General features: G+C 69.6%; 102 protein-coding genes, 4 tRNA genes, 1 pseudogene and 1 riboswitch (1 of these 108 only partly in view). Of the genes and pseudogenes, 57 read left to right on the top strand and 50 right to left on the bottom strand.

The features are described from left to right. The 6 genes from OG746_RS00940 to OG746_RS00920 all read left to right on the top strand — a co-directional run. Positions 1-378, top strand: the 3' portion of a protein-coding gene (locus OG746_RS00940) for a DUF2017 domain-containing protein (RefSeq protein ID WP_266710796.1). It extends 228 nt beyond the left edge of the window; the window shows 378 of its 606 coding nt (coding positions 229-606); the start codon falls outside the window, past its left edge; it ends in the stop codon at positions 376-378. Between the two features lie 333 nt (positions 379-711). Continuing rightward, complete coding sequence (locus OG746_RS00935) at positions 712-2,148, top strand: amino acid permease (protein WP_266710794.1); 1,437 nt, start codon at positions 712-714, stop codon at positions 2,146-2,148. An 86-nt stretch (positions 2,149-2,234) separates the two neighbouring features. Beyond that, positions 2,235-2,651, top strand: a complete 417-nt coding sequence (locus OG746_RS00930; RefSeq protein WP_266710792.1) for a M67 family metallopeptidase — start codon at positions 2,235-2,237, stop codon at positions 2,649-2,651. A gap of 104 nt (positions 2,652-2,755) precedes the next feature. Then, positions 2,756-2,857 carry a putative leader peptide gene (locus tag OG746_RS45415; protein WP_323179532.1) on the top strand — a complete coding sequence of 34 codons (102 nt, stop codon included), beginning with the start codon at positions 2,756-2,758 and terminating at the stop codon, positions 2,855-2,857. A gap of 117 nt (positions 2,858-2,974) precedes the next feature. Next, positions 2,975-3,253, top strand: a complete 279-nt coding sequence (locus OG746_RS00925) for a MoaD/ThiS family protein (protein ID WP_266710790.1) — start codon at positions 2,975-2,977, stop codon at positions 3,251-3,253. Between the two features lie 8 nt (positions 3,254-3,261). Next, positions 3,262-4,212: a PLP-dependent cysteine synthase family protein gene (locus tag OG746_RS00920; protein WP_266710789.1), complete on the top strand. Its 951-nt coding sequence runs from the start codon at positions 3,262-3,264 to the stop codon at positions 4,210-4,212. A 101-nt stretch (positions 4,213-4,313) separates the two neighbouring features. Here OG746_RS00920 and OG746_RS00915 read toward each other — a convergent pair whose 3' ends face one another. Next, on the bottom strand, positions 4,314-4,757 hold the full coding sequence (locus tag OG746_RS00915; protein ID WP_266710787.1) for a type II toxin-antitoxin system PemK/MazF family toxin: 444 nt from the start codon (positions 4,755-4,757) through the stop codon (positions 4,314-4,316). Between the two features lie 398 nt (positions 4,758-5,155). Here OG746_RS00915 and OG746_RS00910 point away from each other — a divergent pair, with 398 nt between their 5' ends. Then, positions 5,156-5,908, top strand: coding sequence for an MBL fold metallo-hydrolase (locus OG746_RS00910; RefSeq protein WP_266710785.1), 753 nt, complete (start codon positions 5,156-5,158; stop codon positions 5,906-5,908). 75 nt (positions 5,909-5,983) lie between these two features. Here OG746_RS00910 and OG746_RS00905 read toward each other — a convergent pair whose 3' ends face one another. Continuing rightward, positions 5,984-7,234, bottom strand: a complete 1,251-nt coding sequence (locus OG746_RS00905; RefSeq protein WP_266710783.1) for a PTS transporter subunit EIIC — start codon at positions 7,232-7,234, stop codon at positions 5,984-5,986. Positions 7,235-7,388: 154 nt separating this feature from the next. Next, complete coding sequence (locus OG746_RS00900) at positions 7,389-8,672, bottom strand: PTS transporter subunit EIIC (protein WP_266710781.1); 1,284 nt, start codon at positions 8,670-8,672, stop codon at positions 7,389-7,391. Between the two features lie 202 nt (positions 8,673-8,874). Between OG746_RS00900 and OG746_RS00895 the strand changes: the two genes are divergently transcribed. The 4 genes from OG746_RS00895 (at position 8,875) to rdgB (ending at position 11,140) form a co-directional block, all read left to right on the top strand. Then, on the top strand, positions 8,875-9,108 hold the full coding sequence (locus OG746_RS00895; protein WP_266710779.1) for a PTS sugar transporter subunit IIB: 234 nt from the start codon (positions 8,875-8,877) through the stop codon (positions 9,106-9,108). Positions 9,109-9,193: 85 nt separating this feature from the next. Next, positions 9,194-9,928, top strand: a complete 735-nt coding sequence (gene rph / locus OG746_RS00890) for a ribonuclease PH (protein WP_266710777.1) — start codon at positions 9,194-9,196, stop codon at positions 9,926-9,928. Positions 9,929-10,094: 166 nt separating this feature from the next. After that, entirely contained in the window at positions 10,095-10,487 is a 393-nt protein-coding gene (locus OG746_RS00885) for a hypothetical protein (protein WP_266710775.1), read from the top strand. A 47-nt stretch (positions 10,488-10,534) separates the two neighbouring features. Beyond that, entirely contained in the window at positions 10,535-11,140 is a 606-nt protein-coding gene (rdgB, locus tag OG746_RS00880) for an RdgB/HAM1 family non-canonical purine NTP pyrophosphatase (RefSeq protein ID WP_266710773.1), read from the top strand. Between the two features lie 111 nt (positions 11,141-11,251). On the opposite strand, the gene OG746_RS00875 is transcribed toward rdgB, so the two are convergent. From OG746_RS00875 to OG746_RS00860, 4 genes are read right to left on the bottom strand one after another with little or no spacing between them, the layout of a single operon-like run. Beyond that, on the bottom strand, positions 11,252-11,992 hold the full coding sequence (locus tag OG746_RS00875; protein WP_266710772.1) for a DUF1707 SHOCT-like domain-containing protein: 741 nt from the start codon (positions 11,990-11,992) through the stop codon (positions 11,252-11,254). A 19-nt stretch (positions 11,993-12,011) separates the two neighbouring features. After that, positions 12,012-12,989 (bottom strand): ABC transporter ATP-binding protein, encoded by a 978-nt coding sequence (locus OG746_RS00870; protein ID WP_266710770.1) that lies wholly within the window; start codon positions 12,987-12,989, stop codon positions 12,012-12,014. A 17-nt stretch (positions 12,990-13,006) separates the two neighbouring features. Then, a complete protein-coding gene (locus tag OG746_RS00865; protein WP_266718637.1) occupies positions 13,007-13,771 on the bottom strand; it encodes an ABC transporter permease in 765 nt (254 codons plus the stop codon). 52 nt (positions 13,772-13,823) lie between these two features. Further along, positions 13,824-14,627, bottom strand: coding sequence for an ABC transporter permease (locus OG746_RS00860; protein WP_266710768.1), 804 nt, complete (start codon positions 14,625-14,627; stop codon positions 13,824-13,826). A gap of 154 nt (positions 14,628-14,781) precedes the next feature. Here OG746_RS00860 and OG746_RS00855 point away from each other — a divergent pair, with 154 nt between their 5' ends. Then, complete coding sequence (locus OG746_RS00855; protein WP_266710766.1) at positions 14,782-17,046, top strand: transglycosylase domain-containing protein; 2,265 nt, start codon at positions 14,782-14,784, stop codon at positions 17,044-17,046. Here OG746_RS00855 and OG746_RS00850 read toward each other — a convergent pair. From OG746_RS00850 to OG746_RS00840, 3 genes are all read right to left on the bottom strand, one after another. Then, complete coding sequence (locus OG746_RS00850; protein WP_266710764.1) at positions 17,024-17,344, bottom strand: DMT family transporter; 321 nt, start codon at positions 17,342-17,344, stop codon at positions 17,024-17,026. The two genes, OG746_RS00855 and OG746_RS00850, sit on opposite strands and share 23 nt — an antisense overlap. Before the next feature lie 32 nt (positions 17,345-17,376). Continuing rightward, positions 17,377-17,456, bottom strand: a riboswitch (guanidine-III (ykkC-III) riboswitch). A gap of 61 nt (positions 17,457-17,517) precedes the next feature. Continuing rightward, complete coding sequence (locus OG746_RS00845) at positions 17,518-17,820, bottom strand: GroES family chaperonin (protein WP_266718636.1); 303 nt, start codon at positions 17,818-17,820, stop codon at positions 17,518-17,520. A gap of 147 nt (positions 17,821-17,967) precedes the next feature. Continuing rightward, positions 17,968-18,306 (bottom strand): DUF3618 domain-containing protein, encoded by a 339-nt coding sequence (locus tag OG746_RS00840; RefSeq protein WP_266710762.1) that lies wholly within the window; start codon positions 18,304-18,306, stop codon positions 17,968-17,970. Positions 18,307-18,450: 144 nt separating this feature from the next. On the opposite strand from OG746_RS00840, the gene bcp reads away from it, so the two are divergent. From bcp to OG746_RS00815, 4 genes are all read left to right on the top strand, one after another. After that, positions 18,451-18,918 (top strand): thioredoxin-dependent thiol peroxidase, encoded by a 468-nt coding sequence (bcp, locus tag OG746_RS00835; RefSeq protein ID WP_266710760.1) that lies wholly within the window; start codon positions 18,451-18,453, stop codon positions 18,916-18,918. Between the two features lie 173 nt (positions 18,919-19,091). Beyond that, positions 19,092-20,594: a glycine betaine/L-proline transporter ProP gene (gene proP / locus OG746_RS00830; protein WP_266710759.1), complete on the top strand. Its 1,503-nt coding sequence runs from the start codon at positions 19,092-19,094 to the stop codon at positions 20,592-20,594. Between the two features lie 773 nt (positions 20,595-21,367). Next, a complete protein-coding gene (locus OG746_RS00820; protein ID WP_266710755.1) occupies positions 21,368-22,228 on the top strand; it encodes an HNH endonuclease signature motif containing protein in 861 nt (286 codons plus the stop codon). A 41-nt stretch (positions 22,229-22,269) separates the two neighbouring features. After that, a tRNA-Leu gene (locus OG746_RS00815) sits at positions 22,270-22,353 on the top strand. Between the two features lie 65 nt (positions 22,354-22,418). On the opposite strand, the gene OG746_RS00810 is transcribed toward OG746_RS00815, so the two are convergent. Beyond that, positions 22,419-23,738: an SGNH/GDSL hydrolase family protein gene (locus OG746_RS00810; protein ID WP_266710754.1), complete on the bottom strand. Its 1,320-nt coding sequence runs from the start codon at positions 23,736-23,738 to the stop codon at positions 22,419-22,421. 463 nt (positions 23,739-24,201) lie between these two features. On the opposite strand from OG746_RS00810, the gene OG746_RS00805 reads away from it, so the two are divergent. Further along, positions 24,202-25,413 carry a DUF445 domain-containing protein gene (locus OG746_RS00805; protein WP_443063090.1) on the top strand — a complete coding sequence of 404 codons (1,212 nt, stop codon included), beginning with the start codon at positions 24,202-24,204 and terminating at the stop codon, positions 25,411-25,413. A gap of 17 nt (positions 25,414-25,430) precedes the next feature. Here the strand turns inward: OG746_RS00805 and OG746_RS00800 are convergent, their stop codons facing one another. After that, positions 25,431-25,973: a GNAT family N-acetyltransferase gene (locus OG746_RS00800; protein WP_266710752.1), complete on the bottom strand. Its 543-nt coding sequence runs from the start codon at positions 25,971-25,973 to the stop codon at positions 25,431-25,433. Positions 25,974-26,156: 183 nt separating this feature from the next. Here OG746_RS00800 and OG746_RS00795 point away from each other — a divergent pair, with 183 nt between their 5' ends. Beyond that, entirely contained in the window at positions 26,157-27,161 is a 1,005-nt protein-coding gene (locus tag OG746_RS00795; protein ID WP_266710751.1) for a GlxA family transcriptional regulator, read from the top strand. A gap of 4 nt (positions 27,162-27,165) precedes the next feature. Beyond that, positions 27,166-27,579 (top strand): VOC family protein, encoded by a 414-nt coding sequence (locus tag OG746_RS00790; RefSeq protein ID WP_266710749.1) that lies wholly within the window; start codon positions 27,166-27,168, stop codon positions 27,577-27,579. A 4-nt stretch (positions 27,580-27,583) separates the two neighbouring features. On the opposite strand, the gene OG746_RS00785 is transcribed toward OG746_RS00790, so the two are convergent. Then, complete coding sequence (locus tag OG746_RS00785; protein ID WP_266710747.1) at positions 27,584-27,889, bottom strand: hypothetical protein; 306 nt, start codon at positions 27,887-27,889, stop codon at positions 27,584-27,586. A gap of 90 nt (positions 27,890-27,979) precedes the next feature. Continuing rightward, positions 27,980-28,453, bottom strand: coding sequence for a carboxymuconolactone decarboxylase family protein (locus OG746_RS00780; RefSeq protein ID WP_266710745.1), 474 nt, complete (start codon positions 28,451-28,453; stop codon positions 27,980-27,982). A gap of 296 nt (positions 28,454-28,749) precedes the next feature. Between OG746_RS00780 and OG746_RS00775 the strand changes: the two genes are divergently transcribed. Further along, the gene (locus OG746_RS00775) at positions 28,750-29,775 is read left to right on the top strand and encodes a putative endonuclease domain-containing protein (protein ID WP_266710743.1); all 1,026 of its coding nucleotides are present in this window, start codon (positions 28,750-28,752) and stop codon (positions 29,773-29,775) included. On the opposite strand, the gene OG746_RS00770 is transcribed toward OG746_RS00775, so the two are convergent. Together OG746_RS00770 and OG746_RS00765 are read right to left on the bottom strand one after the other, a co-directional pair. Then, positions 29,747-29,962 (bottom strand): DUF397 domain-containing protein, encoded by a 216-nt coding sequence (locus OG746_RS00770; RefSeq protein ID WP_266718633.1) that lies wholly within the window; start codon positions 29,960-29,962, stop codon positions 29,747-29,749. The two genes, OG746_RS00775 and OG746_RS00770, sit on opposite strands and share 29 nt — an antisense overlap. 20 nt (positions 29,963-29,982) lie before the next feature. Continuing rightward, positions 29,983-30,837, bottom strand: coding sequence for a helix-turn-helix domain-containing protein (locus OG746_RS00765; RefSeq protein WP_266710741.1), 855 nt, complete (start codon positions 30,835-30,837; stop codon positions 29,983-29,985). Between the two features lie 227 nt (positions 30,838-31,064). On the opposite strand from OG746_RS00765, the gene OG746_RS00760 reads away from it, so the two are divergent. Then, the gene (locus OG746_RS00760) at positions 31,065-31,730 is read left to right on the top strand and encodes an ATP-binding protein (protein WP_266710739.1); all 666 of its coding nucleotides are present in this window, start codon (positions 31,065-31,067) and stop codon (positions 31,728-31,730) included. 75 nt (positions 31,731-31,805) lie between these two features. Here the strand turns inward: OG746_RS00760 and OG746_RS00755 are convergent, their stop codons facing one another. After that, on the bottom strand, positions 31,806-34,952 hold the full coding sequence (locus tag OG746_RS00755) for a DEAD/DEAH box helicase (RefSeq protein ID WP_266710737.1): 3,147 nt from the start codon (positions 34,950-34,952) through the stop codon (positions 31,806-31,808). Between the two features lie 80 nt (positions 34,953-35,032). Here OG746_RS00755 and OG746_RS00750 point away from each other — a divergent pair, with 80 nt between their 5' ends. Further along, on the top strand, positions 35,033-36,079 hold the full coding sequence (locus OG746_RS00750; RefSeq protein ID WP_323179531.1) for a YDG/SRA domain-containing protein: 1,047 nt from the start codon (positions 35,033-35,035) through the stop codon (positions 36,077-36,079). A gap of 24 nt (positions 36,080-36,103) precedes the next feature. Here OG746_RS00750 and OG746_RS00745 read toward each other — a convergent pair whose 3' ends face one another. Then, complete coding sequence (locus OG746_RS00745) at positions 36,104-37,150, bottom strand: SEC-C domain-containing protein (protein WP_266710735.1); 1,047 nt, start codon at positions 37,148-37,150, stop codon at positions 36,104-36,106. A gap of 201 nt (positions 37,151-37,351) precedes the next feature. Here OG746_RS00745 and OG746_RS00740 point away from each other — a divergent pair, with 201 nt between their 5' ends. From OG746_RS00740 to OG746_RS00730, 3 genes are read left to right on the top strand one after another with little or no spacing between them, the layout of a single operon-like run. Further along, positions 37,352-38,155, top strand: a complete 804-nt coding sequence (locus OG746_RS00740; protein ID WP_266710733.1) for a class E sortase — start codon at positions 37,352-37,354, stop codon at positions 38,153-38,155. Positions 38,156-38,205: 50 nt separating this feature from the next. Further along, positions 38,206-38,409, top strand: coding sequence for a DUF3311 domain-containing protein (locus OG746_RS00735; protein ID WP_266710731.1), 204 nt, complete (start codon positions 38,206-38,208; stop codon positions 38,407-38,409). Then, positions 38,406-39,911, top strand: a complete 1,506-nt coding sequence (locus tag OG746_RS00730) for a sodium:solute symporter family protein (RefSeq protein ID WP_266710729.1) — start codon at positions 38,406-38,408, stop codon at positions 39,909-39,911. Before OG746_RS00735 ends, OG746_RS00730 begins: the two co-directional genes overlap by 4 nt. Before the next feature lie 15 nt (positions 39,912-39,926). Here OG746_RS00730 and OG746_RS00725 read toward each other — a convergent pair whose 3' ends face one another. Continuing rightward, on the bottom strand, positions 39,927-42,449 hold the full coding sequence (locus OG746_RS00725; RefSeq protein ID WP_266710727.1) for an FtsX-like permease family protein: 2,523 nt from the start codon (positions 42,447-42,449) through the stop codon (positions 39,927-39,929). A gap of 152 nt (positions 42,450-42,601) precedes the next feature. Then, positions 42,602-44,038: an MFS transporter gene (locus tag OG746_RS00720; RefSeq protein ID WP_266710725.1), complete on the bottom strand. Its 1,437-nt coding sequence runs from the start codon at positions 44,036-44,038 to the stop codon at positions 42,602-42,604. 113 nt (positions 44,039-44,151) lie between these two features. Between OG746_RS00720 and OG746_RS00715 the strand changes: the two genes are divergently transcribed. The 5 genes from OG746_RS00715 to OG746_RS00695 all read left to right on the top strand — a co-directional run bounded on the left by OG746_RS00715 (position 44,152) and on the right by OG746_RS00695 (position 48,460). Next, a complete protein-coding gene (locus OG746_RS00715; RefSeq protein WP_266710723.1) occupies positions 44,152-44,679 on the top strand; it encodes a winged helix-turn-helix transcriptional regulator in 528 nt (175 codons plus the stop codon). 55 nt (positions 44,680-44,734) lie between these two features. After that, positions 44,735-45,070 carry a DUF6412 domain-containing protein gene (locus tag OG746_RS00710; RefSeq protein ID WP_266710721.1) on the top strand — a complete coding sequence of 112 codons (336 nt, stop codon included), beginning with the start codon at positions 44,735-44,737 and terminating at the stop codon, positions 45,068-45,070. A gap of 84 nt (positions 45,071-45,154) precedes the next feature. Further along, positions 45,155-45,925, top strand: coding sequence for a YidC/Oxa1 family membrane protein insertase (locus OG746_RS00705; RefSeq protein ID WP_266710719.1), 771 nt, complete (start codon positions 45,155-45,157; stop codon positions 45,923-45,925). Between the two features lie 141 nt (positions 45,926-46,066). Beyond that, positions 46,067-46,924, top strand: coding sequence for a fumarylacetoacetate hydrolase family protein (locus OG746_RS00700; RefSeq protein WP_266710717.1), 858 nt, complete (start codon positions 46,067-46,069; stop codon positions 46,922-46,924). Positions 46,925-47,047: 123 nt separating this feature from the next. Further along, positions 47,048-48,460 carry a choice-of-anchor A family protein gene (locus OG746_RS00695; RefSeq protein ID WP_266710716.1) on the top strand — a complete coding sequence of 471 codons (1,413 nt, stop codon included), beginning with the start codon at positions 47,048-47,050 and terminating at the stop codon, positions 48,458-48,460. Positions 48,461-48,477: 17 nt separating this feature from the next. Here the strand turns inward: OG746_RS00695 and OG746_RS00690 are convergent, their stop codons facing one another. Further along, positions 48,478-48,963: a heme-degrading domain-containing protein gene (locus tag OG746_RS00690; protein WP_266710714.1), complete on the bottom strand. Its 486-nt coding sequence runs from the start codon at positions 48,961-48,963 to the stop codon at positions 48,478-48,480. Beyond that, positions 48,963-50,045 carry a Gfo/Idh/MocA family oxidoreductase gene (locus tag OG746_RS00685; protein WP_266710712.1) on the bottom strand — a complete coding sequence of 361 codons (1,083 nt, stop codon included), beginning with the start codon at positions 50,043-50,045 and terminating at the stop codon, positions 48,963-48,965. The genes OG746_RS00690 and OG746_RS00685 overlap by 1 nt, the downstream gene beginning before the upstream one ends. A gap of 102 nt (positions 50,046-50,147) precedes the next feature. On the opposite strand from OG746_RS00685, the gene OG746_RS00680 reads away from it, so the two are divergent. The 7 genes from OG746_RS00680 (at position 50,148) to OG746_RS00650 (ending at position 57,366) form a co-directional block, all read left to right on the top strand. After that, entirely contained in the window at positions 50,148-51,272 is a 1,125-nt protein-coding gene (locus tag OG746_RS00680) for an ROK family transcriptional regulator (protein WP_266710710.1), read from the top strand. Positions 51,273-51,624: 352 nt separating this feature from the next. Further along, entirely contained in the window at positions 51,625-52,320 is a 696-nt protein-coding gene (locus OG746_RS00675) for a hypothetical protein (RefSeq protein ID WP_266710708.1), read from the top strand. A gap of 133 nt (positions 52,321-52,453) precedes the next feature. Further along, entirely contained in the window at positions 52,454-53,236 is a 783-nt protein-coding gene (locus OG746_RS00670; protein ID WP_266710706.1) for a GntR family transcriptional regulator, read from the top strand. 141 nt (positions 53,237-53,377) lie between these two features. After that, positions 53,378-54,445, top strand: a complete 1,068-nt coding sequence (locus OG746_RS00665; protein WP_266718629.1) for an ABC transporter ATP-binding protein — start codon at positions 53,378-53,380, stop codon at positions 54,443-54,445. After that, entirely contained in the window at positions 54,438-55,310 is an 873-nt protein-coding gene (locus OG746_RS00660) for a 2-aminoethylphosphonate ABC transporter permease subunit (protein WP_266710704.1), read from the top strand. Before OG746_RS00665 ends, OG746_RS00660 begins: the two co-directional genes overlap by 8 nt. Positions 55,311-55,444: 134 nt before the next feature. Continuing rightward, positions 55,445-56,242 carry an ABC transporter permease gene (locus OG746_RS00655; protein WP_266710702.1) on the top strand — a complete coding sequence of 266 codons (798 nt, stop codon included), beginning with the start codon at positions 55,445-55,447 and terminating at the stop codon, positions 56,240-56,242. A 62-nt stretch (positions 56,243-56,304) separates the two neighbouring features. Continuing rightward, positions 56,305-57,366 (top strand): 2-aminoethylphosphonate ABC transporter substrate-binding protein, encoded by a 1,062-nt coding sequence (locus OG746_RS00650; protein ID WP_266710700.1) that lies wholly within the window; start codon positions 56,305-56,307, stop codon positions 57,364-57,366. Positions 57,367-57,404: 38 nt separating this feature from the next. Here OG746_RS00650 and OG746_RS00645 read toward each other — a convergent pair whose 3' ends face one another. Beyond that, positions 57,405-58,184 carry an HAD-IIA family hydrolase gene (locus OG746_RS00645; protein ID WP_266710698.1) on the bottom strand — a complete coding sequence of 260 codons (780 nt, stop codon included), beginning with the start codon at positions 58,182-58,184 and terminating at the stop codon, positions 57,405-57,407. A 312-nt stretch (positions 58,185-58,496) separates the two neighbouring features. Here OG746_RS00645 and OG746_RS00640 point away from each other — a divergent pair, with 312 nt between their 5' ends. After that, positions 58,497-59,084 carry a hypothetical protein gene (locus OG746_RS00640; protein ID WP_266710696.1) on the top strand — a complete coding sequence of 196 codons (588 nt, stop codon included), beginning with the start codon at positions 58,497-58,499 and terminating at the stop codon, positions 59,082-59,084. A gap of 7 nt (positions 59,085-59,091) precedes the next feature. After that, on the top strand, positions 59,092-59,763 hold the full coding sequence (locus OG746_RS00635; protein WP_266710695.1) for a class F sortase: 672 nt from the start codon (positions 59,092-59,094) through the stop codon (positions 59,761-59,763). A 212-nt stretch (positions 59,764-59,975) separates the two neighbouring features. Here OG746_RS00635 and OG746_RS00630 read toward each other — a convergent pair whose 3' ends face one another. Further along, complete coding sequence (locus tag OG746_RS00630; RefSeq protein ID WP_266710693.1) at positions 59,976-60,716, bottom strand: GAF and ANTAR domain-containing protein; 741 nt, start codon at positions 60,714-60,716, stop codon at positions 59,976-59,978. 160 nt (positions 60,717-60,876) lie between these two features. On the opposite strand from OG746_RS00630, the gene OG746_RS00625 reads away from it, so the two are divergent. After that, positions 60,877-61,878 carry a glycoside hydrolase family 6 protein gene (locus OG746_RS00625; protein ID WP_266710691.1) on the top strand — a complete coding sequence of 334 codons (1,002 nt, stop codon included), beginning with the start codon at positions 60,877-60,879 and terminating at the stop codon, positions 61,876-61,878. Between the two features lie 88 nt (positions 61,879-61,966). Here OG746_RS00625 and glxA read toward each other — a convergent pair whose 3' ends face one another. The 3 genes from glxA to OG746_RS00610 form a co-directional block, all read right to left on the bottom strand. Next, the gene (gene glxA / locus OG746_RS00620) at positions 61,967-63,904 is read right to left on the bottom strand and encodes a radical copper oxidase GlxA (protein WP_266710689.1); all 1,938 of its coding nucleotides are present in this window, start codon (positions 63,902-63,904) and stop codon (positions 61,967-61,969) included. Continuing rightward, on the bottom strand, positions 63,901-65,871 hold the full coding sequence (locus tag OG746_RS00615) for a glycosyltransferase family 2 protein (protein WP_266710687.1): 1,971 nt from the start codon (positions 65,869-65,871) through the stop codon (positions 63,901-63,903). Before OG746_RS00615 ends, glxA begins: the two co-directional genes overlap by 4 nt. A 429-nt stretch (positions 65,872-66,300) precedes the next feature. Further along, a tRNA-Lys gene (locus OG746_RS00610) sits at positions 66,301-66,374 on the bottom strand. Between the two features lie 234 nt (positions 66,375-66,608). Between OG746_RS00610 and OG746_RS00605 the strand changes: the two genes are divergently transcribed. The 5 genes from OG746_RS00605 to OG746_RS00585 all read left to right on the top strand — a co-directional run bounded on the left by OG746_RS00605 (position 66,609) and on the right by OG746_RS00585 (position 71,793). Continuing rightward, complete coding sequence (locus OG746_RS00605) at positions 66,609-67,901, top strand: peptidoglycan-binding protein (protein ID WP_266718627.1); 1,293 nt, start codon at positions 66,609-66,611, stop codon at positions 67,899-67,901. 20 nt (positions 67,902-67,921) lie between these two features. Continuing rightward, positions 67,922-69,040 carry an SPFH domain-containing protein gene (locus tag OG746_RS00600; RefSeq protein WP_266710685.1) on the top strand — a complete coding sequence of 373 codons (1,119 nt, stop codon included), beginning with the start codon at positions 67,922-67,924 and terminating at the stop codon, positions 69,038-69,040. A 169-nt stretch (positions 69,041-69,209) separates the two neighbouring features. Further along, positions 69,210-69,821, top strand: coding sequence for a lytic polysaccharide monooxygenase auxiliary activity family 9 protein (locus tag OG746_RS00595; RefSeq protein ID WP_266710683.1), 612 nt, complete (start codon positions 69,210-69,212; stop codon positions 69,819-69,821). Between the two features lie 164 nt (positions 69,822-69,985). Further along, positions 69,986-71,656 (top strand): AMP-binding protein, encoded by a 1,671-nt coding sequence (locus OG746_RS00590; protein WP_266710681.1) that lies wholly within the window; start codon positions 69,986-69,988, stop codon positions 71,654-71,656. A 63-nt stretch (positions 71,657-71,719) separates the two neighbouring features. Then, positions 71,720-71,793: transfer RNA gene (locus OG746_RS00585), tRNA-Lys, on the top strand. Between the two features lie 60 nt (positions 71,794-71,853). Here OG746_RS00585 and OG746_RS00580 read toward each other — a convergent pair. The 6 genes from OG746_RS00580 to OG746_RS00555 all read right to left on the bottom strand — a co-directional run bounded on the left by OG746_RS00580 (position 71,854) and on the right by OG746_RS00555 (position 77,436). Beyond that, complete coding sequence (locus OG746_RS00580; protein ID WP_266710679.1) at positions 71,854-72,624, bottom strand: IclR family transcriptional regulator; 771 nt, start codon at positions 72,622-72,624, stop codon at positions 71,854-71,856. A gap of 174 nt (positions 72,625-72,798) precedes the next feature. Then, positions 72,799-73,614 (bottom strand): ectoine/hydroxyectoine ABC transporter ATP-binding protein EhuA, encoded by an 816-nt coding sequence (gene ehuA / locus OG746_RS00575; RefSeq protein ID WP_266710677.1) that lies wholly within the window; start codon positions 73,612-73,614, stop codon positions 72,799-72,801. Then, positions 73,604-74,251: an ectoine/hydroxyectoine ABC transporter permease subunit EhuD gene (gene ehuD / locus OG746_RS00570; protein WP_266710675.1), complete on the bottom strand. Its 648-nt coding sequence runs from the start codon at positions 74,249-74,251 to the stop codon at positions 73,604-73,606. Before ehuD ends, ehuA begins: the two co-directional genes overlap by 11 nt. Beyond that, entirely contained in the window at positions 74,248-74,991 is a 744-nt protein-coding gene (gene ehuC, locus OG746_RS00565) for an ectoine/hydroxyectoine ABC transporter permease subunit EhuC (protein ID WP_266710674.1), read from the bottom strand. Before ehuC ends, ehuD begins: the two co-directional genes overlap by 4 nt. Then, the gene (ehuB, locus tag OG746_RS00560) at positions 74,988-75,920 is read right to left on the bottom strand and encodes an ectoine/hydroxyectoine ABC transporter substrate-binding protein EhuB (protein ID WP_266710672.1); all 933 of its coding nucleotides are present in this window, start codon (positions 75,918-75,920) and stop codon (positions 74,988-74,990) included. The genes ehuC and ehuB overlap by 4 nt, the downstream gene beginning before the upstream one ends. Positions 75,921-76,029: 109 nt before the next feature. Beyond that, on the bottom strand, positions 76,030-77,436 hold the full coding sequence (locus tag OG746_RS00555) for an amidase (RefSeq protein WP_266710670.1): 1,407 nt from the start codon (positions 77,434-77,436) through the stop codon (positions 76,030-76,032). Positions 77,437-77,777: 341 nt separating this feature from the next. Between OG746_RS00555 and OG746_RS00550 the strand changes: the two genes are divergently transcribed. The 3 genes from OG746_RS00550 to OG746_RS00540 all read left to right on the top strand — a co-directional run bounded on the left by OG746_RS00550 (position 77,778) and on the right by OG746_RS00540 (position 80,699). Continuing rightward, positions 77,778-78,602 (top strand): maleate cis-trans isomerase family protein, encoded by an 825-nt coding sequence (locus OG746_RS00550; RefSeq protein ID WP_266710668.1) that lies wholly within the window; start codon positions 77,778-77,780, stop codon positions 78,600-78,602. 3 nt (positions 78,603-78,605) lie between these two features. Beyond that, complete coding sequence (locus tag OG746_RS00545) at positions 78,606-79,337, top strand: maleate cis-trans isomerase family protein (protein ID WP_266710666.1); 732 nt, start codon at positions 78,606-78,608, stop codon at positions 79,335-79,337. A gap of 282 nt (positions 79,338-79,619) precedes the next feature. Next, positions 79,620-80,699 carry an LLM class flavin-dependent oxidoreductase gene (locus OG746_RS00540; protein ID WP_266710664.1) on the top strand — a complete coding sequence of 360 codons (1,080 nt, stop codon included), beginning with the start codon at positions 79,620-79,622 and terminating at the stop codon, positions 80,697-80,699. 45 nt (positions 80,700-80,744) lie between these two features. On the opposite strand, the gene OG746_RS00535 is transcribed toward OG746_RS00540, so the two are convergent. Next, positions 80,745-82,412 carry a putative bifunctional diguanylate cyclase/phosphodiesterase gene (locus tag OG746_RS00535; protein ID WP_524540452.1) on the bottom strand — a complete coding sequence of 556 codons (1,668 nt, stop codon included), beginning with the start codon at positions 82,410-82,412 and terminating at the stop codon, positions 80,745-80,747. Positions 82,413-82,909: 497 nt separating this feature from the next. On the opposite strand from OG746_RS00535, the gene OG746_RS00530 reads away from it, so the two are divergent. Beyond that, the gene (locus OG746_RS00530; protein WP_266710662.1) at positions 82,910-84,199 is read left to right on the top strand and encodes a M6 family metalloprotease domain-containing protein; all 1,290 of its coding nucleotides are present in this window, start codon (positions 82,910-82,912) and stop codon (positions 84,197-84,199) included. Positions 84,200-84,402: 203 nt separating this feature from the next. On the opposite strand, the gene OG746_RS00525 is transcribed toward OG746_RS00530, so the two are convergent. The 7 genes from OG746_RS00525 to OG746_RS00495 all read right to left on the bottom strand — a co-directional run bounded on the left by OG746_RS00525 (position 84,403) and on the right by OG746_RS00495 (position 90,734). Then, positions 84,403-84,476, bottom strand: a tRNA-Lys gene (locus tag OG746_RS00525). Further along, positions 84,467-85,108 (bottom strand): bifunctional DNA primase/polymerase, encoded by a 642-nt coding sequence (locus OG746_RS00520; protein ID WP_266710660.1) that lies wholly within the window; start codon positions 85,106-85,108, stop codon positions 84,467-84,469. The genes OG746_RS00525 and OG746_RS00520 overlap by 10 nt, the downstream gene beginning before the upstream one ends. 146 nt (positions 85,109-85,254) lie before the next feature. Then, positions 85,255-85,605, bottom strand: a complete 351-nt coding sequence (locus OG746_RS00515) for a DUF8844 domain-containing protein (protein ID WP_266710658.1) — start codon at positions 85,603-85,605, stop codon at positions 85,255-85,257. Positions 85,606-85,764: 159 nt separating this feature from the next. Beyond that, positions 85,765-87,132 carry an AAA domain-containing protein gene (locus OG746_RS00510; protein ID WP_266710656.1) on the bottom strand — a complete coding sequence of 456 codons (1,368 nt, stop codon included), beginning with the start codon at positions 87,130-87,132 and terminating at the stop codon, positions 85,765-85,767. Continuing rightward, positions 87,129-88,727: a hypothetical protein gene (locus tag OG746_RS00505; protein ID WP_266710655.1), complete on the bottom strand. Its 1,599-nt coding sequence runs from the start codon at positions 88,725-88,727 to the stop codon at positions 87,129-87,131. Before OG746_RS00505 ends, OG746_RS00510 begins: the two co-directional genes overlap by 4 nt. Next, positions 88,724-89,881, bottom strand: a complete 1,158-nt coding sequence (locus tag OG746_RS00500) for a hypothetical protein (protein WP_266710653.1) — start codon at positions 89,879-89,881, stop codon at positions 88,724-88,726. Before OG746_RS00500 ends, OG746_RS00505 begins: the two co-directional genes overlap by 4 nt. After that, on the bottom strand, positions 89,805-90,734 hold the full coding sequence (locus tag OG746_RS00495) for a phosphatase PAP2 family protein (RefSeq protein WP_266710651.1): 930 nt from the start codon (positions 90,732-90,734) through the stop codon (positions 89,805-89,807). The genes OG746_RS00500 and OG746_RS00495 overlap by 77 nt, the downstream gene beginning before the upstream one ends. A gap of 242 nt (positions 90,735-90,976) precedes the next feature. Between OG746_RS00495 and OG746_RS00490 the strand changes: the two genes are divergently transcribed. Further along, positions 90,977-91,576, top strand: a complete 600-nt coding sequence (locus tag OG746_RS00490) for a histidine phosphatase family protein (RefSeq protein ID WP_266710650.1) — start codon at positions 90,977-90,979, stop codon at positions 91,574-91,576. 821 nt (positions 91,577-92,397) lie between these two features. On the opposite strand, the gene OG746_RS00485 is transcribed toward OG746_RS00490, so the two are convergent. Continuing rightward, on the bottom strand, positions 92,398-93,774 hold the full coding sequence (locus OG746_RS00485) for an NsdA family TPR-like regulatory protein (RefSeq protein ID WP_266710648.1): 1,377 nt from the start codon (positions 93,772-93,774) through the stop codon (positions 92,398-92,400). A 295-nt stretch (positions 93,775-94,069) separates the two neighbouring features. Between OG746_RS00485 and OG746_RS00480 the strand changes: the two genes are divergently transcribed. After that, positions 94,070-94,513, top strand: coding sequence for a hypothetical protein (locus OG746_RS00480; RefSeq protein ID WP_266718623.1), 444 nt, complete (start codon positions 94,070-94,072; stop codon positions 94,511-94,513). Between the two features lie 79 nt (positions 94,514-94,592). Beyond that, positions 94,593-95,465, top strand: a complete 873-nt coding sequence (locus OG746_RS00475; protein WP_266710646.1) for a spermidine synthase — start codon at positions 94,593-94,595, stop codon at positions 95,463-95,465. Positions 95,466-95,654: 189 nt separating this feature from the next. On the opposite strand, the gene OG746_RS00470 is transcribed toward OG746_RS00475, so the two are convergent. After that, the gene (locus OG746_RS00470; RefSeq protein ID WP_266710644.1) at positions 95,655-96,233 is read right to left on the bottom strand and encodes a hypothetical protein; all 579 of its coding nucleotides are present in this window, start codon (positions 96,231-96,233) and stop codon (positions 95,655-95,657) included. Between the two features lie 100 nt (positions 96,234-96,333). Between OG746_RS00470 and OG746_RS00465 the strand changes: the two genes are divergently transcribed. The 3 genes and pseudogenes from OG746_RS00465 to OG746_RS00455 all read left to right on the top strand — a co-directional run. Further along, the gene (locus OG746_RS00465) at positions 96,334-97,023 is read left to right on the top strand and encodes a response regulator transcription factor (RefSeq protein WP_266710642.1); all 690 of its coding nucleotides are present in this window, start codon (positions 96,334-96,336) and stop codon (positions 97,021-97,023) included. Beyond that, positions 97,020-98,417: a sensor histidine kinase gene (locus tag OG746_RS00460; protein WP_266710640.1), complete on the top strand. Its 1,398-nt coding sequence runs from the start codon at positions 97,020-97,022 to the stop codon at positions 98,415-98,417. The genes OG746_RS00465 and OG746_RS00460 overlap by 4 nt, the downstream gene beginning before the upstream one ends. 264 nt (positions 98,418-98,681) lie before the next feature. Beyond that, positions 98,682-99,575, top strand: a pseudogene (locus tag OG746_RS00455) (chitinase); the annotation flags it as partial. Between the two features lie 9 nt (positions 99,576-99,584). On the opposite strand, the gene OG746_RS00450 reads toward OG746_RS00455, so the two are convergent. The 7 genes from OG746_RS00450 to OG746_RS00420 form a co-directional block, all read right to left on the bottom strand. Next, positions 99,585-101,237 (bottom strand): bifunctional aspartate transaminase/aspartate 4-decarboxylase, encoded by a 1,653-nt coding sequence (locus OG746_RS00450; RefSeq protein ID WP_266710636.1) that lies wholly within the window; start codon positions 101,235-101,237, stop codon positions 99,585-99,587. Between the two features lie 28 nt (positions 101,238-101,265). Further along, positions 101,266-102,969, bottom strand: coding sequence for an aspartate-alanine antiporter (aspT, locus tag OG746_RS00445; protein WP_266710634.1), 1,704 nt, complete (start codon positions 102,967-102,969; stop codon positions 101,266-101,268). 16 nt (positions 102,970-102,985) lie between these two features. Beyond that, a complete protein-coding gene (gene aspT / locus OG746_RS00440; protein WP_266710632.1) occupies positions 102,986-104,662 on the bottom strand; it encodes an aspartate-alanine antiporter in 1,677 nt (558 codons plus the stop codon). A gap of 107 nt (positions 104,663-104,769) precedes the next feature. Then, positions 104,770-106,221, bottom strand: a complete 1,452-nt coding sequence (locus tag OG746_RS00435; protein ID WP_266710630.1) for a GH1 family beta-glucosidase — start codon at positions 106,219-106,221, stop codon at positions 104,770-104,772. 177 nt (positions 106,222-106,398) lie between these two features. Then, positions 106,399-107,304: a carbohydrate ABC transporter permease gene (locus tag OG746_RS00430; protein ID WP_266710628.1), complete on the bottom strand. Its 906-nt coding sequence runs from the start codon at positions 107,302-107,304 to the stop codon at positions 106,399-106,401. Then, the gene (locus OG746_RS00425) at positions 107,301-108,332 is read right to left on the bottom strand and encodes a carbohydrate ABC transporter permease (protein WP_266710626.1); all 1,032 of its coding nucleotides are present in this window, start codon (positions 108,330-108,332) and stop codon (positions 107,301-107,303) included. Before OG746_RS00425 ends, OG746_RS00430 begins: the two co-directional genes overlap by 4 nt. After that, positions 108,329-109,651, bottom strand: coding sequence for an ABC transporter substrate-binding protein (locus OG746_RS00420; RefSeq protein WP_266710624.1), 1,323 nt, complete (start codon positions 109,649-109,651; stop codon positions 108,329-108,331). Before OG746_RS00420 ends, OG746_RS00425 begins: the two co-directional genes overlap by 4 nt. 277 nt (positions 109,652-109,928) lie before the next feature. Between OG746_RS00420 and OG746_RS00415 the strand changes: the two genes are divergently transcribed. Both OG746_RS00415 and relB read left to right on the top strand, forming a co-directional pair. Next, positions 109,929-110,984 (top strand): LacI family DNA-binding transcriptional regulator, encoded by a 1,056-nt coding sequence (locus OG746_RS00415; protein WP_266710622.1) that lies wholly within the window; start codon positions 109,929-109,931, stop codon positions 110,982-110,984. A gap of 563 nt (positions 110,985-111,547) precedes the next feature. Continuing rightward, a complete protein-coding gene (gene relB, locus OG746_RS00410) occupies positions 111,548-111,778 on the top strand; it encodes a type II toxin-antitoxin system RelB family anti-toxin (RefSeq protein ID WP_266718621.1) in 231 nt (76 codons plus the stop codon). The last annotated feature ends 304 nt before the right edge of the window (positions 111,779-112,082 follow it).

The following is a 112,082-nucleotide window of genomic DNA, read 5'->3' as shown; positions in this document are numbered from 1 at the left end:
CCGGGCGGCGAGGGTGAGAGCGTCGAGGACGCCGAGGAGCTGCGCGCCCACTCCTCGGAGTTCCGCCGCTTCACCGAGAACGATCTGCGGGCCGGCAAGCGCGAGGACGCCCTCGCGGTGATCCGCACGCTGGACACGCTGAGCCCGGCGGGCGACGGGGGAGCGGTCCTCAAGCTGTCCCAGAGCGAGTCCATCCAGTGGATGCGCGCGCTCAACGATCTGCGCCTCGCGATCGGCACCCGCCTCGACATCACCGACGAGGAGGACACGGACCTCCTCTACCGGCTCCCTGACGACGACGCACGCAAGCCGATGGTGATGGCATATCTGTGGCTCGGCGGGCTGCAGGAGACCCTCGTCGAGACCCTGACGGCCTGACCGTCGGTCAGGTTGGCCTGTTCGCTCAGCGGGCCCTCAAATCCGTATAACGATCCCGTCACCGCACCCACCCACATTGCGGCGCGGTGATTTGTTTTGTCCCCTTTTGCTGGTGGCGTACGCCACACGCGTCTCGGCCGACCCCGATGAACGCCGTGATAAATCTTCACGACCACCTGACGGACGCCACCCCTGTCCAGTCAGAGGGCGCCCCGACCGGCCGACCGCCGGTAGGCACAAGCTCCATCCATCCAGGGGCCCAGACCCCAAAGGATCGTCACAGTCGATCCGAGCCGAGTACGGCACGGATCGGCATGGAGAAAGGCGCACATCATGACCTCAGTGCAGGTCGACGAGCAGCACGACGGCAATGAGGCCGCGCAGGGCGAGACCGACGAGGGTTACAAGCGGGGACTCGGGGCCCGGCAGATCCAGATGATCGCCATCGGCGGCGCCATCGGGACCGGCCTCTTTCTCGGTGCGGGCAAGGGCATCTCCAAGGCGGGGCCCAGCCTGATCCTGGCGTACGCGGTCGCCGGCGTGGTCATCTTCTGCATCATGCGGGCTCTCGGCGAGCTCCTCATGTACCGACCCGTGTCCGGCTCCTTCTCGGAGTACGCGCGCGAGTTCATCGGCCCCTTCGCGGGCTTCGCGACCGGCTGGACGTACTGGCTGTTCTGGGTCATCACCGGCATGACCGAGGTCACCGCGGCGGCCACCTATATGACGTTCTGGTGGGACATCCCGCAATGGGTGTCCGCACTCGTCTTCACCGTCATCCTCTACGGCGCCAACCTGATCTCCGTGAAGCTCTTCGGTGAGCTGGAGTTCTGGTTCTCCACGGTCAAGGTCACCGCCATCGTCGGCATGATCCTGATCTGCGCCGGCATCCTCACCATCGGCTTCTCCGACGTCGGTGACACGGCCTCCATCTCGCACCTGTGGGACCTCGGCGGCTTCTTCGCGGGCGAGAACGGCATCGGCTCGACGCTGATGACCCTGCAGATGGTGATGTTCGCGTTCCTCGCGGTCGAGCTCGTCGGCGTCACCGCGGGTGAGGCCAAGGACGCCAAGAAGGTCCTGCCGAAGGCGATCAACACCGTGCCGTGGCGCATCGCCGTCTTCTATGTCGGCGCCCTGATCATGATCCTCTCGGTCGTGCCGTGGACGTCCTTCAAGGCCGGCGAGAGCCCGTTCGTCCACGCCTTCGACAAGATGGGCCTGGGCATCGGCGCCGCCATCGTCAACTTCGTCGTGCTGACCGCCGCGCTGTCCTCCTGCAACTCGGGCATGTACTCCACCGGCCGCATGCTGCGCGACCTCGCGCAGAACGGCCAGGGCCCGAACTTCTTCACCAAGCTGAGCAAGAACGGTCTGCCGGTCATCGGCACCACGTTCTCCGCCGCGATGATGCTGGTCGGCGTCTGGATCAACTACCAGTGGCCGGGCGAGGCGTTCAACTACGTCGTCTCCTTCGCCACCATCTCCGGCATGTGGGCCTGGATCGTCATCCTGATCTGCCAGATCCGCTACCGCCTCAAGTCCGACCGCGGTGAGCTCCCGAAGTCCGAGTTCCGCGCGCCCTGGGGCGTCTGGGTCAGTGGCCTCGCGCTGGCGTTCATCTTCCTCGTCATCGTCCTCATGGGCATCGACCCCGACGCGCGCGTCTCCCTGTACGCCGCTCCGGTCTGGGCCGCGATCCTGGGTGTCTCGTACTTCTTCCTGAAGAAGCGCAACCCCGAGAGCGCCGCCTTCGCGAAGCGCAACTAAGCGCAACCGACGCACCCCGTCTCACCAGGTGGGCCCCTCTGTACCGCACTCCGGTACAGAGGGGCCCACTTGCTTATGCTGGCCGCATGTTGAAGATTTCCCAGTCCCTGGTCGACCAGATCGTCGAGCACGCCCGCAAGGACCACCCCGACGAGGCCTGCGGCGTCATCGCGGGTCCGGTCGGCGAGGGCCGCCCCGAGCGCTTCATCCCGATGCTGAACGCCGCCCGGTCGCCCACGTTCTACGAGTTCGACTCCGGTGACCTGCTGAAGCTCTACCGCGAGATGGACGACCGCGACGAGGAGCCGGTGGTCGTCTACCACTCGCACACGGCCACCGAGGCGTACCCCTCGCGCACCGACGTCACGTACGCGAACGAGCCGAACGCCCACTACGTGCTGGTCTCCACCGCGGACACCGACGACGCGGGCCCCTTCCAGTTCCGCTCGTACCGCATCGTCGAGGGCGAGATCACCGAGGAAGAGGTCGAGATCACCGCCTGATCGACACCCCTCCCGACCATGCAGTTCTCAATTGCCGGACGCATTTCGACCGCATGGTGAGATCACATTCCGGGATCCGGACCGGGAATCGATACGATGAGCCCATGGTTTCCCACGACGTGAGCGAAAAGACGCCGGGCATGCTGCTCGTGGCGCGGCTGCACGTCGACCTGTGCCGCCTCGCCAGCGCCATCTGTCCGCGCTGAGCCGGACCGCCGTACCCGCCGAGGGCCCGCGGCTCCAGCCACCCACGCACCTGACCGGAAACGCCCGCGCCCAGGCGCGCCCACCCACAGACTTCCGACTCCCGACAGGAGCCCAGCATGGCCATCGAGGTCCGCATCCCGACCATCCTCCGCACCTACACCGACGGCGCGAAGGCCGTCGAAGGCGCCGGGGAGAACCTCAAGGAACTCTTCGCCGACCTCGACTCCCGGCACGCGGGCATCGCCGAGCGCATCGTGGACGACGGCAAGCTGCGCCGCTTCGTGAACGTCTACCTGAACGACGAGGACGTCCGCTTCCTCGACGGCATCGACACCAAGCTCAGCGACGGCGACAACGTCACGATCCTGCCGGCCGTGGCCGGCGGAATGCGCTGAGCGGGCTCATGCGCTACGACAGCCCGCTGGCCGCGGTGGGCAACACCCCCCTGGTGCGCCTGCCGCGGCTCTCGCTCTCCGACGACGTGCGGATCTGGGCGAAGCTGGAGGACCGCAACCCGACCGGCTCGATCAAGGACCGCCCCGCGCTCCACATGATCGAACAGGCCGAGAAGGAAGGCCGGATCAAGGCCGGGGACACCATCCTCGAACCCACCTCCGGCAACACCGGCATCTCGCTCGCGATGGCCGCCCGCCTCAAGGGCTACAACATCGTCTGCGTCATGCCGGAGAACACCTCGCAGGAGCGCCGCGACCTGCTCGCCATGTGGGGTGCGGAGATCATTCCCTCGCCGGCCGCGGGCGGCTCCAACACGGCGGTCCGCATCGCCAAGGAGCTGGCCGAGCAGCACCCGGACTGGGTGATGCTCTACCAGTACGGCAACCCGGACAACGCGGGCGCGCACTACGCGACGACCGGCCCGGAGATCCTCACCGACCTCCCGTCCGTCACGCACTTCGTGGCGGGGCTCGGCACCACCGGCACGCTCATGGGCGTCGGCCGGTATCTGCGCGAGCACAAGCCCGACGTCAAGATCGTCGCCGCGGAGCCGCGCTACGACGACCTCGTCTACGGGCTGCGGAACCTCGACGAGGGGTTCGTGCCCGAGCTGTACGACGCGTCGGTGCTCACGACCCGGTTCTCCGTCGGCTCGGCCGACGCGGTGACCCGTACGCGTGACCTCCTCCAGCAGGAGGGCATCTTCGCGGGTGTCTCCACGGGGGCGGCGCTGCATGCCGCGATCGGGGTGGGCAAGAAGGCGGTGAAGGCGGGGGAGTCCGCCGACATCGTGTTCGTCGTCGCCGACGGCGGGTGGAAGTACCTGTCGACGGGCGTCTACACGGCCGCGACGACGGAAGAAGCGATCGAGGTCCTGCACGGCCAGCTCTGGGCGTGACCTTTCGGGCCAGCTACGTCATTTTGAGCCCCTTCGGCGATTGAGAAGCGGGGTCTGGGGCAGAGCCCCAGGACCGTAACGCCGGAGGGGCTCACCCATGCCTAGTGGCCCAGGTGCCGCACCTGATCCCACAACCCCGGATCGATCACCCCGGCCGGCCGACGGAAGTCGCTCAGCGGCACCGAGCGGAGCTCATCCGTCTCCAGAAAGCTCGCCCGCCCCCGCGCATCCCCCACGGTCCCGGGCGGCAACGCGATAACCCCCGGCCGCTCGTCGTGATACCGGCTGGTGATCTTGGCGACCGTGGCCACCCCGCGCCGCACCGACAGGACCAGGCACGGCCGGTCCTTCCCGCCGGGCCCGTCCTCGTACGGCACCATCGCCCACCAGATGTCACCCGGCTCGGGCCCACGGGCGTGCGCATCCCGCGGAACATGCCGCTCCCGGCGGCGATGGCGCGTGCCGCGCCCCCACCCGTCGACCAGCGTCGCGACGAGCGCGAGCAGTACGACGGCAGCGAGCGCGAGCCACCAGGACGTGTCCATGGACATGACGGTACCGGGGTGACACGCGGGGTGCTTCCGCGGCCCCGAAGCCCTCCGAACCGGTGACAGCGCAGGTGAGTTCGCCCACAACAGCCCGTGACGGAGGAGCCACCCGCCCTTTTGCGCCTTACGCTCGACTGACCCCCTCGGGTCCTGTGCCGAGTTTCCCGTCTGCCCCGCGGCGTCTGGCACGCACGCTCGCGGCGTTGCCGAAACATCCGAGTAGCTCCGCTACTAGGACGCTCCGGCGCCTTGCGATCGTACGCACCAGACGCCGCGGGGCCCGCCCTTCGGGCGGACGACGGGAAACTCGGCACAGGACCCGGCACAGGCCCCGGCCCACGGCCCGTGGCTCCACCCCGCATTTCCGACCGCCAGCGCGGAGGTTGAAAGCTCCTATGAAGCTCACCGTCGTCGGCTGCTCGGGGTCGTTCCCGTCCGCGGATTCGGCCTGCTCGAGCTACCTCGTCGAGGCCGACGGCTACCGGCTGCTCCTCGACATGGGCAATGGCGCCCTGGGCGAGCTGCAGCGCCACGTCGGTCTCTACGACCTCGACGCGATCTTCCTTTCGCATCTGCACGCGGACCACTGCATCGACATGTGCGCGTACTTCGTCGTGCGCTACTACCGTCACGACGGCGGCCGTTGCGCCCCCATGCCCGTCTACGGACCCGAGGGCACCGAGCAGCGCCTGACCACCGCGCACGCCGACACGCCCTCGGCCTCCGCGTTCAGCGAGGTCTTCGACTTCCACACCGTGAAGCCGGGTTCGTACGAGATCGGGCCGTTCTCCGTCCGCATGGAGAAGGTGTGCCATCCCGTGGAGTCGTACGCGATCCGGGTCGAGCACGGCGGGCGCTCCCTGACGTACTCCGGGGACACCGGACCGTGCGCCGCGCTGGACGAACTGGCGGAGGACAGCGACCTGTTCCTGTGCGAGGCCGCGTTCACGCACGGCAAGGAGAACATCCCGGCGCTGCACCTCAACGGCCGGGAGGCGGGGGAGGCGGCGCAGCGCTCCCGCACCCGCAAGCTCGTCCTGACGCACATCCCGCCGTGGACCGACCCGCAGGTGAACCTCGCGGACGCGCGCGCGGTGTACGACGGCCCGGTCGAGCTGGCCGCGCCCGGAGTGACGTACACGGTCTGAGAGCCGTACGAGGAAGGCCCCGGAACCACACGGTTCCGGGGCCTTCCTCGTCGTACGGTCACACGGGGGAGGGGCTCACGCCTTCGTGAGGTCCTCGACCTCCTCCTCGGGCTCGCGGCCCGGAGTGGTGAGGTTGAACTTCATGATCGCGAAGCGGAACACCACGTAATAGAGGGCCGCCATGACCAGGCCGATCGGGATGATCAGCCATGGCTTGGTCGCGAGGTTCCAGTTCAGGGCGTAGTCGATGAAGCCCGCCGAGAAGTTGAAGCCCGCGTGGACGCCGAGGCCCCAGGTGATCGCCATGGAGACGGCGGTCAGGACCGCGTGCAGCACGTACAGCAGCGGCGCGATGAACATGAACGTGAACTCGATCGGCTCGGTCACACCGGTGACGAACGAGGTCAGCGCGAGGGAGACCATCATGCCCATCACGGCCTTGCGGCGTTCGGGCCGCGCGCAGTGGGCGATGGCGATGGCGGCGGCCGGCAGGCCGAACATCATGATCGGGAAGAAGCCGGCCTGGTACATGCCTGCCGACGGGTCGCCCGCGAGGAAGCGCGTGATGTCACCGTGCACGACGGAGCCGTCGGGCTTCGTGAAGTCACCGAGCTGGAACCAGGCCACCGTGTTGACGAACTGGTGCATGCCGATCGGGATCAGACCACGGTTGATCAGGCCGAACAGGCCCGCGCCACCGGCGCCGAGGCCGGTCATCCACTCGGCGAAGCTGGTGATGCCGTCGCCGATGGGCTCCCAGATCAGGCCGAAGAAGACACCGACGATGATGCCGACGAAGGCCATGATGATCGGGACGAGCCGGCGGCCGTTGAAGAAGCCGAGCCAGTCGACCAGCTTGGTGCGGTGGTACTTCTGCCAGAACATGGCCGCCAGCAGACCCATGATGATGCCGCCGAGGACACCGGGGTTGTTGTAGACGGCGGCGACGTCCTCGCCCTTCTTGACGACGGCCTCGCTGACCGGGAAGGCCTCGAGGACCTTGCTGTAGACGAGGAAGCCGACGAGCGCGGCGAGCGCCGTCGAGCCATCGGACTTCTTGGCGAAGCCGATGGCCACGCCTATGCAGAACAGGATGGGCAGGTTGTCGGTGATCGCCGAACCCGCGTTGGCGAAGACCGTGGCGACAGTGCCCCAGTCCAGACCGTCCTTGCCGAAGACATCATCGGCGCCGAGCCGCACCATGATGCCGGCGGCAGGAAGCACCGCGATCGGCAACTGCAGGCTGCGGCCCACCTTTTGGAGGCCCTGGAAAAGGCCGGAACCCCGCTTCTTTGCGGGGGCCGCCGTAGCGCTGGCGGTGCTCATCAACTTCCTCCATGAAAAGCAGATGGTCTACACCACTCAGTGGTGTAGACCTGTTGTAGCACGGTGAAGGTGGGATAAGGAACCCTTGATTCCCACGGCAATGGGCCCCCGGACCGAGTGGTCCGGGGGCCCATCGCGAAGGAGCCGAAAAGCGTTATGCCTTGGTGATGTCCTCGACTTCTTCCTCGGGCTCACGACCCGGTGTCTTGATGTCCCACTTCGTGATCGCGAAACGGAAGATCACGTAATAGAGGACGGCGAAGGCGAGGCCGATCGGAATGATCATCCATGGCTTGGTGGCCAGGTTCCAGTTGATCAGGTAGTCGATCAGACCCGCGGAGAAACTGAAGCCGTCCTTGACGCCGAGCGCCCAGGTCACCGCCATCGAGACACCGGTCAGCACCGCGTGCACCGCGTACAGCGCCGGCGCGATGAAGACGAAGGAGTACTCGATCGGCTCGGTGATACCGGTGACGAACGAGGTCAGCGCGAGCGACAGCATCATGCCGCCGACCATCTTGCGCCGCTCGGGCCGCGCGCAGTGCACGATCGCGAGACAGGCTGCCGGGAGGGCGAACATCATGATCGGGAAGAAGCCCGTCTGGTAGATGCCCGCGGTCGGGTCGCCGCTCAGGAACATGTTGATGTCGCCGTGCACGGTCGTGCCGTCGGGCTTCGTGTACGAGCCGAACTGGAACCACAGCGGCACGTTGAGGAACTGGTGCAGGCCGATCACGAGCAGCGCGCGGTTGGCGACACCGAAGATGCCGGATCCGACGGCGCCCAGGCTCTCCAGCCAGTTCGAGAAGCTCTCCAACGCGTCACCGATCGCGGGCCAGATCCACAGGCACAGCGCCGCGAAGACGATGCCGACGAAGGCCATGATGATCGGGACGAGCCGGCGGCCGTTGAAGAAGCCGAGCCAGGAGACCAGCTTGGTGCGGTGGTAGCGGACCCAGAAGAACGAGGCCAGGAAGCCCATGATGATGCCGCCGAACACCCCGGGGTTCTGGAACGTCGCGGCGGTCACCGCCCCGTCCGCCAGACAGCCCGTCGCGACCGTCTTCGACCCGCCCGGGCAGTCGATCGGGAACTGGTGCAGCACGCCCCGGTAGACGAGGAAACCCGCCACCGCCGCCAGAGCCGTCGAACCGTCCGCCTTCTTGGCCATGCCGATCGCGACGCCGATGCAGAAGAGCAGCGGCAGACCGAGGTCGGCGTCGAGCAGCGCGCCGCCCGCGCCCGAGAAGACCTTGGCGACATTGGTCCAGCCGAGACCGTCGTCGCCGAAGACATCGGGCTGGCCGAGCCGGTTGACGATGCCCGCCGCCGGCAGCACGGCGATGGGCAGTTGAAGGCTGCGCCCCATCTTCTGGAGCCCCTGGAAGAAGTTGCTCCAGGGGCTCGGTCGTGGTGCGGCGGCCGCGTTGGCGCTCATGGGGCGTCCTCCCGGAACAAGCCACGGTTGGCGGGCGTCGGATACTCTGACTACTGGTGTAGACCAGTTGTGGGGACACGGGTCGGTCCGTGATCGTCATCTTTCGTCACGGGTGGGGTTACCGCCCGCGAAGATGGGCCAACCGTGGGTTACCGTGACAAAGCGGCCCATAGGCGGGCCCGGAGAACACAGGGAGAACGAAATGGCCACGAAGGCTGAGAAGATCGTCGCCGGCCTCGGCGGACTCGACAACATCGAAGAGGTCGAGGGCTGCATCACCCGCCTGCGTACCGAGGTCGTCAACCCGGAGCTGGTCGACGAGGCCGCGCTCAAGGCCGCCGGCGCCCACGGCGTCGTCAAGATGGGCACCGCGATCCAGGTCGTCATCGGCACCGACGCGGACCCCATCGCCGCCGACATCGAAGACATGATGTGACCCCGACCCACTGAGGTCACACGCGCGAAGGCCCCACCCCCACGCAAGGGGTGGGGCCTTCGGTGCACCCGATACGCTCCTCCCTATGTCTCGCATCGACGGCCGCACCCCCGAACAGCTCCGCCCGATCACCATCGAACGCGGCTGGAGCAAGCACGCCGAAGGCTCCGTCCTCGTCTCCTTCGGAGACACCAAGGTCTTCTGCACCGCCTCCTTCACCGAGGGCGTCCCGCGCTGGCGCAAGGGCAGCGGAGAGGGCTGGGTCACCGCCGAGTACTCGATGCTCCCGCGCTCCACGAACACCCGCGGCGACCGCGAGGCCGTCCGCGGCAAGATCGGCGGGCGTACGCACGAGATCAGCCGCCTGATCGGCCGCTCGCTGCGCGCCGTCATCGACTACAAGGCCCTCGGCGAGAACACGATCGTCCTCGACTGCGACGTCCTCCAGGCCGACGGCGGCACCCGCACGGCCGCCATCACCGGCGCGTACGTGGCGCTCGCCGACGCCATCTCCTGGGCCCAGGGCAAGAAGCTCGTCAAGGCCGACCGCAAGCCGCTGACCGGCACGGTGAGCGCCGTCTCCGTCGGCATCATCGACGGCGTCCCCATGCTCGACCTCCCGTACGAGGAGGATGTGCGCGCCGACACCGACATGAACGTCGTCTGCACCGGCGACGGCCGCTTCGTCGAGATCCAGGGCACCGCCGAGGCCGAGCCCTTCGCGCGCGACGAGCTCAACGCGCTTCTGGACCTGGCCGTTGGGGGCTGCGACGAGCTCGCGGCGATCCAGCGCAAGGCGCTGGAGGAGACCCTCTCCTAGGGCGGTCGGGTCGCCGCCTGGCTCCTCGACCAGGTAAAGAACTCCCCAAGTAGGGTGGCCGGGCACAGCAACCGCACAGCCATCGACTGCGTCACTACGGGTGGGTGGACGGCGTACGACGCCAACTGCCGTCCAGCCGTCCGTACTTCAGGGGGAGGACCCTTCCATGCCCGCGCGCCACCGACGTCTCGCCATACTGGCCGCCACCGCGGCACTCGTCGCGATTCCGGCCACCGTCGGCTGCTCGGCCGTCGACAAGGCACTCGACTGTGCCCGCACCGCCGACTCCATCGCCGACAGCGTGACCGACCTGCAGCAGGCCGTGGAGAACGCGTCCAACGACCCGACGCAGGCCGGCGAGTCCCTCGACAAGATCGACAAGAACCTCGACGACATCGGCGACAAGACCGACAACGCGGATGTCTCGAAGGCCGTCGACGACCTCAACAAGGCGGTGGGCAACGTCCGTACGTCGATCAAGAACGGCGACGAGGCGCCGGACGTCACCCCGGTCACCGACTCCGCGGGCGAGCTGACCAAGGTCTGCACCTCGTCGTGACGTAACGGGGCGTGCGGGTGGCCGGCCAGGGGCTGGATACTGGAGGCATGACCCGCCTCATCCTCGCCACCCGTAACAACGGCAAGATCGTCGAGCTCCGCTCCATCCTCGCCGACGCCGGACTGCCCCACGAGCTGGTCGGCGCCGACGCGTATCCCGAGGTCCCGGACGTCCGTGAGACCGGCGTGACGTTCGCCGAGAACGCCCTTCTCAAGGCCCATGCCCTCGCCCGGGCCACCGGGCTGCCCGCCGTCGCCGACGACTCCGGCCTCTGCGTCGATGTCCTGGGCGGTGCTCCCGGGATCTTCTCGGCGCGGTGGGCCGGCAAGCACGGTGACGACCAGGCGAACCTGGATCTGTTGCTGGCGCAGCTCGGCGACATCGACGAGGACCGTCACCGTACGGCCCACTTCGCCTGTGCGGCGGCGCTTGCCCTGCCGGACGGTACGGAGCGGGTGGTCGAGGGGCAGTTGCGGGGTGTGCTGCGGCACGCCCCTGCGGGGTCGGGCGGCTTCGGCTACGACCCGATCCTCCAGGTCGAGGGTGACACCCGCACGTGCGCCGAACTGACGGCCGACGAGAAGAACGCGATCTCCCACCGGGGAAAGGCGTTCCGGGCACTGGTCCCGGTGGTCCGGGAACTCCTGGGCTGAGCCACCCCTAGGGGCTCCGCCCCGACGCCTCAAGCGCCGGCGGGGCCAAATAGAGCCCCTCCGGCGATTGAGGAGCGGGGTCCGGGGCAGAGCCCCGAGGGCGGCGGAACGTCAAGGCGTGTCGTCCGGCCCCCGGTCGAGCCGCCGCCGCTCCGACCGCTGGTCCAACCTCTCCTGCCGCCGCGCCGCCTTGAGGCGTTGGCGTTCCGCGCGGGTGACCTTGCGTTCCACGCCGACGCCGCCCCAGAAAGCGAACCCGGTGACCACCACGCGCGGCGCGCCCGCGTCCCCCGGCACACCCTCCTCGCTGTGGTCGAAGCCGCCCATGATGCCGATGCCACGCACCACGACCTCCACGCCCGGCGGCACGACCACGTTCATCCCGCCCATGACCGCCACGCAGTTGATCACGACCTCGCGCGCCTCGAAGTCCGCCTCGCGCAGATCGATCTCGCCGCCGCCCCAGAACGCGAAACAGTTGAACCGCCGCGGCGCCGTCCACCGCCCCTTGCGCTGGAACCCGGACATGACCCCGACGCCCCACGTGGAACTCGCCTCGCCCCGGATCCGCGAAGCCCAGTCGACGGCCCCCTCCGGCAGCGGCTCCTTCACGAAACTCACGGCCCCCGAAGCGCCCGCCCCGACCGGCAGGTCCTTCGTCAGCGGCGCCAACTCCCCGTACGTACGCGCCTGATACGTCGCGTCGAGCCGCTCGCCGAACTCCTCCATGTCGAGCCGCCCCTCCGCGAGCGCGTCCCGCAACCGCTCGGCGACGAGCTCGCGGTCGGCGTCGGACGCGCGTAGTTCGGGGGTGTCAGCGGAGGGCCTCGGTCGGCCGGATTCGTCCGTCATAGGGGTCAGCGTACGTATGTCAGGGCGCCACGGACGTGCCCCTCGCGTACATTCGCGCGATGACCGCCTCGATGTCCGGCTCGCGCACCGACAGGTCGACCATCGGATACCGCTCGGCGATCCGCGCCACGAGCGGCGCCGCCGACTGCCCGGCCGGGAACGCCAGCCACTGCCGCGCCCCCTCCACCTTCACCACCCGCGCGAACTCGACCTCCAGCGGCGGCAGTTCACGTTCCAGATCGACCACGAGCGTCCGCTCCGCCGCCGCGCCGCCCGTCGCGTGCAGGCCCTCCAGCTCACCGTCGTACATGAGCTTTCCGTGGTCGATGACCATCACGCGGCGGCACAGCTGCTCGATGTCGGTGAGGTCGTGTGTCGTGAGCAGTACCGTCGTGCCGCGGTCGGCGTTCAAGTCCCGGAGGAATCCGCGTACTTTGACCTTCGACACGACGTCGAGGCCGATCGTCGGCTCGTCCAGGTACAGCACCTCGGGGTCGTGCAGCAGCGCCGCCGCGATGTCGCCCCGCATCCGCTGGCCGAGCGAGAGCTGTCGTACGGGCGCGTCCAACAGGTCGCCCAGTTCCAGGAGTTCGACGAGGCGCGCCAGGTTCTCCTCGTAGCGGCCGTCCTCGATCCGGTACATGCGGCGCATCAGGCGATACGAGTCGATCAGCGGCAGATCCCACCACAGCGTCGTCCGCTGGCCGAAGACCACGCCCATGCGGTGCGCGAGGCGGGACCGTTCGCGTGAGGGGTCGATGCCGGCGACCCGGAGCCGGCCCCCGCTCGGCGTGAGGATCCCCGTCAGCATCTTGATCGTCGTCGACTTGCCCGCGCCGTTCGGCCCGATGTAGCCGACCATCTCGCCGCGCCGCACCGTGAAGCTCAGCGAGTCCACGGCCCGCACCTCGCGCCGCTCCCGCCGCATGAAGCCCGTCTTGCGGCGTACGTCGAAGACCTTCTCGACCTCGTCTAGCCGGATGAACTCGTCTCCCATGGGGCCCCTTTCCACCATCAACTCCCCGTGCTGCGATACGTACGAAGCGCCGCCCGCCAGGCGGACAGCGCGAGGGCCAGACAGACGGCCGCCACCAGCGGCGGCGCGAACGCCACCCACCGCGGCAGGTCGAGCGGATAGGGGCGGCCCAGGATGTAGAGGCCGGGCAGCCAGTTCACGAAGGCGAGCGGCAGCACGAACGTGACGCCGCGCAGCAGCGTGTCGCCGAACACGGTCGGCGGATAGCTGAGCATGGCGTTGCCGCCGAACGTCGCCGCGTTCTGCACCTCGGAGGCGTCCTGCGCGACGATCTGGAAGGCCGCGCCCGCGATGAACACGGCCGTGAAGATGGCGCCGCCGCTGACCACCAGGACCGGGACGAGCAGCACCTTCAGCGGCGTCCACGCCACGTCGATCACGGTCAGGCCATAGACGAGGACCGCCACGCCCTGCGTGACCCGCCCCAGCCTGCGCAGCGCGAACCGGTCCGCCGCCACCTGCGCGAGCACCGGCGCGGGCCGCACCAGGAACGTATCGAGCGTGCCGTCCCGCACCCGCTGCCCGAGCCGCCCCACCGACCCGAACGCCAGATCCGCCAGGCCGAAGGACGTGCCCGCCGCCCCGTACAGAAAGGCGATCTCGGACAGCCCGTACCCACCGAGCCGATCCACCTGCGAGAACATCAGCAGGATCCCGACGAACTCCAGCCCTGTCACCGCGAAGTTCCCGAAGACCGTCATCAGGAACGACGCCCGATACGTCATCGTGGACCGGATCCACATCCCGCCCACCAGCCGGTACGTCCGCGCCGACTCGGCAAGGACCGTGCCCCGCTCAGCCACCCTGCACCACCACCCTCCGCGTCGCGGCGGACTGCAGCAGCCGCCCGGCACCGAGCAGCACCACCGCCCACACCACCTGGAACAGCAGCGCGCCGCCCACACTCCGCTCACCGAGCAGCACATCCGCCGGCACCTGGAGCAGCGCCGACCACGGCAGCGCGCGGGCGAACTCGCCGAAGGCCCCCGGGAACACGTTCAGCGGCAGCAGCATCCCCGACAGGAACGTCGACACGAGCCCCGACATCTGCACGATCCCGCTGCCGTCCATCAGCCAAAACGCCGACAGCGCCACCAGATAGCGGATCGCGAAACTCACCGACGCCCCGCCGAGCAGCGTCAACAGAAACGCCACCCACCTCAACAGGTCGGCGGGAAGCGCGAGTTCGAAGATCAGCGACCCCACCGCCATCGGCACCACACCGCGCCCCAGGAACTGAAAGGCCGCCCGGCCGAGATCCTGCGCCAGCCACCAGCACTGCAGATCCACCGGCCGGTACAGATCGACCGCGATGTCCCCGCTGCGGATCCGCTCCATCAGATCGGTCTCGAAACCGCCACCGATCTGCAGCACCATCACCGCGAACATCGCCTGCCCGACCCACACGAACGTCAGCGCCTGCGCCTGGTCGTACCCGCCGAGATGCGGCCGCTCGTCCCACAGCGCGATATAGGTGCAGGCGATGATCAGGCCGAACACGGTGTTCGTGAAGACCCCGGCGAGGGTCGCCCCGCGGTAGGTGGCGTATCTGCGGAAACCTCCTGCGGCGACGGTCGCGTACAGCCGCACTGCTCCCACCGGTCCCCCTCGCGAAATAGGCCGAAGCGCAGGAGCCTAGTCACAGGGCGCGTCGCCTGCCACGGATTTTCCACGGGATGTAGCAGTCTTAGAGGTCTTATGTGCCATACGAGGCGTACGTGACGTACGACGCGGATCAGGAGTTCCACAGGACATGAGCAGCGACGAGCCGGAGCAGCCCGAGCAGCCGACGGAGCCCCAGGAACCGGGCGGGCCCGGCACGGGCGCCACGCCCGCCGCCGCAGGCAAGGGCAAGCGGCCCAGGCGCACCGGCTGGCGGCGCCTGATCCCCACATGGCGAATGGTGCTCGGCGGCCTCGTCGGCTTCATCCTGCTGTGCGTCGGCCTGTTCGCCCTCGGCTACTTCCTCGTGGACATCCCGCCCGCCAACTCCGCGGCGACCGCCCAGAGCAACGTGTACCTGTACGCGGACGGCAGCCAGATCGCCCGCGACGGCGAGGTCAACCGCGAGAACGTGAGCCTCACCCAGATCCCCAAATCGGTGCAGCACGCGGTACTCGCCGCCGAGGACCGCGACTTCTACTCCGAATCCGCCGTCGACCCGCAGGCCATGCTGCGCGCCGCCTGGTCCACGCTCACCGGCAAGGGCAAACAGGGTGGCTCCACGATCACCCAGCAGTACGTGAAGAACTACTACCTGGGCCAGGAGCAGACCGTCTCCCGGAAGGCGAAGGAGTTCTTCATCTCCATCAAGCTGGACCGCGAGAAGTCCAAGGACGACATCCTCGAGGGCTACCTCAACACCAGCTACTTCGGGCGCAACGCGTACGGCATCCAGGCCGCCGCCCAGGCGTACTACGGCGAGGACGTCCAGGACCTGTCGGCCGCCCAGGGCGCCTACCTCGCGGCCCTGGTGAACGCCCCGAGCGCGTACGACGTGGCCGCCCACCCCGAGAACAAGGAAGCGGCCACCGCCCGCTGGAACTACGTGCTCGACGGCATGGTCAAGGAGGGCTGGCTCGACGCCTCCGACCGCAAGAACATGACGTTCCCCGTGCCCGACCAGGCGAAGGCACCATCGGGCCTCTCCGGGCAGCGCGGCTACCTCGTACAGGCCGTGAAGGACTACATCACCGACAACAAGATCCTCGACGAGGACACCCTCGCCGGCGGCGGCTACCGCATCACCACCACGCTCCAGAAAAAGAAGCAGATCGCCTTCGAAAAGGCCGTCGACGACCAGCTGATGTCAAAGCTCGACAAGAACACACGGGACATCGACAAGAACGTCCGCGCGGGCGGCGCCGCCATCGACCCGTCGAACGGCAAGGTGCGCGCCATGTACGGCGGCGTCGACTACACGAAGCAGTACGTCAACAACGCCACGCGCCGCGACTACCAGGTCGGCTCCACGTTCAAGCCGTTCGTGTTCACGTCCGCCGTCGAGAACGCCTCGACCACACAGGACGGCCGCAGGATCACCCCCAGCACCATCTACGACGGCACCAACAAGCGCCCCGTACAAGGCTGGGACGGCGGCCACTACGCCCCCGCCAACGAGGACGACCGCTCCTACGGCAACATCACCGTCTCCACCGCCACCGACAAGTCCGTCAACGCGGTGTACGCGCAGATGGCCGTCGACGTCGGCTCCGACAAGGTCAAGCAGACCGCCCTCGACCTCGGCATCCCCTCGAACACCCCGGACCTCACGGCCTCGCCCTCGATCGCGCTCGGCCCGTCCACCGCGTCCGTGCTCGACATGACCGAGGCGTACGCGACGCTCGCCAACCACGGCGAACACGGCACGTACACGCTGCTCGACTCGATCACCAAGAACGGCGAGGACATCACGCTCCCCGAGAAGGAGACCCGGCAGGCCGTCCCGCGCGCGGCCGCCGACACCACGACGTCGATCCTCAAATCGGTCGTCGACGGCGGCACCGGCACCGCCGCCAAGGCCGCGGGCCGCCCCGCCGCCGGCAAGACCGGCACCGCGGAGGAGGACAAGGCGGCCTGGTTCGCGGGCTACACCCCGGACCTCGCGACCGTCGTCTCCGTGATGGGCCAGGACCCGACCTCCGGCACGCAGACCCCGCTGTACGGGGCGACGGGCCTCGACCGGATCAACGGCGGCGGGTACCCGGCGCAGATCTGGGCCCAGTTCACACAGGCCGCCCTGTCCGGCACCCCGGCCAACGACTTCGAACTGGACCTCCAGAGCGGCGCCGAACAGGAACCGCTGCCCTCGACCCCGGAATCCTCATCGGAATCGACGACCGAATCCCCCTCGGACACCGCCTCAGCGACCCCCTCGGACGAGGACACCCCGTCCGACGAACCGTCGAGCGAGACACCCCCGTCCGAGGACCCGACGGGCGGCGAGGAAGAACCCACCGATTCCCCCAGCCCCGACGACACGGACCTGAACCCACTCAGTGCCCAGAAGTCACCTTGAGCCCCACGATCGCCACAAGCAGCAGCGCAATGAAGCCGATTCGGGCCGCGGACACGGGCTCGCCCAGGGCGACCATCCCCACGATCGCGGCTCCCGCGGCCCCGATCCCCACCCACACGCCGTACGCGGTACCGATGGGCAAGGACTTGGCGGCGTAGGACAGGAGCACCATGCTCGCGACGATTCCCGCGCCCGTGAACACGCTCGGCCAAAGGCGGGTGAAGCCCTCGGTGTACTTCATGCCGATCGACCAGGCGACTTCGAGAAGTCCGGCAACAGCGATCAGGATCCAGGCCATGACTGGCACCTCCGTCAGTGGTTCTCAACAGGGGTGCGTCGTCTTTGCGAAGTGCTGCTCAGCCCGGTACGGCGCGTCTCGTCGGGGTCCCTCAAAGGTAGCAAAGGACAGATAAAAAGGGCTGGTGACGATGGTCACCAGCCCTCATCGGCCCCAGGCGGGGAGGCGGACGGCTACAGGTACAGGCCCGTCGAATCCTCGGAGCCCTCGAACCGGTCGGCCGCCACCGCGTGCAGATCCCGCTCGCGCATCAGCACGTACGCGACACCCCGCACCTCGACCTCCGCCCGGTCCTCCGGATCGAACAGCACCCGGTCACCCGGCTCCACGGCCCGCACGTTCTGCCCGACCGCGACAACCTCGGCCCAGGCAAGACGCTTGCCGACGGCCGCCGTCGCGGGAATCAGAATGCCGCCACCACTGCGCCGCTCACCCTCGGAGGAGTCCTGCCGCACGAGCACACGGTCGTGCAACATCCGGATGGGCAGCTTGTCGTCATGGCCGGTGCTGTGCTTATCGGGATTGGCGCTCACGCCGACGAACCTACCCGCCCCACGCGCACTTGTACGCCGCCGGGTCGCCCCTTGGTACGCGGCGCGGCAGCTCCGACAACGCTCCCCGGGTCAGCGCTTGCGACGCCGCGACCCCACCGCGAAGAGCCCCACGACACCCACCACGACGATCGCGACCGGCACGATCCGCTCCAGGCGCGGCGCGCCCTCCTCCGAGACGAACTGCCCCCTCACCTCGGAGACCAGCCGGTTCGCCCCGACATAGGCCCGACCGAGCGTGTGGTCGACCTGCGAGGCGACCTTGGCCTTCGCGTCCCCGACGATCGTCTTCGGGTGGACCCGGACACCGATCTCGTCGAGCGTCTCGGCCAGGGTCTCGCGACGGCGCTTGATGTCCGCCTCGATCTGGGCCGGGGTCCGCGTGTCCGGGCTATCCGGCGTACTGGACATGTGCGACACCGCGCTGCCTCCAAGGTCGCTGCTCTCACTGCGTATGAGTAATGGACAGTCTGTCAGCTCACCGCCTCCACCACCCCCCGGCACCCCCATTACGCTCAACGAAGTCCACACGCCACGACGCCCAGGAGGCCACCCATGAGCGAGCGACTGCAGCCCGGCGACACCGCGCCCGCCTTCACCCTGCCCGACGCCGACGGCAACGAGGTCTCCCTCGCCGACCACAAGGGCCGCAAGACGATCGTCTACTTCTACCCCGCCGCCCTCACCCCCGGCTGCACCAAGCAGGCCTGCGACTTCACCGACAACCTCGACGTGCTCGCCGAGGCCGGCTACGACGTCATCGGCGTCTCCCCGGACAAGCCGGAGAAGCTCGCCAAGTTCCGGGAGAAGGAGAACCTCAAGGTCACCCTGGTGGGCGACCCCGAGAAGAAGGTTCTCGAGGCCTACGGCGCCTTCGGCGAGAAGAAGCTGTACGGAAAGGTCGTCACCGGAGTCATCCGCTCCACGGTCGTCGTCGACGAGGAAGGAAAGGTCGAGCGCGCCCTCTACAACGTGAAGGCGACCGGCCACGTAGCGAAGATCATCAAGGATCTCGGCATCTGAGAATCCCCGCACCTCCTGGACCAACTCCACGTGCGAAAGTTCGGGCATTGGCGGAAGTTAGGGACGAAAGGTTGTGACGAAAGTCCCGAACGCTTGGGACTTTCGTTTGCAATGAACGTCCGTGAGCAGGTGGAGCCTGGAAGCGCTTTGCAGTCAGAGAAGGGATCCACCCCATGACCACCGACACCGAGGAAGGGCTGGTGCCCGACCCGGAGGCGGTCAAGCGTCACCGCGCCTTGTTCCGCGCCGTCAAGCGGCGCAAGAACCCGCCGCTGCGCCGCACCGACATCACCGTCACCGACGACAGCGCGGTGAAGCGCGCGGTCAAGGCGGCGTCGCTCGGTAACGCCATGGAATGGTTCGACTTCGGGATCTACTCGTACCTGGCCGTCACCATCGGCCACGTCTTCTTCCCCTCGGGGAACGACACGGTCCAGCTGATCTCGTCGTTCGCGACCTTCGCGGTCTCGTTCCTCGTCCGCCCGATCGGCGGCATGGTCTTCGGCCCCATGGGCGACAAGGTCGGCCGCAAGAAGGTCCTCGCACTGACCATGATCCTCATGGCCATCGGCACCTTCGCGATCGGCCTCATCCCGTCCTACGCGACGATCGGATTCTGGGCACCGGTCCTGCTGATCCTCTTCCGCCTCGTCCAGGGCTTCTCCACCGGCGGCGAGTACGGCGGCGCCTCCACCTTCATCGCCGAGTACGCCCCCGACAAGAAGCGCGGCTTCTTCGGCAGCTTCCTCGAATTCGGCACGCTCGCCGGCTACGTCGGAGCAGCCGGCCTCGTCACGATCCTGACGGCCGTGCTCGGCAGCGACGGCATGGAGTCCTGGGGCTGGCGCATCCCGTTCCTGGTGGCGGGCCCCATCGGCCTCGTCGGCCTCTACCTGCGACTGCGCCTCGACGAGACCCCCGCCTTCCAGAAGCTGGAGGACGAGTCCTCGCACCGCGCGACCGACGCCGCCTCCTCCGTGGAGACCACCGCCAAGGGCGACCTGGCCAAGATCTTCCGCGACTACTGGCCGAGCCTGATCCTCTGCATCTGCCTCGTCGGCGCCTACAACATCACCGACTACATGCTCCTCTCGTACATGCCGACGTACCTGTCGGACGAGATGGGCTACTCGGAGACGCACGGCCTGCTGATCCTGATCATCACGATGATCGTCCTCATGTGCATCATCAGCCAGATCGGCAAGCTCTCCGACCGCTTCGGCCGCAAGCCGCTCCTGATGGCCGGCATGATCGGCTTCTTCGTCCTCTCGATCCCCTCCTTCCTCCTGGTGAAGAACGGCGCCCTGTGGGCCGTCTCGCTCGGCATGCTGCTGCTCGGCCTCTCCCTGGTCTGCCTTCTCGGCACCATGTCGGCGGCCCTCCCGGCGCTCTTCCCGACACAGGTCCGCTACGGCTCCCTCTCGGTCGGCTACAACCTCTCGGCCTCGATCTTCGGCGGCACGACCCCCCTGGTCATCACCGCCCTGATCGGACTGACCGGCTCCGACATGATGCCCGCGTACTACTCGATGGCCGCGGCGCTCGTCGGCATCATCGCGGTGGCCTGCATGAAGGAAACGGCCCAGAAGCCCCTGGCCGGCTCCCCGCCCTCCGTGGAGACGGACGAAGAGGCAGCAGAAATGGTCGAGTCCCAGGCGCCTACGCCGAAGTTCTGACACCCCTCCCTTGCTCCTTGTGTGGGCGGGCCACACCCCCCATATGTGGCCCGCCCACACAGTTCGGACCGTTCCGCATTCCGTGCGTGACGGTCCGATTTTCGTTTCGTTGCCCTGTACGAGGCCACGAACGCGTGGCCGAAAGGGAGGGGTCACATGGCGGGGCAGCGGTACACGCGGGAGCGGCTGGAGGCGGCGGCTCGGAACGCGGGGTCGTGGGACGAGGCGGTTCGGTATTGCGGGGGTGAGCCGACGCGGTACAGCAAGCGATACCTGCACCAGAAGATGGCGCAGTCCGGGATCGACACGTCGCACTTCCAGCACGGGGCGGTGCGGCATACGGAGGAGGCGTTGCGAACGGCCGTCGCGGAATCGCGGAGCGTCCGGGAGGTGGTGCGGTGCCTGGGCATCAACGACGTGGGCGGCAATCAGGCTCACATCGGTCGCCGGATCGCGGCACTCGGGATCGACATCTCACACTTCACGCCACCGAGGCAGAAGACCAGCAAGGATCTGACGAGTCCACTGACCTTGCGCGCTCCGGGGAGTGGGCGGGTCCCCGGAGTTCGTCTCCGCCGGGAACTACTACGACTCGGCGTCCCGGAGGAGTGCGCGACGTGCGGCCGGTCGCGGTGGCAAGGGCAACCCATTCCGCTCGAGGTCGACCACCTCAGTGGTGCGTGGTGGGACAACCGGCCGGGGAACCTGCGCCTGCTGTGCCCCAACTGTCATACAGTGACGGACACTTATCGCGGCCGGAAGCGGGGCGCGGAATGAGCAAGTACCCCCGCTCTGCGCTGGCGGAGGCGGCCAGGGAATCGTCCAGCCTTGTCGATCTGATGCGCCGCGTCGGCGCGCCGATGGGCAGCAAGCCCTACAACTATCTGCGGCACCGCCTCGTCCACTACGGGATCGACACGTCCCACTTCCAGGAGGAGGCGCTCCCCGAACGTCCCAAGCGGTCGTATGCCAAGGAGGTGCTCGAGGAAGCGGCATCGCGCTCCACCAGCATCCGAGAGATGTTCCTCCACCTGGGCATCCCGCCCGAGGACGGCCCGTATCAGCACGTGAAGCGGAGGCTTGCTCACTTCGGCATCGACATCAGCCACTTCGCACCGCCGCGCGCATCCCGCTGCGAGGACCTCTTGCCCGAGCGGGAGCTCACGGCAGCCGTCGCCGCCTCACACAGCCTGGCCGACCTCATGCGTCGCCTGGGTTTCGACGCGTACAACGGGGCGGCACGTGCTCGGGCTGCACGAAGCATCGACGAGTACGGGCTCTCCACGGAGCACTTCGCCGGGCAAGGCCACTACGCCGGAGTCAGGTCGCCGAGGCGCAGGCATGCCGATGAGATCCTGGTCCTTCAGGGGGCCGGCTCGCGCCGCACGCGTTCGCACCTGTTGCGCCGCGCGCTCGACGAGATCGGCGTGCCACGCGCGTGCGCCGAATGTGGCCAAGGTGAGTTGTGGAACGGGAAGAGGCTGGTCCTGGAGATCGACCACATCAATGCCGACCCGCTGGACAACCGCCGAGGAAACCTCCGGTACCTGTGTTCCAACTGCCATGCGCTGACCAGCACTTGGTGCCGTGGCGAAAGGCGCCATCCCGTGTCGGGTGACATCGCCGTACACTGACGGGGCGGAGCGCGCCAGCCAGGCGCAATGTCCGCTTTGTCGCGGTTGTGGCGGAATCGGCAGACGCCCGGGCCTTAGGAGCCCGTGGGAGAAATCCCGTGAGGGTTCGAATCCCTCCAGCCGCACAGGAAAGGGCGCTCCCGCAGGGGGGCGCCCTTTGTCGTACGTCGTCCGGCTGAGCCGGTCCCGGCTAGAGCTCCGCCCCCGTCGACCCCCGCAGGGACGACAGGTCCAGGGACTCGGCCATCTTGCGGTAGCCCGAGTCGCTGGGGTGGAGGTGGTCGCCGGAGTCGTACTGGTCGAGGAGGCGGCGCGGGTTGTACGGGTCGCGCAGGGCGCGGTCGAAGTCGACGTAGCTGTCGAAGACCTTGCCGGCGCGGATCTGCGCGTTCACGGTCTGGCGGACCGCCTCGAGGTCCGGGCGGTAGCCGGGGTGGCCCTGGAACGGCATGAGCGTCGCGCCGACGGCCCGCAGGCCGCGCGCGTGCGCCTGCCGGGTCAGCTCGCGCAGACCGTCGACGATCTTCGTGGGGTCGGTCTGCTGCGGCGTGCGCAGGATGTCGTTGATGCCGAGGTCGATGATGACCGCGCGGACGCCGGAGCGGTTGAGCGCGTCACGCTCGAAGCGGGACAGGCCGCTCGGGTTGTTGGCGGGGCGGCCGAAGCCGTCGGCCAGTATCCGGTTTCCGCTTATGCCCTGGTTCACGACGCCGTAGCGCGGGGCACCCGACTCCGTGCGCAGCCGCTCGGCGAGTATGTCCGTCCACCGGCGGTTGGCGCCCATCGTGGAGGTGATGCCGTCGGTGAGGGAGTCGCCGATGACGACGACGGTGCCCTGTGCCTCGTTGCTGAGCACGTCGAGGGCGCTGAGGTAGCGCCAGTACGGGCTCTGCTGGTTGTAGAGCGTGCCGCTGGGCTCTTCGGTGCGGTCGCCGCGGGCGACGTACGACATCTGGCGGGCCTGCGGGTGGTACGTGACCGGTCCGGACGGCGTCGGCGAGTACGTGGTGACCAGCATGTCCGAGTCGCTCGGGACGGTGATCCGCAGCGCGTCGCTGACGGCCTGCTGGCCGGGCTGGATGACGACCGAGGAGTTTCCGGAGAACGTCAGGCGGCGCATCGTGTCGGACAGGGCCGTCGGGTTGTTGGGGGCCGAGGCCACGGCTATCGAGGCGTGCGTGATGCGCAGGGGCGACTGCCCGTACAGGTTGGAGAGGGTGATGCGCGCGGCGTTGCCGCCGACGCTGGTGTGCACGATGTTGCGGATGGAGTGGCCGAAGAATCCGTTGGTCTCCGTGCCGGGTTCCCCGCCTGCGGGGGAGGCGGACCAGCTGCCGGCCCAGGTGCCGGTGGAGGCGGGGGCGGCGGAGCTGCGCGGGTGCGCGCCGCCGGCCTGTATGTCGTCATCGCCGCCGAAGACTCCGGAGAAGCCCACGTAGATGGCGGCAGAGATCATCACGACGACCGCGACGAGTGCGGTCAACAAGGCATAACCGTGACGCTTGGTCATGCGGTGTGTGTCTCCTCGGGCAGGGGGAGCCCGAGGCTCCGATGTGATGAACCCATGATGCGTCATGGGGCGGGCGGAGGCCGACACTGGCCCCCCTCCGGACAGGTAGACGCCGGGAACCTTTGGTTCGTTCCGGGAGTAGGTCAGGAAGGGACAATGTGTGAGGCGAATGACAGTCGAGTCGAAGTCGACAGGTCGGGCCGATGACCGATGCGGAGTGGGCTGAGTGGACGGCGACGTGAAGCGCGGGGCGCAGGGGTCCCAGGGTGCGTACGACACAGCGGGCAAAGCGGTTGAAGCGGCCGAAGGGTCTGAAACGACTGAAGGTTCCAAAGCGGCTGAAGCGGACAACGGGCAGTATTCCCACGCCACATCGGGTCAATCCCGGCCCTCCCGTCCCGCTCGTCGTTTCGTCGCGGAGTTCACCGCGGCCGACGAGGAGAAGCGGCGTGGTGTGCGCCGGATGAAGTTGATGGCGGTCGGGCTGCTCGTCTTCGTCGCGGTCGTCTATGTATTGGCCACGTGGGCGGAGAATGCGGGTGCGGGTGCCTGGGCCGGGTATGTCGCGGCGGCCGCGGAGGCCGGCATGGTCGGTGCGCTGGCCGACTGGTTCGCGGTCACGGCTCTGTTCCGCCACCCGTTGGGCCTGCGTATTCCGCATACGGCGATCATCCCGACGAAGAAGGACCAGCTGGGTGTCTCGCTCGGCGAGTTCGTGGGTGAGAACTTCCTGTCGGGCGAGGTTGTACGGGACCGGTTGCGCGCTGTCGGCATCGGTAGCCGCCTCGGTTCGTGGCTGGCGGAGCCGGATCACGCCGATCGGGTGACGGCGGAGTTGGCGACGGCGTTGCGGGGCGCTTTGACGGTGCTGCGTGATTCGGATGTGCAGGCGATCGTCGGCGAGGCCATCACGCGTCGGGCGGACAACGCGGAGATCGCGCCGGGGCTCGGCAAGATGCTGGAGAAGGTCGTTGCCGACGGCGGTCACAAGCGGGTCGTCGACCTGGTGTGCGCCCGCGCCCACGACTGGCTGGTGCTGCACTCGGATTCGGTGATGGATGCGGTGGAGGGCGGCGCCCCCGGCTGGACGCCGCGGTTCGTCGACAAGCGTGTGGGCGAGCGCGTCTACAAGGAGCTGCTGCGGTTCGTCACGGAGATGCGGGACATGCCGGGGCACCCGGCGCGCGGTGCGCTCGACCGTTTCCTGGCCGACTTCGCGGCCGATCTTCAGGGCGACTCGGACACCCGGGACCGGGTGGAGCGTCTGAAGTCGGAGATCCTCGGCCGTTCCGAGGTGCAGGACATCATCGCGTCGGCCTGGTCCGCGGTCCGCGGCATGATCGTCGCGGCGGCGGAGGACGAGCGCAGTGAGCTGCGTCTTCGGGTGCGGGCCTCGCTGCTGTCGCTGGGGCGGCGGATGGCGACGGAGCCGGATGTCAGCTCGAAGGTCGACGGCTGGGTGGAGGGCGCGGCGGTGTACGTCGTGACGACGTACCGCGCGGAGATCACGTCCCTCATCACGGACACGGTGGCGGGCTGGGACGCCGAGCACACGACCCGCAAGATCGAGGCGCACATCGGCCGTGACCTGCAGTTCATCCGGATCAATGGCACGGTGGTGGGTTCGCTGGCGGGTCTGCTGATCTTTACGGTGTCGCGGGCGTTGGGGGCGTAGCGGGGCGCTTTGCGGGTCTACGGGGCGGGGTGGCGCTCCGGCGTGGTGGTGGCCGGTCGGGCGGGTCGGTGCTCCGGTGTGGTGGTGGCCGGTCGGGCGGGTCGGTGCTCCGGTGTGGTGGTGGCCGGTCGGCGTGCCATGAACACGTCCACCGGGTCCTCGCTCTCGACGGTGAACCCGTGCCGTTCGTAGAGGTGGCGGGCCGGGCTGCCCCGCAGCACGTTCAGGCGGACCGGGGCGTGCTCCCGGTCGCAGCGTTCCAGGAGTTCGCGGAGTACGGCGCCGCCGACGCCCCGGCCGTGCAGTTCGGGGGCCAGGAAGAAGTGCTCCAGCCAGTACGCGGCACCGTCCGGGCGCAGCGCCACGCACCCGGCGAAGGCCCCGGCTACCTCGATCACCCAGGCGTGCGCGGGCTCGTATGCGTCGCGGAACCGCTGCCGTACGCGCTGCTCGTCGTACCGTCCGAGCCGTTCGAGGTCGGGCCGCATCACGACGGCGCGCAGCTCGGCGATCGGCTCCACGTCGGCGGCGGTGGCCGCCCGCAGGGTCCAGTCGGCCATGTCGCCCCACCCGGTCACTCGTGCGGGTCGCCCCGCTCGGTCAGCAATGATCGGGAGAGTAGGCCCGGTGGGGGTGGGCGGTTCGCATGGGGGTGGGGGATCCCCCAACGCCGCCACCGCGCCGCGCCGGACCGGTACGCGCGCTCGACTGGCCAGACAGCCCCGATGTGAAAGAATCTGGCCATGCGTGCGCGGCGTGGAAAGAGCGGCGGCCCGACCCCGGTGGCGGTCCTCGTGCGGGACGGTGTCCTGCCCATGGAGCTGGGCCTGATCCACCAGCTCTTCGGCACGGCCCGCGATCCGTCCACGGGGGAGCGCCTCTACAAGGTGACGACGTGCGCGCCCCGCCCCGGCCGTATCCGTACGGACGCCGACTTCCCGATCTACGCGGAGCACGGCCTGGAGGCGGTCGCGGCGGCGGACACGGTACTGGTCCCGGCTTCGCACGAGACGGACGAGACGCTCCAACCGGGCGGTTTGGGCGGGGAGTTGACGGACTCACTGGCCGGTGTCATCGACGGCTCCCGCGGCCGGGTGGCATCGATCTGCACGGGCTCGTTCGTCCTGGCGGCGGCGGGGCTCCTGGACGGCCGCCGGGCGACGACGCACTGGATGTCCTCGGCCCACTTCGCCCGCACGTTCCCGTCGGTGACGGTCGACGCGGACGTCCTCTACGTGGACGAGGGGCGGGTGTTGACCTCGGCCGGGGAGGCGGCGGGCATCGACCTGTGCCTGCACATGATCCGCGAGGACCACGGCGCGGCGGTGGCGGCGGAGTTGGCGCGCCGCACGGTGGTGCCCCCGCACCGGGAGGGCGGCCAGGCGCAGTACATCCAACGCCCGGTTCCGGCAGAGGAGGTGGGCCCGACATCGACGTCGGCCTCGCGGGAGTGGGCGCTGGGACGGCTGGCGGAGCCCCTGTCGCTGGGGCAGTTGGCGGCCCGCGACGCCATGTCGATCCGCACGTACAACCGCCGCTTCCGCGAGGAGACGGGCCTGACCCCGATGACCTGGTTGAACCGCCAACGGGTCGACCGGGCACGGGAGTTGCTGGAGCAGACGGACCACACGGTGGACCGGGTGGCGGCGGAGACGGGCTTCGGCTCCGGAACCTCGCTGCGACAGCACTTCCAGGCGGTGCTGGGGGTGTCGCCGGGGGCGTACAGGGCGACGTTCCGGGGACGATGAGCGCATGGCACCCGACGAAGCACACGCGCACGCATCCGCACCCGGGCACGCACACCCGCAGATCCGCAGGGCGGTCCCGAACGTAGAGGTGTCCGACGAGGCGTCGATGGCGACGAACCGCGACTTCTACGGGACGCTCGGCTTCCGCGAGGCGATGAACATGGGCTGGATCATGACCCTGGTCTCGCCCTCCGACCCCACGGCGCAGATCCAGTTCTTCACGCACGAGGCGACGGGCCCGGTGGTGCCGGACATCAGCGTGGAAGTGGACGACGTCGACGCGGTGTATGCGGCGATGCGCGCGGCGGGCGCCGAGATCGTCCACGACCTGCGGGACGAGGAGTGGGGCGTGCGCCGCTTCTTCGTACGGGACCCGCAGGGGAAGGTCGTGAACGTCCTGACGCACGCCCGGCCGTAGAACCTCAGGCCTTGCGGTCCACGAGGACGTACGACGCGGCGGCGACAGCCCCGGCGACACCGAACACGGCGGGCCACGCCCCGACCTTCTTGGCCAGCGGGTGCGACCCGGCGAACGCGGCCACGTACGCACCGGTCAGCGCCCCAGCGACCTTCCCGCCCCGCGTCTTCGTCCACTGCGTCGCGGCGGCGGCCCCGGCCACGGCGAGCACGACCCCACCCAGCTGCCGCTTCTTGGTGAACCGGGCGGTGGCGTAACCCCCGACGAGTCCGGCGGCGGCTATCGGGGCGGTGGGGAGGGCGCGGGCCATGGGGTGAACCTCCTGCGTAGTGGTGTCCGGAAGCGGCTTCCGGAGGGCGGGCCGGAACCCGCCCATTTGCGAGGTTACGCCCTGGGTCCGTCAGCCGAACTGGCCGGGCTGGTAGGACCCGGCGGGCATCTGCACGATGACGTTCATGCGGTTGTAGAGGTTGATGATGGCGATCAGCGAGACGAGGGCGGTGAGCTGCTCCTCGTCATAGTGCTTCGCGGCGTTCGCCCACACCTCGTCCGGGACGCCGCCGGCCGCGTCGGCGATCCGCGTGCCCTGCTCGGTCAGCTCGAGCGCGGCGCGCTCGGCGTCGGTGAACACGGTGGCCTCGCGCCAGGCGGCGACGAGGTGCAGCCGCTGCACGGTCTCGCCGGCGTGCGCGGCGTCCTTGGTGTGCATGTCGGTGCAGAACCCGCAGCCGTTGATCTGGCTGGCCCGGATCTTCACGAGCTCCTGCGTCGCGGCGGGGAGCGTGGAGTCGGCGACGACCTTCCCGGCGGAGTTGATGTGCTTGATGACCTTTCCCGCGATGGGGCTGGTGAAGGGGTTGATACGGGCTTCCATGGTGGGCTCCTGTGTGGTGTGTCCGTGTGTCCGTGTGTCCGTGTGTTCTGTGTCGATCGTTCCGGCGCTGTTTGCGCGGCTACGTAGATGTGACGGAGCGGGGCGCGGGGATGTGACACGGGGGAGTGTGATGCCGGTCTCAGGGCGGGGAGAGGTGGTGGAGGCCTCCCGACTCTGATGGGTCTGTGACGCGAAACTACGAAGGGATCGTGGCCACACGTCACAGTCCACCACACTCCCCGCTACAAACCGACTACGGAGGGTGAGGGTGGAGGTGAGAAGGGGAGGAGAGAACCATGAACCAGCCCCTTACGAAACACCCCTCCACTGCCCGGCTCGCCGCCCCCTCCATGGCGGCACTGGCACGCCACCCCCTCGCCCTCACCCAGGACCAACTCCTCACCCGCGCCCAACTGGTGGCGCTCGGCTGCGCGGACTCGACGACCAGTCACCGTTGCCGCCCCGGCGGCCCGTGGCAGCGCGTGCTGCCGCGGGTCCACGTCCTCCACTCCGGCACGCCGACCCCGCGCCAACGCATGCGCGCGGCACTCCTGTACGCGGGTGAGCGCGCCCTGCTCACCGGGCTCGCGGCACTGTCCCTGCACAACTTCCGGGCGGCGCCGCGCCCGGAGCGGCTGCGCCACATCGACGTACTCGTGCCGTACGGGGGTGTGGGAGCGCGCGGCACGTCGTTCGTGAGGGTGCACCGGACGCGCCGTATGCCGGAGAACTTTCCGGTGGCGGGTCTGGGGGTCGCGGAGATCGCGCGGGCGGTGGCGGACGCGGTTCCGGGCCTCAGCTGCGAACGTGATGTGACGGCGCTTCTGGCGGAGGCGGTGCAGCGCGGCTTCTGCACGCCGGAGGCGCTCCTGGCCGAACTCGGCGCGTCCCATCGCCGTTACGCCCCGTACGTGGCGAGGGCGACGGCTCACTTGGCGGCGGGCGTGCACTCACCGTTGGAGGCGGACGCCCGCGCGCTGATCCACGCCTACTCTCTCCCGGAACCCCTCTGGAACCCGAACCTCCACGACCCGCTGACCGGCACGTTCCTGGCCCGCCCGGACGCGTACTGGCCGGCGGAGGGCCTGGCCCTGGAGGTCGACTCCCGCGAGTACCACCTGGACCCGGACTCCTGGCGCCGCACCTTGTCCCACCGCAACCGCCTCGCCGGCGCGGGGCTCCCGGTTCTCGCCGTCACGGCGGAGGATTTGCGGGGGCGGGCGGAAGGGGTGGCGGAGGGGATTCGGGGGGCGTTGGCCAGGTGCCGTAACCGCCCAGTAGCTGATGTGTGGGTCAACCAGCAGCCTGTGGGCCTGAGTTAGCTTCGCGTAGGAAGTTGGTCCAAGCCTGCGGGCCGAAGGCGAGGACGTCGCTGTTCGAGCACTTGGAGTCCCGTATGAGGACGGACCCCTTGGGGGCTATGGCGCACTCCAGGCACTCGCCGCCCGCGCCATTGCTGTATGACGCCTTGAACCAGTCGAGCTGGCCGAGGAGCTCGGAACTAACCACACCACGGCCGGTGTTCACGATCACTGCGCGTACTCCTTGATGATGCTCTCGATCAGGCGAAGGGAGCGATGCGGGCTGAGGGCGGCTGCCCTGAGCCCGTCGAAGGCTCGCGTGTACTCCCGAACATGATGCTCCCCTTCGAGGTACACGGCATCGGTGATGCCATCCCGGTATACGACGTCAGGGTCTTCCTGATCAGGGAAGCCAAGGATGGTGAACGGGCCAGTCAAAGGGCGTGTTCCCGAGTCAAAGGCCAGCACTTGCAGGGTGATCGCGGTCGCTTGTGTGGCTTCCAGTAGGTGCTCCAGCTGATCCCGCATGACGGCGTGGTCGCCGACGACGTTCCGCAGTGCGGCTTCGCTGACGACGAACCATGCGTCTGGCGGTTCCGGATCCTGGCGCGACAGCATTTCCTGCCTTTCGAGCCGGACACGGATGGCTCGCTCCGCGTCCTCCGGCTTCATGTGTGAGCCCGCGAAGTGCAGCTCTCGGATGTACGCGGGTGTCTGCATCAAGCCCGGGACGATCTCGCATTGGTACTGGCGAAACGAGTCCGCCTCTTGTTCCAGGCCGATGTAGATGTTGAACCACTCCGGCACCCCCGACCCGTGAACCTGCCACCAGCCCTTCGTCTTGGCCTGGCGCGCCAAAGACTTGAGGAACTCGCGCATTTCAGCGGTGGTTTCGTAGAGCCGACACAGAGCTTCCACGTCGGACGGCTGTACGCGTCCGTGGCCGGTCTCCATTCGGTTCACCTTGGAGCCGCTCCAGTCCACGGCTGCGCCAACTTGTGCGCAGGTCATGCCGCTTGACTCGCGGAGCCTCTTCAACTCGAACGACAGTCGCCGACGTCGTGCAGTCGGAGATCCAGCCATCTAGACACCCTCCTCGCTAGCGAGGCTCAGTCTCCGCGCCAAGCCCCGTGCTTGCCAATCACTCGAAGGTGGGAATCCCGTTCTGCAAATTGCAAGAAGGGATGCTCTGGCGCCACTCTGGTAGTGCGGTTGGAAGCGTGGCGAGATCGATGAACGCGCGTGCTGCTGACCGCAGTTGATGCATGGGCGGTCCAGCGGTCGTGAACCTCAATGGAGAGGGAGTGCTCGTGATCCAGCAACACTGCATGCTCCGCAAGCCCTGGAGTCTGGCCTTCGCGGCCGAGCCTGAGGAGCTGGCGGCCTTGCGGCGCATCGCGCGGATGCACCTGAGGCTGTGGGGCCTGAATCACCTGGATGAAGCTGTCGAGCTATGCGTGACCGAAATGGTGGCGAACGTCATCAGGCACGTGGGCCTTGGTACGCCTACAGAGCTGACGCTCTCGATGAGCGGCACGTTCCTACGCATCGAGGTGCTGGACCCGGATTTGAGGGCGCTTCCGACGCTACTGGCCGGGGCGCTTGATTCGGAGACTGGCCGGGGCATGCGACTCGTCGACGCGGTGACGGATCGCTGGGGCGTGCTCCTCAAGGCTGACCGAAAGGTCGTCTGGTGCGAACTGGCCACTGGGCTCGAAGATCCGGAAGGTCATGTGGTGCACGCGAGCGTTGATCGGGCGGAGGCGCTGCTCGGGTTGTACGAGCAGGTGGTGCTCTTGCGGTCGGGCGCCAGCGGCGACGTGGCGCGCGTCGACGCTCCCGTCGGAAAGACGACGGCGATCGAGGTCATCGCCGACATGCTGTGCTGGGCGGACGCCCATGGGTTCGACGTAGATGAGGTGGTGGAGAGCGCCGAGCTTCGCTGCGAGAGCGAGCTGCGCACGCGTAGTGGATGAGTTGGGGCCTCTGTGCCAACTCATCTACTACGGACGGCTGTTCGCGCCGAGAGGAGGCGGAAGTTGATTCGCCCCCTAGGCGACGGCCGACGCGTATGTCCACACGTCCGCAGGAAGCTCATGGTGGAGGCGCCATGTGATGGACATGGGCTTGCTTCCGGTGTGGGAGTCGTACGTGGCCGGGCCGAGCAGCATCCACGGCTGAGCCTTGCCGGTGTCGGTGTCTTTGTAGCGCCGCATGAAAAGGAGGATGTGGCTTCCGCGTTCGGCGTGCTGCTGGTAGCGCAGTCCGGTACGGGAGATGTCTGCGGTAGCGTTCTGCGACTCCCAGTGGAAGAGGCTTGGGCTTAGGGCGTAGTCCTTGTAGCGGACGGTGGGAGAGAAGTCCTTCTCGTTCTTTTCGAGGGTGATCAGGAGCGAATCTGTCTGGTTGGCCTCATCCCACAGGACGCCCTGGGCGAACGATCCGGGCATCTGGCCACCGAACCGGGCCACGCCGAGGGCAGCCAGGATTTCCGAGCGGTTGTATGCGCTGTGGATCTTCAGGGGCAGATGCGCGTGTGGGCCTTCCAGCGGGATGGGGAAGTGGTCGGCCTCGTCCATCACGTAGTCGAGTACCTGGCGCAACTCATCGCGGAGTGCTGTCTGCCCGCGCAGCGATGCGAGGCCTTCTTCGTAGGAGTCAAAGCCACCGGCCTTGTCCCAGAGGTTGAAGAACAGCATGCGTGCGAACGTCTTGTCCGTCGCGTTCAGATCTTCGTAGGCCGGCGCATCGTCGCTCAGGAGGCGCTTGTAGGCCGCCGCACGTTCTGGGTCGTCGACGTGAAGGAACGCGTGGACGCGCTTCAACAGGTCGCTCTCCCCAGGCTGTTCGGACGTATCGGCGAGACCAGCTCGGCGTAGGACAGTGGTCCACGAGTTGCTGGACTTGTACAACTCCTTGATCTCGCGGCGACTCTCCCTCAAGTAGTCAGCGAGTCGCGGAGTGTTGTAAGCGCTGACCTCCTTAGCCAGGGTCTGAACTGTTGCCTTGATCTGCGTGCGGATGTTGTCCAGCACCAGGTCCTTGGACTTACCCTCCAGGATGATCTGGCAGCCAGAGGGCAACTGTGGGAAGTCGTGCTCGGCGTGCTCAAGGAGGCGGTTACGCGACAGGTTCGTCATCGCGCGGAACTGCTCCTCGAAGCGGAACTCGGCGCGGTGCTGTCCGATGAAGTCCAAGACCGTCAGAACCGGCTTGTTGGGCGTGCGGCGCAGACCACGGCCGAGCTGCTGGAGGAACACGGTGGCGCTGCTCGTCGGGCGCAAGAGCAACAACGTATCGACGTCAGGAATGTCCAGACCCTCATTGAAGAGGTCGACGGAGAACAGGACTTGGATCTTCCCCGACTTGAGGTCGTCTAGAGCCTGCTCCCGGACCTCGGGCCTCGACTCGCTGTCCAGTGCCTTGGCCTGGAAGCCGGCCTCTTGGAAGCACTTGGCCATGAAGTGAGCGTGCTTGCGAGAGACGCAGAAGCCGAGCGCCCGCATACTCCCGGGGTCGGACACTTTGTCCCGGACTTGCTTGATGACGATGCGGGCGCGGGCGTGGTCAGCCGAGAAGAGGTCGCCGAGCTGGCTCTGGTCATACGTTCCGGAACGCCAGTTGAGGCGGGTCAGATCGGTTCCATCAGGGACACCGAAGTAGTGGAACGGACAGAGAAGGTCGTTGTCGAGGGCTTCCCAGAGTCGCATTTCGGCGGCGATGCGACCGCCGAAGAACTCGCTCTGCACGTTGAGTCCATCCGCCCGCTCCGGGGTGGCGGTGAGTCCGAGAAGTTGCTTGGGCTTGAAGTGGTTGAGTACGCGGCGATACGTGGTCGCCGTGGCGTGATGGAACTCGTCGACGACGATGATGTCGAAGTGCTCGGGGCTGAACTGGTCGAGCCGTTGGTCAGTGAGGGACTGGACGCTGGCGAAGACGTGCTTCCAGTCGCGGGGGAGTTCGCCACTGAAGAGCAGCTCGCCGAACGATGCGTCGTCGAGTACCTCTCGGTACTTGCGCAGCGACTGCTTCAGGATCTCCTTGCGGTGCGCGATAAAGAGGAGCCGCGGGTACTCCTTGCCGCCCCACTGTTGGTGCAGATTGCGGAAGTCCAGGGCGGCCATGACGGTCTTCCCTGTCCCTGTGGCCGCTACCAGCAAGTTCTGGTCATGACCGCGCACTTCGCGCTCGACATGAAGGCGCTCCAGCATGTCGGCCTGATGCGGATAGGGCCGGACCTCAAGACCGGACAGGCTGATCTTGAGGTCATCGCCAGACGTTGAGCCGCCAGCCACTCCTAGCGCTTCGTCCAACTTGGCGGCATCACGATCGGGGTCGTAGGTCTCGAAGGAGATGTCGTTCCAGTACGAGTCGAAGCTCGCCTCGAACTTCTTCAAGACGGCGGGTGTGGCTACCGACGACAGCCGAACGTTCCACTCAAGCCCGTCGAGCAGGGCGGCTTTGGAGAGGTTCGAGCTGCCGACGTAGGCGGTGTCGAATCCACTGTTGCGGCGGAACAGCCAGGCCTTGGCGTGCAGCCGCGTGGACCGCGTCTCGTAGTTGACCTTCACCTCAGCACCGAAGTCGCGAACGAGCCGGTCCAAGGCGTGGCGGTCGGTGGCGCCCATGTACGTCGTGGTGACGACGCGAATGGGAACCCCGCGATCGGCGGCCTCGCGCAGGGCCCCTTCCAGGACTCGGATGCCGTACCACTTCACGAACGCGCAGAGCAGGTCGATGCGATCGGCCACGGCTAGTTCAGCTCTGAGCTCCGCTCCGAGGCTGGGGTCTTCGGGCGAGTTCGTGATGAGGGCCGTTTCAGAGAGCGGTGTCAGCGGGCGGATCGCGTAGACCCCGGGCGCCTCTTGCTCTGCGAGGGCGAGCAGCTGATGAGGGCCGTCCTCAATCAGTTGCGTGTCTGCATATGAGTCGTCCGAGGGGGCTGCCGATTCCAAGGCAGCCATGATCGTGTTGGCTGCTGCGACTTGCTGGTTGTGTGGCAGTTGTTGGAGGCGCCGGCCAATTGTCTCGCCGAGATGATGTGCCAGGACGTGCGGAGTTGACTCTGCGGTCACTTCTCCTTCGATGGCTTTCCAGCCCGCAGCCTCGAGCCGCGTCATGTCACCCCGAAGAGCTCGGGTGATGAGCCTCTCGTGTACTCCTGGCTCGAGCGGTTCGGGCTGGTGTGACTTGGCCATCGGTCCCCCTGGGTGTTCTCGATCGCAGATCCGTTGTGACTCAGTTCTAGCAAGAGCCACTGACAGTCACGGGATAGGTGATGCAAGGAATGCCCTGGCAGTCAACGACTGTTTTCGGCCCTGAAGTGATCGACTGTAGCCAAATTGAGCTCGAAGTAGCTGAAGTGCATGCTGCAACTTGTCAGAGTGCCGGCATGCCTACTTCTTCACGCCAACCCTCCAAAAGCATCTACTTCGGCCCTCCGCCGGAGGTGAGTCCTGGCCAGTGGTTCAAGGGACACACCGAGCTGCACGCTGCTGGCGTCCATCGCTTCCGCGGGCGAGGCATATCCGGCACGGCACGCGAGGGCGTGGACTCAATCGTCGCAAGCGGTGGATATGCGGCAGATAGTGATGAAGGGGATGTCGTGATCTACACGGCGATGGGGGGAGACCCAGATAAGGATGGGCACATAACCACGGATCAGCGACTCGATGGGTGCAATGCCGGGCTAGTCCTCAATCAGAACGAAGGACTCCCCGTACGTTACGTTCGCGGCTTGGATATTCGCAGCGGTAAAGCCAGGGGTGGTTATCGATATGCGGGGCTCTATCGCGTAGAGGGCCACTGGTGCACGCAGACTGCGCGGGGTCACCTGATGTGGCAATTTCGGCTTGTCAGGGATCTTGGCGAAAGTGTTCCAGGGGACGTGGAAGTCGAGCTGGACCCCGACATGACGGAGCTTGAGCGGGCGACGGCTCGCTACGTCACATCCCAGCGGCGAGTCCGCAACACCAGGGCATCACGCAAGGTCAAGTCGATCTACGCCAATACTTGCCAGGTGTGTCGAGTTCCTGTGGTCGTGGGAGTGGATGGGGAGCGGTATAGCGAAGGGGCTCATATACAGGCTCTAGGTGAACCGCATCATGGCCCCGATGTGGCTTCCAACATCCTCTGCCTTTGCCCGAACTGCCACGTTAGGTTCGATAACGGGGCGCTACTGATCACCGACGACTTGGACATCGTCGACGGCTTTACCCGGCAAGTGGTGGGGAGGCTTTATGTCGAGAGGCCTCGACACCGCATAGGCGTGGCCTTCTTGAAGCAGCACCGATCGCGCTGGGCTGACAGGAGCCAAGGGCTCTAGCCCCACAGCCCAGCGCCGCGGGCTTTACGCTCCGGCCCCGTGGCACGACGCATACGCCGTCCCCGACCCACACCAACACCCCGCCCCACCCGCCGGCGGCCACGCCACCGCGCGGCCCCGGGCCGCCAGGGTCGTTGCGTACTGCGGGAGGAGCGAGACGTCCTCTGGGGATGAGCCCTCTGATGCTGCGAAGGCCTCGTAGGAGGGGACTGTGCCCGTGACGATGCCGACGTTGGCCGTGCCCGATGTTGTCAGTTCCCTCAGGGAAGCCTCCGTCGACGACAAGTGGGCCTCGTACGACGGGTATTCGGAGGACAGGGTCGGGTACGCCGACAGGAGTTCCGTGTATTCCGGGGACGGCCAGTGCAGGACCGCCACCGGGAAGGGGCGCGACAGGGCCTCCCTGTACGAGCCCAACTCCGCCCGGATGCGGGAGATTTCGGCCTGGAGTTCCGCCGGGTTCTCCGAGCCGAGGGCCCAGACGCGCTTCGGGTCGTGGAGTTCGTCCAGGGAGACCGAGGTGCGGTTGACCTCGTCCGCGAGGGTGTCCCACGAGTCGTGGTCGACCGCGAGCAGGCGGCGGACCCGGTGGCGGCCGAGGAGGAGGGTGTGCTTTGCCAGGGGGATGCCCGGGCCGCCCCCGGAACGTTCCGGCTCCGGGATCAGGAGGTCGAGGGCCTCCGTGAACGTCTCATGGGCCTGCTCGAGTTCGTCGTGGGCCTCGAGGGATTCCGCCACGATCACCCAGGGCGCCGGGTCGCGCGGCGCCGCCGTGCGGATTCCCGCGATGATCGCCTGGGCCTCGGCCTCGTGGCCGTACTCCCAGAGGTTCGCTGCCTTGAGTGCGCGGATCAGGGCGGGGGACTGGGGGGACTCGGCGGACAGCAGGCCGTCGTAGAGGGCCGTCGCGCGGTCGCGGGCCTCGGCCAGTTCGTAGTGGGCCGCGGCCTGGAGGAGCAGGTGCTCCGCGTCCTCCGGGTACATCGCCGCCGTGCGCTCCAGGCGCTCGGCTTCCGCGACATGGTTCGCACGGTCGGTCTCGGCGGGCGTGGCAGGGGTGTCGGGGCGCATGGGGGACACCGTACTGCTGGATCCCTGGCCGGGGACCCGCGCGATCGGGTCTCGCGCACCCATGGGTTCCGAGCGCCTGCGGTTTCCGCCCGCGGCTCCCGTCGGATCGGGGCTTGCACACCCACAGCCCCCGCCCTACCCCTGGCGACTTCGCGCCCCGCGATCTATCTTGCGCGCGTGCTGCTGCAACGTATGCAACGTATGCGTACCGATAGGCGGCCTGCTGTCGTCGCCCAAGGGCGGTACCGCAGGTCCGCCGTCCGCCGCGTTCTGTGGAACGGTGCCGAGGTCGCCGTCACCCTCGGGCTCGTCGTGCTGCTGCTCGTCGTGCACCAGTTGTGGTGGACGAATCGGCAGGCCAGGGCCGGTGCCGATCGGCAGGTGCAGGCTCTTGAGCGGCAATGGGGGGAGGGCTCGGGCGGAAGTACCGATCGCACCGAGCCCGCCGCCGGGGCCGTCGAGCCCAGTGACACCCCCAGTGACGCCCCGAGCGACGATCCCTCCGTCACTCCGGACGACCACCGCACCAAGCCCGCGCCGCCCCAGCCGAACTGGGACCAGGCCTACGCCATCCTCGGCATCCCCCGCCTCGGCCTCCGCGCCCCCGTCGCCCAGGGCATCAGCAAGTCCGCCGTCCTCAACCACGGCTACGTGGGCCACTATCCCGGCACCGCCCAGCCCGGCGGCGCCGGGAACTTCGCGCTCGCCGGGCACCGGAACACGCACGGGGAACCGTTCCGGTACATCAACCGGCTGCGGCGCGGTGACACCCTCACCGTTCAGACGAAGACCGCCTCGTACACGTACGTCGTCGACAAGACGCTCGCCCAGACCTCGGCCGGTGATGGGGGCGTGATCAATCCTGTGCCGCGCAGTGGTGTCGTTCCGGGGGTCGGGTACCAAAGTCCCGGGTACTACATCACCCTCACCACCTGTACGCCCGAATTCACCTCCAAGTACCGACTCGTGGTGTGGGGGAAGCTCAGCCGGATGAGCCCCCGGTAGGCGCCATGCGTCCCCGATAGGCGTCGACGCCCCCGATAGGCTGCCGTTTCGTGATCAAACGGCCCCACCTGCTCTGGCTCCTCGTCCCCTTCGTGCTCTATATCGGCGCGCTGCCCTTCGTGAACCGCGTCGAACCCGTCGTGTTCGGGCTGCCGTTCCTGTTCGTGTGGCTGCTGGGCGCCACGCTCGTCACCCCGTTCGCCGTCTGGCTCACCTGGCGTGGCGACCAGCGGTTCAAGCGGGGCCTGTCATGAGCAACGCTGCCGTCGCCACCACCCTCTTCGGCGTCTTCATGGTCGCCACCGTCGCTCTCGGGCTGCTCGCCGTACGCGGCAAGGGCGGCGGAGGCGGGCTCGCCGAGTGGTCCGTGGGCGGGCGGTCGTTGGGGGCCGTGTTCGTGTGGGTGCTGATGGCGGGGGAGGGGTACACCAGTTTCAGTTATCTGGGTGCTGCCGGGTGGGGGTACAACTACGGCGCCCCTGTTCTGTATGTCGTCGCTTACATGTCCTGCGGGTACGCCATCGGGTACGTCGTCGGGCCGTTGTTGTGGTCCTACGCGCGGCAGCACGGGCTCGTGAGCATCACCGACATGGTCGCCCACCGGTACCGCAGGCCCTGGCTCGGCGCCGGCGTCGCCGTTCTCGTCACCGTGTTCCTGCTCCCGTACATCCAGTTGCAGATCACCGGGATGGGCGTCGTCGTCTCGACGATCTCGTACGGTGCCGTCAGCCTCAACTGGGCCTATTTCATCGGCTTTGCCGTCACCACGCTCTTCGTCGTGGTGAGCGGGTTGCGGGGGAGCGCCTGGGTGTCCGTCCTGAAGGACCTCCTCGTCATCGTCACGCTCGCCTTCCTCGCCATCTACGTACCTCTTCATTACTTCGACGGGTACGGGGACTTCCTCGGGCGGCTCGTTGAGGAGAAGAGCGCCTGGCTGACGTTGCCGGGGAGTGGTGGATCGCCTTACGGGGAAGGGTGGTTCGCCACCACGACCTTCCTGAACGCCCTCACCGTCGTCATCTTCCCGACCACCGTCGCCGGGTATCTCGGCGCCCGGAACGCCGACGCGCTGCGGCGCAATGCCATGTGGCTGCCCGCGTACAACGTGCTGTTGTTCGTGCCGATGCTGCTCGGGATGGCGGCCCTGTTCGTCGTTCCGGGGCTCACCGGGGCCGAGTCGAATCTCGCGCTCTTCAAGCTCGTCGTCGATTCCCTTCCCGCGTGGGTCGTGGGGATCGTCGGGGTCGCGGCGGCGCTGTCGTCGATCGTGCCGATGGCCGTGTTCATGCTGGTCATCGGGACGATGTGGGGGAGCAGTGTGATGTCCCTCGTGCCACGGTGGCGGGGGGCTTCGGAGGCTTCGTCGCGGGCGCAGAAGGCCGGGTCGCAGGTCGTGGTCGTCGTCGCCGGGTCGGTCGCGCTCGCGCTGACGTACGCCGCTCCCAACACGCTCGTCCGGCTCTCCCTCATCTCGTACGAAGGGATGGCGCAGCTCGTCCCCATGCTGCTCATCGGCCTGGTGTGGCGGCGGTTGAGTCTGGTGGGTGCGCTGAGTGGGCTTGTGGTGGGGGTCGGGGTCGTGTGCGGGCTCGTGTTCAGCGGGCACGATCCGGTGTTCGGGATGAACGCCGGGATCGTCGCCCTCGCCGCCAATCTCGCCGTGACGCTGGTGGTGACGTACGCGTTCCCGGCGGACCGGGACGAGCGGGCGGACGAGGACGTGCTGGCCCGGGATCCGGTCGGGGCGGCCGGATAGCCCGGTGCCCGGTAGCTACTCCTGCGCCCCCGCCGCCTCCACCGGCCGGATCCGCAGCGCCGCCCACGCCGGCAGTAGTGTCGCGGCCAGGGACAGCGTGACGGCACCGGCCACGATCGCCCCGTAGATCCACCAAGGCCCGGACGGCATCCAGGTGTTCGCCGCCGCGTGCGCGAAGGGGAACAGCGAGGTGCTCGCGGCCGCCGTGCCGAGCAGCAGGCCGATCGCGGCGACGATCAGGGCCTCGATGGTCAGCATCTTCATGACCTGGCCCTTCGTGGAGCCGACCAGCCGCTGGAGCGCGAACTCCCGGCTGCGGTTGCCGACGGAGAGGACCAGCGAGTTGACCACCGCGAGCACCGTGTAGGCCACGATCATCGCGATCAGCAGGTAGTTGATCCATGCCTGGGTCTGTGCGTCCTCGGCGTTGGCCTCGATCAGCGACTGGCGGTCGGTGACTTCCAGGCCCGGTGCGAGGGACGCGAGACCCGGGACGACGGCCGAGGACGACGTCCGGACCAGGATCTGCGAGGGGCGACCCAGATCCGTGTGGGACGCGAGCAGGGCGGCGGGCAGGAAGGCCGTTTCGTAGCCGGGGCGGCCCTTGAAGAGGGCGACGATGCGTACGTCGACCTCGTCCCGGTCGCCGAGGCGGAGGGTGATGGTGTCGCCGACCGCCTTGTGCAGGTTGCGCGCCCGCTCGGTGGTCAGCGCCACGGTGGTCCCGTCGAGTTTCTCCAGGCTGCCCGCGGTCGGTCGTACGGCTGTGGTGAGGGAGGCCTGCCGCGCGCTGACGCCCTGGAGCGGGATGCCGTCCTCGTCGGTCACGCCGTCGATGAAGCCCGTGCTCGTGGCGTAGGCGCTCGCCGCCTCGACGCCCTTGGTGTGCCGGACCTCGGAGAGGAGGGAGTCGGAGACGCCTCCCGCCGCCGGTGAAAGCACCGCGTCCGCGCGGAGGTTGGCCGCGTACGCCGACTTCGTGGCCTCGATCTGCGTGGTCTGGAGGTAGAGGTTGCCGGTCGCCATGCCCGTCGCCAGCATCAGCGGTGTCACCGCGGCGGCCATGCGGACGGCGCGGACCCGGGCGTGCGAGACGGCGAGCTTGCCACTGGAGCCGGTGAACCAGCGGATCGGGCCGCCGATCAGCCACGCCATCAGCTTGGTGAGGCCCGGTCCGAGCAGCGCGAACCCGATGACGGCGCACAGCACGGTCGGCCCCGCGGTGCTGCCCGCGATCGGCCCGTCGAAGAGCAGGACGGTGAGGATCGCCAGCGCGGTGGCCCCGGACAGGAACAGGATGGCCAGGATGATCCGCAGCGGGTGCGCCCAGCGCAGCTGCACCTCGGCCTCCCGCAGCGCCTCCACCGGCTTGACGTTCACCCCGCGCCGGGCGCCGATCCAGCCGCCGAGCAGCGCGGTGATCAGCAGCGCGCCGGCCGCGGCCACGGCCGGGATCCAGCCCTGCGCGTAGATCACGGAGTCGGAGACGAAGCCGGTGCCCTGGAACTCGCCGAACAGCCATCGGCCCACCGGCGGTCCCGCGAACCAGCCCGCGCCCGCCGCGACCACGGCGACCATCAGCGTCTCGGTCAGCAGCATCCGCCGGAGCTGGCGCTGCGTGGAGCCGATGGACCGCAGCAGCCCGAACTCCCGGCGCCGCTGGCCCACCGACAGCGCGACCGTCCCGGACACCACCATGATCGCGACGATGGTGGTCATGCCGCCGAACGCCCCCGCCAGCGCGACCAGATCGCTGCCGCTGGTCAGCACCTCGGGGAACTCCACGGTGCCCCTGCCGTCGCCGGACACGACCTTGAGCGGCTGCCCGTCGAGTGCGGCGGCGACCCGGTCGCGTACGTCTGCGAGGTCCGTGCCGGAGTCCGTTCGTACGGCGATGTCCGCGACGGCGGGGGCGAGCGCCTCGGCCCGGCCGTCGGTGAGGAACAGTGCCGACCGGTCCAGCTGCCGGGAGGTCTTCACGATCGCGCTCACGGTGTAGTTCCGCGTGCTGTCCCCGGCCGCGATGCGGACTTTGTCGCCGGGGCCGACGCCTGCCGCCCGAGCCGTCCCGGCGTCCAGCGCCACCTCGTCGTCCCGCGCGGGCGCCTTGCCCTCGGCGATCCCGTACGGCGCGAAGGCGGCCGACGCCCAGCCGTGCGCCTGCGCCTTCACAGGGCCCGCCCCTTCCCGTACGAGCGCCGCGTCGAAGGTCCGCTCGGCGACGGCCTCGCGGACGCCCTCGACGCCCCGCACCCGGTCAACTGCCGCGGCGGGTACGGGCACCCGCTCGGGCATGATCGCCGGATCCTCGGCGTCGTCGGGGTCGTCGCCCTTGGCGAGCGGCGGCGGCACCGAACGGTCGCCCGTCACCACGAGGTCGGCCTGCGCGAGCCGCTGCGCGGGCGCGTTGTTGCGTACGCCGGTCTCCAGCAGGCCACCGCAGGTCATCACGATGACCGTGCCGAGGAAGAGCGCGAGGAAGGTGGCCGTGAGGCTCTTCCCTCTGTACCGGATGGTGCGCCTGGCCAGCTTCCACATGTCCCGTCGTCCCCTCGTCCCCTCCGCCTGATCTCACCGATCACGCTAGGGACGTAGGTCGTGCGCGCCCATGGGAGTGGCGCCCGTGTGTGGGGTAGGGAGAACCCCCGCACGCCCGTGCAGGGTAGGGAGAACCCCCGCAACGCGGCTCCTCACACCCGCGGTTGCGGCGCCCGTCGCTCCCGCAGCCCGAGCAGCAGGCCCGCCGCCGCGAGGGCCAGCGCGCCGGAGGCGATCAGCGCCGCGTTCGTGCCCTGGGCCAGCGCGTGCGACGACGTGCCCGTCGACGTGGACACCGCGATCATCAGGGCCACCCCGGCCGCCGAACCGATGTACCGCGCCGTGTTGTTGGCGCCCGAGCCCATCGCCGCGCGCCCGGCCGGTACCGACTCGACGGCGAGCAGCGGGAGCGCGGCGTTGAGGAGTCCGCTGCCGATGCCGGAGACGACGAGCCCGGGCAGCAGCCGCGTCCAGTGGCCGGAGCCCGCCGCGCCCAGCATCGTGGCGACGGCCAGCGCGTGCAGGGCGAAGCCGACGGTCAGTTGGTGGCGCGGCGAGACCCGGCCCGCCAGGCGCCGCGCCTGAAGCGCGACGAGGAACGACGTGCCGGACCAGACCACGAAAAGACCGGCCGTGCCCATCGGGGACACGCCCATCGTGTGCTGGACGAGCGTCGGGACGTAGCTGAAGAGCGCGATGACCGACAGACCCGTGAACAGACCCCCTGCCGTGGAGGCCAGGAAGAGCGGGCGGCGCAGGAGCGAGAGGTCGAGCATGGGGCTCGCACTGCGGCGTTCGACCGCCACAAATGCCGCCAGGAGTACGGCGGTTGCCGCGAGCAGTACGCCGATGGGGGCACGGAGCCAGCCGTCGCGGCCGAGCGTGAGCGCGGCGAGGAGGGCGACCAGGGCGAGGCCGAGTGTGAGGGCGCCGGGCAGATCGGGGCGGCCGGTGCGGGGTGAGAGGGACTCTGTCAGGGCGCGGGGCGCGAGGGCCGCGACGAGGAGCGTGGCCGCGCCCAGGACCGCGTACGCCCAGCGCCAGTCGGCGAGTTGGGACACCCAGCCCGCCGCCACCGGGCCGAGCGCGATGCCGCCGCTGACGAACGCGCCCCACACCCCCGTCGCCCTGATGCGGCCCGCCGGGGTCGGGAACGCGTGCACCAGCAGGCCCAGGCTCGCGGCGATGATCGCGGCCGAGGCGGCGCCCTGCGCGACCCGGGCGAGCGTGAACAGCAGGGTGGTGGGGGCCAGTGCGCCCAGGATCGTCATGAGGCCGAGGGCGAAGGTGCCGAGGACGAAGGCGCGGCGCCGCCCGTAGTCGTCGGCGAGGCTGCCCGCGACCAGGAGCAGCGCGGCGAGGCCGAGCGGGGTGCCGTTCAGCAGCCAGGCCTGGGCGGAGAGGCCGGTGTGCAGGGACGCGGCGGTGTCGCCGAGCGTGATCGACGGCGCCGCGTACGTCATCAGCGCCACCGCCGTCGCCGCGCTCGTGACGGCGAGGGTGGCGGTCGGGCGGACGGGGGCGGGGGCTTGCGGCGGAGCCTTCGCGAGTACGGGCTGTGGCGTGGGCGGTGGCATGGGCTGTGGCATGGCTGGACCCATCCAGTCTGAGGTTCAGTGAATGAACTTACCGGGTGAGGTGAACGTAGCACGGTAAGTTCGTTCACTGAACCTTCGGCTGGAAAAGTGGCTACAGTGGGGCCATGGCTCTCGGCAAGGACTACGCGACGCAGCAGTGCTCGGCCGCCCGTGCGCTGGAGGTCGTCGGCGAACGCTGGACGCTCCTCGTCGTACGCGACGCCCTCTACGGCGTGCGGCGCTACAACGACTTCCTCGTCCACCTCGGCATCCCGCGCGCCGTCCTCGCCACCCGGCTCCAGGCGCTCACCGCGGCCGGGGTCCTGGAGAAGCGCCGCTACCAGGAGTCGCCGCCGCGCGACGAGTACGTCGTGACCGCGCACGGACGCGGGCTGTGGCCGGTGCTGCTCTCGCTCAGCGCGTGGGGGCGGACGATCCCGGGGACCCTGCCGGCGCGTGAGTTCCGGCACGCCGCGTGCGGCACCGGGCTCGGCGTCGTGGGGGAGTGCCCGGCCTGCGGGGGCTTCGTGCCACCGGAGGACGTCGAGATGCTGCCCGGCGCCGCGCTCGACCCGGACCCCGCCGATCCGGTGAGCCGGGCCCTGCTCGCGCCCCGGCGCCTCCTCCAGCCGGTCGTGACCGAACCTGTATAACTGACAGGACGCATACAGCCCGAACGAAACGGGAGCGGGGAGAGGAGGCAGGCACATGGCACGCACGACCAGTGGGTCCGTTGGATCCGTCGGGTCCATGACGCTGCGGCCCGTCGCCCTGCTGCTCTTCGTCCTCCTCGGTTCGGCGCTCGTCGACACCGGCAGCATCGCCGGCGCCGTCGCGCTCGCCGCGACCGCCGCGGCGGGCTCCGCGCTCGCCGCCTGCGCCGTCCTCGCCGCGCGCTCCGCGCCCGCCGTGGCGCGCACCCGCGTCCGCACCGCCATCCGCGACCGGGAGCGGCGCACCGCGTTCCTGCCGCAGCGCGATCCCGACGCCTCGGGCCGCCCCAGGCCCCGAGCACCCGGACGCCTCGTCCCGACGGCTTACTAGCCCCTACCTCGTACGGGGCCGTAGTCCGTCACGCCGACTCGCATTCCGATGTCAGGCACGACGAGACCCCCGGAGGGCTCACTCATGTCGTCGTTCATGTCCGTTTTCGCCAGCCTGGTCGAGCATCTCGCCCACTTCCTCCAGCCACTGCTGGGCGCCTCGGCCACGGCCGCGGCGATCATCCTGTTCACCGCGTTCGTACGCCTCCTCGTCCACCCCCTGTCGCGGGCCGCGGCCCGTGGGCAGCGGGAACGGGCCAAGCTGCAGCCGCGCATCGCCGAGCTGCGCAAGAAGCACAAGAGCAGCCCCGAGGCGATGCAGAAGGCGATCATGGAGCTGCACCGCGAGGAGAAGGTCTCCCCGCTGACCGGCTGCCTGCCGATGCTCTTCCAGATGCCGGCGTTCTTCCTGCTCTACCACCTGTTCTCCAACCGGAGCATCGGCGGCGAGCCCAACGCGCTGCTCGGCCACACCCTCGGCGCGGCCCCGCTCGGCGGCCGGTTCCACGACGCGCTCGCGCACGGCGGGCTCTTCGGGGAGCAGGGGCTCGTCTACGTGGCGCTGTTCGCGCTCGTCGCCACCGTCGCGAGCTTCAACTACCGGCGGACGAAGCGGCAGATGGCGCAGGCGCAGCAGAACAAGCCGAACGGCGACCAGCCGCAGGCGCCCGGCATGGCGGCGATGGGCAAGTTCATGCCGCTGATGTCCTTCTTCACCCTCTTCACGGTCGCCTTCGTGCCGCTCGCCGCCGCGCTGTACGTCGTCACGTCGACGACGTGGAGTTCGATCGAGCGCGCCGTGCTCTACCGGGACATGCCGTACGCCGGTGGGGTGGCGGCCGCGCCCGCGCTCTGAACTCTCGGCGATGGTCCGGGTCCAGTCCGTGAACGGGGTATTGCGGACTGGACGTTCACCTTGGAGGATCGACCAGTCCTCCGATGGCTGCACGCCGCACCGGGCCGTGGAGGCTCCTCCTACTGCAGAGGGAGTTACACCATGAAGCTGCTGCGAGTCGGTCCCGCCGGAGCCGAGCGCCCCGCGCTGCTCGACGCCGAGGGAACCCTGCGCGACCTGTCGGAACTCGTCACGGACGTCGACGGGGCGCTGCTCGCCGACGACGCCGCGATCGAGCGCGTACGGGCCGCTGCCGCGGCCGGGGAGCTGCCCGTCCTCGACGCGTCGGGGCTGCGGATCGGCCCGCCGGTGGCCCGTATCGGCAAGGTCGTGTGCATCGGGCTGAACTACCACGACCACGCGGCGGAGACCGGCGCCGAGCCGCCCGCCGAGCCGGTCGTGTTCTTCAAGGCGGCCGACACGGTCGTCGGGCCCGACGACACGGTCCTCGTACCGCGCGGCTCCGTGAAGACGGACTGGGAGGTCGAGCTGGCCATCGTCATCGGACGCACGGCCCGCTACGCCGAGTCCCAGGAGGCGGCGCTGCGCTGCGTCGCCGGGTACGCGGTCGCGCACGACGTGTCGGAGCGCGAGTTCCAGATCGAGCGCGGCGGCACGTGGGACAAGGGCAAGAACTGCGAGACGTTCAACCCGCTCGGCCCGTGGCTCGTGACCGCCGACGAGGTGCCGGACCCGCAGGCGCTCGGGCTGCGGCTGTGGGTGAACGGCGAGCTCAAGCAGGACGGCACGACGGCCGACCAGATCTTCCCGGTCGCCGAAGTGGTGCGCTACGTAAGCCAGTTCATGACCCTGTACCCCGGCGACGTCATCAACACCGGTACGCCGGCGGGCGTCGCCATGGGCCAGCCCGAGCCGAAGCCGTATCTGCGGGCGGGTGACGTGGTGGAGCTGGAGATCGACGGGCTCGGGCGACAGCGGCAGGAGCTGAAGGGGGCGTAGGCGCTCCCTCCGCCTCTCCGCCGGGTGACGGGAGTCGCCGGGGCACCCCCGATCGGGGTGCCCTCGGCGGCCCTGGGTGCGTGTCTCCCCGGAGGGCGGGAGGGCCGTTCCCATAGTTCGGGCATGGGAACAATTCGTACCGTCATCTCAAAGTCCCGGCTTCCGGCCGGGGTCCTCGCCTCCGCGGTCCTCCTCGTAGGGGCCGCCGTCGGGCCCGCGTACGCCGATCCGCTGCCGGACGGGCTCGGGCCCTGCCTGGGCCCCGACTGTCCGGGCACGTACCCGGACACGAACAACGGCACTCCCACCGGCCACGACAACAACATCAACATCTACGTCGGAGGGGACTTCCTCGTCCGCCGTGGCTCCGCGGAGGCGGAGGGCAAGGTCGTCGTCCTCGGCGATTACGACCAGGACAAGGACCCCGGCGTCTCGGGGCTCTACAACGTGGGCGTCGCGGGCGTGGGATCGCGCGTGCCGCCCGAGGACGGTACCGACTTCCTCACCGTCGGCGGTGATCTGACGGTCGCCGCGGGGGAGCGGGTCGCGGTGGAGGCCGACGGGGCCACCGGTGTCGCGCGGTACGGGGGCACCCTCGACGGCACCGTGGAGAGCCGGTCCGTCCACGACCCCGACGCGGCCGCGCCCTACAAGGGCATCCGGCAGGACCTCACCGACGCCAGCCACTGCTACGCGTACGACCGCGGCGTACGCCGCGCCCCGACCGGCACCGCCGTCAACAACGGCAACGCCACGGTCTTCACCGGCGACGGCAGCTCCCCGATCCAGATCTTCGACGTCGACGCCGACCTGGTTTCCGCCAGCGGCGGCTCGTCGGGTTTCCGGTTCGACGGCATTCCGTCGGGGGCCACCGTGCTGGTGAACCTCTACGGGAGCGCGCGGGAGATCAACACGTACGAGACGATGCTCCCGGCCGAGCTGCGCGACCGGCTGTTGTGGAATTTCCCCGACGCGACGAGCGTGGAGCTCGCGGGCGGCACCCAGTTCTCGGGGAGCGTCCTCGTCGGCAACCAGTCGAGTACGACGACCGTGAGCATGTCCGGCACCAACGGCCGCCTCTACACGGCCGGTTCACTCACTCACGGGTCCACGACGGCGTCCGGCGGTGGGGGCGAGGAGTTCCACGCCTACCCGTTCGTCGGTGACCTGCCGAACTGCTCCGACCCGTACAACCCCGACCCCACGCCCACACCGACGCCCACCGGGGACACGCCGACTCCGACCCCCACTCCGACGGACACCCCCACTCCCACCCCCAGCGAGACCACACCCACTCCCTCCCCGAGTGACACCACCCCCGCACCCCCGTCCGGCGGCGGTGACAACGGCGGGGCGTCCGGCGGCGGAAGCACCGGAGGTACGGGAGGCACGGGCGGTGGCGGGGGCCATCTCGCCGACACCGGTACGCCGTCCCTCGGCGCCGCGGTGCTCGGCTCGATCGCTGCGGGCATCGCGGCGACGGGCGCGGGCGCCGTCTTCCTGGCGCGCAGGCGGCGGACCGGAGTCCGTGGCTGAACCAGGGCCACGCCGCCCTAGCCCACGAACCGCTCCAGCGCCGCCACCACCAGCTTGTGGTCCTCGATCTGCGGGAGGCCCGAGACCACCACGGCGCCGACAACTCCCGCTCCCCGTACGGAGATCGGGAAGGCGCCGCCGTGTGCCGCGTACGTGTCCGGGTCGAGGCGCGAGGCGTCCTCGAACGTCGTGCCCTTGGCCCGGAAGCGGCTGCCGACCAGGTAGGACGAGGCGTGGTAGCGCTCGACGACGCGGCGCTTGCGGGCGATCCACGCGTCGTTGTCCGGGGCCGAGCCCGGCAGCGCCGCGTGGAACAGCTGCTGGCCGCCGCGCGTGATGTCGATCGCGACCGGCGCCTGCCGCTCGCGCGCGAGGTCCACGAGCAGGTTGCCGAGGGCCCAGGCGTCGTCGTACGTGAAGGAGTTCAGGACGAGACGGCGCTCCTGGTCCTCCAACTCGGGGATCTGCGGGGCGTTTTCGGGGTTCGCTTTCTGGGTGCTCATCACAGCTTCACCGTCACTCCGTCGCGGGCCGAGACGCGGGCCGCCTCCAGGACGTCGAGCGCGTCGGCGGCCTGGGTGGCGGGCACCGGGTTCGGGGTGCCGTCGCGCAGCGCCGCGGCGACGGCGGCGTAGTACGCGGGGTAGTCGCCGTCGACCGTCGGGAGCGGGCGGCCGCCGCCCGTCAGCGGGGACTCGCCGGAGCCGACGCGGCCCCACAGCGACTCGCCCTCGACGCCCCACGGCTCACCGGCCGTCGGGCGCTTGCCATCGCGCAGCGCGGCCTCCTGCGGGTCGAGCCCGTACTTCACGTAGCCCGCCTGCGAGCCCAGCACGCGGAAACGCGGGCCGAGTTGGGCGGTGGTGGCGGACACGTACAGGTGCGAGCGCACCCCGTTCGCGTGGGTGATCGCGATGAACGTGTCGTCGTCGGCCTCGGCGCCGGGGCGGCGCACGTCCGACTCGGCGTAGACGGAGACGGCCGGGCCGAACAGGACCAGGGCCTGGTCGACGACGTGGCTGCCGAGGTCGTACAGGAGGCCGCCGATCTCCTCCGGGTTGCCGGACTCGCGCCAGCCGCCCTTGGGCTGCGGGCGCCAGCGCTCGAAGCGCGACTCGAAGCGCCAGACGTCGCCCAACTCGCCGTCCGAGAGCAGCTTTTGGAGGGTCAGGAAGTCGTTGTCCCAACGGCGGTTCTGGAAGACCGACAGCAGGACGCCCTGCTTCTCGGCCAGCTCCGCGAGCTCGCGGGCCTCGGCGGCGGTGCCCGCGACCGGCTTGTCGACGACGACCGGGAGGCCCGCGGCGATGGCGGCCTTCGCGAGCGGCACGTGCGTCTTGTTCGGCGACGCGATGACGATCAGGTCGAGCTCGTCCGCGTGCTCCCACAGGTCGTCGGGGGACGCGACGAAGCGCAGGCCCTCGCCGTGCTCGGCGCGCGCCTGGGCCTGCCGCTCGGGGTTCGAGGTGACGACCGTGTCCAGGGTCAGGCCCTCGGTGGCGGCGATCAGCGGGGCGTGGAAGACGGAGCCCGCCAGGCCGTAGCCGACCAGGCCCACGCGCAAGGGGGCAGTCGTACCGGTCATGGGTTCCATACCTTCCGTACCTTCCGTACCTTCCATACGATCCATGCCTTCCACTTAAGCAACGGTGTTGCCAAAGTGCAAGCGCGGGGGACAATGGACGTGATGAACAGGCACGTGAGGAGGACCATGGCGGCGACGGTGGGCGCGAATCTGAGCGCCCTGCGCGGGCACAACGCGGCGCTCGTGCTCGATCTGCTGCGTACGGCGGGGGAGGCCGGGATAAGCCGCCTGGAGCTCGCCGAGCGCACGGGGCTCACCCCGCAGGCCGTCAGCAAGATCACGGCGCGGCTCAGGGGGGACGGTCTCGCCGTCGAGGCCGGCCGCCGGGCCTCCACCGGGGGCAAGCCGCGCACCGTCCTCAGGCTGCTCGCGGGCGCCGCGCACGCGGTCGGCCTGCACCTGGACCGCGACGAGCTGCGCATCGTGCTGACCGATCTGTCCGGCGCGGTCGTCGCGGCGCGGCGTGCCCCGCTCGACCTCGGCGCGGGCTCCGACGCGGTGCTCGCGGCCGCGGCCTGTGAGGTCGACGCGCTGCTCGACGCGGACGGGGGCCAGACGGTGCTCGGCGTCGGCGTCGCCGTGCCGGGGCCGCTGGACCACGCCGACGGGGTGCTGCACCGGGTGACCGGGTTCCCGCAGTGGGACGGCTTCCCGCTGCGCGAGGCGCTCACCGAGCGGCTCGGCCTGCCGGTCGTCGTGGACAAGGACACGAACGCGGCGGCGCTCGGTCTTGCCCTGGAGGGGGAGGGGGAACGCTCCTTCGCCTACCTCCACCTCGGTACGGGACTGGGGGCCGGGCTCGTCCTCGACGGCGCGCTCTACCGTGGCGCGCGCACCGGTGCGGGCGAGTTCGGCCACCAGGTGATCCAGCTGGACGGTCCGCGGTGCAGTTGCGGCAACCGGGGCTGCATCGAGGCGCTCTGCCTCGCGGCGGTTGCCTCCGGCACGGACGGGGGGCTGGACGAGGCCGCGCGGGTACTGGGCGAGGGTGCGGCGAACCTGGTGAGCCTGCTCGACATCGATGCGGTGCTGCTTGGTGGGCGGACGGTGGCGGCGCACGAGAAGCGATTCGTACGCGGGGTGGAACAGGTCGTCGCGGCCCGTGCCCGCCGGGAGGGCGGCGGCCCCGCGATACCCGTGCGGGCGGCACCCGGCGGCGACACCCAGGCGGTGGAGGGCGCGGCCCACATGATCCTGGCCCCTCTCTTCGGCCACGACCGCCTCTGACCCGGGCCCGCCGTTCTTGTTGCGCGGCACCGTGGTTGTGGACCTGTGCCGTGGTCGGCGCCCAGCGTCCATGTTGCACGGCACCGGGGTGCCGCCTTGCCCACCCTGCCGCCCAAGGCGGCAGATTGCCCAAGGCGGGAGCGGATCATTCAAGCCCCGCCGGCGATTGAGGCGCGGGGCCCGGGGCGGAGCCCCGCGTCCGTAACGCCGGTGCTGCCCAAGCGTCGTCCAGCTGGGCCGATCGGGGGATTCCCCCGCGCGCCGCAACCCACATACCCGAACCCCGCCGGACGGCACTGGCAAGGTTCTGGCCCACGACTGTCGTCAACTCCGCGACCAGTGAAGGGCCTTCATGCGACTGCGCCGCCCGCTCGCCCTCGCCGCCACGGCCATCGCCCTCACCGCCCTCGGCCCCACCCACGAGGCGGTCGCCGACACCGGCACCAGGGCCTGCGCCGCCGACAAGCGCGGCGACTTCCCCATCGACACCCGCATCGACGAGGGCCCCGCCACCTACCACCCCGGCGACGCCCCCCGGCACTTCTCGCTCGACCTGACCAACACCACTGCCACCCGCTGCGCCGACCTCCACCCCGTCCTCGTACTGGTCGACGAGGCCCGGAAACTGACGCCGAAGCGCATCACGCTGGAGTTCCGCGACGCGGGCCGCTGGCGTCCCGTGACCGTCGAGCGGACCGGCCGGGACGAGAACATCGGCGTCTTCGACGGCTTCCCCGGATTCTCGGTCGGCGCGGGCGACACGGTCTCCGTCGACGTCCGCCTCGCGTTCGCCGACGACACCCGGCCCGACCGGGTCGTCGCCACCGCCGCGCTCGTCCGGCGCAAGGACGACGACGGCGACTGGGTGGGCGAGTCCGACGACTACCCGTTCACCATCGAAGAGGCCGCGGGCCCGACCCTCGCGGACGAACTCGCCCGGACGGGCCCGCGCGCCCTGCTCGGACTGGGGGTCGCGGCCGGCACCCTCCTCCTCGCCGGCACGACCCTCGTGGTGGGAGCCCGGCGGCTCCGCGTCGGCGGACGCTGAGCCCCGGCCCACCACCGGCCCGGCCGCCGCCCCAGCCGAACAAGCGCGGCGGCCGGGCCCAAGGCCCTCCGGCCCCACGGGGTACAGGAGAGGCGTAGGACACGCGTTCACCCCCATCTGCGACCATCCCCGCGTGGACTACCCGAACGATCAGGCCCCCGGCGCCCCCGTGCGCGACGGCATCCCCGAGCACGGGCGCATCCCGAAGTACTACGCCGTGAAGGCCCAAATCGCCGCGCTCGTCGACGAGTTGACCGAAGGCGAGACCCTCCCCGCCGAGCGCGAACTCGCCCTGCGCTACGAGGTCGCGCGCGAGACCGTGCGGCAGGCGCTGCGCGAGCTGCTGCTCGAAGGGCGGCTGCGGCGGCACGGCAGGGGCACCGTCGTCGCGGGCCCGAAGCTGGCGCAGCCGCTCTCCCTCGCCTCGTACACGGAAGGCGTACGTAGGCAGGGCCGGCGCCCGGGGCGCACCCTCATCGGCCTCGAACGCTTCCCGTGTCCGCCCGCGCTCGCCGCCGAGATCGGCCTCGAACGCGGCGAGCCCGTCTGGCACATGGAGCGCGTGCTGCTCGCCGACGACGAGCGCGTCGGCCTGGAGTCGACCTACGTGCCCGTGTCCCGGGTGCCGCGCCTGGACGCCGAGTTCGACCCCGACTCCTCGTTCTACTCCTACGTCCACGACCGCCTCGGCATCGAGTTCGGCTCGGCCGACGAGCGCATCGAGACGGTGCTCGCGACCCCGCGCGAGGCCCTGCTCATCGGCACGCCGCCCGCGCTCCCGATGCTGCTCATCCACCGGATCTCGTACGACACCGGGCGCCGCGCCACGGAGCGGGTGCGGACGCTTTACCGCGGGGACCGCTTCTCGTTCACCGCCCGTTTGGGAGCGGAAGGGTGGCAACCCGCCACCTCCTAGAGCGAGTTGACCTTCCGCACTCCACCCAAATAACAAACGAATAACGGGTCTGGTCCAACCTTGGGTGCCCGTTCACCGTCCCGTTGCCGCGCCGCTCCGTGCGGGACACCCGCCGCCACGAGCGTGGCCGCCGTGAGAGACATCGACCAGAAGCTGAGCGGCATCCGGTTCGACCGGGTGTCGGTCGCGTACGGCGGCACCACCGTTCTCGACTCCCTCGACCTGACCGTCGAGCCCGGCGAGGTGATGGCCCTCCTCGGCCCCTCGGGCTCGGGGAAGACCACCGCGCTGCGCGCCGTCGCCGGGTTCGTGCGACCCGCGTCCGGGCGGGTGCTCCTCGGCGGACGCGACGTCACCGACCTGCCGCCGCACCGGCGCGGCATCGGCATGGTCGTGCAGCAGTACGCGCTCTTCCCGCACCTGCGCGTCGAGGACAACGTCGCCTTCGGGATGCGGGCGCAGAAGGTGCCGAAGGGCGAGATCCCCGCCCGCGTCGCCGAAGCCCTCGAACTGACCGGCATGGCCGCCTACGCCAAGCGCTACCCGCGCGAACTCTCCGGCGGCCAGCAGCAGCGCGTCGCCATCGCGCGCGCCCTCGCCGTCCGGCCCGGTGTGCTGCTGCTCGACGAGCCGCTGTCCGCGCTCGACGCGACGCTCCGCTCCGGAATGCTCGCGGAACTGGCCCGGTTGCACCGCGAGTTGCCCGACGTCTCGATCCTGTACGTCACCCACGACCAGGTCGAGGCGCTCACCCTCGCCGACCGCATCGCCGTCATGGACAAGGCCCGCCTCCAGGACGTCGGCACACCGCAGGACCTGTACCGGCGCCCGCGCACCGAGTTCACGGCGTCCTTCGTCGGCAACGCCAACCTGCTCCCCGTACAGGTCGGCACGGGAACCGTCTCCTTCGGCCCGACCGAACTGAAGGTCCCGACGCAGAGCGACGTGGCGCCCGGCTCCACCGCCACCCTCTGCGTCCGCCCCCACCTCGTCGGCCTCGGCGAAGGCCCCAACTCCCTTACGGGAAAGGTCTCCGAGGTCCAGTGGCGCGGCTCGACACACCGCCTCTACGTCGACGTCGACGGCCACCGCGTCAAGGCCGACCTGCGCGAACTGCGCGAGCCACCGGCGCTGGGGGAGCAGGTCACCGTGCACTTCGCCCCGGAGGACGGCATATTGCTCGCCGCGGAGGTGGGCAAGGATGGCTAGCGCCACGCTCGCCGCTCCTCGTGAGGGCGCCACCAAGTCCCGGAAGATGAGCGCCGGTTGGGTGTTGGCCCTGCCGCCCGTCGCCGCCCTCGCCGTCGTCTTCCTCTACCCGCTCTTCCTCGTCGTCCAGCAGTCGCTCACCCCCGACACCGGCGGCACCTCCCTCACGCCGTACGCCGACGTCTTCGCGTCCTCCGCGTTCCGCGAGGCGCTCGGCACGACGGTGTGGCTCGCCGTCGGGTCCACGGCCGGCTGCCTCGTCCTCGGCTTCGCGCTCGCGCTGATCGTCGCGTTCGTGCCGTTCCCCGGCGCGAAGGCCGTCGCCCGCTTCATTGACGTGTTCCTGTCCTTCCCGTCCTTCCTGATCACGCTCGCGCTGCTCTTCGTGTACGGGCAGGTGGGCATGGCCAACGGGCTGTGGACGGACGCCACGGGCGCCACCACCGGCCCCTTCCAGTTCCTGGCCACGCCGTGGGGCGTGCTGCTCGCCGAGATCACCTACTTCACGCCGTTCGTGATGCGCCCGCTGCTCGCCGCGTTCTCGGGGGTCGACACGGCGCAGCTGGAGGTCGCCGCGTCGCTCGGGGCGCGGCCCGCCCGGATCGTGCGGCAGGTGATCCTGCCGGAGGCGCTGCCCGCGCTCGCGGCCGGCGGCAGCCTCGTCCTCGTCCTGTGCCTCAACGAGTTCGGGATCGTCCTCTTCACCGGCGCCAAGGGCGTCACGACGCTGCCGACCCTCGTCTACAGCAAGGCGATCCTCGAGTCCGACTATCCGGGCGCGTGCGTCGTCGCGGTCGTCAACGTCCTTGTGTCCGTGAGCCTTTACGGCCTGTACCGGGTGGTGAGCCGTCGTGCTCGTACGTAGGCGCTCCGCTTCGAGAGCGGGGAAGGGGCGCGCTGCGTCCGAGAGGCTGCCTGCTGCGGCGCCTCGCGGCGCGACGACCGATCGACACAGTCCCGCGCCCCTCGGGCGCGCTCTCCACCGGGAGGCGAATCCTCGTGCTCGTACATAGCAAGGCCGGCAAGTGGGCGACCTGGGTCCTCTTCTTCGTCCTCTTCCTGCCCCTCTTCGCCCTGCCGCTCCTCGTCGTCCTCGCCGCGTCCTTCGCCACGAACTGGTCCGGCGCCCTGCCCTCCGGCTTCACCGGCGGCCACTACGAGGCCGCCACCAGCGGCGATTCCCTCACCGCCCTGACCACCAGCCTGGTCACGGCCGTCACCGCGAGCGTCCTCGCGCTGGTCGTCGGCGGGTGGGCCGCGCTCGCCGCCGCCGCACTGAAGAAGCGCGGGCGCCGCGTGATGGACGCCCTGTTCATGCTGCCGGTCGCCGTGCCGTCCGTGGTCGTCGGCCTCGCCGTCCTCGTGGCGTTCAGCCGGCCGCCGATGCTGCTCAATGGCACCCGCTGGATCGTGATCATCGCCCACACGATCCTCGTCACGGCGTTCGCCTACCAGTCCGTCTCGGCCGCCCTCCAGCGCCTCGACCCGGTCTACGAACAGGCCGCGGCCTCCCTCGGCGCCCGCCCCGCGTACGTCCTGTGGAAGGTGAAGCTGCCGCTGCTCCTGCCTTCCCTGAACGCCGCCGCGGGCCTCTGCTTCGCCCTGTCCATGGGCGAGTTGAGCGCCACGATGATGCTCTACCCGCCGGACTGGATGCCGCTCCCGGTGCAGATCTACGCGACCACCGACCGCGGCTCCCTCTTCACCGGCTCCGCGATCGCGGTGGTCCTGATGGCCGCCACCCTGCTCGTCCTGCTGGCCGTCTCGCGGATCCGCACCAAGGCCTCGTACCGCTGAAGCAACGCTGAAGTACCGCTGGACACCCAAAGCCCTTACCCAGCACAGGAGTTCACCACGCCATGCGCAAGAACACGCTCACCACCGTCGCCGCCACCACCGGCTGTCTCGCCCTCGCCGCGACCCTGACCGGCTGCGGCGGCAGCTCCGCCGCCTCCGACGGCAAGGTCGTCACCGTCTACAGCGCCGACGGCCTCAAGGGCGAGAACGGCGACGGCTGGTACGACAAGGTCTTCAAGGACTTCACCAAGAAGACCGGTATCAAGGTCAATTACGTGGAGGGCGGCTCCGGCGAGATGGTGCAGCGCGCCGTCCGCGAGAAGGTCAACACCCAGGCCGACGTCCTCGTCACGCTGCCGCCGTTCATTCAACAGGCAGACAGCAAGGGCCTCTTGGCGAAGTACACGCCCAACGGCTCGGATCAGGTCGACGGCGCCGACAAGGCGGCGAACGGCACCTGGACGTCCGTCGTGAACAACTACTTCGGCTTCGTGCACAACAAGAAGGAGCTGAAGACCCCGCCCACCACGTGGGAGCAGCTCCTCGACGCGAAGTACAAGAACAAGCTCCAGTACTCGACGCCCGGCATCGCGGGCGACGGCACCGCCCTGCTGGTCAAGGCCATGCACGACTTCGGCGGCAAGGCGCAGGCCATGGCCTACCTGAAGAAGCTCCAGGCCAACAACGTCGGCCCGTCCGCCTCCACCGGCAAGCTGGCGCCGAAGGTCGACAAGGGCGAACTCCTCGTCGCCAACGGGGACGTACAGATGAACTACGCCCAGTCCAAGGACATGCCGAACCTCGGCATCTGGTTCCCGAAGAAGGCCGGCGGCAAGCCGACCTCCTTCGCCCTGCCGTACGCGGGCGGCCTCGTGAAGAACGCGCCGCACACCGCCAACGGCAAGAAGCTCCTGGACTTCATGCTCGCCGCTAAGCAGCAGAAGGAGGTCAGCTCCATCGGCGGCGGCTTCTCGCCGCGCGCCGATGTGAAGGCCACCGACGACAACGCCGTCGAACTCGCCAAGATCATGGACGGCGTGCAGATCTTCGAGCCGGACTGGAACGACGTCGCCAAGAATCTCCAGACGTACGTGGACGACTGGAAGACGGCGACCGGCAGCTGACCCGCAGCCGGCCCGGCCGCCGTACGGAATCCGGTGGATCAGACCAGGTCGACGAGGTCCGCGATCGAGTCGACCACCTTGGTCGGCCGGAACGGGAAGCGGTCGATGTCCGAGGTGCTGGTGAGCCCGGTGAGGACGAGATACGTCGTCATCCCGGCCTCAAGGCCCGCGAGCACGTCCGTGTCCATCCGGTCGCCGATCATGGCGCTGGACTCGGAGTGCGCCCCGATGGCGTTGAGCCCGGTCCGCATCATCAGCGGATTCGGCTTCCCGACGAAGTACGGGTCCTTGCCGGTCGCCTTGGTGATCAGCGCCGCCACCGAGCCCGTCGCGGGCAGCACGCCCTCCGTGGAGGGGCCGGTGTTGTCGGGGTTGGTGGCGATGAACCGGGCCCCGCCGTTGATCAGCCGGATCGCCTTGGTGAGCGCCTCGAACGAGTACGTACGGGTCTCGCCGAGGATCACGAAGTCGGGGTCCGAGTCGCTGAGGATGTAGCCCTCCTCGTGCAGCGCCGTCGTCAGACCGGCCTCGCCGATCACGTACGCCGTGCCGTTCGGCCGCTGGCTGTCGACGAACCGGGCGGTCGCGAGGGCGGAGGTCCAGATGTTCTCGACCGGGACCTCCAGGCCGATCCGGTTCAGACGGGCGTGCAGGTCACGGGCCGTGTACATGGAATTGTTCGTCAGCACGAGGAACGGCTTGCCGGAGTCCCGCAGCTTCTTGATGAACGCGTCCGCGCCCGGGATCGGCACCCCCTCGTGCATGAGGACCCCGTCCATGTCGGTCAGCCACGATTGGATGGGCTTGGGCTCTGCCATGTGTGCGGACTCCTCGGCTCAGGATCGACTGACTGCCACCATCGTATTCACCCGTCCCTAGGGCCTGTCTTCAAACTCCCGTCTGCCCGGCGGCGCCTGGCACGCACGCTCGCTGCGTTGCCGAAAAGCCCGAGTAGCTCCGCTACTAGGACTCTCCGGCGCCTTGCGATCGCACGCACCAGACGCCGCCGGGCCGCCCTCCGGGCGACGACGGGAGTTTGAAGACAGGCCCTACAGGCGTGACGTGCCACGGAAGCCTCTCGGGATGCGGAACGCGGCCCGAAGCGTGACCCTGCCTAGAGGAGGTTCACGATGCGTACAGGACTGCTTGCTGTCGGTGTCGCGGGGGCGGCCGTCCTGGTGACCGCACCGGCCACCGCGGCCCAGGCGGCCGACGGCGGCGCGGCGATCACCGTCACCCCGCGGGCCGCGCCCGCGGGCACCGAGGTCGACCTGCGGGTGACCGGCTGCGACGGCGCCACGGGCAGCGCCAGTTCCGCGGCCTTCGTGTCCCCGGCCCGGCTCGCGCCCTCCGCCGACGACCCCACCCTGTTCGCGGAGGCACGCGTGAAGTCCTCCGCCGCGCCCGACGCCTACCCGGTCTCGGTGACCTGCGACGGGGTCGACGGCAAGGTCACCGGCACCCTCCGGGTCCTCGACGGATCCGCCGCCGGCGCGACGCCCAGCCCGTCCCCGACCGCCCCCGTGCACGCGGGCGGCGGCGGCACCGCCGAGCGGCAGGCGCTCGCCGTCCACCGGGCCCCGTCGGCCGCCCCCAGCGAGGGCCCCGGCACCCGGCACGCCCTCATCGGCCTGGGGCTCGCCGCGATCGCCGCCGTCGCCGTGGCCGTCCGCAGCGCGCGCCGCCGCAGGGCGCCCGGTCCGTCGACGAGGCGCTGACCCTGCCATGAGTGACCGGTCGCAGGGGGCCGGGCGGCTCCTCACGGGGGTCGCCTGGGTCGTGCTGCTGCTCGGCCTGTGGCTGTGGGGCCACGGCGCCACCGATCTGAACCTGTCGTCGCCGACGACCGGGGACGCGGCCGCCGTCGGCCGTCCCTCGGACGTCCGTCTGCCGGCCGCCCACGAGCCGGTCGAGGGAGCGGACCCGCGGCGCGTCGACATCGCGGCGCTGCGCATCCAGGCACCTGTCGTGGCCCGCGGCCTGGACGCGGGCGGCGCCATCGACCCGCCGCCGTACGCGCGGGCCGGTGTCGTCGGCTGGTACAGCGACGGGGTGCGGCCGGGGGAGCGCGGCACCTCCCTGTTCGTCGGGCACGTCGACACCGAGCGCAGGCCCGCCGTCTTCTACCACCTCAGCGAGGCCGAGCCCGGCGACACGGTGCGTGTGACGCGGTCCGACGGCTCCGTCGCCGAGTTCACCGTCGACGACGTCCGGGTGTTCTCCCGCGAGAACTTCGACCCGGCCAAGGCGTACGGGCCGCACCGCTCCGAGCGAGCGGAGCTCCGCCTGATCACCTGCGGCGGCAGCTTCGACAAGGCCTCGGGTACGTACTCCGCGAACGTCATCGTGTCCGCGTATCTGTCGGGCCTGAACAGTGCGCCCCAGAAGGCGAGTTGAGTGCGCGAGCCACCTGGTCCGGCCGGCAGCCCACTCCCCCTGGAGCCGCCGGCCGGACTGGTCCTCGACCGCGCGGGCGGCGGGCTGCGGGAGGGCCCGGCCTCTGCACGGGAGGCTGTGATGGTCCGTCGGATCGAACCGGCCGAGGACTGGGGCCACTCATCACGACTTTAGAACGGTTGGGCGGATCGGCACAGAGTGTGGTCGAGGGTTCACGACGAGTCGGGCCGCACCCGGTCGTCGGGCAGGGTGCGGCTGATCACCGAGCACGCGACCTGGTCGAGCGGCAGCCGGTTCGAGCGCGCGTACCGTCGCAGTGCCGTGAACGCGGCGTCCGGCGCGGTCTCCCAGCGCTCGGCGAGCATGCCCTTCGCCTGCTCGATCCGCACCCGGCTGCCGAGCGCCACGCCCAACTGCTCGGTCAGATCCTGGTCGCGGGCGTGCACGCGGTGGTTGTGCAGCCCGGTGGTGGCCGCGTCGGCGAGCACCTGGGCGATCGCGAACTCGCCCTGGCTCGCCGACTCTTCCGTCTGGAAGACGGCGAGCGCCCCCTTCAGGTCTGCGGCCCCGCGCAGCGGAACCGCGTAGGCGCAGGCGATGCCGCGACGGCGGGCGATCGCCGTGAACGCGGGCCAGCGCGCCGCGCTCTTCACGGAGCCCAGGTTCACGGGGGCCACCGCCCGGCCGGTGCGCAGGGTGTCGTGCGCCGGGCTCACAGGGCTGTCCGGGGCCACCAACTCCCGCACGACGTCACGCCGTTCACGCCGGTGGCTTGCCGGGGTGGGGCAGTACGGTCGGGCGAGGAGCACACCCGCGCCCAGGGCGCCGAGCAGATCCACGCAGTGGTCGGTCAGGCGGCGCAGATAGCGCGGCGGGTCAAAGGCGTCACGGAAGATCTCCGCGTACTCCAGAAGGGCAACTGCCAGGCGCAGTTCACTCGTCTCACTGGACAAGTCACGCCCCCTTTCACCCCGCGTATCGGAGTGTTCCTGGTCGCGCCTACCCGGGCCGCGCACGCTGTAACAGGTCCTTGACAAGCGGCGTACGCGCTCGTGGCACGACAGGGGCGTATGCCAGGATTGAGAGCCAGACAGTGCACCCAAGGGGGAGTGGATGTACCGGAAACTGAGGGCTGGAGCGGTCGCCGTGGGGGCGGTGCTGCTCGTGTCGGCCTGTTCATCCGGCGGCGGGGACAACAACGAGGGGGACGAGTCGACGGGGCCTGTGAAGCAGCAGCCCAAGGGCGCCGACCCGTTCTGGGTCAACCCCGACAGCAAGGCGGCGAAGGCCGTCGCGACTCTCGCGAAGGACGGCAAGGACGACGCGGCCGCGAAGGTCCGCAAGATCGCCGAACAGCCCAGCGGGGAATGGCTGTTGCCGGAGAACGCGACGGAGCAGGCGCGCGGTTACACCGAGGCCGCCCAGAAGGCGAACCGGGACGCGCTGCTGGTCGTCTACAACATCCCGCACCGCGACTGCGGCCAGTACTCGGGCGGCGGCGCGGCGGACGGCAACGCGTACCGGGAGTTCATCGACCAGGTCGCCGCGGGCATCGAGGACCGCCCCGCGACGGTGATCCTGGAGCCCGACGCGGTGCAGCACATGGTGGACAACTGCACGCCGGAGCAGTTCCACGAGGAGCGCTACGACCTGCTCAAGGGCGCCATCGCGAAGTTCAAGTCCCTGAAGGACACGAAGGTCTACCTCGACGCGGGCAACGCGGGCTGGGGCAAGCCCGACCAGATCTACGAGCCGCTGAAGTGGTCGGGCATCGACCAGGCCGACGGCTTCTCGGTCAACGTGTCGAACTTCTACACCACCGCGGAGTCGGTCAAGTACGGCAAGGAGCTCTCGGCGAAGGTCGGGAACAAGCCGTTCGTGGTCGACACCAGCCGCAACGGCAACGGGCCGTACACGGGCGGCGCCGCGGACGAGCGCTGGTGCAACCCGCCGGGCCGCGCCCTCGGTGAGGAACCGACCACCAAGACCGGCGACCCCCAGGTGAAGGCCTACCTGTGGGTCAAACGCCCGGGCGAATCCGACGGCACCTGCAAGGGCGGCCCGAAGGCGGGCGAATGGTGGGGTGAATACGCCGAGAAGCTGGCGGATGGGTAGCCCCTGCGGCGATTGAGCAGCGGGGTCCGGGGCGGAGCCCCGAGTCGTGTGCGACGACGACCTCGGACCTCCGCCCCACGCCAACCGGCTAGGGCACGTGAACCCACTGCGCCTTGCTCGGCGTCCCCTCGTCATCCGTGACGAACAGCATGTACCACCCCGACTCCACCAGCGACCGACTCTTCGGCACCGTCACCGAAACCGAGTCGGCCGACTTCTTGAGGTCGAGCGCGATGGACGTCTGGTCCACATCCGTCACATGCGTCGAGGCGCTGGGCCGGATCAGCCGGGCCGTCTTGATGGACGAGGCGTGCTCCGTCTTGTACGTCGCCGAACCGCCGCGCCGGATCGTCTTCTCGCCGCCCTCCAGGGTCGGCCGCGAGTCCCGGTACAGATACGGCGGCGTGTACATCTCGATGCGCTGCTCGAACGTGCCGGGCTTGGTGTTGGCCTTGTCGGCGTAGAGCGAGTCCGAGCCGAAGAACAGCACGCGCCCGTCGGGCAGGAGCAGCGAGCCCGAGTGGTAGTTGCGGCCCACGTGCGGGTCGGCGACCTGCTTGAACGTGTTCTTCTTCGTGTCGTACAGCCGGGCCTGGAGGATGTTGGTGTCGCCGCGCCCGCGGTAGTCCTCCGAGCCGCCGGAGACGAGGACCGAGTCGTCGGGCAGGATCGAGGCCTGCGGATAACGCGTGCCCTTCTCCAGCGTCGGACCGTCCACGAACTTCGGGCTCGGGTCCTTCAGATCGACGAGCCGGGTCTTCTTGCTGGACAGCTTGGACTCGCCGACGCCACCGCCGCCGATCACCATGTACTTCTGGTCCTGCGCGGGCGGCAGTTCGACGGTATTGGCCGTCTCCAGACGGTCGGGGTCCGAAAGCCCGGGAATCTTCTGGAACTTATTGGTCGTCAGGTCCCAAACGCCGGGCTTGCGGCCGACGTTGTCGGGCCCGTATCCGGCATTCGCGCCCGAGTAGAAGATCTTCCCGTTCTCCATCTGGAACAACGCCGGATAGGTCGGGAACTGGCGGACGTCCTTCAGGTACGTCCACTTCTTCGTCTTCGGGTCGTACACCTCGTTCTTGCCCGGCACCAGCTGCCCGATCTCGTCGAGCCCGGACACGGAGAGGACCTTGCCGTCGGAGAGCGTGGTCAGCGTCGGGTACCAGCGCGCCTCGTTCATCGGGTCGACCTTGATGTACTTCTCGGCGACCGGGTCGAACTCGTAACTGTCCCTGATCCCCTGGAAGTCCTTCTTGTCCAGGGCGAGCTTCTGCGCGATGCCGTACACGTTGCGCGCTTCCTGGCCGGTCAGACCCTGCACCCGGTAGTTGTCCTGGGTGCCGGTCTCGTACTTGGCGCCGCTGCGCTGCGCCTCCACGTACACCCGGCCGAGGCCCGGCTCATTGCGCAGGAACCGGCCGGTCGCCTTGTCGAAGACCTTCTTGGCGCGCTCGACCGTGATGTTGTCCTTGGCGACGAACGACTTGCCGTTCTCCTTGCCGGTGAAGACCGTGCCCGCCTTGATGGTCTTGGGCGCGTCCGGGTCCTCGTTGTGCACGATCATCAGGCCGCCGGCCTTGGTGACGTCACCCTTCAGCTTCTCGTAGCGCTTGGTGCCGCCCGCGATCAGTAGATTCCCGTTCGCCAGCTGCGTATGTCCCGTGCAGAACAGGTCCGTTGGCGTGGGAATCTTCTTGATGGACTTCTTCACCGGGTCGTAGAGCCGGGTGTCGAACTTCTTCGCGTCGAAGTTCTTCTGGTTGTTCCCCGACCCGGCGACGAGCAGGATCTTCCCGGTGTGCAACAGCGCCGCGTGAATCGTGTTCAGGCGCATGTTCTGGGGGAAATCGATGACGTCCCAGTGCCCGTTCTCGGCCTTGTACTCCGGTTTGTTGATCTTGTACTCGTGATACTTGGCCGATCCGAAGCGGTACAGCCAGGGTCCGTTCATCCCGGCCAGCGCCAGGACCACCACCGTGCCGATGACTATGCGCCGGGCACGGCGGCGGCTCGCACCGTCTTTCACTTGTTATGTCCCCCCAGGGAAATCTGCGTGGTCTGGTCCTTGCCCCAGTTGACCACGTCACTCCTGCCGCTCGGCTGCGCGGCCCAACTCGGCTTGTGCTGGGGCGCGGTGTGCGCCCGCGGCGCGGGAGCCGGCTGCTCGGGACGCTCCGGCTGCGGGGCCTGCGCGGGAGGCTTCGGCTTCTTCTTGTCCTGGCGGAGCATGTAGCGCCACGCGAACATCGGGGCCGCGGTGATCAGCAGGGCGAAGCAGGCCCACGTGATCATCGCCGGGTGGGAGTGGCCGAAGTAGAAGCCCGCGCCGATCGAGCCGCCGAAGATGAGGATGAAGTACCAGTGGTAGCGGAAGGTCCCGAACCAGCGGTCGGGGCTTGCCGAATCGCCCTTGGGGGTCACCACGAACTTGCTCTTGCGGCGCAGCACGGCGTCGAAGAGCGCCTTCGCGTACAGCGGCGCCGACAGCGCGGACATCACCATGCCGGCCACACCGCCGGAGCCCTCCGGCTCGTGCGGCGAGACGTTGTGCCGGCGGTTCCAGATGTAGAGGCCGATCTGCAGCGCCGACGCGTTGCCGTACAGCATCAGCCAGATCGTCGGGTCGATGTTCACACCCGAGGCGCCGAGACCCAGGAACAGCGCACAACTCAGCGCCGCCAGGATCCAGTTCATGGCCGCCATCGGGTAGAAGATGATCATCATCGTGTAGTTGAAGAGCTTGCTCGGCGGGAGCGTGAAGAAGCCCTTCCAGTACTGCTTGAGGATCGTCTCGTAGGTACCGCGCGACCAGCGCATCTGCTGGGTGAAGAAGTCCGTCCAGGCGCTGGGGCCCTCGCCGACCGCGAGCACGTCCGGCGTGTACACGGAGCGCCACTTCTTGCCGGTGGAGGGGTTGCGGTGCCGGTGGATCTCGAAGCCGGTCGCCATGTCCTCCGTGATGGAGTCGTACAGGCCGCCGATCTGCTTGAGCGCGCTGATGCGTACGGCGTTGGACGTGCCGACGAACATGGGTGAGCCGTAGCGGTTGCCCGCACGCTGGATCAGCGCGTGGAAGAGGAACTGCTGCGACTCGGCGGCCTTGGTGATGAAGTTGTCGTAGTTGCCGTAGACCTGAGGGCCGATCACGAAGCCCACGTCGGGGTCGCGGAAGAAGCCGAGCATCCGCTCCAGGTAGTTGGGCATCGGCACGTGGTCGGTGTCGACGGAGGCGAAGAAGTCGTAGTCCGAGCCGTGCGCGTCCAGCCAGGCGTTGTAGTTGCCGTGCTTGGTCTTGGCGCGGTGCGGGCCCTTCGGCTGGTTCCACTTCGCGACGCCCTTGCGGGAGAAGTGGTGCACGCCGAGCCGCTCGCAGACCTCCTTGACCTCCGGGTCGTCGCCCTCGTCGAGCAGCCAGACGTGCAGCAGGCCCCGGTGGCGCAGCTTCACTGCCGCCTCCAGGGTCTTCGTCACCATCTCGAGCGGCTCCTTGCCGGGCACGAACGAGGTGAGGAACGCGACGCGCGTGCCGGTCTCCGGAACGACCGGGATCGGGTCGCGGGCGACCAGTGTCGCGTGCGCGTTCGACAGCACGTTCATGCAGCGGAAGAACTCGATGAGCCCGATGGACACCAGCATCACGATGTCGAGTGCGGGCAGGAAGTCGTAGGCGGGGTAGTCCCGTTCGGTCCAGTGCGTGGGCTGCATCAGCCAGAACAGCAGGACCAGGGAGAGCAGCGGGGCCGCGCCCAGCATCAGCGCGGCCCGGATCCTGTGCGGTTCCTGTGAGAGCAGTGAGCGGTAGCGCACCTTGTACGGCTGGTTCGGATCGGGCTGGGTCAGTGGCCCGGCGAGCCGGCTGTAGTGCTCGTAGTCGTAGCGCGGCAACGATTTTCTGATGCGCCGGAAACCGCCAGTGCGGTGCGGTGGCACTCGCAGCTGGGTCGTCTCGGACGGGTCGAATTCCGGCCGGGCGCCCGTCGGCGTCGACGTCATGAGTCATCCCCCCGCACGCGTCACCGCGTGTTCGTCGGTCCTGCGCCCGGGAACGGGCCCCCTGACCGTGCCCCCGGACGTATCACTGGCGGGCCACCGTCCCACCCTTACCTAAGACTGGAACGACGGCCTTCCGGTTGCATGATGCCCCCCTCGACATCGGTTCATGAGCGGGGCCCCCTCCCCGCGCGCTCGGCAACCGGCTCGGGCCCGGTGTGACACGGTGCCCATTTCAACTGCCTTGTACCGTAAGCATCTTGGGAGCCAATGGCTCCATGACAGAGTGCTGTCACCCGGTTCATGATCGCAAGGCCGATACGCCGTGAAACGTGCCGTTTACGCCTCGGACCCCCAGCCACGCCTGGCGATTGCGGGTGGGCGGGGGCCAACGACGAAGGCCCCCCGCAATCGCGGAGGGCCTTCGGTTTGTGCGCCATCAGGGACTCGAACCCCGGACACGCGGATTAAGAGTCCGCTGCTCTAACCAACTGAGCTAATGGCGCCGGTCGACCTGCATAACTTTACCCGACCCCCTTGGGTGCTTCTGACCACTCGACACGCCGGGGGAGTGGGTGAAATCTGGTGGTTTCAATCATTTGGACCGTCAACATGCGATTTGTCATGAGAGTTGAGACGCTTCCTGCGTGCGGAATCGAGGCTCTTTATTCCAAAGTCCGGCACCGGAGTGTGAGGGGAATCGCATGGAGCGGATGGAGCACGGGGACACGGCGGAGCCGATGGGCGCCCCGGTCTTCGAGGACGTCGACCCGGCCGAGGACTGCGACTGCGCGGGCTGCGCCGAGTGGCGGCGCGCGGTGCCGCACCCGGTGCGCACCAAGGTGGGCGCCCGCCACGCCCTCGTCCTCGCCGCCGCCGCGGGCACCGTCATCGGCGGCCTCCAGACCACTCCGGCGGCCGCGGCCGAACACCACGAGGCCAGACCACTGACCCCGCCCCCCGGCGACGGGGTCGACACGGCGCCGCAGGGTGGGACCGGACCGCTGCACGGAGCGCCCGCCCCGGCCGCCGGCTCCGTTTCGATGGTCCAGTCCACGACCCTGCGCAAGACCTCCCGGGCCGCGATCCTCGACCGCGCCAGGAAGTGGGTCGAGGCCAAGGTCCCGTACAACATGAACAAGTACTGGAAGGACGGCTACCGCCAGGACTGCTCCGGCTTCGTCTCCATGGCGTGGGGCCTGCCCGGCAACGAGTGGACCGGGAGCCTCGCCCAGTACGGCACCCGGATCACCAAGTCGCAGCTGCAGCCCGGAGACATGCTGCTCTTCCACAACCCGGCCGACCCGGAAAAGGGCTCGCACGTCACGATCTTCGGCGGCTGGACGGACGCGTCCCACACCCGGTACATCGCATACGAGCAGACCAAGCCCGGCACGCGGGTGCAGTCCACCCCGTACGCGTACTGGAGCCACTCGAGCAGCTACGTCGCGTTCCGGTACAGGGCCGTCACGGACGGCAGTTCAGGGTCGAGCGCGTCGTCGACGAAGTTCCCCGGCGCCAAGTACTTCGGCCCCGGCAAGAACAACGCGCACGTGACACGGCTCGGCAAGATGCTCGTCGAGCGGGGCGGCAAGCGGTTCTACAAGGTCGGTCCTGGACCGCGGTGGAGCGAGGCCGACCGTAAGGCCACGCGCGCGTTCCAGCGTGCGCAGGGCTGGCGCGGCGCGGCGGCCGACGGCATCCCGGGCCCCACGACCTGGGCGTATCTGACGACGGGGCAAGGCCGGAGCATTCCGTCCGCCGGCAGCGGCGGCGCCGAGCGGGCCCCGTCCTCCTCCGGCTTCCCCGGCAAGGCGAAGTTCCGCCCCGGCGCGGAGAACTCCGACGTCACGCGGCTCGGCAAGCAGCTCGTGAAGAAAGGATTCGGCAAGTTCTACCGCCAGGGCCCCGGGCCGCGCTGGAGCGAGGCGGACCGGCGCAATGTCGAGGCCTTCCAGCGGGCCCAGGGCTGGCGGGGCAAGGCGGCCGACGGCTACCCGGGCCCCGAGACCTGGCGTCGGCTGTTCTCATGACGCGCAACGCGGAGGGTTCCATGAGCGAAACCGACGGAGGGGCGCGCGCCGCGCGGCTCATCCGCAACGAGTCCACCACCGAGATCCCGGTCCACCTTCTCTTCCGCGACGACCCGGACCCGGTGGCCGTGCCGCTGCGGCCCGCGGTGGTCACCAAGGCCCAGGTCGAGCGCGCGAACGCGACGGCCCCGGGCCGGACACCCCGGCCCGCCCCGGCCCGCACCCCGAGCCGGCCCGCACCCTCCGTCGACCCCGACCTGGAGGAGCGGGCCGGGCGAGCGCTGCCCGGCGTCTTCGGGTTGTTCGGCGGGGCGGTGGGCGCGGCGGGGGCCGGGGCCACGCTCGGCTGGGCCGGGGTGCTGCCCCGGATCATGACCGACCTCGCGGGCCTCGACGGATACGCGGGCGCCGGGTTCGGGCCCGCGCAGTGGGCGGCGCTCGCCGGGTCCGGCGCGCTCGCCCTGTTCGGCGTCGGCGGGCTCGCGCGCGGGCGGAACGGCGGGGCCTGGGTGCTCACGCGCTTCGGCCGGTACCGGGGGAGCGTGCGCAGGGCGGGGCTGCTGTGGCTTAACCCGCTGCTCGTGCGCCGCCGGGTCGACGTGCGGCTGCGGCACTGGCGCAGCGAGCCGATGCCGGCGGTCGACACCAATGGCGAGGCGCTGCGCGTCGTCGTGCTCGTCGCCTGGCGGATCAAGGACACGGCGCGGGCGACGCTCGGGACCGAGGACCACGAGACGTATCTGCGCGAGTGCGTGGAGGCGGGCCTCGCGCGCGTGCTGTCCCGGCTGCCCGCCGTGGTCGGCGACCGGGACGCGCCGGTGCTGCGCAACGCGGAGGCCCTGGGCGATCTGCTCACCCGGCGCCTCGCCGAGGACGCGGAACCGGTCGGCATCGAGGTGTTCTCGGCGCAGCCCACGCGGATCGAGTACGAGCCGGAGGTGGCCGCCGCGATGCGGCGCCGCCGGATCGCGGCACTCGACGCGCGGCGCCGGGACACCGTCCTCACCACGGTCGTGGACTCGGTGGAGGACACCGTGACGCGGCTGACCGCGCGGGGTCTCGTGGATCTCGACGACTACGAGCGCAAGTTGCTCGTGAAGGACCTGACGGTCGCGTTCTACACAGGTCGAGGAGAGTGACGCCCTGGGGCCTGTCTGAGGGGTGACCGGAAGGGGTCGTGCCGGGAATTGCGATTGGTCTGGACATGCTCAACTCCCGGTTCTACATTGTGCGTTGCGTTGGTCTAGACCTGAACTATCGCTGTGCGCACGGCTTCCGGCACTCCCAACACCCCCCAGGAGCGGCAGCATGCGAAAAACCTCGAAGCGTACGAAGGCGTACGCGGCCCTGCTCGGCCTGACGACCGCTGGGGCGTTCGCGCTCTCCGCGGGCGGCGCCAGCGGTCACGGCTACACCGACCTGCCCGTCAGCAGGCAGAAGCTGTGCGCCAACGGCGGTGTCAGCGGCTGCGGCAGCATCCAGTGGGAGCCGCAGAGCGTCGAGGGCCCGAAGGGCTTCCCGGCGGCCGGTCCCGCCGACGGCAAGCTCTGTTCGGCAGGGAACGGCGGCTTCAGCGCGCTCGACGCCGCCAAGCAGCCGAACGGGAATGCCTGGCCGACCACAAAGGTGACGGGTGGTCAAAGTCAGACCTTCCGCTGGCAGTTCACCGCGCGGCACTCCACCGCGGACTTCCGCTACTACATCACCAAGGACGGCTGGGACCAGAGCAAGCCGCTGACCCGGTCCTCCCTCCAGACCGCGCCGTTCCTCACGGTCCCGTACAGCGGCCAGCCGCCGGCGACGCTCTCGCACTCCGGCACGTTGCCCTCCGGGAAGTCGGGCCACCACGTGATCCTCGCGGTGTGGAACGTCGCGGACACGGGGAACGCCTTCTACGCGTGCTCGGACGTCACGTTCTGAGCCCGTGGCCCCGGTGCGCCGCCCCACGGCGCGCCGGGGTTCACCGGCACCCGTGGTGCATGCCTCGGGGCTCCGCCCCGGACCCCGCTCCTCAAACGCCGGAGGGGCTGGATTGGCGTCGCCGCTCTCCACATCTGACGGAACGTCAATTATGGTTCGCCGCCATGGGATCCATGACGATGCGCACCTTCGCGGAACTCATCCAGGAGCGCTGGGGCGACCACAGGCCCGGACTCGCGTACGAGGACCAGGTGCTCAGCCATCACCAGGTCGCGGCCGGAGCGGCGGCCCGCGCCGCGCTCCTCGGTGAGCTGCTGCCGCGGGCGGCGGACCCCCACATCGGCCTGCTCCTCGACAACACCCCCGAATTCCCCCAGTGGCTGGGCGCCGCCGCGCTCTCCGGCGCCGCCGTCGCCGGCCTCAACCCGACCCGGCGCGGCGCCGAACTCGCCCGCGACATCACGCACACCGAGTGCCGCGTCCTGGTCACCGAGCGGGCCCACCTCCCGCTGCTCGACGGCCTCGACCTGCCGGGCATCCGGATCCTGGTGACCGACACCGGCGCGTACGAGGAGCTGCTCACGCCGTACGAAGGGGTCAAGCCGGAGGCCGACGACCGGGTCGGCCCCGACACCCGCATGCTGCTCTACTTCACCTCCGGGTCGACCGGGGCCCCGAAGGCGGCGCTGTGCACGCAGGGGCGGCTCGCGGCGGCGGGGCAGTCCCTGGTGTCGAACTTCGGGGTCCGCGCGGACGACGTGCACTACATCTGCATGCCGCTCTTCCACGGCAACGCGGTCATCGCGGACTGGGCGCCGGCCGTCGCGGCGGGCGCGGGGGTCGCGCTGCGCCGCCGCTTCTCGGCGTCCCAGTTCCTGGGCGACGTACGCCGATTCGGCGCCACGTATTTCACCTACGTGGGCCGGGCCGTCCAGTACATCCTGGCCACCGATGAACGCCCCGACGACCGGGACAATCCCCTCCGGGTCGGTTTCGGTACGGAGGCGGGGGCCGTGGACGCGGCGCGGTTCGAGGAGCGGTTCGGGGTGCGGCTCGTCGAGGGGTACGGGTCATCGGAGGGCGGCGCCGCGGTGCAGCGCACGGCCGACACCCCGGCGGGCGCGATCGGCCTGGCGGCCCCCGGCAGCGACCTCGCGGTGCTCGACCCGGAGACGAAGGCGGAGTGCCCGCCGGCGCGCTTCGACGAGGGCGGGCGCCTCCTCAACGGGGAGTCGGCGATAGGGGAGCTGGTGAACCGTGGCCGCTCACCCTTCGAGGGCTACTGGCGCAACGACGCCGCGTATGCCGAACGCGTCCGGGAGCACGGCTGGTACTGGACCGGCGACCACTTCTACCGGGACGCCGACGGGTACCTGTACTTCGCCGGGCGCGGCGACGACAAGATCCGCGTCGACAGCGAGAACCTCGCCCCGGCCATGATCGAGAACATCCTCGCCCGCTGGCCGGACGCGGCGGCCGTCGCGGTCTACGGGGTGCCGGACCCGGTGGCCGGGGACCAGGTGATGGCGACGGTCGCGCTCCGCGAGGGCCGCACGTTCTCCCCGGTGGCCTTCGGTACCTTCCTCGCCTCCCAGCCCGACCTCGGTACGAAGATGACCCCTCGCTTCCTCCGGGTGGTGGACCGTATGCCGGTCACCGCGACGAACAAGGTCCGACGCGGGGAGCTGCGCCGCGAGGGCTTCTGGAGCGGCGGCGACCTCTGGTGGCGGCCCCCGGGCTCCGCCACCCACCGCCCCCTGACCTGCGAGGACGGCACGGACCTGGCGACGGAGTACCGGGAGCGCGGCCGCGAGTCCCTGATCGCCCCCACGTGACACCAGCGCCTCCGGTGGTCAAAAGCACCCCCTGGGGCCAGGTAGTATTTACCTCGTCAACCGGCGCCATTAGCTCAGTTGGTTAGAGCAGCGGACTCTTAATCCGCGTGTCCGGGGTTCGAGTCCCTGATGGCGCACAAGACGCAAGGCCCCTCGCAGCAGCGAGGGGCCTTTGTCGTGGGTTTCTGCTGCCGGTGTCAGATCGCCAAGGACAGGAGGACCGGCGCGGCCTCCTTGTTCAACTGTTCCGCCGCGTCGTGCAAACGGTGCGCGTGCTCGACCGGGAGCGAGAGCGCCAGGCATCCGACGGACGCGCCCGCCGTGATGGGAACCGCGGCGCACACCGTGCCCACCGCGTACTCCTGGAGGTCGAGGACCGGAACCGTCGCCGGCTGGGACGCGAGGCGGGACAGCAGCACCTTCTCGTTGGTGATCGTGCGCGAGGTGAGCCGGGCCATCTTGTGGCGGGACAGATGATCCCGCCGCCCGTTCATGTCGAGCTGGCCGAGGAGGCTCTTGCCGATGGCGCTCGCGTGCGCAGAGACACGGAAGTCCACCCACTCGTTGACCGCGGGCGTCCCGGGCCCCGTCGCCACCTGCGTGATCCGGATCTCCCCGTCGACGTAACGGCTCATGTAGACCGCCGCGCCCACGTCGTCGCGCAGCCGGTCGAGGGTCCGCTGGAGCTTCGCGGTGAGCGCGGCCGCCTGGCCGTCCGCGGCTCCGAGCCTGGTCAGGGTCTCGCCGGTGGTGTACGCCCCGTCGGCGCCCTGCTGGACGTAACCCTCCCTGCGCAGCATGCGCAGCAGGATCGTCAGCTGGTCGGCAGGCAGTCCGGTGACGCGCGCCAGCTCCGTATCGGTCACGCCCACGCCTCGGTGTGCGACGGTCTCCAGCACGCGCAACGCGTGCTGCACCGCCTCGTGCGGCTGGTGCGGGGACGCACCTTGCTCGTGCTTCAGCGCCACGGTTCTTCCCCCTGCATGGACCGGTTCCGGACAGCTGGGCTTCGTCCACGATAGCCGCCAACACCCCCTTTGGGGGCGGTGGTTGGGGAGATTGGTGGCGCGTTCCGTGCCTCTCAGCAGGAACGCGCCACCCTGGCATATGCCAAAGTCATGCACCACTCGGTAGGTGGCTGGTCACAGCACGGCGCTGAGGAACTCCTGGGTGCGCTCGTGCTCCGGCTCGCTGAAAATCTTCTCCGGCGAACCGGACTCGATGATGCGACCCGAGTCGAACATCAGGACCTGGTCCGAGATGTCCCGGGCGAAGGTCATCTCGTGGGTCACGCACAGCATGGTGATGTCCGTGGTGCGCGCGATGTCCCGCAGGACGTCGAGGACACCGGCGACCAGCTCCGGGTCGAGCGCCGACGTGACCTCGTCCAGGAGCAGCACCTGCGGGCGCATCGCAAGCGCGCGGGCGATCGCCACACGCTGCTGCTGGCCGCCGGAGAGCTGCGAGGGGTACGCGTCGACGCGGTCGCCGAGGCCGACCATGTCGAGCAGCTCCTTGGCCCGCTGCTCCGCCTCGTCCTTGGACAGGCCGAGCACGTTGACCGGCGCCTCGGTGATGTTGCGCAGCACGTTCATGTTCGGGAACAGGTTGAACTGCTGGAAGACCATCCCGATGTTCTTGCGGATCTCGCGGATGTGCTTCTCGCCGGCCGAGACGAGCTTGCCGTCCTTCTGCTCGTGCGTGAGGAACTCGCCGCCCACCTTGATGGTGCCCTCGTCGGGCTTCATCAGCGTCATCAGCAGACGCAGGATCGTGGTCTTGCCGGATCCGGACGGGCCGATCAGCGTGACGTGCTTGCCGGAGTCGACGGAGAAGTCCAGGTTGTCCAGGACGGTGTTGCTGCCGAACCGCTTGGTGACCTTGTCGAAGCGGATGAGCTCGCTGCCGTCGACGGCAGGATTGGGAATTTCCTGGGAAGTGCTGCTGTCAGCGGACAAGACGACGCTCCAAGACTCGCAGAAGAAGAGAAGCCGGGTAGGCGATGACGATGAAGGCGACACCGACGATGCTGATGGCCTCGTAGGTGAAGGTGGTCTGGCTGAAGCCCTGGGCCTCGCCCAGCATGTCAAGGGCGCCGATCGCCATGATCTGCGGCGACTCCTTCAGCATGACGATCACGTAGTTGCCGAGCGCGGGAATCACGCGGCGGACGGCCTGCGGCAGGATCACCGCGCGCCAGGTGCGGCCCTTGGACAGGCTGAGCGCCGTGGCGGCCTCCCACTGGCCGACGGGCACGCCCTCGATGCCGGCCCGGTAGACCTCGGACGTGTACGTCGAGTAGTGCAGGCCGAGCCCGACGATGCCGGTGACCAGCGGGGACATCGAGATGCCCCAGGAGGGAACGACGTAGAAGAGGAAGAACAGCTGCACCAGGAGCGGGGTGTTCCGGATGAATTCGGTGACCGCCGTCACCGGCCAGCTGACCCACTTCGTCTTCGAGCGCTGGGCGATCGCCCACACCAGGCCGAGGGCGAAGGCGATGACCGCACCACCGACGAGCGCCTGGAGCGTGACGAGTACGCCGTCCCAGAACTGCGGCATGAAGTCCGCGACGTTGGACCAGTCCCAGTTCACTTGGCACCTCCGGCACCGGTGACGGCGTCGATCGTCGACTTGGAGCGCATACCGCCGAGGAGCACGCGCAGGCCGCCCTTCTCGGGCGCCTGGCCGACTCGGCTCTTGGCGTGCCGCTCAAGCAGGCGCATGAGGCGGGTGAAGATGAAGGCGAACACGAAGTACAGGACGAGCAGCAGCGTGTAGACCGGCGCGCTGTCGCCGGAGACGAGCCGCTTGAGGTTGCCCGCGAACGTCATGTCGGCCACCGCGATGAGGGAGACCAGCGAGGTTCCCTTGAGCAGCTCGATCAGCAGGTTGTTGAACGGCGGGATCATCTCCGGCCAGGCCTGCGGGAGTTCGATGCGGCGCAGGCGCTGGGTGCGCGTGAAGTTGAGGGCGATGCCTGCCTCGCGCTGGGCGGGCGGCACCGCGGCGAGTGCGCCGCGCACGATCTCCGAACCGTAGGCGCCGTAGGTGATGCTGAGCGCCAGGATGCCCGCGAACATGGGCTCGAAGTTGATGTGGAACAGCATCGGCACGGTGTACGCGATCCAGAACATGAAGACCAGCGAGGACGTGCTGCGGAAGATCTCGAAGTACGCCCCGGACAGGAAGCGCACGAACCACACATTGGACGTGCGCAGGACGCCGATGATGAACGCGATGACGAAGGCGATGATCGCGCTGAGGACCGTGACCTCGAGCGTGATCCAGATGCCCGGCAGGAACCAGTTCTCGAAGAACTTCGCGGACATCATGAGGCGGCTCCCTTGACAGGGGGGCAGAGTTTCTCGACCGTGAGGTCGGTCATCTCCTTCTTCGTGAAACCGAAGGGCGCCATGATGCGCAGGAGTTCACCGCTGGCCTTGAGCTTGTGCAGCTCTTTGTTGAACGCGTCGCGCAGGTTCTTCTCCGACTTCCGGAACGCGAATCCGCCCGCTCCGTAGACCGGCTTTCCGTCCACGTAGGGCTGGAAGGGCTCGACGGCCTCGACCCCGCTCTTGCCCTTGATCACCGTGCGGACCGTGACGGCCGTGCCGGCGAAGGCATCGACCCTGCCCTGGCGCACGGCGTCGAGCCCGGCGACCTGGTCGGGCAGGATCAGCATGTCCTTGATGCCCAAGGCCTTGGCGGTATCGATCTCCGCGTAGGCCGTGCCCGTCGCGAACTTCAGCTTCTTGTCCGCGATTTCCTTGTACGTCTTGATGCCGTGCGGGTTTCCCTTGCGCACGATGAACGAGTCGGGCATCAGGTAGTCGGGATCGGAGAACAGCACCTGTTCGCAGCGAACCGGATTGATGTACATGCCCGCCGACACCACGTCGAACTGCTGCGCCTGGGTCAGCCCGGGAATCAGCGCGCTGAACTGCGTCGGCACCGCCTTCACCTTGGGCACACCGAGGCGCGGGAAAATCACCTTGGCGATCGCCGGCGCCTCTCCGGTGACCTCGCCGTTCTCGTCGATGTATCCGAACGGGACCTCACCCGCCACACCGATCTTGACCTCTCCGGCGTCGCGCAGCCGGTCCAGCAGATCCCCGCCCTCGACCTTCCCCTCCTCCGGCACTCGGCTACAGGCCGCGGTACCGAACACACCCAGCGCCGCCGCCCCCGCACCGTAGAGCAGGGAGCGGCGGCGGACTGGTCTGGCGATGAATCCCTCATTGTTACCAAGTGGTGGAGCCATGGCGCGCCATTACCCGAAGCCCCGGGAGATATGCCTATCGTTTTCGGCCCTTGATAAAGCCGAGATCTGAATTCATAAGCAATACGTCCATGTCCTAACTTCACGCGATTCACGCCGTGTTGGGACTGGAGTGACTCGCCACTTCCGCCTCGTAGAGCGTGTGCGCGGTCCGGAGTACGAGATCGTCCCTGTGCCGCGCCGCCACGATCTGGAGCCCGACCGGCAGACCGCCCTTGTCGAGCCCCACGGGCACGGAAGCGGCGGGCTGTTGGGTCAGGTTGAAGGGGTACGTGAACGGGGTCCAGCCCGTCCATCGCCGCAGGCCGGAGCCGCGTGGAACCTCAACTCCGGCCTCGAAGGCGGTGATCGGCACCGTCGGCGTCACCAGCAGGTCGTACGTCGAGTGGAAGGCGCCCATCCGCCGCCCGAGCGCCATCCGTGCGTCGACCGCCGCCAGATAGTCGAGCGCGCTGTACCGCGCGCCCCGGGTGCATATCTCCCGCAGCCCCGGGTCGAGCAACTGCCGCTTGGACGCCGGGAGATGCTGCACCACTCGCGCCGCGCCGCTGAACCACAGCGTGTGGAACGCCTCCACCGGATCGGTGAAGTCCGGATCCACCTCCTCGACGTACGCGCCGAGTTCGGCGAGCCGCGTCACCGCCGCGCGCACCGCCGCGGCGACGTCGGGCCGCACTGCCACCTGTCCGCCGAGCGTCGGCGAGTACGCGACACGCAGCCCGCGCACCCCGCCGTGCAGCGCGTCCCGGAAGCCGCCGGACGGCGGTCCCGAGGCCGACCAGTCCCGCGGGTCGGGGCCCGAGATCACATCCATCATGAGCGCCGCGTCGGCCGCCGTACGGGCCAGCGGCCCCACGTGCGCCAGCGTTCCGAACGCCGACGACGGGTACAGCGGCACCCGCCCGTACGTCGGCTTGAGGCCGAAGATCCCGCAGAAGGCGGCGGGTATGCGCACCGAACCCCCGCCGTCCGTGCCGAGCGACAGCGGCCCCGCGCCCACCGCGACCGCCGCCGCGCTCCCGCCGCTCGAACCACCCGCCGTACGCGAGGTGTCGTACGGATTGCGGGTCGCGCCCGACAGCGGCGAATCGGTCACGCCCTTCCAGCCGAACTCGGGCGTCGTCGTCTTGCCGACGAGGACCGCGCCCTGCTCGCGCAGCCGGGCCACCGACGGCGAGTCCTCGTCCCAACTGCCCTGCTCCGAAACGGTCTTCGAGCCGCGCAGCGTGGGCGCGCCCCGCTGCAACAGGATGTCCTTCACCGACACGGGCACCCCGTCGAGCAGGCCCATCGGTTCGCCCTCGCGCCACCGTCGCGCGCTCGCCTCCGCCCGGGCGAGGGCACCCTCCGCGTCGACACGCACGAACGCGTTCAGCGCGGGATCGGTCTCCTCGATCCTGGCGAGCACGGCGCGGGTCGCGTCGACCGGGCTGAACTCTCCCTTGCGATATCCCTCGATGAGGTCCTGCGCGGTCAGTCCGATGAGCACGCTCGTCATCCGCCCTCCAGCACCAGCGATACGTTGCCGGGGACCTACCCAGGATCACCTCGTCAGGCACGGACATCGCGGGGAAACCGTCCGGCAATGAAGATCCGCTTTCCTGGGCGCGAGAAGTCGGGAACAGCCACCAATTTCACGAACAACGGAAAGTTCGAAGGCACCTGCCGACATGCGCGGATTGACCCCGCAGGCACCGGAACCTACCGTCGACAACAGAGGACACCACTAGGGTTCCTGCACCTTGTTTCGCGCTGTGTCGCTGTCCCGACGTCCCGGCGGTTCGCCGGCTCAAGCACCACCCCGGCATTGAATCAGTCAGCTGAACATGGGGCCTGCTCATGGACGTCTCATTCCTGGGGGGACCGAAACCGCAGCGCGGCGTGGGCGTCGTCGCCCCGTTCGACTTCGCTCTCGACCGCGAGCTGTGGCGTTGGGTACCCGACCACGTATCCCTCCACCTCACCCGTACTCCCTACGTGCCCGTCGAGGTCGGCCTCGACCTGGCGCGCCTGGTCAGCGAGCACGAAACGCTCGGTGAAGCGGTCCGTGCGCTCGGTGCCACCGGGCCGGAAGTCCTCGCGTACGCCTGCGCCTCCGGCAGCTTCGTCGGCGGTCTCGCGGGGGAGCGGGCGATGTGCACGGCGATGCGGCGGGCCGGGGAGCTGCCCGCCGTGACCACATCGGGGGCCCTGCTCCAGGCCCTGTCCGAACTGGGCGCGCGGCGCATCGCCCTCGTGACGCCCTATACGCGATCGGTCACCGAATCGCTCGAGGAGTATCTGTCGGAGGCCGGCATCACGGTCACGGGCCGGGCCTACCTCGGTCTGACCCGGCACATCTGGAAGGTGCCCTACCGGGACGTGGCGGCGATGGCCAGGGAAGCGGGGAGCTCCGGGGCCGACGCGCTCTTCATCAGCTGCACCAACCTGCCGACGTACGACGTCATCCCGCAGCTGGAGGCGGAGCTGCGGATTCCGGTGATCTCGGCCAATCAAGTCACGATGTGGGCAGCCCTCGCCCGGCTGGGTACACGTGCGGTGGGGCCGTACCAGGCGCTGCTGGATCCGGCGGCGCGGGTGTGGCCCCCGGCGGACGTGCCGGAGGCGCTGCCTCCGGAGGATCTGCCGAGGGAACGGTCGAAGGAACAGGAAGGGTGGGCATAGCGCATGACCTCGCTGGGATTTCTCTACCCCGGACACTCCGCGGAGGACGACTACCCGCGCATCGAGATGCTGATCGACAGCGATGTGCGGCTGCCTGTCGTCCACACCGACATCGGAGAGGACGCGCACCGTGTCGACGCGCTGCTGAAGATGGGCGCGCCGGACCGCCTCGCCGCGGGGGTCGAGGAACTGCGGCTCTCCGGCGCGGAGGCGGTGGTCTGGGCGTGCACGTCCGGGAGCTTCGTCTTCGGCTGGGACGGCGCGCACGAGCAGGTGCGTGGGCTCGCGAGGGCGGCGGGGCTGCCCGCTTCCAGTACGTCCTTCGCCTTCGCGCACGCGTTGCGGGAGGTGCGGGCGCGGCGGGTGGCGGTCGCCGCGACCTATCCGGAGGACGTCGCGGACCATTTCGCTACGTTCCTCAAGGCTGCCGGGGCGGAGGTCCTGGCCGTCCGGGGGAGCGGGATCATCACGGCGGCCGAGGTGGGGACGTGGGGGTGGGACGAGGTGCGTGCGATGGCTCTTGCCGGTGATCATCCGGACGCGGATGCGGTGCTTTTGCCCGACACGGCGTTGCACACGGCGGCGTACGTCCGTGACCTGGAGTCCGAGCTCGGCAAGCCGGTCCTCACGGCGAACCAGGTCTCCGTCTGGGAGGCGCTGCGACTGGTGGACCGGCGGGTCAACGCGCCGGCCCTGGGCGCGCTCTTCACGAAGGAGCCGGTGGTGCAGGTGTGAGTGGGGCGGGTGGGGTGGGTGGCGGCCCCTCGGGCCCACGCCACGGGGCTCCGCCCCGGACCCCGCGCCTCAAACGCCGGCGGGGCTTGATTTGCTCGGGGCTTGATGGTGCCGTTGCCGCCTTGGGCAATCTGCCGCCTTGGGCGGCAGGGTGGGCAAGGCGGCGCCCCGGTGCGGCGCGACAGTTAAGCGGGGTCCGGCCACGGTGCCGGGAATAAAGCGGAGTAGGCCTCCGTTACGTCGGGGTCAAGCCATATACCCCGTACGTACGCAGGAGGACCCGTGATCCGCGGCGCAGCCCAGGGCACTGCCCCGACCCCCCTCTCCGTCCTGGATCTGGTCACCGTGGGGGCCGGCCGCACGGCCACCGATGCCCTCCGTACCAGCGTCGACATCGCCCGGCTCGCGGAGAACCGTGGGTACCACCGGTACTGGGTCGCCGAGCACCACTCCATGCCCGGCGTAGCCTCCAGCAGCCCCGCCGTGATCCTGGCCCACCTGGCCGCCCACACGGACCGCATCCGCCTCGGCTCCGGCGGCGTCATGCTCCCGAACCACGCCCCGCTCGTGATCGCGGAGCAGTTCGGCACGCTGGAGGCCATGGCCCCGGGCCGCGTCGACCTCGGCCTCGGCCGCGCCCCGGGTACGGACGGCGCGACCGCCGCCGCCCTGCGCCGCTCGGACCGCCTCAACGAAGGCGCCGACGACTTCCCGCAGCAGCTCGTCGAGCTCACCCGCTTCCTCGACGACGACTTCCCCGACGGCCACCCGTACTCCCGCATCCACGCCGTCCCCGGCCCGGTCCAGGCCACGTCCCCCGGCGGCGTACAGGACCCGAACCGCCCGCCGGTCTGGCTCCTCGGCTCCTCCGGCTTCAGCGCCCGCCTGGCCGCGACGCTCGGCCTCCCGTTCGCCTTCGCGCACCACTTCTCGGCGCAGAACACGATCCCGGCGCTCGACCTGTACCGCGAGAACTTCCGCCCGTCCGAGACCCTCTCCGAGCCCTACGCCCTCATCGGCGTATCGGCGCTCGCGACGGACGACGACGGCACGGAGGCCCGCCGCCAGGTGCTCGCCGCCGCCCTCAACATGGTCCGTCTCCGCACCGGCCGCCCAGGCCTCGTGCCGACGCCCGAGGAGGCGGAGGCGTACCAGTTCAACGAGATGGAGCGGGACTTCGTCCAGTCCTGGAACTCCAACGTCATCCACGGCACCCCCGACGAGGTCCGCTCCGGCCTCGACGAGCTGCAAAAGCGCACGGGCGCCGACGAGTTGATGCTCACGGCCAACGCCCACGGCGGCGACGTACGCCTGCGTTCCTACGAACTCATCGCGGACGCCTACGAGTTGCCGCGCGCCTGAAAGCCCTGAAAGCCCGGGAACCCGAGGTCGCCTGAGGGCGGCGGATCATCTGCGCTCGGCAAGGAGCCCAGAGATACGATCCGCCGCCACCGGCCGCGAGTAGAGCCACCCCTGCCCGGTGTCGCACCCGAGCCGACGCAGCCGCTCCGCCTGCTCCGCCGTCTCCACGCACTCGGCGGTCACGGTGAGCCCGAGCCGGTGCGCCAGCTGCACGAGCGCCTCGACGATCATCGCGTCCGCCGGCTCCGCGGGTGTGGACCCGTCCCCCTCGAATCCCCGCACGAACGCCCCGTCGAGCTTGAGTACCGACACGGGCAGCCGGCTGAGGTACGCGAGGTTGGAGTACCCGGTGCCGAAGTCGTCGATGGCGATGCGCACACCCATGTCGCTCAGCGCCCGGAGCGCCTGCAACGGCCGTCCCGTCGAGCCCATCACGGCGGACTCGATCAGCTCCAACTGGAGGAGTTCCGGCGGGAGTCCGGTCTCGGCGAGGATCTGCGCGACGTCCGCCACCAGATCCGAGTCCCACATCTGACGCACCGCCACATTGACGCTCATGAACACCGGCGGCGCCGCGGGGTGCTCCACCTGCCAGCGCCGCGCCTGCGCGCAGGCCGTCCGCAGCACCCACCGCCCCAACTCCACGATGGAGCCGTCCTCTTCGGCCAGTGGGATGAACCGATTCGGCGACAGCAGACCGAACTGCGGGTGCCGCCAGCGCACCAGCGCCTCGACCCCGCGCAGCTCACCGTCCGCCATCTCCACCAACGGCTGGTATTCCAGGGCGAATTCACCCCGGTCGACCGCGGGCCGCAGGCTGGACGACAGGGCCTGACGGGTCATCCGGTGGGCGTTGCGCTCCGGGTCGAAGAAGGTCCAGCGGGCCTTGCCGTCCGCCTTCGCCCAGTACAGCGTGGTGTCGGCCGCCTGCATCAGGGCCGTCGTGCTGGTGCCGGTGACCTGCCGCTCGACCACGCCGATCGAGGCGGAGACGGACACCCGCTCACCGGCGAGGTCGAAGGGCTCCCGCAGCGCGTCAAGGACCGCCCGGGCGAGCTCCGCCACCTCCTCCGTACCGGTGGAGTCCTCGACGAGCAGCGCGAATTCGTCACCGCCGAGCCGGGCCACCAGCGGGGCGCCCGTGGCGCTCTGCGCGCGGTCCGCGCAGTGCGTGAGCCGCTCGGCGACGGCGACGAGCAACCGGTCGCCGACCGGGTGCCCGAGGGAGTCGTTGACCGCCTTGAACCCGTCGAGGTCCAGCAGGCAGAGCCCCACGCGCCCGGTCGCGCCCGTGTTCTCGTACGTCCCGGACTCCAGGGCCGCGGAGACGCGCTCGAAGAACAGCGCGCGATTGGGCAGCCGGGTCAGTGGATCGTGCAGCTCCAGGTGGTGCAGCCGGTCCTGGAGGCCGCGGTGCGCGGTGATGTCGCTGAGCGAGAGCAGCACGGCCTCCGCGTCCGGGAGCGGTGACACCGTGACGCGCAGCCACAGCGAGTGGCCCGAGGGGTGCTTGAGGCGGCGGGTGCGGCTGAGCCGGGCCTGCCGCCCGCGCAGGATCTCCTGGTAGGCGTCCGCGGTGCGCGGGTCCGAGTGCAGGTCGAGCAGTTCGTCGACGGTACGGCCGGCGAGCTGCCCGGTGTCCTCCCCGCACAGCAGGGCGCATGCGGCGTCGTTGGCGCCGACGATCACGCCCTCGCGATCGACGACCGCCATGGCCAGCGGCGACGTCGCGAATGCCGGCCGGTAGAGGGTCTGGGCGGACGGAGGCCGTGAAGCCGACCCCACGCCATCACCCTCCGTGATCTTCGAGGTCTCCGTGAGCCCCGGGATCCCCGCGAGGGGATCGTTGCGTAGGCCGGGCGGAGCCACCCGGCGCGCGGTCGTGGGCCCTTCGGGCTGTGCGCTCACCGCTCGCTCCCGTGGTGCGTCGGATGGTTGCGTGGTCTGCTGCGGGGTCCCGGCAGGAAAGTGTGCCGATCATAGAGGCAGGTCGGACGGCCTATCCAGCCTGGATCGCGGTGCACATGGGTTCCGGGCCGCCGAACATCTCCCCGGTAGATCGTTTCTGCTCGCCGGAGACCGACCTCCTGTCGTGGCCCGATCGTGGCCGATCGGCTGTGACGTTCCGTGATCGACCGGAGTGTCGTCGGTCACTCGTCCGGGCCAGATAAACAGGGCAAATCACATCAAATACCAACACTCTGGGTTGGGTGTCCCGCTTTCCCGTCCCGGAGGTCGACTTGCCGCGTCCGCAGCCACTCGCGGGAGTGGACAAGCCAGGCCCGCGCGCACTCGCGGCGGGGCTCACCGCCTTTGCGGCCGTGGCCGCCATGGGGCTGGTCGCGGGGCCGGCCGCGGCCGTTCCGTTCGCGGGGCCCTGCGCCCTGGAGCGCACCGCGGCCCACCACTCCGAGGGCCTGGACACCTGGAACCCGGCGTATCCGAAGCCCAAGAAGACCCTGAACGCCGTGATGGTCTTCCTCTCGTTTCCCGACTCGCTGCCCCTGAACACGCCCGACGAGCTGGCCTCCGACTACTTCCCGTCCACCAGCCGCTTCTTCGACCGGGCCTCGTACGGGAAGTTCTCCCTGGTTCCGCATCCGCAGCGGCAGTGGGTCCAGATGCCGCACCCCTCGACCGCGTACGCCATACAGCGCGACTGGGACGCCGCGCACCGCAGCGCGTATCTGCAGGACGCCCTGAAGGCGGCGGATCCGTACACGGACTTCAGCAAGTACGACGTCGTCTACTTCGTCGCCGACCCGGACGCGCCAGGCGTCGACTCCGACGCGACGAAGGTCGTGAACTTCGACCAACCGATGCGCGCGGACGGCACGGACATCCGCCGCATCGTCACGGTCTTCGAGCGGCACCCGCCGGACCGCAATGTGCTCGCGCACGAGACCGGTCACGTCTTCGACCTGCCCGACCTCTACCACCGGCCGACCGACGGCAAAGGGGACTGGGACACGTACGTCGGTGACTGGGACGTCATGGGCAGCCAGTTCGGCCTCTCGCCGGACCTGTTCGGCTGGCACAAGTGGAAGCTGGGGTGGCTGGATCAGCGGCAGGTGACGTGTGTGAAGCGCAGTGGTGAGACCCGGCTGACCCTGGAGCCGCTGAGTACGGGGCCGCGGGGGGCGGGTTCTCCGTTCGGTACGGGTGGTGGCACCAAGCTCGCCGTCATCCGTACGGGTGTCGACAGTGCCATTGCCCTGGAGGCGCGAGGTGGCTCCGGCAATGATGCGGCGACCTGTAGCCGGGGTGTTCTCGTCTACCGCGTACGCAGCGATTCCTCGTCCGGGGGTGGCCCCATGGAGGTCCTCGACGCCCACCCCCGCACGGAGGCCTGCTACGGCGAATCCGTCTACCCGCCCCTGGCCGACGCCCCGGTGGGCGTCGGCGAAACCTTCACGGTGCCGGGCGACGACATCCGCGTCGAGGCGGAGAACCGGACGGCGTCGGGGGCGTGGACGGTGAAGGTGACGACGGCGGGTTGATCCCACACCGGCACCGTGGTTGCGGCCTCGGGGCGCTGCCCCGGACCCCACGCGCACCGGCGTTGCGGCCTCGGGGCTCTGCCCCGGACCCCGCTGGCTCTCGTTCAAGTGCGGGGCTTGAATTGCCTACCCGGCTTGGGTGTCCCGCCCTCGAGGCGCACGACAAAGGCCCCTCGCGGTTCGCGAGAGGCCTTGTCTTTAGGTGCGCCATCAGGGACTCGAACCCCGGACACGCGGATTAAGAGTCCGCTGCTCTAACCAACTGAGCTAATGGCGCCGGTTGACGTCGTAGACATTAGCACCAGGATCGGGGGCAGGAAAAATCGAAATCCGTACCGCGGCCTGCGCACTCGCGCGGGCCGCCCGGACGCATGCCCAGCGCATGACCTCGGGTCCCGGCAGCCAGGGGTGACGGGTGTCGGGGGCGACGACCCAGCGGGACTCCTGGCGCTGGTCGGGCCGGAGCGCGGCGCGGGTCGTGGGGGCCGGGCCCGTGACCGCGTCGCCGGCGCCGTGGAACAGCAGCGGCGGCACCGCGTGGCCCCACTCCTCCCAGTGGAGCAGTGACGGCAGGCGCTGGGCAGTGCCCGGCGCGGTGAACAGGAGCATGCGGCCCCGGTGCGTGGCGACGGGCCCGGAGCCGGGCCCCTCGGACCAGAGGCGGTCTAACATCCGCCGGCCGAAGATCGCGGGCACGTTCACCACGTCGAAGGCGGATCCGCAGGGGAGGACGACGGGGGCCGTGGGTCGCGCCTCCCAGTGGGCGAGCGTGGATCGGGGGTACGCCCCGGCGGAGGCGAGCCAGGCGGCTCCCTCGGGGGTGACGTCGCAGATGTCGAAGTGGTCACGCGCGCCAGGGGCCGTAGCCGACGGGGCGTGGGGGGAGTACGGAGGCGTCGCGGTGCTCATGCCTCATACATCTACAGGGGGTGAGGGGGCGATTGCCAAGGGTTGCGGAAAATCGGGACAGGGGTGGGCGGGGTGGAGTATCTTGCCCACCTGGCATATGCCAAATGATCTTTCTGGCTCGCTGCGCGGCCCCGACGCGGCCCTCGTCACGTCGTCTGTTCCTGGCTCCCGCGCAGCAGATCGCGGCCGAACTCGACCATCTTCTTCGCATAGTCCTCGGTCCAGTCCGCGCGCTCCGCGATGTCCGCCGTGGTGAGCCGGTCGAAGCGGCGCGGGTCCGCGAGCTGCGCCGCGGCGACGGCCTGGAACTCCATGGACCGGTCCGCCGCGGAGCGGAACGCGTGGGTCAGCTCCGTGGCGCGGGTGAGCAGGTCGCGGGGGTCCTCGATGGACTCCAGGTCGAAGAAGTGCTCCGGGTCGGCGGACGCCTCCGCGGGTTCGAAGATCAGCGGGGCGGGTCGCAGCCGGGGCTGGTGAGTACGGTCGGGCTCCGCCATCGTGCGGCCTCCTGTTGCCGGGGTGGCCCGCGGTTCGGTGTCGGGCCACCTTCCATTGTCCTTCGGCCCGCAAGAGGGCGGGGGGCTCCGCCGGGGGCGGGTGGAGGGGTGGGGCTGGTCCGGGGCAAAAGATCGGGGCTCTGCCCCGGACCCCGCTGCTCAATCGCCGCAGGGGCTTGAGTGGTGGACCCGGTGTTCGGACAGGCGGGCCAGGACTGAGTGGTTCGCCTCCCAGCCGTCCGGGAATTTCACCGTCACCCCGAGTTGCACCGGGTCCGCCGACGGGTGTTCGTCCAGGAGGTCCGCGACTCCGGCCCTGCACACCACCACGCACGCGTGCCGATGCCGTGACGCGAGGACGCAGAGCCGGCCCGTCTCCAAGTGGAACGCCGTCGCGTCGGGGCGTCCGGACAGTGGGTGCAGGACGACGGTGACGTCGAACTCGCGGCCCTGAAGGCGGTTCGCCGTGTCGACGGTGACGTCCTTGACGTCGAGGTCCTCCAGCGCCGCCCGTACCGCCGCCGCCTGGTCGCGGTGCGCGGTGCCGACGCAGATCCGGTCGGCCGTCAGCGCGCCCTCGCCGGACTCGGAGCGCGTGACGCCCTCCCGGTCGAGCAGTCGTCGTACGACCAGGGCCACGGCCCGTACCGCCTCCGGGTCCGTACGTGGCGTGTGCGCGGCGGGGAGTTCGAGCAGGCCCCAGCCGGAGGCCGCCGCCTCGTCGATGACCAGGTCCGGGCCCGAACCGTCCGACGCCACCTTGAAGTCCAGCTCCCGGTCGCCCTCGTCCGTGCCGCTGCGGAACGGCGTGTACGGGTAGAAGGCGTCCGATACGAGTGGGGCCGCGGACGCCGGGAGGCGCCAGGAGACCGGGAGGCGGTGCTGCGGCAGCTCCGGGTTGTGGGCGAGCAGCGTCGACACCGCCGAGGCCGACGGGTCGTAGGACAGGCCCGCCCACTGCTCCGAGCCGACGATCGCGAACGGGTCCAACTGCCCCGGGTCGCCCACGAACAGCGCCCGCTCGAACAGCCCCGCCACGGCGAGCAGCGCGTCGGAGCGCATCTGGTACGCCTCGTCGACGATCGCGTGCGGCCACGGCTCGACGTCCTTGACGTGCGCCCACTTCGCGGCCGTCGAGACGACGATCGGCAGCGGGGACAGGTCGCCGACCTTCGTCGACAGACGGACGTTCGGCAGGTCGTCGAGCGCCTTCTCGTACGCGTCCGGGTCGCTGCTGTGCAGTCGGCCGACGGCGAGCTCCGGGTTCTTCGTGTGGAGGCGGAGGACGAGGTCGTCCACCTGCGCGTTCGTCTGCGCAACGATCATCAATGGGCGGCCCGCGTCCGCGAGTTCGAGCGCGGCGCGCACCACGAGGGTGGACTTTCCGGCGCCGGGAGGCGAGTCGACGACGATGCCGCGCGCCGTGCCGTGCAGGGTGTCGCGGAGGATGGCGGCGGTCGCCTGCCCGGCCGCCTCTGACGGGCTGAGGGCGGTGGTCGTGGTTGTGGGCGTGGTCGTCGTGGTCACAGCACGTCCTCCGAAGTCACGGTGTCGGGCGACTCCGCGCCCGTCCCCGGCGGGCCGCCGTGCGTCCACGGTGTCTCCTCCGGCTCCGGCAGCTTGGGGCCGCCGCGCTGCTCGTGCTCGAACAGCGTCCAGCAGATCCGCTCGCCCTTCTCCGGCAGCGAGCCCTCGGCCGGCTCCTTGCCGCGCCCCATCTTGTCCAGGATCCGCAGCACGACGGGGGCGTCCGTGCCCTCGGCGCCCTCGTCCTCGTAACCCACGAACTCGGCCGTCTGCGGCTTGCCTTCGAGGGTGCGGTACACCTTCACGCCCACGCCGAGGCGCGGCCCGTCCTGCGTGCGGAGCGTGACGAGCGGGCGGGGCCGCTTCTTCTCGTTGTACGCCGCCACCACCTCGGTCACCTCACCGGCGAACGCCTCGCCTGAGAGGCGGCGGCCCGCCATCACCAGCGGGTCGTCCAGCGCCTCCTGCGCGTCCAGGCGGGCCTGCTCGCGCTCGCGCGTGGCCAGCTTGTTCGCCGCCGTCACCGCGTCGTCGCGGCGCGGCTGCGGGGGCTCGCCCGCGAGGACCCGGTCGCGGTGCCCGGTGAACGACCAGCGGTCGCGGGTCCAGCGCTCCGCCGCGTACGCGCCCTCGGGCAGCGTGCACAGCTGGTCGAGGCCGCGCCACACCGCGTCCCAGGTGGGCCGGGTACGGGACTCGACCAGGGCGTTGATCTCCCGCTCGGCTGCGGTCAGTTCGGCGAGGCGGCCCTCGGCCTCGACGGCGTCCTCGGCGGCCGCGTGGCGCGTACGGGCCTTGTCGTAGCGCTCGATCGCGGGCGCGAGCAGCTTGTTGTCGAACGCGGGGTCCGTGGCGGGGCCCGCAGGCGGGCAGAGCAGCTGCCCGTGCCTGTCGCGGTCCAGCTCGGCGCCGAGCGCGGCCGCCGCGCCCGAGGTGCCTTCCGGTGCCTCGATCCAGGCGAGCAGCGCGCCCAAGTGCTGGTCCTCCAGGCTCGACTGGCCCGTCGCCCAGTGCCGCGACAGCAGGTCCGTCATCGCGAGGAGCAGGGCGGAGCCGGGGACCCGTGACCGCTCCCCGAAGTGCGTGAGCCAGCGGCCGAGGAGCGGGACGTGCGGCGGCGCGGGGTAGGGCGTCTCCGGGTCCTGCTCGGCGGTGCGGCGAAAGCGCATGGAGCGGCCGAGGAGGCGGAGGAACTCGATGCCCGCGCGGCCCGGCACGATCATCTGCGGGGCGTCCGCGCACAGTTCGACCTCGACCTTGACCTTCTTGCCGGTCTCCGGGTCGACCTCGCTGCGCTCGGCGGCCTCGACATCGGTGGCGTACGTGTCGATGTACGGCAGGACCTCATCGGCCAGTTGCGTCAGGAACGCGAAGCGGAGGTCGCGGTCGCGGGGCTGCGGGACGACCAGGAGCCGCGGCGATGTGCGCTCGGTGCCGACGAGCGCGCCGAGCGGAGCGCCGGTCTCACCGGCCGTCGTGAGCGGCACGACCACCAGGGGGCGCTGGGACAGGTGGCGGTGCCGCACCGTGGCCGAACGCTGGGCGCGTCCCGAGTGGGTGGCTTCCAGCCGGGCCAGATGGTTGATCAGGCTCACCGGTGCGCACCTCCGAGTGCCTCGGCCCGCAGCGTCGCCGCGCGGCGCAGCGCCGCCACCGTCGGGTCCGCCGGGTCGCCCGCCTCGCCGTGGGCGGCGGCGAGTACCTCGTCGACCGTGGTCAGCGAGCCGAGTTCGGCGCGCAAGGGGCGGCCGAGCGCGGTCACCGCGCCCTCCCCGCGCGCGTGGTCACGGCAGTGGAACGCCAGCTCGCACGCGGCCAGGCACTCCGGCGCGTACGTCGCGGGAACCGACTCGACCGCCGCCGTCAGCTCGTCCGTGGGCAGCTCCGGGTCGAAGACCGTGCCCGGCGGACGCGCCGCAGCGATGTCCTCCACGCGGGTCAGGCGCGCCAACTGGCGGCGCGTCACCGACCGTTGCTTGCGCACGTCGACGGCCGACGCGGCCGGCAGGTTCGAGAAGTCCTTGGGGCAGACGAGGACGATCCGGTCCCTGACCCGCACCTCCGCGTCCGGCATCCGCGCCGCGACCTCCTCCAGGGCCAGCACGTACACCGCCGACTGGCGGGCCGCCGCGCCCACCTTCGACGCGTCCGCCGCACCGTCGATCATCGGGAACGACTTGATCTCTACCACCGTCCAGCTGCCGTCCGGATGCACCACCACCGCGTCCGGCTCCAGGAACGCCGGGCTGCCCGCCACATCGAGCGCCAGCATCGGGTGGTCGAGGAACGTCCAGGTCCCCGGCGACTCGACGGCCTCCCGGAGGGCGAGCGCGGTGCGCGCCGTGCGGCCCTCGGGGCCGATCGCCGACAGGTCGGGGGCCCGTACGACATCGGGCGTCGGCTCGGGCGCGGTGCCGTCCACGCGTGCGTGGACGAGCTTGAGCAGCTCCGCGCCGCCGTCCGACTTCACCCGCGCCTCGAACACATTGCCGCGGGCCAGGGCGAACTGGGACTGGCCGAACGAGGACGGTGAGCCCAGCGCATCCGCTACGCGCGCCTTGTCGACCCCCGCGCCGTCCAGGAGCGCCCGCCTTCGGCAGCCCGGGTTCGCCGCGAGCGCGGCCAGGGCCCGGGCGTCCAGCGGACGCGGCGGATGGTCGGGGCCGCGCAGTTCAGCGAGCCGGTGCCGCAGCCCCGTCGTCGCTGTCCTGCGACGCGGCTGCCTTGCGCTGTCGGGGAATTCGCTCACCCTGGGAAGTCTGGCATTCTCCACTGACAATCGGGGCGTGCGTGGCGGAAGGGGAGGCCTGCGCCCCCGCGAGCACGAGGCCCGCCCGGTCCTTCAGGCGTGCCGCGACGAGCCGCACCGGCTTCGTCAGGAGCAGGCCGAGGGCCATCGCCGCGACCCCGGCGAGCGCGTCGAAGAAGTAGTGGTTGGCCGTGCCCATCACGATGACCGTGGTGAGCAGCGGGTACGCGACGCCCATCGCCTTCACGTACGGGGAGCGGGCGTGCCGCCACAGCAGGACGCCGCACCACAGCGCCCAGCCGACGTGCAGGCTCGGCATCGCCGCGTACTGGTTGGTCAGGCCGCCCATGCCCTTGGGGGCGCTGGCCGCGCCGCCCCACCAGCCGTACGAGCTGTAGTGGGCCATCGTGTCGATGAAGCCGTGGTTCGCGGCGAGCAGCCGGGGCGGGCTGGTCGGCAGCAGGACGAAGCCGATGAGGCCGATCATCGTCGAGGTCATCAGCCACGTGCGGGCCGTGCGGTAGATCTCGGAGCGGCGGCGGAACAGCCAGACGAGGACGATCGGCGTGACCAGATAGTGGAGCGAGGCGTACCAGAAGTCGGCGGGGACGCCGAGCCACGGTTCGCGGGTGAAGAGACGGTTCAGCGGGTGCTCGAGGTTGAGGTGGACGGCCTGTTCGGCCCGGAGGATCGCGAGACCGTGGTCGACGGCCTGTCCCACATCGCCACGGGCGAGCAGTCGGCCCGCCGAGTACGCGCCGTACACCAGGAGGATCAGCGGCAGTTCCGTCCACCAGCGGAGCCCGGCGCCGGGTATCGCTTCCGTGCGCGGTGCCTCGTCGGTCTGCGACATGCGGGCCGCTCCCCCTCTTCGCTCGTGCGCCGGCCTCTGGCCACGGCCTCACTCTTACGGTGTATATGGGGCTCTGTGTGGGCGACCCCCGACCCTCCTAGACGCAGCGATCGCGCCACGGGTTGCCCGCCGGGCGACCTCCCTGTGGGTTGCGCGATGATGGACGGGGCGAGCCTTCCCGCTCGTCCTATGTTCACCCTTGAACCCTTGTAGTTGCTTGTAGTTTCGAAAGAGGCCTCCTCATGGCACCGCGCATCCTGTTGGCCCGGCACGGACAGACCGAATGGTCGCTGTCCGGACGGCACACCGGGAGGACGGACATTCCACTCCTGGAAGAGGGCAGGCGTGGCGCGAAACTGCTCGGGGAGCGGCTCGGGCGTGCGCCGTACGACGGGCTCGACGGGGTGGAGGTCCGGACGTCTCCGCTGGTGCGGGCGAGCGAGACGTGTGAGCTTGCCGGGTTCGGGGAGCGGGCGGCTGTGTGGGACGCGCTCATGGAGTGGGACTACGGGGCGTACGAGGGGCTGACGCCGGCGCAGATCCAGGAGCGCAGGCCCGGCTGGTTCATCTGGCGGGACGGGGTGCCGGAGGGGGAGTCGCTCGCCGAGGTGACGGCGCGGGCCGACGAGGTCGTGGAGTGGGTGCGCTCGGCCGACCGGGACGTTCTCGTCTTCGCCCACGGCCACATTTTGCGGTCGATCGGGGCGCGTTGGCTCGGATTCCCGCTGGACTTCGCGGCGCGGATCCGGCTGAACCCGACGTCGCTGTCGGTGCTCGGGTGGGCGTACGGGGAGCCGGCGCTGGAGTCCTGGAACGAAACGGGGCACCTGGCGGTGGGCTGAGCGGTGCCGGGGTCGGCGCCCTTGCGCTCGGCGCGCGGCACCGGTCCTTGTCCGGCGGTGCCGGGGTCGGCGCCTTTGCGCTCGGCGCGCGGCATCGGTCCTTGTCCGGCTGTGCCGGGGTGTGTGCCTTTGCGTTCGGCGTGCGGCATCGGTGTCTTTCCGGCTGTGCCGGTGCCCGGTCATTTCCCACCCGCCCGCCCCCTCCGGGGGCTTCGGCCTGCCCCGGGCCGGGGTCGTGCCGGGGCTGGCGTCTGTCGTGAGGGGTGCGCGGCACCGGGGTGCCGCCTTGCCCACCCTGCCGCCCCAGGCGGCAGATTGCCCAAGGCAGGGGCGGTCGACCGCAAGGGGTGGGGAGTCGGGGTTGGCGTTGCTCAAGGCGGGGGCGGCGGTCGATCGCAACGGGCGGGGAGCTGCGGTTGGCGGGGTTCGCCCAAGGTGGGGACGGCGTCGACCGCAACGGGTGGGGAGCCGTGGTCGTCGCCGGGTCGCCCAAGGCGTGGTGCGGCACCCCGTCGGGCCGACGCCCCTGTGGGAGATGGGCGGGAGCCGGGGGATCGCTTGCGGGTGGGCGGGGCACTTCAAGCCCCTGCGGCGGGTGGTCAATTCAAGTGCCGCGGTGGGTGGGCAAATCAAGCCCCGCTCTGGGACGAGACTCGCGGGGGCCGGGGCGGAGCCCCGAGGCCGTAACGCCGGTTCGGCGAAATCAGCCCCGTCTTTCGAGCGAGAGCCCGCGGGGCCGGGGCAGAGTCCCGAGCTTTCAGCCCCGTCGGCGTTTGAGGCGCGGGGTTCGGGGCGGAGCCTCGTGGCGTAAGAGTGGGTGGCTAAGCCGAGCGGCGCGACATCGCGTGGGTGTCCAGGAACGCGGAGACGCCCGATGCGCGGCGGTGGGGGAGGAGGACGCGGGCCGTCGTGGCCAGCATGCCCTCGATGCGGGAAGAGCGGACGTCTTGGAGAAGGTTGAGGGCGCGCAGACCCTCTGCAGCCGATTCGTCGGGGTGACCCGCGCGCGCCAGGTCGTCGGCCAACTCGGCCGTGTACAACGCCATGTTGCGGGTGAAGTGCGGATCCTGGAGGGCCACCGCGCGCCGCGCGTGCAGGGACGCCCGGTCCCAGCCGCCCAACGCTGACCAGCACTGCGCCTCCAGGCCCTCCAACTCGGCCTCGCCGTAGAACGACATCCACTCCGGATCCGCGTCCGACGCCCCCCGCGCGAACAGCGCCTGCGCGCGGGCGAGCGAGCGTTCGCAGGAGGGCTGGTCGCCGAGCCCCGCCCAGCCGCCTGCCTCTCGTAGCGCGAGGAGGGAGAGCAGCCGGGGCGAGCCGAGGCGGGACGCCACGCGGGTCGCGGCCTGGGCGGCGCGTACCGCCTCGCGGGGGCGCCCCGCGTCGCGCGCCAGGAACGCCGTGTTGCAGAACGCGTGCGCCTCCAACGCCTCGTCGCCCGCCATCCGCGCCGTCGCGAGCGCCTCCGCGTAGTGCGAGCGCGCGTCGTCGAAGCGGCCCGAGTCATGGGCCAACCAGCCTACGGAAATGGCCAGTTCACCCGCCCCGGCCTGCAGTCGCTCGGTGACCTCGCGCTGGCCCGGGCCCGCGTCGAGCAGCTCGAAGGCGGTCCGCAGCGGGGTCGAGGCCCGCCGGTACAGGCCGTCGGCGCCGTGCCGGTCGTCGAGCAGCCGGATCCGCCGGATCGCCTCCTCGACGGCGTTGATCCCGGCCCGCGCCGGATGCCGGTCGAGGTCCGCGGGAAGCGTGGGGACGCCGAAGGGCGCCAGGGCGGCAACGGCCACGGTGGCTGTCGAACCGGTCATGCCGGTCATGAATGCGCGACGTCGCACGTCGCTCTCCTTGTTTTCTGCGTGGCACGTGTACTGCGCGTCGGCGGTGGCAGCGGCGGGGCGCGCACCCCGGCCACGTACCGCAGAGCGGGGCGCGAACCCCAGGTCCGCGAGGGTCCGGCCCGGGAACATGTGCAGGAACACCCGCTCGTACGCGTAGTTGGGGCAGCGGATCTCGCCGGCCTCCACGCGTCCGATGTAGCGCGCGTCGCAGCTGACCCGCTCACCGATCTCCCGGGCCGCGCGCCGCACCGCGGCCGCGAACTCGCCCGGCGAGCGCTGGCCGCGCAGCTCCCGGAAGGCGAGGTTCGGTCGTGGAGACTGCGGCGTCGAGATGTCCGAGGCAATCGGCGACGACGTCATGAGCGGGTCCTCCCGTGCGAACCGTGCCGGACGGCAGGGAAGTTGGGAGCGCCCGGGGCCCCGAGGGGAGGGCTGCCGCAACTTCCATGTTCCGGCGAGGCTCGAAGGTACCGGCTGTCACGACCCCGACACGCTGGGTTTGGCTACAAACCGGATATCTCACCCACGATCCGCCATGAACTGCCATCCTTTGCGGCGGCGTGCCGCCGTAGCTGTTGACGGCGCGTACGCGTTGAACCTTGCGGCGGAACCCCACGAGCGAGGAGGGACCGACGTGTTGGACGCGACCAAGCCCATGCTGTCACTTCCCACGACCCCAACGACTCCCACGACGGTGCGGCATCGACCGAGCGAGGAGAGCAGCGCATCGCCGCCGGGCGACTGCGACCTGGTCACCGTGCCGGCCCGGCAGGGCCTGGAGGCGGTCGACATCCTGCGCCGCGGCTGTACGGAAACGGTTGGTCCCGTGCTGCACGACGGGGGCGGCGACACCCTCGGCTTCCTCGTCCCGCCCGGCACCGCCGACGGCTGGGACGTGCCCGGCAGCGACTGCACGCACACGCAGGGCCGCGGCCTCGCGCTCGGTGCCCGGCCCGACCCACCGGTCGAGGGCACGGGCTGGCTGCTCCCGCCGGACCCCGTGGAGGGGCTCACGGACCTGGTCACCGACCCCGCGGTGCTGCGGGCCGCGCTCGACGAGGCGGCGCGCATGATCGAGGCGGCGGACAACCACCGCTGAGTCCGTGCGTGCGGGGGCCGGGGCCCCGGTGGGCAACCACCGCTGAGCCGTTCCGGGCGCGGCCGTCGATAATGGCCGAATGGGAAGGTCGCGAGGGAAGCAGGGGCAGGGGCGCGCGGGGCGGGAAGCCGTGGTCGAGAAGGTCGACGGTGGGCTCGCCGAGCTGGTGCCCGACCGGGACCGTCCGGCCGGCTGGACGCTGCTCGTGGACGGTGCGCCGCAGTCGCACGTGGATCTCGACGACCCGGGCCACCTCACCTTCGAGTACCAGCGCCGTATCGGGCACGTCATCGATCTGGCCGCCGAGCGGGGCCGCCCCGTGCAGGCCGTGCACCTCGGCGGCGGGGCGTTCACCCTGGCCCGCTACGTCGCCGCCACCCGGCCCCGCTCCACGCAGCAGGTCGTGGAGCGTGACGGAGCGCTGATCCAACTCGTGCGCGGCACGCTGCCGTTGGACCCGGGGCAGCGGATCCGGGTGCGGACCGCCGACGCGCGTGAGGCGCTGGCCAAGTTGCCCGACGACTGGGCGGACGTGCTCGTGGCCGATGTGTTCAGTGGGGCCCGGACGCCCGCGCATCTCACCAGTATGGAGTTCCTGGCGGAGGTGCGGCGGGTGTTGCGGCCGGCGGGGACGTATGTCGCGAATATCGCGGACGGGCCGCCGCTCGCGTATCTGCGGGGGCAGATTGCCACTGCCGCGGCTGTCTTTCCCGAGCTTGCGCTCGTCGCCGATCCGGCGGTGCTGCGGGGGAAGCGGTTCGGGAACGCGGTGCTGGTCGCGTCCGCGGGGGTGTTGGGTGTGGCGGAGTTGACGCGGCGGGCGGCGGGGGACCCTCATCCGGGGCGGGTTGTGCATGGCAAGGAGCTTGTGGACTTCACGGGTGGGGTGGGGGCGGTCACCGATGCGTCGGCGAAGGCGTCTCCGGCTCCGCCACCGTCCGTGTTTCGCTAGCCGTGGCCCACGTCGCGGGGCTCCGCCCCGGGCCCCGCGCCTCAATCGCCGGCGGGGCTGGATTTGCCCACCCGCCGCTGGGCTTGAAAGATCGGGGCTCCGCCCCGGACCCCGCGAGTCTCGTCCCAGAGCGGGGCTTGAAAGCCCCGGGCCCCGCGGGCTCTCGTCCAAGAGCGGGGCTGAAAGCGGTCAGTACTTCGCGATCTCCACCGTCGGCTCGTGGTCGTGCCACGTGCAGAAGACTGAGACCTTTTTCTCGCCCGAGGTGAATTCGACGCGGATCCACGTCGGCTGTTTCCACACCTCGACCGACCAGCCCGCGGCGGGTGTCGCGGAGACGAGGGTGGCCGAGGTCTTCTGGAGGTCGAAGACCGCGCGGCCGCCGGTCGTCGCGTAGCTCTTGACGGAGCCGGAGGACGGCGGCGCGGGGGACGTCGTACGAGGGGTGGGCGAGGGGGACGACGCCGACCTCGACGGGGACGGTGACGTACGGCTCGGTGACGCCGACGGCTTGCGCGTCGACGTCGACGGTGACGGCCGGTGGGTCGAGGAGGACACCGGCGGCTTCGCGTCCGGCTCGTCCTGCGTGGCCGCGACGGGCAGCGCCTGCGGCGGGTCGTACACCGTGCCCGACATCACCGTGTGCACGCCCCACCACGACAGCGTCACCGCGGCCCCGGTGGCGAGCAGCCACGCGACGCCGTGGGTGAACCGTCGACGGCCGGGGTGGTCCTGGCTCGGGGAAGGCGGGGGCGGGCTCTCGTGCATCGCGGGCCATACTGCACCACACCCGCCCCGGCTGTCCCGTGAGCACCGCAGTCACCCGGCAGAGGGCCGAAAACCACCGGATGGCGTACGGTGCCGTCCCATGGCAAGTGTGCTCGTGGTCGAGGACGACCAGTTCGTACGCTCAGCCCTCATCCGGCACCTGACCGACGCCGCGCACACCGTGCGCAGCGTCGGCACCGCGTTGGAGGCGCTGCGCGAGGTCGCTCATTTCCGGTTCGACGTGGTGATTCTGGATCTTGGTCTGCCCGATCTCGACGGGGCCGAGGCGCTCAAGATGCTGCGCGGGATCACCGACGTACCCGTGATCATCGCCACTGCGCGGGACGACGAGGCCGAGATCGTGCGGCTGCTGAACGACGGCGCCGACGACTATCTGACCAAGCCGTTCTCGCCCGAGCACCTGTCCGCCCGGATGGCCGCCGTGCTGCGCCGCTCGCGGGGGACCACGGGCGCCGAGCCGCCCTCGCGGGTGATCCGGGTCGGTGGGCTCGCCATCGATCCGTTGCGGCGGCAGGCCGAGCTCGATGGTGCGCCGCTGGATCTGACGCGGCGCGAGTTCGATCTGCTGACCTTCCTCGCCGGACGCCCCGGCGTGGTCGTCGCGCGCAAGGAGCTGCTCGCCGAGGTGTGGCAGCAGTCGTACGGGGACGACCAGACCATTGATGTTCATTTGTCATGGTTGCGGAGGAAGTTGGGGGAGACTGCCGCGCGGCCGCGGTATCTGCACACCCTGCGGGGTGTCGGTGTGAAGCTGGAGCCGCCGGCATGAGGTGGGCGCTGGTGAAGGTGTGCCTCGCCGTCACGACGATGGTGGTGGTCGCCTTCGCCGTACCGCTCGGACTCGTGATCAAGGAGATGGCGCGGGACCGGGCCTTCTCCAACGCGGAGCGGACCGCCGCCGCCATCGGCCCCACCCTCTCCATCACCACCGATCGCGACCAGCTCGACCGCGCCCTCGCCACCGCGCAGACCGGCGGCGAGGACCGGATGTCGGTGTACGTCCCGGCCGGCGGCGGGAACGAGGCGATCCGGCTCGGTGAGCAGCGGGTCGGCCGGGACCGGCTCGACATCCGGCAGGCCACCGTCGTGGACGTGCCGGGCGGCTCGGTGTGGCTGCAGCCCATCGCGGTGAGCACGGGCAAGATCGCCGTCGTCGAGGTGTACGTGCCCGAGGCCGAGGTCACCAACGGCGTGACGACCGCGTGGGTCGTGCTCGGTGGTGTCGGCATCGCGCTGATCATCGGGTCCGTGGCGGTCGCGGACCGGCTCGGCGGGCGGATGGTGCAGCCGGCGCAGCGGCTCGTGGGCGCGGCGCACGATCTGGGGGACGGGAAGCTCGGGGCGCGGGTGCCCGAGGACGGTCCGACCGAGCTGCGGCTCGCCGCCGTGGCGTTCAACTCGATGGCCGATCAGGTTGTTCAACTGCTCGCCAATGAGAGGGAGTTGGCGGCAGATCTTTCGCATCGGCTGCGGACGCCGTTGACCGTGTTGCGGCTCAATGCCGCTTCTCTCGGGGACGGGCCCGCCGCCGAGCAGACCCGGGCCGCCGTGGAGCAGCTGGAGCACGAGGTCGACACCATCATCCGTACGGCCAGGGAAGCCAAGCCCCAGACCGCCGCGGCCGGGCCCGGCGCGGGCTGCGACGCCGCCGAGGTGATCCGCGAGCGGATGGACTTCTGGTCGGCGCTCGCCGAGGACGAGGGGCGCAAGGTGCGGGTCGCCGGCGTCGACCGGCCCGTGCGACTGCCGGTCGCCCGCGGGGAGTTGGCGGCCGCGCTCGACGCGCTGCTCGGCAACGTGTTCCGGCACACCCCCGAGGGCACGGCGTTCGCGGTCGATGTGCACCGGGCCGATGGTGCCGTGATCGTGCTCGTCTCCGACGCGGGTCCCGGCATCGCCGACCCGGAGGCCGCGCTGGCCCGCGGCACGGAGGGCGCCGAGGTCGGCTCGACCGGGCTCGGTCTGGACATCGCGCGCCGGGTCGCCGAGTCCACCGGCGGCGACGTGCGTATCGGCTCGTCCGTGCTCGGCGGCACCGAGGTGCGGATCTGGCTGCAGCTGGAGGGGTACCGGCCCGTCCAGGGGCGCCGCGGGCACGGGCGGCGCGGCCGGGAACGCAAAGGATTGGTATCGACCTTTAACCGGTCCCGATCCCTTACTTAAGTCAACCCTAAGATCCTCAACGCCCTTCCCTGTTGCCCGAATTGCCGGGTTGCGGGTCGCTAGCGTCTGCCGGGCCCCACCTACTCGTGGGCGCACCCACCCCCCACGCATACCTAAGGCAGGCACGCGATGAGCAGCAGCATGCACCGGCGCAGGATCAGCGGCAGGAAGAAGGCGGTGGGCGGTGTCGTGGCCGCCGCTCTCGTGGGTGGCGGCGCGTTCCTCTTCGCCTCCGGCGCGTCCGCCGAAGTGACGGACGCGGACGCGGGCGCCACTTTCGCTCCGTACGTCGACACCTCGTTGCAGCCGAAGTTCGATCTGGTCGACTCCTCCAAGGCCACCGGCGTCAAGGAGTTCAACCTCGCCTTCATCACCTCCGGCGGCGACTGCGCTCCGAAGTGGGGCGGCGTCACCGATGTCGGCAGTGACGAAGTCGCGGCGCAGATAGGTGACTTGAGGTCGGCGGGTGGTGACGTACGGGTCTCCTTCGGTGGCGCGTCCGGCACCGAGCTGGCGCAGGCCTGCTCCTCGGCGGGCGACCTGGCGGCGGCGTACCAGAAGGTCATCGACCAGTTCGACCTCACCAAGGTCGACTTCGACATCGAGGGCGGCGCGCTGCCCGACACGGCCGCCAACACCAAGCGCGCCGAGGCGATCGCGACGCTGCAGGAGAACAACCCCGACCTGAACGTGTCGGTGACGCTGCCGGTGATGCCCGAGGGCCTCACCCAGGACGGCGTGAACTTCCTCAAGAACGCCAAGGACAACGGCGCCTCGCCCGACCTCGTCAACATCATGGCGATGGACTACGGGGCGTCGTACAGCGGCGACATGGGCGACTACGCCGAGCAGGCGGCGACCGCCACGCAGGCGCAGGTGAAGTCGGCATTCGGCCTGTCGGACGCGGACGCCTGGAAGGCCGTCGCGATCACCCCGATGATCGGCGTCAACGACGTCTCGTCCGAGGTCTTCAAGGTCGAGGACGCCACGCAGCTCGTCTCCTTCGCGAAGGAGAAGGGCCTCGGCGGCCTGTCGATGTGGTCGGCGACCCGCGACAAGGCCTGCGAGGGCGGGGCCTCCGACTCGGCGCAGCCGACGTGCAGTTCGGTGGAGCAGGAGGCGAACGCCTTCCAGAAGGCGTTCGCCTCGTTCAACTGACCTCTGGGGTCACGCCTTTGAGGTCTGCCACTCCTCCGCGTAGTCGTTGAAGATGCCGCGCAGGTGGTGGCCGATCTTCAGGTAGTCGAGGTTGTCGAGGTTGGCCAGCGAGACGCGGACGGACCACGTGGGGCCCTCGAAGCCGCCGCCGTTGAGGAGCACCACGCCCGTCTGCTGGGCGAGCCGGAACAGGGCGTCGACCGGCTCGTAGTTCTTCTCCAGGAAGCTCGCAAATTCCTTGCCGTGGACGCGCTCGGCCTCGGCAAGGAGGTCCAACTCGATGTAGTACGCGGCCCGGTGGGGATCCTCGTGGATCTTCATCTGGGCGCCTTCGAGGAGCAGGTCGAGGCGCTGGTGGACGATGGAGCGGATCTTCTCCTTGTACGCCTGGCCCTCCTCCAGCATGTCGAACAGGGAGAAGAGCGTCATCATCACCTGCTGCGGCAGCGACAGGCCCGCCGTGTGGTTGAGCGCCACCTGCCGGGAGTCCGCGACGAGCCGGTCGATGAACTTGATCTTCTCCGGCTCCAAGGTTAGTGAGCCGTAGCGCTTGTTGAGGCGGTCCTTCTCCTCCTGCGGGAGCTGGGCGATCCGCTCGTCGATGATGTTGTCGTCGTGCAGCCCGATCACGCCGAGCCGCCAGCCCGTGCACCCGTAGTGCTTCGAGTACGAGTAGACGAGCAGGGTGTTGCGCGGCAGGTCGGCGGCGATCGAGCGGAAGCCCTCGACGAACGTGCCGTACACGTCGTCGGTGACGAGCAGCAGGTTCGGGTTCTTCGCCGCGACGATCTCCTTGATCTGGTTCGCGACCCGGGTGCTCAGCGCCAGGGAGGGCGGGTTGGAGGGGTTGACCAGGCAGACCAGCTTGATCTCCGGGTCCTCCAGCTTGGCTACCTCCTCCTCCGGGTACCGCCACTCGCGCACGCCCGTCTCCGCGAACTTGCTGGCCGAGATGTACGTGACGTCGAACTCGTAGGTGTCGAGCTCGGCGATCTCGATGTACGGAGTGAAGACCGGGACCATCAGCGCGATCTTGTCGCCCTTCTTCAACAGCCCGTTCTTCATGAGGGAGTCGAAGATGTAGCACATGGCCGCCGTGCCGCCCTCGGTGGCGAACAGCGACAAGTTGTTGTCCGCGGGCGCCTTCTTGTCGAACATCTCGTCCGCGAGGTAGCCGCGCACCACCTGCTCGCCATGGGTCAACATGCGGTCGGGCACCGGGTAGTTGTCGCCCGTGATGCCGTCCGTCAGCTCGTGCACCCACTCGTCCTTGTCGAACCCGAAGCGCTGGATGCCGTGCTGGACGCACTGGGCGAGCAGTTCGATGCCCGGCAGGTCGGGGTGGCGGCGTACGAACGCGTCGAAGCGCTCGTACGCGCCGTGCTTCTCCGGCATCCCGCCGAGGTTGTCGGCGGTCCACACGCGCCGCGACTCCTCCAGGGCGAAGTAGCCGAGCGCGTAGTACGCCTCTCGGGGGCCCGTGGCGATCCAGTTCGGGTTGCCGCGGCCCGCGTTGAGCATCTGGCGGCTCGACTTCTCCTTCTGGCCGGGCTTGTCGGCCTGCGCCTGCTCGGCGAGGTCGATGAAGATGTTCTTCAGCTCGAAGGGGGAGAGCTGGGCGTACTGCTGGATCTCTTCGCGCGTGAACGTCGTCTTGGTCATGAGGGGTCCTTAAGTGCGGTGCGGGAGCTCAGTGTTGGAGCAGGACGATCACGGCGCCCCAGATGGTCAGGAGCACGTTGCCGACCGCGTACGGGATCGTGTAGCCGAGCGTCGGCACCTGGGAGCGGGAGGACTCGTTGATCGCGCCGATCGCCGCGGTGGTGGTCTGGCCGCCGGCGAGGACGCCCATCAGGATCGGGAAGCGGATCTTCTGCACGTAGTGGCCGAAGAGGAAGCCGATCAGGAGGGGGACGACGGTGGCGACCGCGCCGAAGAGCAGCAGCCCCCAACCGGCCTCGGACAGGCCCGAGGTGAAGCTCGGCCCCGCGTTGATGCCGACGATCGCGACGAACATGCACAGGCCGAGCGTGTCCATGAACCACTGGGCGCCGGGCGGCACATTGCCGTACGTCGGGTACTTGCCGCGGATGTAGCCGAAGATCAGGCCCATGATGAGCGCGCCACCGGAGGTGGAGAGCGAGATCGGGACGCCCGAGACGGTGAGCGCCGGGATGCCGATGCAGCCGCCGAGGAAGATGCCGATGCCGACCCAGATCATGTCGGTGGCGAACGAGGTGGGGACCGGCTTGCCGATGGCCGCGCCCGCAGGGTCCACGAGGCGCTTGGGCCCGGTGAGGATCAGCGTGTCACCGCGCTCGATCTTCGTGGAGAGGCGGTAGGGGAACTCGGCGCCCGAGCGGTAGATCTTGTCGACGTAGACGCCGACCATGAACGGCTCGCGCCGCAACTCCGCGACGGTCCTGCCCAATTGGGCCTTCTCGGACGCCACCACGTGCAGCGACTCCGTCTCGTAGCCGAGCAGCTCCACATCGTCGGTCTCCATGCCGATGTGGGTGCGGGCGTCGTAGTCGACGAGCGAGCCGCGCAGCGCGCTGAGCGCGACGACGTCGCCCTCGCGCAGCGCGGTCCGCTGGGTGTGGTCGAGGATCTGCCCGTCGCGGCGCACCCGCGTGATGTAGAGGCGGTGGCCGAGCTCCTTCTGCTGGTTCTCGAAGTCGTCGATGGTGCGGCCGACGATGTCGGGGCGCTCGATGGTGTAGGCGCGCAGCACCACTTCGTAGTAGCCCTCGGCCAGGTCCGGGTCGCTCTCGGACGCGTCCAACTCCTTGGCGAGCTGGGCCGATTCGGCGGCGAGGTCCTTCTTGTAGAGCTTCGGCAGGATCGTGGCGAGCAGGATCGCGCACAGGATGGTGCCGAGCGGATACGTCACCGCGTAGCCGATCGCGACGAGGTTCTCCTCGTTCTTGGCCGCCCCGGAGGACAGGCCCGGCAGCGTGCCGATGGCGTCCTGTGCGACACCGATGACCGCGGACTGGGTGAGCGCGCCGCCGAGCAGTCCGGCCGAGAGCCCGGGGCCGTAGCCGAGCATCGCCGCGAAGACCCAGCAGATCAGCAGGCCGGACACGCAGACCACGACGGCGTTGAGGACCTGCGGCAGGCCGTCCGTCTTGAGGCCGCGGAAGAACTGCGGGCCGACCTTGTAGCCGAGGGCGAACAGGAACATGACGAAGAACAGGCTCTTCACCGTGCCGTTGATCTCGACCTCGGTCCAGGCGCCGAGGATCAGACCCGCGATGAGACAGCCGGTGACGGCGCCGAGCGCGATGGCCTTGTAGCGGATCTTCCCGAACAGGAAGCCGAAGGCGACCGTGAGGAAGATCAGGAGTTCCGGATAGGGCTGGAAGATGTTCCGGTTGAGGAAGTCGATCACGTCGTGAACCGCCCTCTCAGTTGCCGAGGATGCCGACGAGCACGGGGCCCGTCAGCGGGAGCAGGAAGTTGGAGAGGGCGTAGGTGATCGTGTAGCCGAGCATCGGCACGGACGACTGCGCCACCTGGGTGACGGCGGTGATCGCGGGGGTCGAGCACTGCTGTCCCGCGATGGCTCCGATCAGGAGCGGTTTCTCGATCTTGAGGAGCTTGCGGCCGACGAACAGTGAGATCGTCGCGGGGATCAGCACCATCGCGATCCCGGCGAACGGCAGCAGCGCCCCGTACTCCTTGATCAGCGGCCAGGCCTGCGGTCCGGAGACGAGGCCCGTGCAGGCGATGAAGACCGCGAGCCCCATGTCCTTGATCGTCGAGGCGGCCTGCGGCGGGAACGCGCCGAAGGTCTGCGAGCGCGAGCGGAACCAGCCGAACAGCAGCCCCGAGATCAGACAGCCGCCGCCGGTGCCGAGCGACATCGGGATGTCGCCGAACTTCACCACGACCTGCCCGAGCAGCGAACCGGCCGCGATGCCGAGCCCCAGGTAGATGAAGTCGGTGGCGTCGTTCTTGACGACCGAGCCGATCCTGGCGACCAGCTTGTTCAGGCCCGAGCGGGCGCCCACCAGGGTCACCACGTCACCGCGGTGCAGCACCGTGTCCCCGTTGGCGGGCATGTCCTGGTCGCCGCGGGTGATGTCGGTGACGTAGACGCCGTCCTTGTAGAACTCGGGGTACGCCTTCTGCAGCTCGTCGACGGACTTCCCGTCCAGCGCCTTGTCGGTGACCGAGACCTCGCGGGAGGCGAGCGGCGAGTCGAGCCCCGGCACGCCCGGCGTCTCCGGGCCGATGACCCGGCCCGCGTCGATCACGTTCGCCCGGCGGCCGACCAGGAGCACCAGGTCGGAGAGGGTGAGTTCGAGGCCGGGCGCGACGTCGAGGACCTTGCTGCCGCGCTTGACCGACTCGACGGTGACGCGCTCGCCGAGCGAGGACTGAAGATCCCCGACCGTACGTCCGTCGGCCGTCGTCACCAGATACGTGCGGCCCACCATGCCCGGCAGGGCGGGGCGCTCGTCCGCCTCCAGGCTGCCCTTGCTGCGCGTGCGCTCCCACAGCTCACGGGCGGCGTCGCGCAGGTTGATGCGCATCATCATCGGCATGATCTGGCTCGTGTAGAGCACGATCGTGATCAGGCCGAAGAGGTAGCAGACCGTGTACGCGGTGGCGACGTTGCCCTGGTACTCGGTGATCTGAGCGGCCGTGAGGTTGCTGAGCTTGCCGATGGACTCGGTGGCCGTGCCGACGACCGCGGACTCGGTGGCGGCGCCGGCCAGGATGCCGGAGGCCGTGCCGACGTCCAGGTCGAACCAGCTCGCCAGGCCGAGCGCGATGCCGATGACACAGACCAGCTCGATGCCGCACAGCACGAAGAAGCGCAGGCTCTTCTTGTTGAGGTTGCGGAAGAACTGCGGCCCGGCCATGTAGCCGAGCGCGAAGATGAACAGCGCGAAGAACACGGTCTTCACGTCGTCGGAGACATGGGCCTTGGTCCAGGCCCCGAGCAGCAGCGAGACGATCAGCGTCCCGCAGATGCCGCCCAACGTCAGCGGCCCCACGCGCAGCTTCCCCACGAGGTAGCCGAGCGCGAGGCTCACGAACAGGACGAGTTCCGGATGGTCCTTGAGAACACCCATGGCGCTTCAGGACCGCTCGTATTGGTTGATATCGGACATACGGGAAAGCTAAGGGCCGGTGCCCGCCACTGCCACGCGACGCGCACCGGCCCACTGCCCGCCGGGTGTCACGATTCGGCGGGCAGCCCCCCGCTGCGCGCGACCTGGGAGTACCAGGTGGCGCTGGACTTCGGGATGCGCTCCTGCGTCTCGTAGTCGACGTACACGGCGCCGAACCGCTTGCCGTATCCGTAGGACCACTCGAAGTTGTCGAGCAGCGACCAGAGGAAGTAGCCGCGGACGTCGGCGCCCTGCTCGATGGCGTCGTGGACGGCGGCGAGGTGGCCGTGCAGATAGCGGATGCGGTCCGGGTCGTGTACGCGGCCGTCGGCGTCGACCACATCGTCGTACGCCGCCCCGTTCTCGGTCACATAGAGCGGGATGCCCGGCGCGAGAGCGGTGTGGTCGAGGAGCAGGTCGGTGAGGCCGGTCGGGTCCACGGGCCAGTTCATGGCGGTGAGTTCGCCGGGCGCGTGGTGGAAGGCGACGTCGTCGGCGCCCGGCCACGGGGTGTGCTCGCTGGCGCCGTGTCCGTCGAGGCGGGGGCCCGCCTGTTCGGGGCGGGCGGCCGAGACGACGGCCGGCGTGTAGTAGTTCAGGCCGATGAAGTCGAGCGGCTGGTGGATCGCCGCGGTGTCCCCGTCCCGCACGAACGACCAGTCCGTGATGGCCGCGGTGTCGGTGAGGAGGTCGCGCGGATAGGCGCCCTTGAGCAGCGGCCCGGTGAAGACCCGGTTCGCGAGCGCGTCGATCCGGCGTCGGGCGTTCTGGTCCTCGGGGCTCTCGGTGAGCGCCCTGACCACGCTCGGGTTCAGGCTGATGCCGACCTTGGCGCGGGCGGGAAGCACCCCGCGCAGGGCCGAAGTGGCCAGCCCGTGACCGAGGTTGAGGTGGTGGGCCGCGCGCAGGGCGGCCGCCGGATCCGTCCGCCCGGGGGCGTGCACCCCGGAGCTGTAGCCCAAGAAGGCGCTGCACCAGGGCTCGTTGAGCGTCACCCAGCTCTCGACGCGGTCGCCGAGCGCCTCGCCGACGAGCCCCGCGTACTCCGCGAACCGGTAGGCGGTGTCCCGCTCGGGCCAGCCGCCCGCGTTCTCCAACTCCTGTGGCAGGTCCCAGTGGTAGAGCGTCACCACGGGCTTGATCTCATTGGCGAGCAGCTCGTCCACGAGCCCACGGTAGAAGTCGAGCCCGCGCTGCACGGCGGGCCCGCGCCCGGTGGGCTGCACCCGCGGCCACGCCACGGAGAAGCGGTAGGAGGTCAGCCCCAGGTCGGCCATGAGCCGCACGTCGTCGCGCCACCGGTGGTAGTGGTCCACGGCGACGTCCCCCGTGTCGCCGTTCAGCACCTTCCCCGGCGTATGACTGAACGTGTCCCAGATCGACGGCGTCCGCCCGTCCTCCCGCACGGCCCCCTCGATCTGATACGAGGCAGTGGCCGCCCCCCAAAGAAACCCGGCCGGAAACCGGGTCGCGACGGGTTCGCCGGTGAGGGCGGTGCTGGTGTTTCCAGTGGTGGTCATAGGAGCGCTCCCATAGATAGTGATCAGACGGGGCGGGCACATCGAGCCGCGCACATCAAGCCCCTGCGGCGATTGAGCAGATCCAGCCCCGCCGGCGTTTGAGGCGCGGGGTCCGGGGCGGAGCCCCGAGGCGTAGGAGCGGCGGGGCGCAACATGAACACCCCGCCCACCCCGTGATCACCCCTTAACCGCCCCCTGCATGATCCCGCCCACAATCTGCTTCCCGAACAGCAGAAACGCGACAAGCAACGGCAACGTCCCCAACAACGCCCCCGCCATGATCACCGAGTCATCGGGGATGTACCCGGTCCCGAGCGCGTTCAGCGCGACCTGCACCGTGGGGTTCTCCTGGTTGAGCGCGATGATCGGCCACAGGAAGTCGTTCCAGGCCATGACGAACGTCAGCAGCCCGAGCACGGCCATCGCGGGCCGCGCCGCGGGGAACACCACATGCCAGACCACCCGCAGACTGCTCGCCCCGTCGACCCGCGCCGCCTCGATGAGCTCGGTCGGCAGCGCCTGCACCAGGTACTGCCGCATGAAGAACGTGCCGAAGGCGGACACGAGCGTCGGCAGGATGACGGTCTGCAGCTGGTTGGCCCAGCCCAGGTCGGACATCCACAAGTACAGCGGTACGACGGCCAGTTGCGGCGGAATCATCATCGTGCCGATGGTCATCAACAGCAGCGTCGAGGAGAAGCGGAACTTCAGCTTGGCGAAGGCGAAGCCCGCGAGCGTGGAGAACAGCACGGTGCCGACGGTGATGCAGCTCGCCACGAGGATCGTGTTGAACATCGCGGAACCCATGCCGGCCTGGTTCCAGGCGGTGTCCAGGTTCTTGAACAGATTGCCGCCGAACCAGAACGGCGGCGGCGTCTGGGCGAGCCGGGCGTTCGTACGGGACGCCGCGATCACCGTCCACAGCAGCGGCGCCAGGGAGATCACGCCGAACAGGGCCAGGGAGACATAGGTGATGGGCCCCGCGTGCAGCTGCTTGCCCGCGCCCAAGATCCGTCGGCGGGTCGGCGGCCCGGCACCCTCCTTGGCCAGCCGGCCGGGCGTCACATCACTGATGGTGGTCATTGGGCCTTCCTCAGCCGTCGGGTGATCAACAGGTTGATCGCGGCGATGACCAAAAGGATCAGGAACATCGACCAGGCGATGGCGGCCGCCTTGCCGAGGTTGCCGTTGATCCAGCCCTGGTCGTACATGTACAGGCCGAGCGTCTGGTACTGGTGCTGGGACCCGCCCTTGGTGCCGCTGACCCCGCCGAACAGCAGCGGCTCACCGAACAGTTGGGTCGCGCCGATGGTGGAGACGACGACGGTGAACAGGATCGTCGGCCGCAGCATCGGAACGGTCACGTGCCGGAACTGCTGCCAGCGGTTCGCGCCGTCCAGCGCCGCCGACTCGTACAGGTCGGCCGGGATGGCCTGCATCGCGGCGAGGTAGATCAGCGCGTTGTACCCGGTCCACCGCCAGATCACGATGGAGGAGACCGCGAGTTGTGAACCCCAGTCGGACTCACGCCAGTTGACCGGGTCGATGCCGACCAGGTCGAGCGCCCAGTTGATCATTCCGTTGTCCGGCGAGAACAGCAGGACGAACACGAGCGTCGCCGCCGCCACCGAAGTGGCGTACGGGGTAAGCATGACGACGCGCCACACGATGGAGCCGCGCAGCCGGTAGTTGAGCATGTGGGCGAGCCAGATCGCCACGATCAACTGCGGCACGGTGGAGATCACGCCGATGGTGAACGTGTTCCCCAGGGCGTTCCAGAAGAATTCCGAGTCGAACAGGTTCGTGTAGTTCTTCAGGCCCGCCCAGGTCTGGCTGTCGAGGGACGACAGCTGCACGTTGTGCAGCGAGTACCAAGCGGTGTAGAGCAGCGGCACAAGCGAGAAGGCACCGAAGATGATGAAGAAGGGGGCGATGAACGCGTACGGCGACGCCTTCATGTCCCAGCGGTACAGCCGGCTGCGCCAGGACGTGTCCGACGGCGGCGTACCGCGACCCTGAGCGCCCCGGGCCGCGCCCGACTCCTCGGTGGAGTCGGACGCGGCGTCGGCGCTCGACGCGGTCTGCGCGAGAGCCTCGTTGGAGCTGGTCACTGGCCGAGCACGTCCTTGACCTCGCTGGTGGCAGCGTCCCAGCCCTGCTCGGGCGACTTGCCCTTCTGCTCGACCTGGAGGATGCCCGTGTCGGTGATCGCCGTGTTGATCGGCTGGTCCTTGATGCCGAAGATCTGCACCGGGATGGTCTTCGCCGAGTCGGAGAAGATCTGCGTCAGCGGCGCGTCCGAGAAGTACGCCAGGGTCTCGGCCTTCGGCTTCAGGGTCGAGTACGCCGACGGGGTCGACGGGAAGCTGGCCTGCTTGGCGAAGACCTTCGCCTGCTGCGCAGGGGCGGTCAGCCACTTCGCGAGGGCGATGGCCTCCTTCTGGTGCTTGCTCGCCGTCGGCACACCGATGAAGGAGCCGCCCCAGTTGGCCGCGGTCGGCGCGGCCGCGATGTCCCACTTGCCCTCGCCGGCGTCACCGGACTTCTCCTGGATGTAGCCGACCATCCACGCCGGGCAGGCGACGGTGGCGAACTTGGCGTTGGCGAAGCCCTGGTCCCACGGCTTGTCGAACTGCTTCAGCTTCGCCGACATGTTGGAGGTCGCCACCTCCATCGAGGCGTCCCACGACTTCTTGACACCCTCGGACTTGTCCCAGATGACGTTGCCGCTCTTGTCGTAGTAGCGGTCCTTCGCGCCGCCCAGCGCCGCGTTGTAGACCGACGAGGCGGAGTCCACGAACTTGGTGCCGCTCGGCGCCTTCTTCATGTAGTCCTTGCCGACGTCGACGTACTTCGCCCAGTCGCCCTTCCACATCTCGGCGAGCTTGGTGCGGTCGGTGGGCAGGCCGGCCTTCTTGAAGAGGTCCTTGCGGTAGCAGATCGCCATCGGACCGACGTCGGTGCCGAGCCCGATCAGCTTGCCGTCCTTGGTGGTGGCCTGCTTGTTCTTCCAGTCCAGCCACTGCGACTTGTCGACCTCCTTGCCGAGGTCGACGAACTTGTTCGCCTGCGTCTGCACGGCCTCGGTGATGTTGCCGATCTCGATGGCCTGGATGTCGTCGGTGCCGGATCCGGCCTGCAGACGGGTGAGGGTCTTGGGCCAGTAGACGTCGGTCCGGGTGGTGACGTTTTCCTTGATGGTGATGTTCTTGTGCAGCTTCATGTACTCGTCGTAGAGCCCGGCCTGCTTGTAACCGAAGGTGCCGAAGGTGCCGACCGTCAGTGTGGTCGCGCCCTCCTTGTCACCGGAGCCTCCGGCGCCCCCGGAGTCGTCGCCGTCATCGCTCGCACAACCGGCAAGCAGGCCTGTGGCCAAGGCGGCGACGACCGCGAAGGTCATCGCGCGTCGGGACGTACGGGCAGTGCGCATTGCGTCCTCCAAGTGCTCAAGTGCTCTTGATGCTGAGACGTGCAGACCCCCCGGCCAACTGCCACTGCCAACTGTTGTACTGGGCCCGGTTGTTCACTTGCGGCTCGGGCGGGGAACGTGCGGCTTCTGTATGCGTCCAGTAGGGTGGGAGCGCTCCCATCCGTGATGAGTTGAAGGGTCGTCGCTCGAACCCGGGGTGTCAAGACACTCGGCGGCGACAAGTTCGTGCGGTTATCGGGCTGTTAGATTCCGCTCAAGATCTGGGGAGGTACGAGTCATGGTGGCTCACGGCACGCACGGCAGGCGCCCGACCCTCGAGGAGGTCGCGGCCCGAGCGGGCGTCGGCCGGGGCACGGTCTCCCGTGTCATCAACGGGTCGCCGCGGGTCAGCGACCGCACCCGCGCCGCGGTCGAGGAGGCGGTCGCCGAGCTCGGCTATGTACCGAACACGGCGGCCCGTGCCCTCGCGGCCAACCGCTCGGACTCCATAGCCGTGGTGGTCCCGGAGGCGGAGTCCCGGTTCTTCTCCGAGCCGTACTTCTCCGGCATGGTCGGCGGCGTCGGCCTCGCCCTCGCCGAGACCAACCTCCAGCTCCTGCTCACCTTCGCCCGCGGCGAGCGCGAACAGGACCGGCTGGCCACCTACCTCGCCGCCCACCGCGTCGACGGTGTCCTCCTGGTCTCGGTGCACTCCGACGACCCGCTCGCGGACCGCCTCATCCAGATGGACATCCCGACCGTGATCAGCGGCCCCCGCTCCGCGGACGAGCCGCTGCCCTCGGTCGACACCGACAACTACGCGGGCGCCCGCTCCGCCGTCGAGCACCTGGTCTCCCGGGGCCGCCGCTCCGTCGCGATCATCGCGGGCCCGCTCGATGTGTACGGGGCCCAGCGCCGCTTCGCCGGCTACGTGGACGAGCTGGCCGCGAGCGGCATCGGCTACGACGAGAAGCTGGTGACCTACGGAGACTTCACGGAGGAGGGCGGCCGCCGCTGCATGGAGGAGCTCCTGGAGTGCGGCACCGGCCTCGACGCGGTCTTCGCCTGCTCCGACCTGATGGCCTCGGGCGCCCGCCAGGTGCTGCGCGAGGCGGGCCGCCGCATCCCCGACGACGTCTCCCTGGTCGGCTTCGACGACTCGGTGATCGCCCGCCACATGGAGCCGGGCCTCACCAGCGTGCGCCAGCCCACCCTGGACATGGGCCGGGCGATGACGGGGCTGCTGCTCGACGAGATCGCCCTGGCCGCGGAGGGGAAGCGCTCGTCCGTCCGCCGGGGCACGCAGCGGCACCTGGTGCTTCCGACGGAGCTGGTGGTCCGCGCCTCGTCGTAGATGTGGCCCCGGGGGTCAGGATCCGTCCGGATCCTCCGGGAACGCCGAAGGCCCCGGTTCTTTCGAACCGGGGCCTTCGAATCCTTCAGGGTGAGTGACGGGACTTGAACCTGTTTTGTTACCCACTTTTGACCTGCGGCGTTGCGGGAAATTGGGGCAAATCGGCGTCTTTCGATGTCGCTCGATGCTTCGGAATGTCTTCGGGAGGGGGTGCGTGTTCCCGCGGGAACATCCTGGAGCGGCATGCGCCGGGCCCTTGGGCAGGGTGAGTGCAAAGCGCCCCAACCGTCGGTGAGGTCACGGACGTGACAGCGCCCCCGGCGCCGGGCCGGGGGCACTGCTGACCTTCCCGGAGCCTGGGGGGCCGGAGGGGAGGTCAGTCTCGGGTGGCTGTACGGGCCACAGTTCAGTGCGCGAGTTTGCCGGTGGCAATATGCACAAACCCAATTCACTCGAACGTGTGCCCTATTCGTACAGGGCGTGCACATTCTCCGCACGTGTGATCCAAAAAAGTACGGTTGACGATACAGACAGTCGATCATGAGGCCGCGAGCGTTGAGCGGGTGCCGCCCGCCCCGCCCACGCCACGCGTCCTCGCCGCCCGACGCGCCGTCGGCGACCGCATCCGGGCCGCACGCCTCCACGCGAACATGACGCAGGAGACCTTGGCCGAACGCGCCGGCCTCGACCGTCAGGCCATCAACCGCATCGAGCAGGGCCACGCGAGCCCGATCCTCGACAACCTGATCCGCATCGCCGACGCGCTCGACGTCCCGCTCCGCGACCTCGTCTAGTTCGAGGGGTGTCAGCGCTTTACGGGAACCGCGAAGCCCCGCACCGGCCGCTCCTCCGGGCGGGGAGCTGATTGCTGTGTGCGCCTCCAGGCTGCGACCAGGGCCGCGTGCCGAGGGTCTGTCCATTCGGTCATGCATCGCCTTCCGAATTGATGGGCGGCGGCACTACCGCCGTCGTGCCGCCGCCCGCCCGCGCACGGGGTCTGGGTGTGCGGGAGTTTGAAGCGGCCGCCCGGCGCACGGGCGCGGGCGGCCGCACTTCCCGACGCCGGGGGATCCGTGGAGATATGCCGGCGGCGGGGGT

This window comes from Streptomyces sp. NBC_01016 (assembly GCF_026341035.1).
Taxonomy (GTDB): Bacteria; Actinomycetota; Actinomycetes; order Streptomycetales; family Streptomycetaceae; genus Streptomyces.
Note: the sequence above shows the minus strand (reverse complement) of the source record. Positions and strands in the feature narration are given on the sequence as shown.

What these genes read in the sequence shown, in the direction of transcription:
- OG746_RS00935 (WP_266710794.1), top strand. Translation starts at nt 712, where the DNA reads ATGACCTCAGTGCAGGTCGACGAGCAGCACGACGGCAATGAGGCCGCG.
- OG746_RS00930 (WP_266710792.1), top strand. Translation starts at nt 2,235, where the DNA reads ATGTTGAAGATTTCCCAGTCCCTGGTCGACCAGATCGTCGAGCACGCC.
- OG746_RS45415 (WP_323179532.1), top strand. Translation starts at nt 2,756, where the DNA reads ATGGTTTCCCACGACGTGAGCGAAAAGACGCCGGGCATGCTGCTCGTG.
- OG746_RS00925 (WP_266710790.1), top strand. Translation starts at nt 2,975, where the DNA reads ATGGCCATCGAGGTCCGCATCCCGACCATCCTCCGCACCTACACCGAC.
- OG746_RS00920 (WP_266710789.1), top strand. Translation starts at nt 3,262, where the DNA reads ATGCGCTACGACAGCCCGCTGGCCGCGGTGGGCAACACCCCCCTGGTG.
- OG746_RS00915 (WP_266710787.1), bottom strand. Translation starts at nt 4,757, where the DNA reads ATGGACACGTCCTGGTGGCTCGCGCTCGCTGCCGTCGTACTGCTCGCG.
- OG746_RS00910 (WP_266710785.1), top strand. Translation starts at nt 5,156, where the DNA reads ATGAAGCTCACCGTCGTCGGCTGCTCGGGGTCGTTCCCGTCCGCGGAT.
- OG746_RS00905 (WP_266710783.1), bottom strand. Translation starts at nt 7,234, where the DNA reads ATGAGCACCGCCAGCGCTACGGCGGCCCCCGCAAAGAAGCGGGGTTCC.
- OG746_RS00900 (WP_266710781.1), bottom strand. Translation starts at nt 8,672, where the DNA reads ATGAGCGCCAACGCGGCCGCCGCACCACGACCGAGCCCCTGGAGCAAC.
- OG746_RS00895 (WP_266710779.1), top strand. Translation starts at nt 8,875, where the DNA reads ATGGCCACGAAGGCTGAGAAGATCGTCGCCGGCCTCGGCGGACTCGAC.
- rph (WP_266710777.1), top strand. Translation starts at nt 9,194, where the DNA reads ATGTCTCGCATCGACGGCCGCACCCCCGAACAGCTCCGCCCGATCACC.
- OG746_RS00885 (WP_266710775.1), top strand. Translation starts at nt 10,095, where the DNA reads ATGCCCGCGCGCCACCGACGTCTCGCCATACTGGCCGCCACCGCGGCA.
- rdgB (WP_266710773.1), top strand. Translation starts at nt 10,535, where the DNA reads ATGACCCGCCTCATCCTCGCCACCCGTAACAACGGCAAGATCGTCGAG.
- OG746_RS00875 (WP_266710772.1), bottom strand. Translation starts at nt 11,992, where the DNA reads ATGACGGACGAATCCGGCCGACCGAGGCCCTCCGCTGACACCCCCGAA.
- OG746_RS00870 (WP_266710770.1), bottom strand. Translation starts at nt 12,989, where the DNA reads ATGGGAGACGAGTTCATCCGGCTAGACGAGGTCGAGAAGGTCTTCGAC.
- OG746_RS00865 (WP_266718637.1), bottom strand. Translation starts at nt 13,771, where the DNA reads ATGTGGATCCGGTCCACGATGACGTATCGGGCGTCGTTCCTGATGACG.
- OG746_RS00855 (WP_266710766.1), top strand. Translation starts at nt 14,782, where the DNA reads ATGAGCAGCGACGAGCCGGAGCAGCCCGAGCAGCCGACGGAGCCCCAG.
- OG746_RS00850 (WP_266710764.1), bottom strand. Translation starts at nt 17,344, where the DNA reads ATGGCCTGGATCCTGATCGCTGTTGCCGGACTTCTCGAAGTCGCCTGG.
- OG746_RS00845 (WP_266718636.1), bottom strand. Translation starts at nt 17,820, where the DNA reads ATGTTGCACGACCGTGTGCTCGTGCGGCAGGACTCCTCCGAGGGTGAG.
- OG746_RS00840 (WP_266710762.1), bottom strand. Translation starts at nt 18,306, where the DNA reads ATGTCCAGTACGCCGGATAGCCCGGACACGCGGACCCCGGCCCAGATC.
- bcp (WP_266710760.1), top strand. Translation starts at nt 18,451, where the DNA reads ATGAGCGAGCGACTGCAGCCCGGCGACACCGCGCCCGCCTTCACCCTG.
- proP (WP_266710759.1), top strand. Translation starts at nt 19,092, where the DNA reads ATGACCACCGACACCGAGGAAGGGCTGGTGCCCGACCCGGAGGCGGTC.
- OG746_RS00820 (WP_266710755.1), top strand. Translation starts at nt 21,368, where the DNA reads ATGAGCAAGTACCCCCGCTCTGCGCTGGCGGAGGCGGCCAGGGAATCG.
- OG746_RS00810 (WP_266710754.1), bottom strand. Translation starts at nt 23,738, where the DNA reads ATGACCAAGCGTCACGGTTATGCCTTGTTGACCGCACTCGTCGCGGTC.
- OG746_RS00805 (WP_443063090.1), top strand. Translation starts at nt 24,202, where the DNA reads ATGAAGTTGATGGCGGTCGGGCTGCTCGTCTTCGTCGCGGTCGTCTAT.
- OG746_RS00800 (WP_266710752.1), bottom strand. Translation starts at nt 25,973, where the DNA reads ATGGCCGACTGGACCCTGCGGGCGGCCACCGCCGCCGACGTGGAGCCG.
- OG746_RS00795 (WP_266710751.1), top strand. Translation starts at nt 26,157, where the DNA reads ATGCGTGCGCGGCGTGGAAAGAGCGGCGGCCCGACCCCGGTGGCGGTC.
- OG746_RS00790 (WP_266710749.1), top strand. Translation starts at nt 27,166, where the DNA reads ATGGCACCCGACGAAGCACACGCGCACGCATCCGCACCCGGGCACGCA.
- OG746_RS00785 (WP_266710747.1), bottom strand. Translation starts at nt 27,889, where the DNA reads ATGGCCCGCGCCCTCCCCACCGCCCCGATAGCCGCCGCCGGACTCGTC.
- OG746_RS00780 (WP_266710745.1), bottom strand. Translation starts at nt 28,453, where the DNA reads ATGGAAGCCCGTATCAACCCCTTCACCAGCCCCATCGCGGGAAAGGTC.
- OG746_RS00775 (WP_266710743.1), top strand. Translation starts at nt 28,750, where the DNA reads ATGAACCAGCCCCTTACGAAACACCCCTCCACTGCCCGGCTCGCCGCC.
- OG746_RS00765 (WP_266710741.1), bottom strand. Translation starts at nt 30,837, where the DNA reads ATGGCTGGATCTCCGACTGCACGACGTCGGCGACTGTCGTTCGAGTTG.
- OG746_RS00755 (WP_266710737.1), bottom strand. Translation starts at nt 34,952, where the DNA reads ATGGCCAAGTCACACCAGCCCGAACCGCTCGAGCCAGGAGTACACGAG.
- OG746_RS00750 (WP_323179531.1), top strand. Translation starts at nt 35,033, where the DNA reads ATGCAAGGAATGCCCTGGCAGTCAACGACTGTTTTCGGCCCTGAAGTG.
- OG746_RS00745 (WP_266710735.1), bottom strand. Translation starts at nt 37,150, where the DNA reads ATGCGCCCCGACACCCCTGCCACGCCCGCCGAGACCGACCGTGCGAAC.
- OG746_RS00740 (WP_266710733.1), top strand. Translation starts at nt 37,352, where the DNA reads ATGCGTACCGATAGGCGGCCTGCTGTCGTCGCCCAAGGGCGGTACCGC.
- OG746_RS00730 (WP_266710729.1), top strand. Translation starts at nt 38,406, where the DNA reads ATGAGCAACGCTGCCGTCGCCACCACCCTCTTCGGCGTCTTCATGGTC.
- OG746_RS00725 (WP_266710727.1), bottom strand. Translation starts at nt 42,449, where the DNA reads ATGTGGAAGCTGGCCAGGCGCACCATCCGGTACAGAGGGAAGAGCCTC.
- OG746_RS00720 (WP_266710725.1), bottom strand. Translation starts at nt 44,038, where the DNA reads ATGCCACAGCCCATGCCACCGCCCACGCCACAGCCCGTACTCGCGAAG.
- OG746_RS00715 (WP_266710723.1), top strand. Translation starts at nt 44,152, where the DNA reads ATGGCTCTCGGCAAGGACTACGCGACGCAGCAGTGCTCGGCCGCCCGT.
- OG746_RS00710 (WP_266710721.1), top strand. Translation starts at nt 44,735, where the DNA reads ATGGCACGCACGACCAGTGGGTCCGTTGGATCCGTCGGGTCCATGACG.
- OG746_RS00705 (WP_266710719.1), top strand. Translation starts at nt 45,155, where the DNA reads ATGTCGTCGTTCATGTCCGTTTTCGCCAGCCTGGTCGAGCATCTCGCC.
- OG746_RS00700 (WP_266710717.1), top strand. Translation starts at nt 46,067, where the DNA reads ATGAAGCTGCTGCGAGTCGGTCCCGCCGGAGCCGAGCGCCCCGCGCTG.
- OG746_RS00695 (WP_266710716.1), top strand. Translation starts at nt 47,048, where the DNA reads ATGGGAACAATTCGTACCGTCATCTCAAAGTCCCGGCTTCCGGCCGGG.
- OG746_RS00690 (WP_266710714.1), bottom strand. Translation starts at nt 48,963, where the DNA reads ATGAGCACCCAGAAAGCGAACCCCGAAAACGCCCCGCAGATCCCCGAG.
- OG746_RS00685 (WP_266710712.1), bottom strand. Translation starts at nt 50,045, where the DNA reads ATGACCGGTACGACTGCCCCCTTGCGCGTGGGCCTGGTCGGCTACGGC.
- OG746_RS00680 (WP_266710710.1), top strand. Translation starts at nt 50,148, where the DNA reads ATGAACAGGCACGTGAGGAGGACCATGGCGGCGACGGTGGGCGCGAAT.
- OG746_RS00675 (WP_266710708.1), top strand. Translation starts at nt 51,625, where the DNA reads ATGCGACTGCGCCGCCCGCTCGCCCTCGCCGCCACGGCCATCGCCCTC.
- OG746_RS00660 (WP_266710704.1), top strand. Translation starts at nt 54,438, where the DNA reads ATGGCTAGCGCCACGCTCGCCGCTCCTCGTGAGGGCGCCACCAAGTCC.
- OG746_RS00650 (WP_266710700.1), top strand. Translation starts at nt 56,305, where the DNA reads ATGCGCAAGAACACGCTCACCACCGTCGCCGCCACCACCGGCTGTCTC.
- OG746_RS00645 (WP_266710698.1), bottom strand. Translation starts at nt 58,184, where the DNA reads ATGGCAGAGCCCAAGCCCATCCAATCGTGGCTGACCGACATGGACGGG.
- OG746_RS00640 (WP_266710696.1), top strand. Translation starts at nt 58,497, where the DNA reads ATGCGTACAGGACTGCTTGCTGTCGGTGTCGCGGGGGCGGCCGTCCTG.
- OG746_RS00635 (WP_266710695.1), top strand. Translation starts at nt 59,092, where the DNA reads ATGAGTGACCGGTCGCAGGGGGCCGGGCGGCTCCTCACGGGGGTCGCC.
- OG746_RS00625 (WP_266710691.1), top strand. Translation starts at nt 60,877, where the DNA reads ATGTACCGGAAACTGAGGGCTGGAGCGGTCGCCGTGGGGGCGGTGCTG.
- OG746_RS00615 (WP_266710687.1), bottom strand. Translation starts at nt 65,871, where the DNA reads ATGACGTCGACGCCGACGGGCGCCCGGCCGGAATTCGACCCGTCCGAG.
- OG746_RS00605 (WP_266718627.1), top strand. Translation starts at nt 66,609, where the DNA reads ATGGGCGCCCCGGTCTTCGAGGACGTCGACCCGGCCGAGGACTGCGAC.
- OG746_RS00600 (WP_266710685.1), top strand. Translation starts at nt 67,922, where the DNA reads ATGAGCGAAACCGACGGAGGGGCGCGCGCCGCGCGGCTCATCCGCAAC.
- OG746_RS00595 (WP_266710683.1), top strand. Translation starts at nt 69,210, where the DNA reads ATGCGAAAAACCTCGAAGCGTACGAAGGCGTACGCGGCCCTGCTCGGC.
- OG746_RS00590 (WP_266710681.1), top strand. Translation starts at nt 69,986, where the DNA reads ATGGGATCCATGACGATGCGCACCTTCGCGGAACTCATCCAGGAGCGC.
- ehuC (WP_266710674.1), bottom strand. Translation starts at nt 74,991, where the DNA reads ATGATGTCCGCGAAGTTCTTCGAGAACTGGTTCCTGCCGGGCATCTGG.
- ehuB (WP_266710672.1), bottom strand. Translation starts at nt 75,920, where the DNA reads ATGGCTCCACCACTTGGTAACAATGAGGGATTCATCGCCAGACCAGTC.
- OG746_RS00555 (WP_266710670.1), bottom strand. Translation starts at nt 77,436, where the DNA reads ATGACGAGCGTGCTCATCGGACTGACCGCGCAGGACCTCATCGAGGGA.
- OG746_RS00550 (WP_266710668.1), top strand. Translation starts at nt 77,778, where the DNA reads ATGGACGTCTCATTCCTGGGGGGACCGAAACCGCAGCGCGGCGTGGGC.
- OG746_RS00545 (WP_266710666.1), top strand. Translation starts at nt 78,606, where the DNA reads ATGACCTCGCTGGGATTTCTCTACCCCGGACACTCCGCGGAGGACGAC.
- OG746_RS00535 (WP_524540452.1), bottom strand. Translation starts at nt 82,412, where the DNA reads ATGGCGGTCGTCGATCGCGAGGGCGTGATCGTCGGCGCCAACGACGCC.
- OG746_RS00520 (WP_266710660.1), bottom strand. Translation starts at nt 85,108, where the DNA reads ATGAGCACCGCGACGCCTCCGTACTCCCCCCACGCCCCGTCGGCTACG.
- OG746_RS00515 (WP_266710658.1), bottom strand. Translation starts at nt 85,605, where the DNA reads ATGGCGGAGCCCGACCGTACTCACCAGCCCCGGCTGCGACCCGCCCCG.
- OG746_RS00495 (WP_266710651.1), bottom strand. Translation starts at nt 90,734, where the DNA reads ATGTCGCAGACCGACGAGGCACCGCGCACGGAAGCGATACCCGGCGCC.
- OG746_RS00490 (WP_266710650.1), top strand. Translation starts at nt 90,977, where the DNA reads ATGGCACCGCGCATCCTGTTGGCCCGGCACGGACAGACCGAATGGTCG.
- OG746_RS00485 (WP_266710648.1), bottom strand. Translation starts at nt 93,774, where the DNA reads ATGACGTCGTCGCCGATTGCCTCGGACATCTCGACGCCGCAGTCTCCA.
- OG746_RS00480 (WP_266718623.1), top strand. Translation starts at nt 94,070, where the DNA reads ATGCTGTCACTTCCCACGACCCCAACGACTCCCACGACGGTGCGGCAT.
- OG746_RS00475 (WP_266710646.1), top strand. Translation starts at nt 94,593, where the DNA reads ATGGGAAGGTCGCGAGGGAAGCAGGGGCAGGGGCGCGCGGGGCGGGAA.
- OG746_RS00470 (WP_266710644.1), bottom strand. Translation starts at nt 96,233, where the DNA reads ATGCACGAGAGCCCGCCCCCGCCTTCCCCGAGCCAGGACCACCCCGGC.
- OG746_RS00465 (WP_266710642.1), top strand. Translation starts at nt 96,334, where the DNA reads ATGGCAAGTGTGCTCGTGGTCGAGGACGACCAGTTCGTACGCTCAGCC.
- OG746_RS00460 (WP_266710640.1), top strand. Translation starts at nt 97,020, where the DNA reads ATGAGGTGGGCGCTGGTGAAGGTGTGCCTCGCCGTCACGACGATGGTG.
- OG746_RS00450 (WP_266710636.1), bottom strand. Translation starts at nt 101,237, where the DNA reads ATGACCAAGACGACGTTCACGCGCGAAGAGATCCAGCAGTACGCCCAG.
- aspT (WP_266710632.1), bottom strand. Translation starts at nt 104,662, where the DNA reads ATGGGTGTTCTCAAGGACCATCCGGAACTCGTCCTGTTCGTGAGCCTC.
- OG746_RS00435 (WP_266710630.1), bottom strand. Translation starts at nt 106,221, where the DNA reads ATGACCACCACTGGAAACACCAGCACCGCCCTCACCGGCGAACCCGTC.
- OG746_RS00430 (WP_266710628.1), bottom strand. Translation starts at nt 107,304, where the DNA reads ATGACCACCATCAGTGATGTGACGCCCGGCCGGCTGGCCAAGGAGGGT.
- OG746_RS00420 (WP_266710624.1), bottom strand. Translation starts at nt 109,651, where the DNA reads ATGCGCACTGCCCGTACGTCCCGACGCGCGATGACCTTCGCGGTCGTC.
- OG746_RS00415 (WP_266710622.1), top strand. Translation starts at nt 109,929, where the DNA reads ATGGTGGCTCACGGCACGCACGGCAGGCGCCCGACCCTCGAGGAGGTC.